At 67.1% G+C, this 108860-nt stretch carries 96 protein-coding genes, 2 tRNA genes and 1 riboswitch (1 of these 99 only partly in view); of the genes, 50 read left to right on the forward strand and 48 right to left on the reverse strand.

What is annotated here, in order from left to right; all coding sequences use genetic code 11:
* Nucleotides 1–135: the final stretch of a hypothetical protein gene (locus OXG33_10640; GenBank protein ID MCY4114378.1), read on the forward strand. It extends 498 nt beyond the left edge of the window; only the last 135 of its 633 coding nucleotides appear in the window; the start codon falls outside the window, past its left edge; its stop codon occupies nt 133–135.
* Between the two features lie 41 nt (nt 136–176).
* Here OXG33_10640 and OXG33_10645 read toward each other — a convergent pair whose 3' ends face one another.
* The 4 genes from OXG33_10645 to OXG33_10660 all read right to left on the reverse strand — a co-directional run bounded on the left by OXG33_10645 (nt 177) and on the right by OXG33_10660 (nt 2777).
* Entirely contained in the window at nt 177–941 is a 765-nt protein-coding gene (locus OXG33_10645) for a Nif3-like dinuclear metal center hexameric protein (GenBank protein ID MCY4114379.1), read from the reverse strand.
* Between the two features lie 7 nt (nt 942–948).
* Nucleotides 949–1203, reverse strand: coding sequence for a DUF5069 domain-containing protein (locus OXG33_10650; GenBank protein ID MCY4114380.1), 255 nt, complete (start codon nt 1201–1203; stop codon nt 949–951).
* A gap of 30 nt (nt 1204–1233) precedes the next feature.
* The gene (locus OXG33_10655; protein ID MCY4114381.1) at nt 1234–2043 is read right to left on the reverse strand and encodes a phosphotransferase; all 810 of its coding nucleotides are present in this window, start codon (nt 2041–2043) and stop codon (nt 1234–1236) included.
* Between the two features lie 92 nt (nt 2044–2135).
* Nucleotides 2136–2777 carry a TIGR03936 family radical SAM-associated protein gene (locus OXG33_10660; protein MCY4114382.1) on the reverse strand — a complete coding sequence of 214 codons (642 nt, stop codon included), beginning with the start codon at nt 2775–2777 and terminating at the stop codon, nt 2136–2138.
* Nucleotides 2778–2863: 86 nt separating this feature from the next.
* Between OXG33_10660 and OXG33_10665 the strand changes: the two genes are divergently transcribed.
* Nucleotides 2864–3388 carry an HNH endonuclease gene (locus OXG33_10665; GenBank protein ID MCY4114383.1) on the forward strand — a complete coding sequence of 175 codons (525 nt, stop codon included), beginning with the start codon at nt 2864–2866 and terminating at the stop codon, nt 3386–3388.
* Between the two features lie 24 nt (nt 3389–3412).
* On the opposite strand, the gene OXG33_10670 is transcribed toward OXG33_10665, so the two are convergent.
* Nucleotides 3413–5704: an aconitate hydratase gene (locus tag OXG33_10670; protein MCY4114384.1), complete on the reverse strand. Its 2292-nt coding sequence runs from the start codon at nt 5702–5704 to the stop codon at nt 3413–3415.
* A 116-nt stretch (nt 5705–5820) separates the two neighbouring features.
* Between OXG33_10670 and OXG33_10675 the strand changes: the two genes are divergently transcribed.
* The 5 genes from OXG33_10675 to OXG33_10695 all read left to right on the forward strand — a co-directional run bounded on the left by OXG33_10675 (nt 5821) and on the right by OXG33_10695 (nt 12856).
* Nucleotides 5821–6729 (forward strand): UbiA prenyltransferase family protein, encoded by a 909-nt coding sequence (locus tag OXG33_10675; GenBank protein ID MCY4114385.1) that lies wholly within the window; start codon nt 5821–5823, stop codon nt 6727–6729.
* A gap of 35 nt (nt 6730–6764) precedes the next feature.
* Nucleotides 6765–8585, forward strand: coding sequence for a hypothetical protein (locus OXG33_10680; protein MCY4114386.1), 1821 nt, complete (start codon nt 6765–6767; stop codon nt 8583–8585).
* Between the two features lie 198 nt (nt 8586–8783).
* Entirely contained in the window at nt 8784–11486 is a 2703-nt protein-coding gene (locus OXG33_10685) for a hypothetical protein (GenBank protein MCY4114387.1), read from the forward strand.
* 183 nt (nt 11487–11669) lie between these two features.
* The gene (locus tag OXG33_10690) at nt 11670–11975 is read left to right on the forward strand and encodes a 2TM domain-containing protein (protein ID MCY4114388.1); all 306 of its coding nucleotides are present in this window, start codon (nt 11670–11672) and stop codon (nt 11973–11975) included.
* Nucleotides 11972–12856, forward strand: a complete 885-nt coding sequence (locus OXG33_10695; GenBank protein ID MCY4114389.1) for a DUF72 domain-containing protein — start codon at nt 11972–11974, stop codon at nt 12854–12856. Before OXG33_10690 ends, OXG33_10695 begins: the two co-directional genes overlap by 4 nt.
* Here the strand turns inward: OXG33_10695 and secF are convergent.
* The 4 genes from secF to OXG33_10715 all read right to left on the reverse strand — a co-directional run bounded on the left by secF (nt 12853) and on the right by OXG33_10715 (nt 16547).
* The gene (gene secF / locus OXG33_10700; GenBank protein ID MCY4114390.1) at nt 12853–13794 is read right to left on the reverse strand and encodes a protein translocase subunit SecF; all 942 of its coding nucleotides are present in this window, start codon (nt 13792–13794) and stop codon (nt 12853–12855) included. The two genes, OXG33_10695 and secF, sit on opposite strands and share 4 nt — an antisense overlap.
* Nucleotides 13794–15149 carry a protein translocase subunit SecD gene (gene secD / locus OXG33_10705; GenBank protein MCY4114391.1) on the reverse strand — a complete coding sequence of 452 codons (1356 nt, stop codon included), beginning with the start codon at nt 15147–15149 and terminating at the stop codon, nt 13794–13796. Before secD ends, secF begins: the two co-directional genes overlap by 1 nt.
* A gap of 51 nt (nt 15150–15200) precedes the next feature.
* A complete protein-coding gene (locus OXG33_10710) occupies nt 15201–15563 on the reverse strand; it encodes a VOC family protein (protein MCY4114392.1) in 363 nt (120 codons plus the stop codon).
* Between the two features lie 198 nt (nt 15564–15761).
* On the reverse strand, nt 15762–16547 hold the full coding sequence (locus tag OXG33_10715) for a class I SAM-dependent methyltransferase (protein ID MCY4114393.1): 786 nt from the start codon (nt 16545–16547) through the stop codon (nt 15762–15764).
* Between the two features lie 118 nt (nt 16548–16665).
* Between OXG33_10715 and OXG33_10720 the strand changes: the two genes are divergently transcribed.
* Nucleotides 16666–17241 (forward strand): histidine phosphatase family protein, encoded by a 576-nt coding sequence (locus OXG33_10720; protein ID MCY4114394.1) that lies wholly within the window; start codon nt 16666–16668, stop codon nt 17239–17241.
* Between the two features lie 34 nt (nt 17242–17275).
* Here OXG33_10720 and dprA read toward each other — a convergent pair whose 3' ends face one another.
* On the reverse strand, nt 17276–18460 hold the full coding sequence (gene dprA, locus OXG33_10725) for a DNA-processing protein DprA (protein ID MCY4114395.1): 1185 nt from the start codon (nt 18458–18460) through the stop codon (nt 17276–17278).
* A gap of 113 nt (nt 18461–18573) precedes the next feature.
* Here dprA and OXG33_10730 point away from each other — a divergent pair, with 113 nt between their 5' ends.
* Complete coding sequence (locus OXG33_10730; GenBank protein ID MCY4114396.1) at nt 18574–19572, forward strand: Gfo/Idh/MocA family oxidoreductase; 999 nt, start codon at nt 18574–18576, stop codon at nt 19570–19572.
* A 106-nt stretch (nt 19573–19678) separates the two neighbouring features.
* Here the strand turns inward: OXG33_10730 and OXG33_10735 are convergent, their stop codons facing one another.
* The 5 genes from OXG33_10735 to nth form a co-directional block, all read right to left on the reverse strand.
* Nucleotides 19679–20350, reverse strand: coding sequence for a DUF192 domain-containing protein (locus OXG33_10735; protein ID MCY4114397.1), 672 nt, complete (start codon nt 20348–20350; stop codon nt 19679–19681).
* A gap of 39 nt (nt 20351–20389) precedes the next feature.
* Nucleotides 20390–20803 (reverse strand): cupin domain-containing protein, encoded by a 414-nt coding sequence (locus OXG33_10740; protein MCY4114398.1) that lies wholly within the window; start codon nt 20801–20803, stop codon nt 20390–20392.
* Between the two features lie 10 nt (nt 20804–20813).
* A complete protein-coding gene (locus OXG33_10745) occupies nt 20814–21590 on the reverse strand; it encodes a hypothetical protein (GenBank protein ID MCY4114399.1) in 777 nt (258 codons plus the stop codon).
* Entirely contained in the window at nt 21583–22002 is a 420-nt protein-coding gene (locus tag OXG33_10750) for a VOC family protein (GenBank protein ID MCY4114400.1), read from the reverse strand. Before OXG33_10750 ends, OXG33_10745 begins: the two co-directional genes overlap by 8 nt.
* Nucleotides 22003–22100: 98 nt before the next feature.
* The gene (gene nth, locus OXG33_10755; protein ID MCY4114401.1) at nt 22101–22859 is read right to left on the reverse strand and encodes an endonuclease III; all 759 of its coding nucleotides are present in this window, start codon (nt 22857–22859) and stop codon (nt 22101–22103) included.
* A gap of 169 nt (nt 22860–23028) precedes the next feature.
* Here nth and OXG33_10760 point away from each other — a divergent pair, with 169 nt between their 5' ends.
* From OXG33_10760 to OXG33_10770, 3 genes are all read left to right on the forward strand, one after another.
* Nucleotides 23029–24927 carry a VanW family protein gene (locus OXG33_10760; GenBank protein MCY4114402.1) on the forward strand — a complete coding sequence of 633 codons (1899 nt, stop codon included), beginning with the start codon at nt 23029–23031 and terminating at the stop codon, nt 24925–24927.
* A gap of 59 nt (nt 24928–24986) precedes the next feature.
* Nucleotides 24987–25063: transfer RNA gene (locus OXG33_10765), tRNA-Pro, on the forward strand.
* A gap of 183 nt (nt 25064–25246) precedes the next feature.
* A complete protein-coding gene (locus OXG33_10770) occupies nt 25247–26266 on the forward strand; it encodes a M14 family metallopeptidase (protein ID MCY4114403.1) in 1020 nt (339 codons plus the stop codon).
* A gap of 34 nt (nt 26267–26300) precedes the next feature.
* On the opposite strand, the gene OXG33_10775 is transcribed toward OXG33_10770, so the two are convergent.
* The 3 genes from OXG33_10775 to OXG33_10785 form a co-directional block, all read right to left on the reverse strand.
* Nucleotides 26301–27176 (reverse strand): ATP-binding cassette domain-containing protein, encoded by an 876-nt coding sequence (locus OXG33_10775; protein ID MCY4114404.1) that lies wholly within the window; start codon nt 27174–27176, stop codon nt 26301–26303.
* Nucleotides 27177–27495: 319 nt separating this feature from the next.
* A complete protein-coding gene (locus OXG33_10780) occupies nt 27496–28299 on the reverse strand; it encodes an ABC-2 family transporter protein (protein MCY4114405.1) in 804 nt (267 codons plus the stop codon).
* 2 nt (nt 28300–28301) lie between these two features.
* A complete protein-coding gene (locus OXG33_10785) occupies nt 28302–29117 on the reverse strand; it encodes an ABC-2 family transporter protein (protein ID MCY4114406.1) in 816 nt (271 codons plus the stop codon).
* Between the two features lie 230 nt (nt 29118–29347).
* Between OXG33_10785 and OXG33_10790 the strand changes: the two genes are divergently transcribed.
* Together OXG33_10790 and OXG33_10795 are read left to right on the forward strand one after the other, a co-directional pair.
* Nucleotides 29348–29884, forward strand: coding sequence for a ferritin (locus OXG33_10790; protein ID MCY4114407.1), 537 nt, complete (start codon nt 29348–29350; stop codon nt 29882–29884).
* Nucleotides 29885–30327: 443 nt separating this feature from the next.
* Nucleotides 30328–31458, forward strand: a complete 1131-nt coding sequence (locus tag OXG33_10795) for a phytanoyl-CoA dioxygenase family protein (GenBank protein ID MCY4114408.1) — start codon at nt 30328–30330, stop codon at nt 31456–31458.
* A gap of 55 nt (nt 31459–31513) precedes the next feature.
* Here the strand turns inward: OXG33_10795 and OXG33_10800 are convergent, their stop codons facing one another.
* A complete protein-coding gene (locus OXG33_10800; GenBank protein MCY4114409.1) occupies nt 31514–32173 on the reverse strand; it encodes an NUDIX domain-containing protein in 660 nt (219 codons plus the stop codon).
* Between the two features lie 271 nt (nt 32174–32444).
* Between OXG33_10800 and OXG33_10805 the strand changes: the two genes are divergently transcribed.
* Both OXG33_10805 and OXG33_10810 read left to right on the forward strand, forming a co-directional pair.
* Nucleotides 32445–33506: a hypothetical protein gene (locus OXG33_10805; protein MCY4114410.1), complete on the forward strand. Its 1062-nt coding sequence runs from the start codon at nt 32445–32447 to the stop codon at nt 33504–33506.
* Nucleotides 33507–33566: 60 nt separating this feature from the next.
* Nucleotides 33567–33986 (forward strand): NUDIX hydrolase, encoded by a 420-nt coding sequence (locus OXG33_10810; protein MCY4114411.1) that lies wholly within the window; start codon nt 33567–33569, stop codon nt 33984–33986.
* Here OXG33_10810 and OXG33_10815 read toward each other — a convergent pair.
* The 5 genes from OXG33_10815 to OXG33_10835 form a co-directional block, all read right to left on the reverse strand.
* On the reverse strand, nt 33969–34865 hold the full coding sequence (locus OXG33_10815) for a dihydrodipicolinate synthase family protein (GenBank protein ID MCY4114412.1): 897 nt from the start codon (nt 34863–34865) through the stop codon (nt 33969–33971). The genes OXG33_10810 and OXG33_10815 overlap by 18 nt on opposite strands.
* A gap of 276 nt (nt 34866–35141) precedes the next feature.
* Complete coding sequence (locus OXG33_10820) at nt 35142–35336, reverse strand: hypothetical protein (protein MCY4114413.1); 195 nt, start codon at nt 35334–35336, stop codon at nt 35142–35144.
* Nucleotides 35323–37122, reverse strand: a complete 1800-nt coding sequence (locus tag OXG33_10825; protein MCY4114414.1) for a hydantoinase B/oxoprolinase family protein — start codon at nt 37120–37122, stop codon at nt 35323–35325. The genes OXG33_10820 and OXG33_10825 overlap by 14 nt, the downstream gene beginning before the upstream one ends.
* A 4-nt stretch (nt 37123–37126) precedes the next feature.
* A complete protein-coding gene (locus tag OXG33_10830; GenBank protein MCY4114415.1) occupies nt 37127–39151 on the reverse strand; it encodes a hydantoinase/oxoprolinase family protein in 2025 nt (674 codons plus the stop codon).
* 197 nt (nt 39152–39348) lie between these two features.
* Nucleotides 39349–40299: an ABC transporter permease gene (locus OXG33_10835; protein MCY4114416.1), complete on the reverse strand. Its 951-nt coding sequence runs from the start codon at nt 40297–40299 to the stop codon at nt 39349–39351.
* Between the two features lie 332 nt (nt 40300–40631).
* On the opposite strand from OXG33_10835, the gene OXG33_10840 reads away from it, so the two are divergent.
* Together OXG33_10840 and OXG33_10845 are read left to right on the forward strand one after the other, a co-directional pair.
* A complete protein-coding gene (locus OXG33_10840; GenBank protein ID MCY4114417.1) occupies nt 40632–41696 on the forward strand; it encodes an L-rhamnonate dehydratase in 1065 nt (354 codons plus the stop codon).
* 30 nt (nt 41697–41726) lie between these two features.
* Nucleotides 41727–42665, forward strand: a complete 939-nt coding sequence (locus OXG33_10845) for an aldo/keto reductase (protein ID MCY4114418.1) — start codon at nt 41727–41729, stop codon at nt 42663–42665.
* Between the two features lie 177 nt (nt 42666–42842).
* On the opposite strand, the gene OXG33_10850 is transcribed toward OXG33_10845, so the two are convergent.
* The 7 genes from OXG33_10850 to OXG33_10880 all read right to left on the reverse strand — a co-directional run bounded on the left by OXG33_10850 (nt 42843) and on the right by OXG33_10880 (nt 51935).
* Nucleotides 42843–44711 carry an ABC transporter substrate-binding protein gene (locus OXG33_10850; protein ID MCY4114419.1) on the reverse strand — a complete coding sequence of 623 codons (1869 nt, stop codon included), beginning with the start codon at nt 44709–44711 and terminating at the stop codon, nt 42843–42845.
* A gap of 259 nt (nt 44712–44970) precedes the next feature.
* Entirely contained in the window at nt 44971–46839 is a 1869-nt protein-coding gene (locus tag OXG33_10855) for an ABC transporter substrate-binding protein (GenBank protein ID MCY4114420.1), read from the reverse strand.
* A gap of 151 nt (nt 46840–46990) precedes the next feature.
* Entirely contained in the window at nt 46991–47881 is an 891-nt protein-coding gene (locus OXG33_10860) for an ABC transporter permease (protein MCY4114421.1), read from the reverse strand.
* A 154-nt stretch (nt 47882–48035) separates the two neighbouring features.
* Entirely contained in the window at nt 48036–48905 is an 870-nt protein-coding gene (locus OXG33_10865; protein MCY4114422.1) for an EamA family transporter, read from the reverse strand.
* An 86-nt stretch (nt 48906–48991) separates the two neighbouring features.
* On the reverse strand, nt 48992–49480 hold the full coding sequence (locus OXG33_10870; GenBank protein ID MCY4114423.1) for a DUF3830 family protein: 489 nt from the start codon (nt 49478–49480) through the stop codon (nt 48992–48994).
* An 88-nt stretch (nt 49481–49568) separates the two neighbouring features.
* Complete coding sequence (locus OXG33_10875) at nt 49569–50483, reverse strand: aldo/keto reductase (GenBank protein MCY4114424.1); 915 nt, start codon at nt 50481–50483, stop codon at nt 49569–49571.
* Between the two features lie 249 nt (nt 50484–50732).
* On the reverse strand, nt 50733–51935 hold the full coding sequence (locus OXG33_10880; protein ID MCY4114425.1) for an MFS transporter: 1203 nt from the start codon (nt 51933–51935) through the stop codon (nt 50733–50735).
* 42 nt (nt 51936–51977) lie between these two features.
* Here OXG33_10880 and OXG33_10885 point away from each other — a divergent pair, with 42 nt between their 5' ends.
* The 3 genes from OXG33_10885 to OXG33_10895 all read left to right on the forward strand — a co-directional run bounded on the left by OXG33_10885 (nt 51978) and on the right by OXG33_10895 (nt 53944).
* Nucleotides 51978–53141, forward strand: coding sequence for a hypothetical protein (locus OXG33_10885; protein ID MCY4114426.1), 1164 nt, complete (start codon nt 51978–51980; stop codon nt 53139–53141).
* A 144-nt stretch (nt 53142–53285) separates the two neighbouring features.
* Entirely contained in the window at nt 53286–53549 is a 264-nt protein-coding gene (locus OXG33_10890) for a hypothetical protein (protein ID MCY4114427.1), read from the forward strand.
* Nucleotides 53546–53944: a type II toxin-antitoxin system VapC family toxin gene (locus OXG33_10895; GenBank protein MCY4114428.1), complete on the forward strand. Its 399-nt coding sequence runs from the start codon at nt 53546–53548 to the stop codon at nt 53942–53944. The genes OXG33_10890 and OXG33_10895 overlap by 4 nt, the downstream gene beginning before the upstream one ends.
* 64 nt (nt 53945–54008) lie before the next feature.
* On the opposite strand, the gene OXG33_10900 is transcribed toward OXG33_10895, so the two are convergent.
* On the reverse strand, nt 54009–54806 hold the full coding sequence (locus OXG33_10900) for a phytanoyl-CoA dioxygenase family protein (protein ID MCY4114429.1): 798 nt from the start codon (nt 54804–54806) through the stop codon (nt 54009–54011).
* Between the two features lie 203 nt (nt 54807–55009).
* On the reverse strand, nt 55010–55747 hold the full coding sequence (locus OXG33_10905) for a hypothetical protein (GenBank protein ID MCY4114430.1): 738 nt from the start codon (nt 55745–55747) through the stop codon (nt 55010–55012).
* Between the two features lie 288 nt (nt 55748–56035).
* Between OXG33_10905 and OXG33_10910 the strand changes: the two genes are divergently transcribed.
* The 8 genes from OXG33_10910 (at nt 56036) to glnT (ending at nt 65700) form a co-directional block, all read left to right on the forward strand.
* Nucleotides 56036–57277: an FAD-dependent oxidoreductase gene (locus OXG33_10910; protein MCY4114431.1), complete on the forward strand. Its 1242-nt coding sequence runs from the start codon at nt 56036–56038 to the stop codon at nt 57275–57277.
* Nucleotides 57278–57285: 8 nt separating this feature from the next.
* Nucleotides 57286–57570 (forward strand): sarcosine oxidase subunit delta, encoded by a 285-nt coding sequence (locus OXG33_10915; GenBank protein MCY4114432.1) that lies wholly within the window; start codon nt 57286–57288, stop codon nt 57568–57570.
* Nucleotides 57567–60467 (forward strand): 2Fe-2S iron-sulfur cluster-binding protein, encoded by a 2901-nt coding sequence (locus OXG33_10920; protein MCY4114433.1) that lies wholly within the window; start codon nt 57567–57569, stop codon nt 60465–60467. The genes OXG33_10915 and OXG33_10920 overlap by 4 nt, the downstream gene beginning before the upstream one ends.
* Before the next feature lie 23 nt (nt 60468–60490).
* Nucleotides 60491–61162 (forward strand): sarcosine oxidase, encoded by a 672-nt coding sequence (locus OXG33_10925; GenBank protein MCY4114434.1) that lies wholly within the window; start codon nt 60491–60493, stop codon nt 61160–61162.
* A 56-nt stretch (nt 61163–61218) separates the two neighbouring features.
* Nucleotides 61219–62118, forward strand: a complete 900-nt coding sequence (locus OXG33_10930) for a glutamine amidotransferase family protein (GenBank protein ID MCY4114435.1) — start codon at nt 61219–61221, stop codon at nt 62116–62118.
* 4 nt (nt 62119–62122) lie between these two features.
* A complete protein-coding gene (locus OXG33_10935; protein ID MCY4114436.1) occupies nt 62123–62806 on the forward strand; it encodes a protein glxC in 684 nt (227 codons plus the stop codon).
* Nucleotides 62806–64137 carry an FMN-binding glutamate synthase family protein gene (locus OXG33_10940; protein ID MCY4114437.1) on the forward strand — a complete coding sequence of 444 codons (1332 nt, stop codon included), beginning with the start codon at nt 62806–62808 and terminating at the stop codon, nt 64135–64137. The genes OXG33_10935 and OXG33_10940 overlap by 1 nt, the downstream gene beginning before the upstream one ends.
* A 258-nt stretch (nt 64138–64395) precedes the next feature.
* Nucleotides 64396–65700: a type III glutamate--ammonia ligase gene (gene glnT / locus OXG33_10945; protein ID MCY4114438.1), complete on the forward strand. Its 1305-nt coding sequence runs from the start codon at nt 64396–64398 to the stop codon at nt 65698–65700.
* Between the two features lie 156 nt (nt 65701–65856).
* Here the strand turns inward: glnT and OXG33_10950 are convergent, their stop codons facing one another.
* Both OXG33_10950 and OXG33_10955 read right to left on the reverse strand, forming a co-directional pair.
* The gene (locus OXG33_10950; protein ID MCY4114439.1) at nt 65857–67623 is read right to left on the reverse strand and encodes a family 10 glycosylhydrolase; all 1767 of its coding nucleotides are present in this window, start codon (nt 67621–67623) and stop codon (nt 65857–65859) included.
* Nucleotides 67616–68521 carry a dihydrodipicolinate synthase family protein gene (locus OXG33_10955; GenBank protein MCY4114440.1) on the reverse strand — a complete coding sequence of 302 codons (906 nt, stop codon included), beginning with the start codon at nt 68519–68521 and terminating at the stop codon, nt 67616–67618. Before OXG33_10955 ends, OXG33_10950 begins: the two co-directional genes overlap by 8 nt.
* Before the next feature lie 310 nt (nt 68522–68831).
* Between OXG33_10955 and OXG33_10960 the strand changes: the two genes are divergently transcribed.
* The 6 genes from OXG33_10960 (at nt 68832) to OXG33_10985 (ending at nt 76689) form a co-directional block, all read left to right on the forward strand.
* Nucleotides 68832–69623, forward strand: a complete 792-nt coding sequence (locus OXG33_10960; protein MCY4114441.1) for a sugar phosphate isomerase/epimerase — start codon at nt 68832–68834, stop codon at nt 69621–69623.
* Between the two features lie 85 nt (nt 69624–69708).
* Nucleotides 69709–69781 (forward strand) — tRNA-Gly (locus OXG33_10965).
* Nucleotides 69782–70102: 321 nt separating this feature from the next.
* On the forward strand, nt 70103–71029 hold the full coding sequence (locus OXG33_10970) for an alpha/beta hydrolase (protein ID MCY4114442.1): 927 nt from the start codon (nt 70103–70105) through the stop codon (nt 71027–71029).
* Nucleotides 71030–71600: 571 nt separating this feature from the next.
* A complete protein-coding gene (locus tag OXG33_10975) occupies nt 71601–74714 on the forward strand; it encodes an insulinase family protein (GenBank protein ID MCY4114443.1) in 3114 nt (1037 codons plus the stop codon).
* 152 nt (nt 74715–74866) lie between these two features.
* On the forward strand, nt 74867–75553 hold the full coding sequence (locus OXG33_10980; GenBank protein MCY4114444.1) for a hypothetical protein: 687 nt from the start codon (nt 74867–74869) through the stop codon (nt 75551–75553).
* On the forward strand, nt 75454–76689 hold the full coding sequence (locus tag OXG33_10985) for a hypothetical protein (GenBank protein ID MCY4114445.1): 1236 nt from the start codon (nt 75454–75456) through the stop codon (nt 76687–76689). Before OXG33_10980 ends, OXG33_10985 begins: the two co-directional genes overlap by 100 nt.
* 213 nt (nt 76690–76902) lie before the next feature.
* On the opposite strand, the gene OXG33_10990 is transcribed toward OXG33_10985, so the two are convergent.
* Entirely contained in the window at nt 76903–77943 is a 1041-nt protein-coding gene (locus OXG33_10990) for a Gfo/Idh/MocA family oxidoreductase (protein ID MCY4114446.1), read from the reverse strand.
* A gap of 313 nt (nt 77944–78256) precedes the next feature.
* Here OXG33_10990 and OXG33_10995 point away from each other — a divergent pair, with 313 nt between their 5' ends.
* Nucleotides 78257–79390 (forward strand): phytanoyl-CoA dioxygenase family protein, encoded by a 1134-nt coding sequence (locus OXG33_10995; protein MCY4114447.1) that lies wholly within the window; start codon nt 78257–78259, stop codon nt 79388–79390.
* 69 nt (nt 79391–79459) lie between these two features.
* Entirely contained in the window at nt 79460–81301 is a 1842-nt protein-coding gene (locus tag OXG33_11000; protein ID MCY4114448.1) for a gamma-glutamyltransferase family protein, read from the forward strand.
* A 166-nt stretch (nt 81302–81467) separates the two neighbouring features.
* Here the strand turns inward: OXG33_11000 and OXG33_11005 are convergent, their stop codons facing one another.
* Nucleotides 81468–82256: a M14 family metallocarboxypeptidase gene (locus tag OXG33_11005; protein ID MCY4114449.1), complete on the reverse strand. Its 789-nt coding sequence runs from the start codon at nt 82254–82256 to the stop codon at nt 81468–81470.
* 459 nt (nt 82257–82715) lie between these two features.
* Nucleotides 82716–83513, reverse strand: coding sequence for a VOC family protein (locus tag OXG33_11010; protein MCY4114450.1), 798 nt, complete (start codon nt 83511–83513; stop codon nt 82716–82718).
* A 333-nt stretch (nt 83514–83846) separates the two neighbouring features.
* Between OXG33_11010 and OXG33_11015 the strand changes: the two genes are divergently transcribed.
* Complete coding sequence (locus OXG33_11015; protein ID MCY4114451.1) at nt 83847–84320, forward strand: MarR family transcriptional regulator; 474 nt, start codon at nt 83847–83849, stop codon at nt 84318–84320.
* Nucleotides 84317–84805 (forward strand): MarR family transcriptional regulator, encoded by a 489-nt coding sequence (locus OXG33_11020; protein MCY4114452.1) that lies wholly within the window; start codon nt 84317–84319, stop codon nt 84803–84805. Before OXG33_11015 ends, OXG33_11020 begins: the two co-directional genes overlap by 4 nt.
* A 49-nt stretch (nt 84806–84854) precedes the next feature.
* On the opposite strand, the gene OXG33_11025 is transcribed toward OXG33_11020, so the two are convergent.
* The 5 genes from OXG33_11025 to OXG33_11045 all read right to left on the reverse strand — a co-directional run bounded on the left by OXG33_11025 (nt 84855) and on the right by OXG33_11045 (nt 87142).
* Nucleotides 84855–85259, reverse strand: a complete 405-nt coding sequence (locus tag OXG33_11025; protein ID MCY4114453.1) for a PIN domain-containing protein — start codon at nt 85257–85259, stop codon at nt 84855–84857.
* A complete protein-coding gene (locus OXG33_11030; GenBank protein ID MCY4114454.1) occupies nt 85256–85537 on the reverse strand; it encodes a type II toxin-antitoxin system prevent-host-death family antitoxin in 282 nt (93 codons plus the stop codon). The genes OXG33_11025 and OXG33_11030 overlap by 4 nt, the downstream gene beginning before the upstream one ends.
* A 138-nt stretch (nt 85538–85675) precedes the next feature.
* Nucleotides 85676–86110 carry a hypothetical protein gene (locus OXG33_11035; protein MCY4114455.1) on the reverse strand — a complete coding sequence of 145 codons (435 nt, stop codon included), beginning with the start codon at nt 86108–86110 and terminating at the stop codon, nt 85676–85678.
* Nucleotides 86111–86327: 217 nt separating this feature from the next.
* Nucleotides 86328–86834 (reverse strand): NUDIX domain-containing protein, encoded by a 507-nt coding sequence (locus tag OXG33_11040; protein ID MCY4114456.1) that lies wholly within the window; start codon nt 86832–86834, stop codon nt 86328–86330.
* Nucleotides 86835–86911: 77 nt separating this feature from the next.
* On the reverse strand, nt 86912–87142 hold the full coding sequence (locus tag OXG33_11045; protein ID MCY4114457.1) for a hypothetical protein: 231 nt from the start codon (nt 87140–87142) through the stop codon (nt 86912–86914).
* A 130-nt stretch (nt 87143–87272) separates the two neighbouring features.
* A riboswitch (cobalamin riboswitch) is annotated at nt 87273–87457 on the forward strand.
* A gap of 91 nt (nt 87458–87548) precedes the next feature.
* Here OXG33_11045 and OXG33_11050 point away from each other — a divergent pair.
* The 8 genes from OXG33_11050 to cobU all read left to right on the forward strand — a co-directional run bounded on the left by OXG33_11050 (nt 87549) and on the right by cobU (nt 94521).
* Nucleotides 87549–88628, forward strand: a complete 1080-nt coding sequence (locus tag OXG33_11050) for an iron chelate uptake ABC transporter family permease subunit (GenBank protein ID MCY4114458.1) — start codon at nt 87549–87551, stop codon at nt 88626–88628.
* 136 nt (nt 88629–88764) lie between these two features.
* Nucleotides 88765–89994, forward strand: a complete 1230-nt coding sequence (locus tag OXG33_11055) for an ABC transporter substrate-binding protein (protein ID MCY4114459.1) — start codon at nt 88765–88767, stop codon at nt 89992–89994.
* 3 nt (nt 89995–89997) lie between these two features.
* On the forward strand, nt 89998–90900 hold the full coding sequence (locus OXG33_11060; GenBank protein ID MCY4114460.1) for an ABC transporter ATP-binding protein: 903 nt from the start codon (nt 89998–90000) through the stop codon (nt 90898–90900).
* The gene (gene cobO / locus OXG33_11065; GenBank protein MCY4114461.1) at nt 90897–91472 is read left to right on the forward strand and encodes a cob(I)yrinic acid a,c-diamide adenosyltransferase; all 576 of its coding nucleotides are present in this window, start codon (nt 90897–90899) and stop codon (nt 91470–91472) included. Before OXG33_11060 ends, cobO begins: the two co-directional genes overlap by 4 nt.
* 2 nt (nt 91473–91474) lie before the next feature.
* A complete protein-coding gene (gene cobT, locus OXG33_11070) occupies nt 91475–92536 on the forward strand; it encodes a nicotinate-nucleotide--dimethylbenzimidazole phosphoribosyltransferase (GenBank protein ID MCY4114462.1) in 1062 nt (353 codons plus the stop codon).
* Between the two features lie 4 nt (nt 92537–92540).
* On the forward strand, nt 92541–93293 hold the full coding sequence (locus OXG33_11075) for an adenosylcobinamide-GDP ribazoletransferase (protein ID MCY4114463.1): 753 nt from the start codon (nt 92541–92543) through the stop codon (nt 93291–93293).
* Nucleotides 93294–93340: 47 nt separating this feature from the next.
* Entirely contained in the window at nt 93341–93976 is a 636-nt protein-coding gene (locus OXG33_11080; GenBank protein ID MCY4114464.1) for a histidine phosphatase family protein, read from the forward strand.
* The gene (cobU, locus tag OXG33_11085) at nt 93973–94521 is read left to right on the forward strand and encodes a bifunctional adenosylcobinamide kinase/adenosylcobinamide-phosphate guanylyltransferase (protein ID MCY4114465.1); all 549 of its coding nucleotides are present in this window, start codon (nt 93973–93975) and stop codon (nt 94519–94521) included. The genes OXG33_11080 and cobU overlap by 4 nt, the downstream gene beginning before the upstream one ends.
* Nucleotides 94522–94705: 184 nt before the next feature.
* On the opposite strand, the gene OXG33_11090 is transcribed toward cobU, so the two are convergent.
* The 5 genes from OXG33_11090 to cbiB all read right to left on the reverse strand — a co-directional run bounded on the left by OXG33_11090 (nt 94706) and on the right by cbiB (nt 100075).
* Nucleotides 94706–95164, reverse strand: coding sequence for a hypothetical protein (locus OXG33_11090; protein MCY4114466.1), 459 nt, complete (start codon nt 95162–95164; stop codon nt 94706–94708).
* Between the two features lie 425 nt (nt 95165–95589).
* Nucleotides 95590–96525: a GHMP kinase gene (locus tag OXG33_11095; protein MCY4114467.1), complete on the reverse strand. Its 936-nt coding sequence runs from the start codon at nt 96523–96525 to the stop codon at nt 95590–95592.
* Nucleotides 96522–98048 (reverse strand): cobyric acid synthase, encoded by a 1527-nt coding sequence (locus OXG33_11100; protein MCY4114468.1) that lies wholly within the window; start codon nt 98046–98048, stop codon nt 96522–96524. Before OXG33_11100 ends, OXG33_11095 begins: the two co-directional genes overlap by 4 nt.
* On the reverse strand, nt 98041–99099 hold the full coding sequence (locus tag OXG33_11105) for a histidinol-phosphate transaminase (protein MCY4114469.1): 1059 nt from the start codon (nt 99097–99099) through the stop codon (nt 98041–98043). The genes OXG33_11100 and OXG33_11105 overlap by 8 nt, the downstream gene beginning before the upstream one ends.
* A 19-nt stretch (nt 99100–99118) precedes the next feature.
* Nucleotides 99119–100075 carry an adenosylcobinamide-phosphate synthase CbiB gene (cbiB, locus tag OXG33_11110; GenBank protein ID MCY4114470.1) on the reverse strand — a complete coding sequence of 319 codons (957 nt, stop codon included), beginning with the start codon at nt 100073–100075 and terminating at the stop codon, nt 99119–99121.
* Nucleotides 100076–100437: 362 nt separating this feature from the next.
* Between cbiB and OXG33_11115 the strand changes: the two genes are divergently transcribed.
* The 3 genes from OXG33_11115 to OXG33_11125 all read left to right on the forward strand — a co-directional run bounded on the left by OXG33_11115 (nt 100438) and on the right by OXG33_11125 (nt 108695).
* The gene (locus tag OXG33_11115) at nt 100438–101289 is read left to right on the forward strand and encodes a class I SAM-dependent methyltransferase (GenBank protein MCY4114471.1); all 852 of its coding nucleotides are present in this window, start codon (nt 100438–100440) and stop codon (nt 101287–101289) included.
* Nucleotides 101290–101439: 150 nt separating this feature from the next.
* Nucleotides 101440–107430 (forward strand): hypothetical protein, encoded by a 5991-nt coding sequence (locus OXG33_11120; protein ID MCY4114472.1) that lies wholly within the window; start codon nt 101440–101442, stop codon nt 107428–107430.
* Between the two features lie 212 nt (nt 107431–107642).
* On the forward strand, nt 107643–108695 hold the full coding sequence (locus OXG33_11125) for a GNAT family N-acetyltransferase (protein ID MCY4114473.1): 1053 nt from the start codon (nt 107643–107645) through the stop codon (nt 108693–108695).
* The last annotated feature ends 165 nt before the right edge of the window (nt 108696–108860 follow it).

Below are 108860 nucleotides of genomic sequence, written 5' to 3' on the forward strand. Positions count from 1 at the left end.
CTCATCGGGATTCTCGCGGCCGGCGCGGCGGCGGCGGTGCTTGTCGCATCGTTTGCCAGCCGGATTATCGGCCGCGGCGTCGCCTACTACGCCGCTCGTGGGATTCGGAAGCAGGCGGTGACGGCTTCAGCCTGAGTCTGCCGAGGTCCGGTCGCGAGCCAACTCTGCCGGCCGGGCTAAGCGATCGTTGGCAGGTCGAGGAACTTTGCCTCGCAGTTGCGCCGCTCGGCGATGAGATCGGCCAGGGCGCGTACCCCGAACACCTCAGTTGCATAGTGCCCGGCGGCGATGAAGTGGATGCCAAGTTCGCGCGCGAGCATCTCCGCCGGCTCGGCCATGTCGCCCGTGAGCAACACGTCGGCCCCAAGAGCCTGGGCTTCCTGAAGAAAGGACGAGCCGCTACCGCTGCACACGGCGACGCGCCGAATCGAGGCCGATCCGTGCAGGAATGTCGCGTGCGGACGGCCAATGGCGGCTTCCACGCGCTCCACCAGCGCCGACGGTGACAGCGGCTGGGGCGCGCGGCCAATCTTGCCGATGGCCTGACCGCCGCTGAGGGCGAACGGCGTGGACTCCGGTTCGAGCCCGAGCGCCCGCACGATTTGCGCGTTGTTGCCCAGGCTGGCGTGCGCGTCCAACGCCAGGTGGTAGGCGGCCAGGCTGATATCGGCGTCGAACAGCGCGCGCAGTCGCTCACGCATGACGCGAGTGACCACGCGGCTTTCACGGTCCCAGAAGAGCCCGTGGTGCACGACGACAAGCTGCGCGCCAGCCCGCGCGGCTTGCCCAAACAGCGCCAGGCTGGAGCTGACGGCGGTGACCACCCGCTCGACGCGCTTGCTTCCGACTACCTGCAAGCCCATGGGCCCATAGTCGGGAAACGCGGCCGCCTCCAGCGTGTCGTCCAGAAACGCGATCAGGTCGTCGCGGCGCTCGGACACCCGGCGGCTAGCTGACGGCCTTGCTTGCCTCGCGCACCTGATCGACCAGCTCGCCGTCGGTGTCGCTGGTCGTGGCGATGCGCATGAACTCATCCGCCGAGATCCCCAGCTCGCCCAGCACGCGCTTGTCGATGGGGCACGGGTAGATGTAGTCGTCGATGGTCCCGTCGGCCTTGGCCCGGGCCTTGTCCGACATGCGGGCAATCCAGGGAATGCCGCCGATCACCAGGTCACGAGATCGCGGCTGGAAGCCTTCGCTCATAGGTCAATCCCCTGTGTCGTGTACCAGAGTCTAGACCAGCACGGAGGCAAGATGCCGAACATTTGGCGTGCAGGCGCTCAACTCCCGGACAAGCGTCAAACCGGCCGGATGGGCAGGCTCGGAACGCCAGATTCCCGCGGCGTCGGCGAGGGCGAGGAGAAGGGCGCCGCTCAGCGGCCGTGCGTCTGCGATTGGACGCGGAACGTCCACCTGGCCGGCCAGGAGGGACTGCCCGGCGCGACCGGACGTCGGATCGTGCGGCAGCATCGTGGTTTTACATAACGACCACTCGGCAAAGTCAAGGCCAAAGGCTTCCAGGTCAACGAAAACGATCCCGTCGGAGCCAAGGACCACGTTGCCTGGATTCAGATCGAGCGGCACCGTCCGCATGGGGGCGGAACCGATGGTGTCGACAAGCTGGCGAATCTCCTCTGCGACTGCCTCCCCTGCCGGATCTTCTTTCCGAACAAGGCCCGAGGCGACCACCGACTCCGCGACTGCCGCGATTTCCGACAGGCGGAGGCTGCGCGCCCGCTCGACGCGCGCGGGGTCCATCGCGTTGGTCCAGGCATCGAGCGCCGCGAGCAACGCGTCCCAGGCAGCCGATACTTGCTCCCACGCGGGTCGGGCCGCTTCGCCGCGCAAGGCCTGTGCCAGGGTGGGGCCGTCAACCCACTCGCGGACCACGGCCGCGTTGGAATCGTCCACCGCCAGCAGCCGTGGCACGGGCGCGCCCCGCGCGGCAAGTGCGGAGTAGGCGCCGCTCTCCGTGCGCGCCCGCTCGCCGGCTTGGGTCCCGTCAAAGAGCTTGCAGGCAAGGAATCGGGAGCCGTCCCGCACCCGGTATGTCCCACGCGCGATGTGTTCGATCCGCGATGGTTCCACGGGGGAGACGCCGGCCGCACCCAATGCGGCACGAACCCTGGAGGCGCTCAATCGGGCAGCTCGGTCTCGATCTCGGTCCTGACGACGGTGTCGAATACGACGCCCAGCGCCGACGCGAGATCGCGCGGCGTCACGATTGACGGGTCGCGCAGGCTCAGGCGTGCGTGCAAATGCGTTTCCGGCCCAACCGCAAGCTCCATCACCCCGGGTCGAATGTCGCGTGTCCGGGAGGGTCGACCTCCGCGGTCGTCGCGTTGAACCGCGACGGTGGGCGCCGCGAGCAGGCGCTCGACGCGATCGGCAAGGTCGTCCGGCGGCTCCTCCAACTTCAGGCAATAGGTCGCCCAGGTCGTCTTGAACTTGCGGCGCGCGACCCGGCGGATCTCGCCGACGGCCAGCCCGTCGGCGGTCGCGGAAGCCAGTCGCTCGCGGACCGAGTCCGGCGGCACGTCCTCCCGCAGCGACAGCACCACGCACTCGCGCAGACCCTCGGCGCCCACGGCGAGCGGCGGGCCGAAGGTCAGCCGTGGCTTGGGGCGAAATCCCCGGCTATAGGCCAGTGGCAATCCGGCGCGGCGCGTGGCGCGCTCCCACGCCCGGCGCACGTCGTGCAGCGACAGGTACCGCGCGTCGCCCGTCTTGGCGTAGCGGAGGAGGTAGTGGTGCTCGGCGGGTGCTTCTTGGTCCATGCGGCGAAGTCGGGTCGCGGTCGGCCGCCTGCGCGTGCCGTGCCTTGTAGCATAGGCGCGCTGAGTGACGCCGAGCGTGCGGACCAGTGAACGAACCGGTTCTGCTTCTCAATCAAAACTACGAGCCGCTCAACGTCTGCCGCACGCGTCGCGCCATCGTGTTGCTCAGCAAGGGCAAGGCCGAGCTGCTGGAGAACGGGCGGGCGCCGATCTACAGCGTGCGTCAGCACTACCCGCGGCCGTCGGTGATTCGCATGCTCTACCACGTCCGCCGCCCGCGTCCGACGGTGCGGCTCAGCCGGCGTGAGGTATTCGTGCGCGATCGATATCGCTGTCAATACTGCGCCGAGACGATTATCGAGCCGACCGTGGATCACGTCGTACCGCGGCGGCTTGGCGGTCGACGACGCTGGGAGAACCTTGTGACCGCGTGCCGCCGCTGCAATCTGCGCAAGGCCGGACGCACGCCGCGCGAGGCGGGCATGCGCCTCCTGCGCCAGCCGCGCCGCCCGAAATCGGCGATCGCCCACCTGGTCTGGCACGTGGCCGGAGGCAGCGTCGATCCAACCTGGCAGCCCTACCTTCCCCAGTTGGAGCTGGCTGCCGGCTGACCCTCGGGCTGGGGACGGCCGGGCTTAGCCGGCGGCGTGTTCGCGCAACAGGTTGAGGGCCGACCCGGCCCAGAACCACTCGATCTGGTCGGCGGTCAGGGTGTGATCGAGCCGGATGTCTTCCTGGGAGCCGTCCGCATGGTCGATACGTGCCGAGATGGGCCGGCCGGGGGCCAGTCGATCAATGTCCTCGAGGCTCACCCGGTCGTCGGCCTGAAAGCGGTCGTAGTCGGCGGGATTCGCGAAGGTCAGCGGCAAGATGCCTTGCTTCTTGAGATTCGTCTCGTGGATGCGCGCGAAGCTGCGCACGACCACCGCGCCCGCGCCCAGCAAGCGCGGCGACATGGCCGCGTGCTCGCGGCTGCTGCCCTCGCCGTAGTTCGAGTCGCCCACGGCCACCCAGGTCAGCCCGGCGGCGGCATAGTCCGTGGCAATCGCCGCCAGCGGCTGCTCGGAAGCGCCGGTGAGCGCGTTGCGTCCGGCGCCCGGTGCGTCCGCAAAGGCATTGTTGGCGCCGGTGAACATGTTGTCGCTGATGCGGGCGAGATGGCCGCGATAGCGCAGCCAGGGTCCCGCCGGCGATATGGCGTCGGTGGTGCACTGCCCCACGGCTCGAAGCAACACCGGCATGGACCGGAACTGCTCTGCCGATCGCGCGTCGAACGGCGTCAGTCGCTCCAGCCGTTCGCTGTCCGCGGCGATCGAGACTTCGACCCCAGCGGCGTCCGCCGGTGGCGGCACATAGCCATAGCGCCGGCCGGTGAAGCCGTCCGCCGGAACGTCGGGCGCCGGTTCGGGCGGGTCGAGATGCAGTCCGTTGCCGTCGAGCGAATCGGTCAGCGGATTGAATGAGAGCCGCCCGCTAAGCGCGAACGCCACCGTGAGCTCGGGGCTGGTGATGAACGCCTGGGTGTTGGGGCTGCCGTCGTTGCGCCGGGGGAAGTTGCGATTGAAGGACGTGACGATGGAGTTGGTGGCCAGGGCCTTGCCGCCGGCGGCATCCGGCTCGATATCTTCCCGGCGCCATTGGCCGATGCAGGGGCCGCAGGCGTTGGCGAGCACGCTTCCGCCAATGGCCTCCAGGTCCGCTAGCTGACCGTCGCGCTCAATCGTCGCGCGCACCATCTCGGATCCCGGTGTGACCAAGAACGGCACGGATGCGCGCACACCGGCGGCGGATGCCTGCCGGGCCACGTCGGCGGCGCGCGTGATGTCTTCGTAGGAGGAGTTGGTGCAGCTGCCCAGCAGGGCGGCCGAGATCTGCTCGGCGAAACCCTCGGACTCGACCTCGGCACTCAGCGCGGAAACCGGGCGCGCGCGGTCGGGTCGGTGCGGCCCCACGACGTGCGGCTCAAGCTCCGACAAGTCGATTTCCACCACCTGCTCGTAGAACGATGCGGGATCGCTCTCGACCTCGGCGTCGGCGCACAGCAGATCCTGGTTCGCGTCGGCCAGATCGGCCAACTCGGCGCGTTCCGTGGCGCGCAGATACGTGGCCATGCGCTCGTCGTAGGCGAACACGGACGTCGTCGCGCCCAGCTCGGCGCCCATGTTGGTGATGGTGGACTTGCCGGTGCATGCCAGCGCGCGCGTGCCGGGTCCAAAGTATTCGATGATCCGGTTCGTGCCGCCGCTGGTGGTGAGGATTCCCGCGAGCTTCAGGATCACGTCCTTGGGTGCGGTCCAGCCGTTGAGCTCGCCCGTGAGCCGCACGCCGATGACGTGGGGTTGCAGCGTCTCCCAGGGCAGATCGACCATCACGTCGACGGCGTCCGCGCCGCCCACGCCGATCGCCAGCATTCCCAGGCCGCCGGCGTTGGGCGTGTGGGAATCGGTGCCGATGATCAGTCCGCCCGGAAACGCATAGTTTTCCAGGATGACCTGGTGAATGATCCCCGAGCCTGGCGCCCAGAAGCCGATGCCGTATCGTGCACTGACTGATTTGAGAAAGGCATAGACCTCGTTGTTCTCGAGCAACGCCGTTTGAAGATCAGCGTCGGCGCCCACGTGCGCCCGGATCAGGTGATCGCAATGCACGGTCGAGGGAACCGCCACCGTGTCGCGACCCGCGAGCATGAACTGCAGCAGGGCCATCTGCGCGGTCGCGTCCTGCATCGCCACGCGGTCGGGACGAATCTGCAAGTAGCTTTCCAGCGGCGTCAGGTCTTGGGTAGACGGGTCGTCGAGGTGGCCGAAGAGCAGCTTTTCGGCCAGCGTGAGCGGGCGGTCGAGTCGTTCACGGACAGTGGCCAGGCGTGCGCGCGCACGCGCGTAGGATTCTGCGACCAGCGCGGGGGTCGACTCGATCACCGTCACAAGGTTCTCCTCTCGGCGCCTGTCCGGCGGCCGGTACGGGTGATTGCCCGGATCCTATCCTTACCCAACTATCGCGCATTTGCGCGCGGTCGCGGGAACAAGGCCGTCAGGGCTTCATGATCCAGCAACTCGCCGCACTGCTGTCGACCGCCCGGCCCGCCCAGTGGCTGAAGAACGTCGTCGTGTTCGCGCCGCTCGTATTCGCGCAGCGGCTCACCGACGGTGGCGACGTGCTGCGCGCCGTGGCCATGTTCGCCATCTTCTGCGCGTTGGCGTCCGGGGTCTACTTCATCAATGACGCGATTGACGCCGAACGCGACCGTCGAAACCCGCACAAGGCCCGCCGGCCGGTGGCCGCGGGACGTCTGAGCCGCGCCACTGCCGTCGCAACCGGTGTTGTGTTGGGGGCGCTGGCCGTCGGGCTGTCGGCGCTGCTCGGCACGGGGGTGGTGATCGTCCTCGGTAGCTACTTCGCGCTCAACGTGATTTACAGCCTGTGGCTCTCGCGAGTGGCGTTCCTGGACGGCATGGCGGTTGCCGCGGGATTCGTCCTGCGGGCAATTGCCGGGGCGGTCGTCATTTCGGTGCCGTTCTCCGGCTGGCTCATCCTGTGCACGTTTCTCTTGACGCTCCTGATCTCGCTGGGCAAGCGGCGTGCCGAATTGACGCAGGCGGACGCGCAGGCTCGCGGCCTCCGGCGGACCTGGAACGACGTGCCGCCGGAGGTAGTCGACGCCGTGATCGTCCTGGTGGGCGCGACGGTAGTCGTCTGTTACGCGATTTACAGCCTCGCGCCGGAGACGGCGGAGCAGTTTGGTGGCCGCGGACTTGTTTTCACGGTGCCGTTCGTGCTGTACGGCATCACGCGGTTCATGCTGCGCGCCTTCAGCGGCGAAGGCGTGTGGGACCCGACGACCGTGCTGCTGCGGGACCGCGGAATCCTGACCGCCGTGGTCGGCTGGCTGGCCGCCGCGGTGATCATCATCTACTGGGCCGGCCCGTGGCTGAGTGATCTGGTTTCTTGAGCGACCGGAGGCGACGCCTGCGTGCCGTACTCGCAGTGCTTGCCATTACCACTGCGGCCGCCCTGTCCGTCTGGCCGTCGGCGGCGGCGTTGGAGTGCGACGGCATCGCCCTGGACGAAGGCTGTCTGTTCACCATCACCGGCGGCGATACGAGTGATCCCGACGACGGTTTCGCCGTCACCAACGCCGACGGCGTGCCGCTGTGGGACTTCGTGCGGGAGCGGGATCTGCAGGCCATCGGCTATCCCATCAGCCAGCGCTGGGTCAACGGTCCTTTCACCCTCCAGGCCTTCCAGAAGGTGATCCTGCAGTGGGATCCGGGCAAGCAGCGCATGAACTACTACAACACGCTCGACGTGCTGGCGAACCGGTATCCCGAGGTGGAGCTGCCCAACGTCCCGGCGCATCTCGTATTGGAGGCGGACCGGGGCGCCGACTTTGCCACGATCAAGCGAAACCACCTGTTGCTCTTGGATCAGAATCCAGCCATCAAGATGCGATTCCGCAGCGAGCCCGACTGGCTGAACCTCTACGGGCTGCCAATCCGCTACGAGGAGAGGGACGTCAACGGCCACCCGCGGGGCCTTCAGATGCTGCGGGCGCAGCGCACGGTGTTCGTGATCTGGAACGTGCCGGCGCCGGGCACCACGGTCGGTCGGGTGAACCTGCAAAACGTGCCCGATAAGGTGAAGAAGCTGAGCAACGTGATCATTCCGGACGCGGCCGAGGCGCCGGTGCTGCGAGCTGAGATCTCGAGCTTGCCGGCGTTTACCCTGCCCACGCCCACGCCGGTCCCCGCGCCCACGCCAACTCCCGCATCGACGCCGGCCCCCACCCCGGCATCCGCCCCAACGCCCGCTCCTGAGCCTCGCCCTGCCTGGCTGCCTAATTGGCAGGTGCTGATCGACCTTTACCACGCCACCGATGGTCCCAACTGGTCGAACAACACCAACTGGTTGAGCGCAAAGCCAATTGGTGAGTGGCACGGCGTCAGCGCGTCGGGTGACCGGGTCACAAGGCTATCGCTCGCGGACAACAACCTCAGTGGAGCGATCCCGTGGCAACTGGGCTACCTAGCCAGCCTGGAAAGACTGTCGCTCGGCGAGAACTTCTTGCAGGGGCCGATCCCACCGGACTTGGGTCGCCTCACCAATCTGAAATGGCTGGGGCTCGCCGACAACCTCTTGAGCGGGGCAATTCCCCCTGAACTGGGCAACCTTGGCAATCTGAGCGCGCTTCATCTCAACAACAACATCTTGACTGGGCCAATCCCACCCGCGTTGGGGAGCCTTGTCAGGCTGACGGATCTCCGACTCGAAGACAACCAGCTGTGGGGTTCCATCCCACACGAGCTCGGTGGGCTCGCCAGCTTGAATGACCTGGAACTCCAAGACAATCAGCTCAGTGGGGCCATTCCGCCCGCCCTGGGTCGTCTCTCCAACCTGGTCTGGCTGGGGCTGGGCTTCAACCGGCTCAGCGGGGCAATTCCGGCCGAGTTGGGTAATCTCACCAGGCTGCAAGTGCTGGGGCTCCAAGACAACCGATTGACCGGGCTGATCCCGCCGGAAATTGGCCGCCTCGCCAGTCTGGATTGGGCGTGGCTCAACGGCAATGAGTTGAGCGGACCGATTCCGCCTGAGCTGGGGAATCTGACCAATCTGACCTTCCTGCGGCTCGACGGCAATCAGCTTAGTGGTGCGATTCCGGCGGAGCTTGGGCGGCTGCCAAAACTGAAGTGGCTATACCTCGGCGGCGACAACCGGTTCACGGGATGTGTCCCCAACGAGTTGTCTGGCATCGAAAACAATGACGTTGAAGAGCTCGGGTTACCGGTTTGCGTGGCCGCCAAACCGTGAAGCCCTGGTGTGCCAGGCACTGAGGCGCCGTCCGACCCGCTCATTCGCCGACCCGATCTGAAGCGGGGCGGACACGTGAAGTAGATTGGCGCTGCCCGGGCCGACGGGCGGTGTGCCGCGGGCATCCGGGCCGCCCGCCGGTGAGTGGGGGGCCTGGTGCGAAGACTCCGACTGCATGTTCGGCGACCGGCTATGCGTATGGCACTCGCAGGGCTGGTCATTGCCGCTTCCGCGGCCCTGGCCGTGTGGCCGTCGGCCGCGGCGCTGGAGTGTGAGGGAATCCCCCTCGTCGAAGGCTGTCTTTTCACCATTACCGGCGGGGATACGGCCGAGCCCGACGACGGCTTCTCCCTGTCCAATGCGGACGGCGTGCCGTTGTGGGACTTCGCGCGCGAGCGCGACCTCCAGGCCATCGGCTATCCCATCAGCCAGCGCTGGGTTAATGGCCCCTTCACCCTGCAGGCCTTCCAAAAGGTCATTCTGCAGTGGGATCCCGGCAAGCAGCGCATGAACTACTACAACACCCTCGACGTGCTGGCGAATCGCTATCCGGAGGTGGAGCTCCCAAACGTCCCGCCGCATCAGGTGCTCGAAGCCGATCGCGATGCCGACTTCGCCACCATCACGCGGAACCACCTGGCGCTGCTGGAGCGAAATGCGGCGATCAAAGAACGGTTCCTCAGCGAGCCCGACTGGCTGAATCTCTACGGCCTGCCGATCCGCTACGAGGAGCGCGCGGTCAACGGCAATCTTCAGGGCCTGCAGATGCTGCGGACGCAGCGGACGGTGTTCGTGGTCTGGAACGTGCCGGCGCCGGGGACGACGGTGGGCCGGGTGAACCTGCAGAACGTACCGGACAAGGTGAAGCGCCTGAGTAACGTCATCATCCCGGATGCGGCCAAGGCCCCGGTGACGCGCGATGCGCTGGCCGGCTTGTCGGCATTTACCCTTCCCACTCCCGTGCCGGCGCAGACGCCCACGCCGGCACCCGCGCACACTCCTGCGCCACCCCCGCCGCCTCCGGCGCCGCCGCCGGAAGACGACCGCGAGGCGCTCATCCGGCTCTACCACGCCACCGACGGTCCTAACTGGACGAACAACGGCAATTGGCTGAGCGAGGCGCCGTTGAACGACTGGTATGGCGTTACGACGGACGATCACAAGCAGGTCATTGAGTTGCGGCTGGGCGGCAACGGATTGCGCGGGACCATTCCGCCCGCCTTGGGATATCTCGGCAAGCTGACAACCCTCGATCTTTGGCAAAACCAGCTGCACGGTGTGATTCCACCCGACATGCGCAACCTTGCAAGCCTGGAGACCCTGTGGCTCGGAGACAACCAGCTCCAAGGGACGATCCCACCTGGGTTGGGGCGGCTGACCAATCTATGGTGGCTGAGTCTCACTTCTAACCAGTTGGTCGGCGGAATCCCGCCGGAGCTCGGCAACCTCCGCAGCCTGATATTCCTGGAGTTGGACTCGAACCAGCTCACCGGGGCAATACCGGCGACGCTGGGTCATCTTGACAGGCTGAGGAATCTGAATCTCGGGTGGAACCGCCTGAGCGGATCTATCCCGCCTGAGCTTGGGAACCTCGTCCGAATGGAAGTGCTGTGGCTCCTTGCCAATCAGTTGAGCGGATCGATCCCGCCCGAGTTGGGCCGCCTGGGCAACCTTCGCCAGCTCTACCTGTCGGACAACCAGCTAAGCGGGGCAATTCCGCCAGAGCTGGGTCGCCTCGGCAAGCTGGAGAGGCTATCCGCCGACGGCAATCAGTTGAGTGGTGCGCTTCCACCCGACTTGGGCGGCCTTAGCAAGCTGGAGGAGTTGTCGCTCTCCAACAACCAGTTGAGCGGATCGATCCCGCCCGAGTTGGGCCGTCTCGGCAGCCTGAAGGAAATGTGGCTCGCCAACAATGAATTGAGCGGTGCGCTCCCCCCCGAATTGGGCCGAATCGCTTTCCTCAGAACCATTGACCTCGACGACAACCGCCTGAGCGGTCCGATCCCGCCTGAATTGGGTGTACTCGGCAGCCTCGAGCGGCTGTCGGTCGCAAACAACCGCCTCAGCGGCGCCATCCCACCCGAACTGGGCCGGATGGCCAGTCTGCAATGGCTGTATCTTGGCAACAACCAGCTAGAGGGGAAGATACCGCCGGAGCTGGGCGCGCTCCCGGAGCTGGTGGGGCTGTATCTTGCCGGAAACGACCGGCTCACGGGGTGCATCGCCGACGAGCTGTGGTCGATACAAGGCCATGATCTGCGAGAGCTCGATCTGTGGCGCTGCGGGATCAGCGAGAGCGCCGCCGACCGGGCGGTTCTGACCGACCTCTACCACACGACGAACGGACCGGGCTGGACAAACAACCGCCACTGGCTCAGCGAGGCTCCGATTGCCGTTTGGCACGGCGTGACTACAAATTCCGCCGGCCAGGTGACGGTCTTGCGTCTCCCGAGGAACGAGATGTCCGGCGCAATCCCGCCTGTGCTTGGCCGCCTCGCGCATCTGCAAACGCTGGATCTCTCGCACAACCAGTTGCGAGGGACCATCCCGCCTGAGTTGGCCGGCCTATCCGATCTGAAACAGCTTCGCCTCGGCTCCAACCAGCTCAGTGGGCCGATCCCGCCCGAGCTTGGACGCCTGACCAACCTGCGGACGCTGTGGCTTGCGAACAACCAGTTCAGCGGATCGATCCCGCCTGAGTTTGGAAGCCTCTCACGGCTGACATTCCTGTCGCTCGCTGGGAACCAGCTGAGCGGGGCGATCCCGGCCGAGCTGGCGCAGCTTGCCAACCTGGACGACCTGAAACTCGGCGGCGGCAACCAATTCACGGGTTGCATCCCCGAGGGGTTGCGGGATGTGCCGTTTAGCGATCTTGGCGCGCTTGGTCTGCCATTCTGCTGAGTCCAGGGCGTCGGGCCGGCTTGGAGGCAAGCGCCCGGATCGGCGTCAACGCATCTCGACCGCCGCTCGGGCCCGGACTCATTTTTGGTTGTAGTCGACTGCGAAACCGGCACGACGTAGGTCGCGTCATGTTGCCGGGACGTGCCGCCGGGTAGAATTCCGCCCGCTCGCCGGGCCCTGCACATGACCGACCCGTCACCTAGCGACCGCGCCGAGGCCTACCGCCGCGCGACCGAGCGCGTACGGGCGCGACTGGGATTCGCGGGGCACGCGGTGGTGTGGGCGGCCGTTGCCATCCTGCTGTTGCTCGCGAACATCATCGCGACTCCGGACTTCATCTGGTTTTTCTGGCCGGTGGTGTTCTGGATGATCGCGCTGGCGCTTCACGGATGGACCGTGTTCGGCCCCGGCTTGCCGGTGATCGAGCGCTGGCGCCGCCGCGAGGCCGCGCGCGAGCTCGCGCGCATGCGACGCCAGGATGACGAGTGAGCGCTACGCGAAGGTTCGGCATTCGCGGCTGGCAACGGCTGGAGGACTTCTACCCGCCGCGCGTCAAGCCGGCGGAGATGCTGGGCCACTACGCCGCAGCGGCCGACGTCGTCGAGACGACCAACACCTTCAACGGCATCCCCAAGCCAGAGCGGCTGGCCGACTGGGCCGCACAGGCGCCGGATGGCTTCCTATTCGACGTCATCGCCTTCGGCGGCCTCACGCTGCATCAGCGTCGGCCGGGTGACACGGGCCCCATCGGGCGGCGGTCGTGGCAAGAGGTCTCGGTGGTGCCGCCCGACGTGCTGTTCGACGACTTTGCCCAGGCGCTCGCGCCGCTGGCGGAAGCCGGCAAGCTCGGCTGCGTGCTGCTCCAGTTCCCGTCGTGGTTCGGGGCCGGCGACGAGGCTCGCGAGTACCTGGGGCACGTCAGCGGACTTCTTCCCGAATTGCCCCTGGCCGCCGAGTTTCGGCATCCCAGTTGGGACGTGCCCAGCCAACAGGACGCAACCTTGGAGTGTCTGATCGACTTGGAAATGGCCCTGGTGGTGGCGGACTTTCCGCCCGACCGGCCCGAGGCTGGTCCGCCCACCGTCGCCGTCACCACGGATCGCCTCAGCGTCGTGCGGCTCCATGGCCGCGACGCCGACGCCTGGCCGCGCACCGAGGCCAATCCCGTCGAGTCAATGGTCCACACCTACTCCGACGCGGAGCTTTCGCTCTGGGTGGCGCGAGTGCGTGAGCTTTCCGAAGAGGCGGCCGAGGTGCACGTGCTCGTGGGCACGACGCCATACGCCCAGGCCCTCGACGCCGCCAACCGCCTGAAGACGGCCATCACCGAGGCCGAAGAAGCCGAGGCGCGCTGGGGCTACGTGCCCTAGGCCGTCGAGGCGCGGCGCCAGGGGAACACCCGGCGCCATAGTCGCGGAATGTCGCGGTTCTCCCACGAAGCGACCAGGCAGGCGGCGTTGAAGATCGACGAGTAGGTCCCGATGGCGAAGCCGAGAGACAGCGCCAGCACAAAGTCGCGAATCGTCGGCCCGCCCAGGAGCAGCAGGGCGAGCAGCACCAGCAACGCCGTGAATGAGGTGTTGAGCGACCGCGTCAGGCTCTGGTTGGCGCTGTGGTTGATGATGCTGGCGATGCCGGGGCGCTCGTGGTCGTCCAGGTGCACGTAGTCACGGTTGGTTTCTCGAATGCGGTCGAAGACGACGATGGAGTCGTTGACCGAGAACCCGATCACCGTCAGCAGCGCGGTCACGAACAGTGCGTCGATCTGCACGTTGAGCGCGTGACCCAGGATCGCGAAGACACCAAGCACGAACAGCGCATCGTGCAGCAGCGCCACGATCGCCGCCACGCCGTAGCGAAACGAATGCTGCATGCCGCGGAAGGCCCACGTGACGTAGAGCAGAATCAGTCCCGACGCCACGGCCACCGCGATGACGGCGGCTCGGGTGAGCTCTTCACCTACGACCGGACCGATGGCTGAGAAGCCAAGCTCCTCGACCGGCCCCGTGGCCGCGCCGAGCCCGCTGAGCAGATCGTCCTTTTCGTCGATGTCGATGGCGCGGACGCGGAGCAATGCGTCGCTCTCGCCCGCCATCTGGACCACGGCTTCGGGAAATCCGGCCCCTTGCGCGGCTGACGTGACGTCCTCTTGCGTGGTTTCCGCTGCAACGCGCACTTGCAGCAGTGTTCCGCCGGTGAAGTCGATGCCGGGCTTCAGGCCGCCGGTCAGAAGCGCCACGACGCCCGGCGCCAGCAGCACGGTGGACACCAGGTACCACCAGCCGCGGCGTCCCACGATGTCAAACATCAGGCCGCGCTCTCTTCGGGAGTTGGTCGCGCGCCAAACCAGCGCGGCTGGTCAACGCCCGGCACCAGCACGGCCAGCCGCAGCAGCGTGCGGCTGATGGTGATGGCCGAGAACATGCTCACCGCCACGCCGATCGCCAGCGTCAGTGCAAATCCCCGCACGCCGCCGCTGCCGAAGCCGAAGAGCACGGCGCAGATGAGCAGCGTGGAGACGTTCGAGTCTCGAATCGAGGGCCAGGCGCGGTTGAATCCCGCTTCGATGGCCCGTCGCACCACGCGACCACGGCGCACCTCTTCCCGCGTGCGCTCGAAGATCAGAATGTTCGCGTCGACGGCCACGCCCAGCGACAGGATCACGCCGGCCACACCCGCCAGGGTGAGGGTGACGGGCACGAGCTTGAAGATGGCGAAGACGAGCATCACGTAGGCCACGAGCGCCAGCGCCGCCACGACGCCCGCCGCGCGGTAGTAGGCCACCATGAACGCCAGCACCAGCACGGCGCCCACGATGCCGGCGCGCACCGAGAGCGCCAGCGACTCTTCGCCCAGCGTCGGCCGCACGGTCAGGTTCTGCACCACCTTGAGCGGCACCGGCAGGGCGCCGTATTGCAGCTGGATCGCCACCCGGCGCGCCTCGTCCGGCGTGAACGTGCCGCGGATAACGCCCTCGTCGCGAATCGGCGCCTCGATCACCGCCGAGTTGATGACGATGTCGTCCACCGTGATGGTGAGCCACTGGCCCAGGTTGGTGCTGGTGTGCCTCTCGAAGTGCTCTCCCGATGACGGCTTAAGTTCGAAGGCGATCATGGACGCGCCGAGCTGATCGAACTCGACGCGTGCCGACTGGAGATCCGCCCCGCGCAGCACAACGTCTTCCGGATCGGCCACGAAGACCTCGTCGTCCGGGTAGGGTCGTGAACCGGTATCGACGATCAGAAGCTGTCCGGTTTCGCGGAAGAGCTCAATCGCATCGTCGAGCGGATCCGCGCACTCCTCGGTCGCGGGATCACAGTTCGGGTCCGGACCGCCGAGGCCGGGAAGCTCCACGATCAGCCGGGTGTCGCCCTCGATCTGAATGACCGGCTCGGCGACGCCCAATGCGTTGACGCGATTCTCGATGATTTGCCGCACGGCCTCCATGGCATCCGTGTCGACCTCCTGGCCGGGCGCGGGGTCGGCCTCGAAGCGCACGTGCAACCCGCCCTGGAGATCCAATCCCTGCCGAAACTCCAGGTCCGAGAAATCGCGCGTGCCGACCTGCACCGGGAATCCCGGTGAGTTCGGGACCACGATGTACAGCGCCAGCGCGAACATGATCGCGATGAGCGCCAGAATCCCAAGGTGCCGACGACGCACGTCAGAGGCTCGGGGCGAAGATTCGGGGCATGGCCTTGATGATACGCGGCGCTAGCCGTAGGTTCCGTCGTGTCGCTGGTGCAACCAGATCGGATTGCCGTCGGGATCGGCGATCATGGCATTGAGGCAGGCTGGGGTATCGCGTGTCGCGTGCAGGACCTCGACGCCGCGGTCCCGCGCCTCCGCCAATGCGGCGTCTACGTCATCGACTGCCAGCGCCACGAGCACGCGAGGAGGCTGAAGGCCCACATGCGCCGGCGTAACTGCCAGCGTCACGGACCCAGCCTGGAATTCGCGCCAGTCGTCGTCCTGGATCCCCGCTTCCGGTAGCCCAAGCACGTCACGGTAGAACCGCGCCGTTCGCTCGACATCGGCGGCGACGATCCAGATGAAATCGACGCCTTTGATCTGCAACCCCAGCCTCCATGGGCGCCACGTGCAAGCTCCTCACGCCCCATCATGCAAGCGTGGAAGGGTGAGGTCGACCTGGCCAACGTGGTGGTGGAAGCCTGCCTCCAGCCGGGTGCCGATTCAGGTGAGCTGCGTCGGGCGGCTCGCCGCCTTGACTCTCCAAGAGCGACCGCTCGGATTAGTATCGGATCTGGTCGGCAGTCACTCGGTGTTTGCGGCCCGGCAAATCACCTGGCGCATACCCCAAACGATTTCGTGCGGTGATGGCGACGCCGCGAGTCCATCGAGTTCAACCGCGACCTCATCGATGCTCGGCGCGGAGAAGCTTGCCCTCGCTGCCGGCGTAACGCCCCAACCGGCGATGTTCAGTCGGAACATCGCCGCCGCCTGGCCCGTGCTCACGGGCTGCTCGACCAATCGGCTGGAAACAACAGCCAGTCCAGTGCCCGGAATGAGCTGCTCCATCGCCTTGCCCGCATAGAGCCGCCCGCCTCCGGCATCGACAACCTGCTCGACCATTTCGAGGTAGCGCAGGAATTTCGGATGCGTCGTCCAAATGTCCGAGACTTCGTCCAGCAGGAGAAGACCTGCCGGCCGAATCTGCGTGGCCCAGGCGGCGAGAGTCGACGGTGGGTCGGACACATGCGGCAGCAGAAAATGCGAAAACAGCAGATCGCCTGGCCCGAACGGAAACGGTGTGCGGGTCACGTCATGCTGGAAGTACTCGACGCCCGCCATTGGCCGAGCCCGCGCCACCTCGATGAAGCGGCTGGAGGCGTCGAGTCCGACGGTGCGCTGAGGTGCCACGGTTTCTGCCACGATGCGTGTCGTGTATCCGGGTCCACAGCCCAGGTCGTAGGCCAACTCCGGGCTGGCCTGCGCCTGCTCCAGGAAGCTCGCCATCTCCGGCTGAAACACTTCGGCGGCGAGCCGCAATCGCTTGCCGGCGACGTCCGTATCTCCAAATGTGTAGCCGCGTTCGCTCATGCGCCCGCTCGCCCTATCCACACCCGCGACGCTGCCGAATATCCCACGAACTCGAAGCGCCTCCGGGGCTCGCCGATCGTAAGCTCCAGCGTTAGACCGTCGTTCGTTGGAGCGCAGCGTGCGAAAGCTCGTGCTGGTGCGTCACTCGCAGCCTTGGATCGAGCGCGACGTGCCGGCAGCCGAATGGAGACTCAGCGAGCTTGGGCGGCGTCGGGCCGAGTCGATGGCCGCTAGGCTTCGCGGCTACCGCGCGAACCTCATCTGGTGCAGCCGAGAGCCCAAGGCCGTCGAGACCGCCGAGATCGTCGGGAGCGCGCTCGGCATCCCGGTGCGGATCAAGGCCGGGCTCGAAGAGCACCATCGCCAAAACGCACCATTCTTTCCCACCACCCAAGAGTTCGAGCAAGCAATTGAAGAGTTCTTTTGCCAGCCGTCGCGACTCGTCTTCGGCTCCGAGACCGCGAGCCAGGCATGCGGCCGATTCAGCGCCGCGATTGAAGCTGTCCTCGAAGCGGATTCCGGGGACGCCATCGTGGTCACCCACGGCACGGTGATGACGCTTTACCTGGCGCAAGTGGCCGGCCTTCAGCCCATGACCTTCTGGCGAGACCTGCAATCGCCGTGCCTGGTGGAGGTGGGGCTTTCGAGCATGCGCGTTGGCCCGATCGTCGTTTCCGACGAGCGTGAGCGATGAAGTCGCCGCACCCTTGCCTCAGCGGCTCGTGTGGCTAGCCATCGCGCCCGCCCGCCGGCTCGGGTCGCGGATGCACGTAGCGACCGCCGCCCACGTGCCGGGCCAGGCCCTTCAGCTCGAGCATGGTGAGAATGGCCGAGACACGGTGCGCGGGGAGTCCGGCGGATTGCGCCAGGGTGTCGATGTGCTTGGGCGAGGCGTTGAGCTGATCGGCGATGGGACGCTCGTCGGCGTCCGGCTCAACGACCGGATGCAGCGCGAGCTGGACCGGATCGACGCTGATGCCGAGCGTATCCAGCACGTCGGCGGCTGAGGTCACGGCGCGGGCCTCGCCGCGGAAGATCAGCGCGTTCGTGCCCTGGCTGCCGTTCCGGAAGATGTCGCCGGGCACGGCCATGATCTCGCGGTTGTGCTCGATGGCGTAGCGCGCGGTGATCAGCGCCCCGCTCGGAAGCGGCGCCTCGACCACGATGGTTCCTAGCACGAGCCCGCTGATGATGCGGTTGCGCTGGGGAAAGTTCTCCGCCGAGCCGCGCATCCACACGGGATATTCCGTGACGATGGCCCCTTGGTCCGCGATCTGTCGCGCCAACTTCCGATTCGCGACCGGGTAAACGGTGCCGAGCCCCGTGCCCCACACGGCGACGGTCGGCCCGCCCGCTTCGAGCGCCGCGCGGTGCGCCACGCTGTCCACCCCCGACGCCATGCCGCTCACGATGGTGATCCCGCTGCCGGCAAGGTCGCCGGCAAGTCGCTCGGTGACCAGCCGGGCGTAGGTGCTCATGCGCCGGGTGCCGACGATGGCGACCGCCCGGTCCTGTGACAAAGCGTCGATGTCCCCGCGGACGTGCAGCAGCGCCGGTGGATCGGCGATCTCTCGCAGCCGCTCAGGGTACGCCGGGTCGTCCCAGGCGATCGCGCGCCCGTCCGCTTCCTCCAGCGCCGCCATCGCGGCCTCAGGCTCGATGTCGCGCCGCGCGTCGAGCAGTTGCTCGACGACCTTGGCCTCCAGCCCGGCGCGTCGCAGCTCCGTGGCGGATGCGCCCCAGGCGCGCGCCATGCTGTCGAAGGCCCGCCGCAAGGCCCAGACGGCGCCCGAGCTGATGCCGCGCACGGCGTTGAGCGCCACCCAATAGGCCAGGTCGTCCGGCGTGCGGCCGGTCGGCGCTGGAAATTCCTGATCGCCCGCCGGCTCGACGGCGGGCCGAATGTCACTCACGGATGTAGCGTAGCCACGGCATTCCACACGCGCGACATTCGGCCGGCGGAGCCTGCGGGCTGCCATGATGTCGGCAAGCGGCGTCAGGCAGGGTCGAAGAAGGAGCGCGGGGGATGTCGGACCAGAGTGGCAAGCTGCGGGCGGCATTGATAGGCATTGGTCATGACCATGCGTGGGGCAAGGTGCAGGCGCTGCGCCGCTCCGATGACATGGAGTTCGTGGGCGCATTCGAGCCGGATGCCTCGGAGTGGGGACGGCAGCAAGCCGTGGACCGCTTCGGGGACGTGGCGGCGCTGTCCGAGGTCGACGTGCTGCACGACGAGTCGATTCCGGTGGTGTTCGTCGAAACCCTCCCCCGCCACAACCTGCGCTGGGCGCGGCGGGCGCTCGAGCACGGCAAGCACATCCATATCGACAAGGCGCCGTCTCCGTCGCTCGCCGATTTGCGGGCGGTGCTCGACTTGGCGGCCAGCCGCAACCTGCACGTCCAGATGGGCTATCAGTTCCGCTACAACCCCGCGATCGAGCTTGCGCTTCGCGCCATGCGCCAGGGCTGGCTCGGCAACGTCACGCGGATCAACGTCGACATTCCGACCAACATCCGTAGCTACGCCGACATTCGGGCCAAGGACGGCGCGCACGCCGGCGCGTTGTTTTACCTCTTGGGATGCCACGTGCTCGATGCGGCCATGCTGTTTCTCGGCAAGCCCTCCAGCGTGTGGGCCAGCCACCGGCGAGACGCACGCGATCAGGGCGAGCCGTTTGAGGACAACTGCACGGCCGTGCTGGAGTATCCCGGCGCGATGTCGCTGCTGCAGACCTGGGTCACCGGCAACGACCCGATGCACCACCGGCGCTTCCAGGTGATCGGCGAGCGCGGCTCGGTGCTCATCGAGCCGATCGAGCCGCCGGGCGTGCGTCTGTTCCTCAGCGAAGCGCACGAAGACTTCCCCGCGGGCTGGAGCGAGCCGGCGATTCCGATGCGCCCCAGGTACGACGGCGACATCGAGGACCTGGCCGCGTGGGTTCGGGGCGACCGCGCGCCGGCATACACGGCTGCGCATGACCTGGCCGTGCACGAGACGCTGCTGCGCATCTGTGGGGTCCTCTAGTCAGCGCACGCGGGGAACGCGGGCGCCCACTCGGGGCGCCCGCACAGGAAACGAGTCCGTGTAGGGGCAGCCCTAGTGGCTGCCCTTGGACCGACGTCACAGGGTCCTAGCTGAGGGTGCGAATCTCGGCGACGACACCCGGCTCGATGCCGCACTCGGCGGCGACGCCTTCGTTCACCTCGATGGCGTAGCGGGCCGGCGCCGCCGACCGTGTGATCGGCAGGTTTGGCGCAGTCTCATGCTCCGGGCGCATGGTCTGCACGTCGACGACGACCGAGTCGCCGTTGATGAAGACGATGTCGAGCGGGATGAGCGTGCCTTTCATCCAGAAGCTAAGGACCTGCTCAGCTGCATAGACGAACAGCATGCCGCGATCGCGCCCCAGGGACTCGCGGCCCATGAGTCCGACGGCGCGCTCCTCCGGATCGTCTGCCACTTCCAGGTAGAGCTCGCAGGCGCCGATGGATGCCACGGCCTGGATTTCGGGTCCGAGGGCCGGCGTCGGCTCGGGCGTAGGGGTGGCAGTGGCGGTTGGCGCTGGCGTCGGTGACGGCGTAGCGGTCGGCGTGGGCGACGGCCTTGGGGTTGGGACGATCGTCGCCGTAGGCACCGGCGCCGGCGAAGGCGTGGGCATCGCGGTTGGCATTGGCGAAGGCGCGGCAGTGGCGGTGACGGCTGCTGCCGCGGCAACTGTGGGCGTTGCTGGCGCCGTCTCGACGGGCGCGGTGCCGCAGCCGGCCACGAGCACCGCTGCGGCAACAATGGCGCCGACTTTCATGCGCCGACCGCCCTCGCCGACCGTGCGCGTGTCGAGCCCTCAGTCTGCGTCCGCAAGCGACTGGTGCTCGCGCAGGACGATCGTGTCCGAATGGTCGGCGGGATACGGCGGCGACGTCACGAACAGCACCCGGGCCGGAGTCTCGGCCGCGCAGGCAAACTCGATGGTCTCCTGCGGCAGGGACACGACGCACTCCCCGGCTTCCAGCTCGACGCCTTGCGGTTGGCCGGTGTCCTCATCGAACGAAGTGACGCGCACGCGCCCGGCCAGCACGTAGGTGACCTGCTCGATGGTGCGGTGAGCGTGCGGCCGGTAGGCCGCTCCGGGCTCCAGCAGTCCCTCGGCAAGCGTCATGTGGCGCGCGGGCGCCAGGTCGAAGGGCCACACGGGCACGTCGTCCGGCGCCACGAGGCGCGGGCCAACACGCCGCACCCGCAGCGTCGCATTGCCCACGGAGAGCGTCCTAGGCGTGCGCGCCCTCGCCCAGCGAGACCGGCACGCCCTCCAGATACCCCGCCTCGTGCATCTGCACCCACTCATCCATGAACATGTCGTTCCATTGGTCGGTGAGCGGATGCTCCATCAGCTCGGCGAAGACGTTCCAGAAGATGATGATGCCGTCGGCGCCGTCGCGCAGCGCCGCGTAGGCGGTGTCAACCGAGCGCACCAGCGCCGCCGTAATGTACGGCCGCTGCTCCCAGCCGCGGAACATCGCCACGCACTCGCGCACCAGCTTGGTCGGATCGCCGCCGACCTGCTTCACCGGCTCGCAGAACGGCAGGATGTGCGTCGCGCCGGCCTGGGCGACCGCCGCCGCCTGGCCCAGTGAGAAGCACGTGGTGCAGAAGGTCTCCACGCCCTCGGCCTTGAGCGTGCTGAATGCTTCGAGTCCGTGCACGGCGCAGGGAATCTTGATGACGATCCGGTCGGACATGCGCGTGAACACGTGCGAGACGTCGAGCAGCTCCTGGGTGGAGTGCCCGTCAACCTCCACCACGACTTGCTTGTCGGTGACGTCCAGGTAGCGCTTGATCAGATCGGTAAGCGGACCGTACTTCTGGACCATCTCGTTGAGCACCACCGTGTTGGTCACGATGCCGTAGCCGCCGCGGGGCAACCAGACTTTCAGGTCCTCGGGATCGCCCGCCAGCCAGATTGCGGGTCCGGTCCCCCGCTGGCGCGCGGCCGTCACCGGTCCGGCCGCCGGCGCGCTGTTGGCGTGTGCGTTTGCGTTACTCACTGTCATGCCTCCCGTCGACAAGCTGCAATCCCATGTCTTGTGTGGCGTTGGTGTCCAGGAAACTGATCCGCCAGCCCGACGAGCTGACGATCGGCGCCGTGCCGCCGATGCCATATGCCGCCTCGAGGGTCGCGAGCGTGACGTCCATGGCGTCGTCACGGAAGGCCACGTGATGCACGCTGGCGCCGTGCTCGTCGAGGTGCGCGGCGAACTTGCTGCGCGCCGGATCGGTGGGGCAGATTAACTCCAGGAATGCGCCCGAGTCGCCGACCCGCAGCGCGGCGTATCGGTTGCCTTCCTCCTCGGATGCCCAGATTTGCTCGGGTTCCATGCCCAGCGTGTCGCGGAATAGCTCGAGCGCCCGGTCGAGGTCAGGGACGACGTAGGCCACGTGATGAATCGCGTCAAACATGCCAACTCCCGCTGTGCCGTGCGGTTATGGCTCTGAGTCTACGTGGCGCGGCGGTCGCCGGCTGCCGCGCGGTAGTCGCCGTCGGTCGATTCAGCGCGTCATTGGGCCTTAGGGGCCGTCGCGCCCGCATATGGCGACCGCGACGGCCGATTCGGCGTGGTCGCGCTGGGGCAGATGTCGTTGAGCGTGCACGCGTCGCATTGCGGCTGCCGCGCCTCGCACACGCGGCGCCCGTGAAAGATCACGCCGATGCCCGCGAAGATCCAATCGTCGCGCTCCATGAGGTCCATCAGGTCGCGTTCGATCCGCACCGGGTCGCCGTGCTTCGTGAACCCCAATCGCTGCGACAGCCGGGCCACGTGCGTGTCCACCACCACCCCGCTTGGGACGCCGAACGCCTCGCCCAGCACGACGTTGGCGGTCTTGCGGGCCACGCCGCGCAGCTTGAGCAGCGAATCCATGGTCGTGGGCACCTGGCCGTCGAACTCCTCGACCAGGTGAGCGGCCGTCGCCCGGATCGACATCGCTTTCTGCCGGTAGAACCCCGTGGGGTGCACGATGTCTTCGACGTCTTCCTGCGGCGCCGACGCCAGCGCCTCCGCCGTCGGGTAGCGGGCGAACAGCGTGGGCGTCACCTTGTTGACCGCGACGTCGGTAGTCTGCGCCGAAAGAATCACGGCGATCAGCAGTTGGAAGGGGTCGGTGTAGGTCAGTTCGGCCGCGGCCTCCGGGTAGAGGTCGCGGAGGCGGCGGATGATCTCGACAGTGCGGGCGCGCCGCGCGGCCTTTGACTCGCGCCAGCTGCGCACCGGCGGGCCCGACCGCCGACTGGAAACCCTGCCGCGACGCGCTGCCATTCGCGGAGCATATCGCGCAGGCGGTTGCCGGGCACCGTGACCGCACACGGCGCGGCCACTGGCTGGCCCATGTCGGTTCCCTCACGGAAGGCCGCTGATATCATCGGGCAATCTTGATTCTCGGTATGGCTGCACCCAACAGACGCGCGTCGTTCCGAGGCGGAAGATCATGACGGCCGACGCTTCCGGCCACTCGCCGTCGCGGCGCGCGCTGCTCCTGGCTGGTCTGGGAGTTGTGGGATTTGCGGCCGCTGCTCCCGTTGCCCTGGTCGCGGCCCTCTTGCGTGGCGACGACGGAATGCTGCCCGCGGGCACTCAGGTTGACGGCGTGGACGTGGGCGGGCTTTCCCCCGAGGATGCCGTGGCGCGGCTCGAGGCTTACTGGGCACCTTATCTGGCTAACCCCGTGAGCTTCGAGCTCGGCGGCCAGATGTGGCGTCCATCCGCCGCCGATGTCGGCCTCACGGTGGACTTCCGGGGCGCCCTTCGCGGCTTGCTGGCCGCGCAGGGCGGAGGCGGCATTGCGCGTCGAATCTCCGAGCCTCCGGCGTCGGTCGATCGTGACCTGGTCGCCACGACGTTCGATGCGAGCGTCCTGCGCGCCTACGTCGCCGGCATTGCCCAAGGATTCGATCAACCGGCGGTTGACGCCAGCGTGACCATGGCAGGAACCGACGCGGCTGCCGTGCGACCCGGCCAGACCGGCCGCGTGGTCGATATCGGGGCGGCGGTGGGTGCGGTCGGCGACCTGACCACGCCGTCGCCGCCGGGGCGGGTGATCACGCTGACTTTCCGAGAGGACTTCCCGGCCTACACCACGGATCACGCGCGCGCGGCGCTCGATGAGATCACGCGCATGACCGGCGCCCCGCTGTGGCTGATGCACAAGGCGCGCGGGTGGACCATCACTCCCGAGGAGCTGCGGGCGGCCATCGATGTCCAGGGAGACGGCAGCGAATTGACCCCAACCCTGGACTTCACGCGCTTCAATGACCTGTTCACGCTCATCGACGACACCCTCGCCGCCGAGCCGCACCCAACCGTGTTCGACTACGACGAGGCGCGCAATCGGGTGCGGGCATTCGAGGTTGGCAATCCGGGGCAGATCGTGGATCGTGCCGCGCTCGAGGAGGCGATGGCGCGAGCGGTGGCCTCCGCCGATGAACGCGTGGTCGAAATCCCGTTGATTCTGCTCAATACGGGCGCCGATTTCGCTGAGAATCCGTTGGGCATCCGGGACCTGTTGGCGTCCGGCGATTCGATCTACAAGGGTTCCCCTGACTACCGCCTGCACAACATTGCCGTCGGTGCCAGAAAGCTCGACGGCCTGGTCGTGCCGGCCGGCGAGACGTTCTCGTTCCTGGAGAACATCGGGCCGTTCGAGCTCCGCCATGGCTGGGTGGAAGGCAGCGTCATCCTGGCCGACAAGACGGAGCAGGGCATCGGGGGCGGCATTTGCCAGGTGTCGACCACGCTCTTTCGCGCCGTGCTGAACGCTGGACTTCGGATCGAGGAGCGCTGGCCCCACCTCTATCGGGTCCGCTACTACGAGATGGGCCCGGCGCCGATCGGGATCGACGCCACGATCTTCAGCCCCGGCCTCGACTTCAAGTTCCGCAACGACACCGAGCACCCGATCATGCTGCGTGCGTTTCCGGACGAGAAGCTCGGCGCCCTGACATTCGAAGTCTGGGGCGTCAACGACGGTCGACGCGTCGAGATCGTGGACCACGAGTTGCAGGATTGGGAAGACCCGCCGCCGGACGAGGGCATCTTGGATCCGACCGAGGATCCCGAGTTCGAGGAGCAGGTGGAGTGGTCCAAGCGCGGCGTGCTGGCGGCGTTCTCGCGGGTGATCACCTGGCCCGACGGCAGCGAGACCCGATCGACGTTCCGCTCCAGTTTCGTGCCGTGGCCCAATCGATACGTCGTCGGCATCGACGTGGCCAAGGCCAGATTCCCAACGCAGTACAACGAGTGGTTCGACGAGAACCCCGAGGATGCCGCGCGCTGGGGCGTGACGCGGGCGCCCGACGTGCCCGAGGATCCGGACGCACCGGCTGGATAGATCGCGATGCGCGGCTAGCCAAGCGGCCGCGCGCCCTTCTAGGATGAATGGACGTATCGCGGGGCGTGGCGCAGCCTGGCAGCGCGCATCGTTTGGGACGATGAGGTCGCGAGTTCGAATCTCGCCGCCCCGACCAGCGAGCTTTGGTGGCGTCGGCGGCCCGGGGTCGATGACGTTGGTGCGCGGCCGCATTCGCCACCGCGGGCCGCCTCCAACGCTCGAGGCGCCGGAGCGTTGACGTGACGATGAGAACGACAACCGAGGTTCCCGGGATTGCCATCCATCGGCGTCCCGTGCCGACGGCGTTCGGACTCCCGACGTGAATGGCCCCAAGCGTCCGAGCTGGCGCGCCCTCCGGGCGATGGCGGTGATCCTGTGCACGGCGGGCCTGCTGGCGATCAGCGGGGCCTCCGCAAGCCTTGCCGCGCCCGGCGATCCTTCGCTGCTAGCCGAACGCCGGGCCGCGTCGGAGGTCACGCCGCCAGCCAAGAAGCCGCCGCCAGAGCCAACTGCTCCGGCCACCTCGTCCGATGAGGCGCACGAATCGGTCGGCAACTCCCGCGTGTTGACGCACTCGGTGGCGGGACGCCCTGTCCGAGTCGTGGAACTGGGCCGCGGACCGCGCTGGGTCGCCGTCATTGGCGGCATCCACCAGGGCAACGAGGCAAACACAACAGTCCTCGTCCACCTGCTGCTCGACCACTTTCAGGCCAATCCTGACCTGATCCACGACGGTATTAGCCTAGCGTTCATTCCCGATCTCAACCCCGACGGAGCCGTCGCGGGCACGCGCGAGAACGCGAACGGCGTCGATCTCAATCGCAACTGGGATGCGAACTGGCAGCGCGACAGCTATGGGCCGTCCGGGCTCGTTCCCGGAGGAGGAGGCACGGAGCCGTTCTCGGAGCCGGAGACTCGCGCCCTCGCGCGCTATCTGGTCGACCGGCCGTTCGTCGCGGCGATCTTCTATCACAGTCGGGGCGGCCTGGTGGTGGCCGGCCATGGCGACGACGGCAGCTCGGCTGAACTTGCACGAGTAATTGCCTTAGCCGCGCAATATCTCTATCTCACGGAATGGACGGCCTATCCCCTCAGCGGCCAGGCCGCCGACTACCTCGCGAATCAAGGCATTCCCGCCGTGGACGTGGAGTTGACCAACTACACCGACCCGGACTTTACACGCAATCTGCGAGGGCTGACCGCGGCCCTGGCGTGGGCGCAGGCGCTCGACGTTCCTGCAGGCGCCGAGCGGGATATCCCAGCGCAGATATCCAATCGCTGTGGGTGCAAGCTGGGCGTTGACTGCGCGGACTTGGGGCAGGCGCTGTGCTTGTGGTGACGAAGTCCTAGACGAGTTCCCGCACGAGGCCCGGCTAGTCCACGCCGTGCTGGTAGACGCTGAGGATCACGTCCTCGATCGGCGGATCGAGCACCGTAATGCTTCGCAGCCGCGCAGTCGCCATGATGAGGCTTACGGCGCTCACGATGTCTTCGGCGGCTCCGATCCCCGACACTCGCAGGCGCGTGCCTTCGACCACGATGGCGGCGCCCGGCCAGCGCTGCGCCAGCCTGGCGCGCGTCGCATCCGCCGAGCCGTCGGCCAGCTCGGCCTGAATCGAGCGCGTTGAGGCGTGTCGGTTCAGCAGGTGCTCCAGCGACCCGTCATAGATGAGCGCGCCCTCGTTGAGCACAAGTACCCGCTCGCAGAGCTCCTGGATGTCCGTGAGGTCGTGGGTGGTGAGGATGATGGCGGTTTGGTGCTCCTGGCTGATGGATCGGATGAACTCGCGGATTGCGTGCTTGCCCTCGATGTCGAGGCCAATCGTCGGCTCGTCCAGGTAGACGACGCGAGGACGGTGCAGAAACGCCGCCGCCAACTCGCAGCGCATGCGCTGGCCGAGACTCAGCGTCCGCACCGACTGGCGCATCAGCTCGTCGAGCCCCAGCAGATCGGACAGCTCCCGCAGCCGCGCCTCGTAGTCCGCCTGGCTCAAGCCGTAGACCTTGCGCAGCAGCGCATAGGCGTCGATGGGCGGCAGGTCCCACAGCAGGTGCGACCGCTGCCCGAAAAGCACGCCGATGTTGCGTGCGTTGTCGATGCGGCGCTTGAAGGGGTCGAGTCCCAGCACGCGGGCGTCGCCGGATGTGGGGTAGAGCACGCCGGCCAGGATCTTGACCGTGGTCGACTTACCCGCGCCGTTGGGTCCGAGCAAGCCGACGATCTCGCCCTCGGCCACATCGAATGACACGTCGTCGACGCCGCGAATCTCGCGATACTGCGGCGCGACGAACGATCGCAGCCACCCGAGGCGTCCGGCTCGACGCCGCTCGACGCGATAGGTCTTGGTCAGGCCATTGGCCTCGATTGCCGCGATGGGAACCTCGCTTCTGCTTGCGATGGTGGGATTCCGGGCTGCCGCTGCTGCGGCGCCCCAATATTCAGCCTACTCCCCACCCCGATGAGCGTGGGGGCTCCCCTGAAACTGGGCGCTCAACCGCGAACGCTGGAGTCTTGGCGCCCCGGCTGTCCTCCTGCGACGAGCGACGTCCGCTCCCGCCGAGGATCTTCTAGGAAGCTCCCCACATCTCCGGGGTGCCGACGGACTGATACTTGCGGAAGGCGAACCGGAGCATCACGAGACCTCCGACCATCATGGCTGCCGCCACCGGAAGCCCCAGAATGCCGGGCATCAGGTATTGGTCCGGCCGCAGAGCGAACGCGGCGGGATAGAAGACCGTGAACGCCAGCGGAATAGCCGTCAGTACGCCTCGGAGTGGCTGGTCCATGACGTCGATGGGGTACCGCGAGTGATCGGTGAAGGCGGCGATCCCGTGCGACAGCACGCGCGACCGCGTGAACCAGGCCGCCAGGCAGAAGAGCATCAGCCGCATGCCGATGAACACCAGCCCCGTGCTCAAGAGGGCGACTGCCAGCAGCCCCATCTGTCCCGCGCTTCCCAGAATCCCTGTGTTCGCCGCGGACACGATCGCAACGCTGAGCATCACGACGACCAAGCTGACATAGCGCGGTTGGGTCGCCACCGTATTGGCCCACAGCACGATCGGGGCCGGTCGGACTCGGACGTAGTCGAGATCACCTTCGTGGAAGTAGCGGTCAATAACCGTCGGAAAGACGAAGAGCAGGTTCCCGACGCTCTCGGCCAGCATGGCCGTGGCCCACATGAGCGTGATCTCCCACGGCCCCCACTGACCCAATTGCGGCGTGACCGCGAACAGCAAGCCGACGACCAGCAGCCGTATGACCCGGTATCCCAGATCGCCCAGGATCATCGAGAGGGCGTCCACGCGGTATTGCGCCAGCCGCTTGAGCGTCAGCCGCAGACCCTCGACATAGATCCAGGCCCAGCGCATCGTCAGCCTCCCTGGACCAGCACTCGGCGAACGAGCTGCATCCAGAGCAGGCGACCGCTCACGATCAGGCCAAGGCCCCAGGCTGCCTGAATGCCCAGGGCTGCCAGCGCGTCAAGGCCTTGCAGATGACCGATGTAGATCAGCGTCGGGGAGGACACCATCGCGTGAAACGGAAAGACGACCGCCGCCGTTGCCAGCCAGCCCGGCATCAGCGCCAGCGGGATGAAGCCGCCTCCCAGCACTTCCTGCAGCGCCACGCGCAGCAGGTTGACGCCTGGCGTCTGGGTAATCACCAACGTCAGGGCGGCTAGCACGTAGTGGAAGCCCGCCGCCACCAACCAGCCCAGCGCCACGCTCACGGCAAACAGCCCCGCCTGCACGCCGGAATGCGGATCGCCGACGATGCCGGTGAGGCGGAAGATCAGCCACGTCGGGACGGCCACCATCAGCGCATCCACCGCGAACACGCCCAGCCATTGCGAGTAGCGCAAGACCTGGTTGTCGATGGGACGCACCAGGTCCATGGCGATCTCGCCGGTGTGCACGTGGCGCAGGGCCTGGTAGAAGAACTGCCGATTCGCATGGCTCATCCGCGCCAGGCTCACGACCTGGGCGACGACGATGTAGGTGGCCAGCTCCGCCGCCGTGAACTCGGCTTGCGCCTCAACCGAATTCTGGCGGATTGCGGCCCACAAGCCGACCAGAATCCAGGTGGTGAGCAGGGTGATTGCCAGGCTCATGAAGAACCCGATGCGACGCGCCAGACTGACCTTGACGTAGGACCACCCGACGGCGATGGGGAGAGTCAGTGCTTGCATCGGCCGGGCTATTCCGCGCCGTACTGGCGGACGCTAAGGATCACGTCCTTGACCGTTGCGATGGAAACCTCCCTTGTTCGTGCGGTGCGCGACGGCCGGGCAGCCGTTCATGACCCGCGGAACGTCCAGCCTACTTCCCGCTGCGCCGCACGGTCGCCGCGCTCTCGCGGCGCGGCGACTCCCGTTGCCTAGAATTGTGTAGACCCGCGAGGACCTCAGGAGCCCCACACATGCCGATGAATGACGACTTGGCCGATGCGCTCAATGCCCAGATCACCCACGAATTCAACGCCTCCTACATCTACCTGGGGATAGCGGCCTACTTCGAGTCCCTGGACCTCGACGGCTTCGCCGGCTGGATGCGGGCGCAAAGCACTGAGGAATGGGACCACGGCATGCGCATCTTCAATCATCTGGCCGCCCGCGACGTCCCGATCACGTTGTCGGCGCTGCTCAAGCCCAAGACTGGCTATGAGAGCACCCAAGCGGCCGTCGCGGCCGCGCTCGCCTACGAGCAGGGCAACACCCGCGCGGTCAACGCGCTCTACGGCAGGTCAGTTGAATGCGGCGACTACCAGGCGAAGTCGCTGATGGACTGGTTCGTCAACGAGCAGATCGAGGAGGAGGACACCCTGCGCACGCTCCTCAGCCAGCTCAAGATCGCGGGCGGTGACGGCGCGGGCCTGCTCATCCTCGATCGCGAGCTCGGCGCGCGGCAAGGGGCGTCGCCGGAGGCCGGGGACATGGAGGGCGATTCAGCGCTATAGGCGGAGCTCCCCGGGGATCGATCTTCCCCCCACGGGAGACCTCAAGATTAGGCGTAGGGGCGGGTTTCAAACCCGCCCGGCCTGCGTGTGAACAGGTCCGGCGGCCGCTGAATCTCCGCCTCCGGAGACCTTGGCGTAACCCCTCCGTCATTCCGGCGAAGGCCGGAATCCAGTCCGGTCGCTCCTAGAAGCGCGCCGGAGGCTTGGCGTCGGGCGAGTCTCAGACCCGCCCCTACCGGACTCTGCAATGGTCTCCGGAGGCGGGAGTCCAGGCTCCATCCCGCGTCGGCCGAATCACCGTGTGTCGCGGCCGATCACTGGTGCCGCGCCTTCATGCCACCTGTGGAAAGCAAAACAAACGATTTCCCCCAACAGACACCGGTTCGTGCGCCATAATCCGGTATTGGCCCCGGTCGAATCGCGACTAAGGTAGGGATCACATGGTGACCATCACCCCGAGCGTGCCGCAGGTGGAGCCGCCCCCGGAACGGGAAATCACGGCCGCCCCGAGCGTGCCGCAGGTGCCGCCGCTGACCGAAGAACAGATCGCTCAGTTCAAGCGCGACGGCTTTCTCGTGCTGCCGGGGGCGCTCGATCCCGAGCTCTGCCGCCAAGCGCGGGACGACATGTGGGAGGCGATCGGGACCTACCTCCCACGCATGAAGCGCGACGACCCTTCCACGTGGACGCCGATCACCGACGAGGAACAGACCAACTTTCCGGTCGCCTATCACGGCGGGCAGCCCTATTTCGGCGGCGGCGGAACGCGGTACTACGTGCGCAACGGCACCAAGGAGTTCATGCTCGACCTCGGCCCGCGGGCGCTATGGACCGTGGCGGAGCAGCTCCTGGGCGAGGGCACCGTGGTGTGGCCGGCCGGGCGCGACGAGTCCGGGTCCACCAGTGGCCCCTGCCTGATGAGCGACGAGTCGATGGAGGTGCTGTACGGCCAGGACCTGGACTCCTGGCCCTCGCTGCCGACGTTCCAGACGCAAACCCTGCGGCTGCCGCAGCAGGGGCTCGAACTCCTCACCGGGCAGGGCACGCGCGGCCTCTATTGCACGCTGCCCAACAGCCCGGACCCGGGCCCCAACTGGCGCGGCGCGCATTCCGATGGCTCGTCATATGGCCGCTTCCGGCTCAACTTCGCGGCCTACATTGACGACCTGCCGCCCGCATCCGGCGGATTCACCGTGTGGCCGGGCAGCCATACGCGGATTTGGGAGCATCACTGGAAGACGTTTCACGCCGGTGAAACACACGTTGGACGGCGCCACCACTCGCGCAAGCTGGGTGGCCACGAGCGCCTGGCCGATCCCATCGTTGAGGCCGTGAAGGCCGACACCGAGGCGGTCGACACAAACGGCCCGACCGGCTCAGTGGTGCTGTGGCACCACAAGATCCTGCACGTTCCCGGCCAGAACACCTCCAACGACGTGATCCGCCAGGCCACGATCTATGGATTCATGAAGTCGCCCGAGGCCCTCTCCGACGAGATGGCGATGACCGACGCGGGCGGGGACATCTGGCGCGATTGGTCGGACGACGTGCGAGCAATCGAGGCGGCGAGCTAAACGAACAGGGTTTGACCGAGTCCAACGACTCGGCGTCTCAGCCGTGGGTGGCCGGCTAGGTCAGGTCGCCGAGCCGCGCCAGAATCGCGGCGACATGCGGGTGGCTCGCCACACGATCATTCGGATGCAGCCACCGGAAGTCGCTGATATCGGGACCAAGCTGCACCTCGCCGTCCGCTTCGACGAGGAAGACGTGGTGCCTGTTTCTCGAGCTGTCCCACGTGAACCGAAACTCGGCTCGCGTCGCCGTCAAGCCAGTCTCCTCACGCAGCTCCCGAATCGCTGCCGCTTGTGGCTGCTCGCCTGGCTCGATGCCGCCGCCAGGCAGCGAAAAGATCCCGGTCTCGTCGGTGACCGCGAGCAGTCGTCCGTCTCGAATCACGACCACGGTCGCCCGTTGGCGGAGTCCATCAGTCGAGGGTTCCGGATGCAGGCACTCCCACTCCCAACGCCAGCGCCGCAGGTGCCGCCCGGCATCGAGATCGTCATCACCCCAGACACGGTAGAAAAGGTCGCGGACGTCATCGGGCTCCCCATGGAGCGTTCGCCCGTCCCAAGTCACGATGCGGGAATCGTCGGGCTCCCACGCCGGGGTGCACGCATCGAGCACCGCTGAATAGTCGAGAATCGTGCCGTCCTGGTCGGCAGATGCCACCGAAAGGGAAACAGCCGTGCCGACCAGTGTGGCCACGACGATGAGTGCAAAGCGTCTCACGTGTGCCACAGCGTCACGTCGCCAGTTTGCTCGGAAGTATGACCAGCGCGACTTGATGGCTCCTTGTACTAAGCAATCGCGCCGCCGCCTCAATCCAGCCCCAAGTCGCTCCCAAGGATTCTAGGAAACCTCTGATTTAGTCCCTTCCCTCTGGAAGGGGGAAGTTTAGGAAGGGGGTCAGCGGCTGGCGCTCCAGACGGGGCCGTTTGGCCACGCAGTTTAGGGCACACTGCTACGGTGGCCGAATCTGGGCGAACCCCAAGGACGCCGCATGACCTCGGACTTGCAGCGGTGCGTCGCCGAATACGAGCGCCAGGCGGCGGCCGACGCGGCGTCGGCCGAGCACTCGCTGCTGGCGGACGGATTGGCCGCGTTCGAGCGCCTGCCGCCGGACCAGCGCCTTGCATCCGAAAACGTCCGAGCTGCGGTCAGGCTTTTCAGCCGTCTGCGCAAGCGAGCCGAAACCGTCGACCTGCTCACCGAGTATCTGGCGCAGGACTCGGAAACCGACGACGAGGAGTGGGCGCGCTGGGAGCGCACCGACAACCTGGCGCTGATGCGCCGCTTCGAGGAGACGGTGCAAGCGCAACGCGACGACTACGCCTGGGCCAAGGAGCGACTCGAACCGCATCGCTGGCTCCGGGTCATGTACGACGGCACGCAGGCCCTGGCCTGGTGGGGCAGCGGGAAGCTCGCTGAGTGGCTGGCCATCGTGCATGAGTTGCGCGCCGCCGTTCCTGTCAACGAACGCACGCGCGAGTCGTGGTTTCACCTTAATCGAACTGAAGCGGTGGTACTCGAACGTGACGAACGGATCGACGACGCGCTCGCGGCTGCCGACCGGGTCGTCGCACTGGCCGATCGCTTTCCCAAGTGGGATTTGGCCGAAATGGTTCGCGTGGAAGGGGATCTGACACGTATGTCCGTGCTCACGCGGGCTGGTCGCGGCGAGGAGTTCGATGCCGCGGCCGACCGGGTGATCGCGCAATTGGCTGAGTTTCCGGCCACCCGCACGGTTGCTCCCGATGGCCCGAATCAATACGTGGTCCTCTGTCACAACGCCGCCGCAAGACTCTATTCCGCCAAGCGATACAAGCGCGCGGCACGGCTATTCCGCGAGGCTGCTCGGGGTAAAGCGCCCTATCTCACCTACATCTTTCTGGCCGCGTGCGTGTGGGCGGGCGCCAAGGATCGCCACGAAACGATGGACTGCCTGCGCGAGGCGGCCAAGCGAGATCCCTCGGGATCAGTCTGGCAGCGCGCCCAAAAGCTACCCGAGCTCGCCGACCTCGCGGGCGACGAGGAAGTCAAGGCCGCGGCGGAGGGTGGCTAAACGCTACGGCTCTCGGACCGCGCGAGGCTTCCGGACGCGGATGAGGGGTACCGTGGTCGGATGACTCGTCCACTCCGCCCGCGGGCCACAGCGGTTGTGGTCCGCGACGGCCGGGTGCTGCTGGTCAGCCTGGTCGGCGACCCGGCCGGAATCTTCATGCTGCCGGGCGGCGGCGTCGAGCCCGGCGAGCGGCCCGAGGCGGCCGCCGTCAGGGAATTGCACGAGGAGACGGGCCTCGCCGCAACCCGAACGGAATTCATGTTCTCGTGGGACAGCGGCACCAACCGGCACATGATTTTCCTCGTCGAGGCGGACGGCGACGTCGAGATCGGCGCCGAGGTCATCGACTTCCGCTGGTGGGATGGGCGGGAGTGCCTGCCGACCTACCCGCACGTTGGCGTGGTGCTCGAGCGCCTGGGCTTGCGGTCCGTCTGCCAGCGACAGGAGCCAGGCGGTGGGCGGTCAGGCGCCCCGCAATAGCTGCTCGATCAGAAAGTCCGCGTAGGCCAGGGAGTCGGCGTCTATGGTGACGGTGGGGTTGCGCAGGGTGGCGTGCTGGAGCAGGCCGCGGGCGACCAGCAGGCGCTTTTCGAGGGCGTTGAAGAATTCCATGTCGGAGAGGCCGAAGGCCAGCCACGGCACGAGCGGCTCAAACGCCGCCAGCGCCTCCGCCGCCTGGCCGGCAACCGCCAGCCGCCACGCGCGCGCCAGCTGGTCGGTGAGTGCTAGGCCCGGCATGATCCCGACGATCCCGGTCGGCACCAGCTCCAGCATGTAGAGCCCGCCCCAGCCCTCGAACACCTCCACGCGGCCGCCGGTGGCCGCGATGATGGCGCGCACCTTGGGGCCCATGCGCGGCTCTTCCAGCTTGATGTAGCGGAAGTTGGGGCAGGCGTCGGCCAGCTCGGCGCAGAACTCGGCGCCGACGGAGCTGCCGCTGGGGTTCCAGTCCTGGATCAGCACGGGCGTGCCGACCGCGTCGCAGACGGCGCGCGCGTAGTTGAACTGGTCGCCGTCGGTCAGCGGAAACTGGCGCGGCAGCGCGAAGGAGATGACCTCGGCTCCGATGTCGGCGTTTTGGCGGGCGAGTTGGGCCGCGCCCTGGGCCGAGCCGTGATTGCACTGCGCCATCACCGGCAGGCGTCCGCCGGCCTGGTCCACGGCCACCTCGACGACTTCGAGCCGCTCCGGTTCCGTGAGCTTGTAGAACTCGCTGCCGTAGGCCGGCAGACAGATCGCGGCGGCCTCGGCCTCAACCGCGAAATCGACCAGGCCGCGCAGGGCGGCCGCGTCAACCTCTTCGGACCCTGGGACGAACGGTGTCGGGACGATTGGGACGACGCCCGAGATTGAAGTCATGGTTTCCCCCTCACCCCAACCCTCTCCCACGGTGAGGAGAGGGGATTTCCAGACGTCGTAGTCGCTCGCCCACAGTCCGTGTAGGGGCAGCCCTTGTGGCTGCCCAGGTCACCGGCGGAGCGGGCGCCCACAAGGGGCGCCCCTACAGGAAACGACTCGGTGTAGGGGCAGCCCTTGTGGCTGCCCGGGTTGTCGGCGGAGCGGGCGCCCACGAGGGACGCCCCTACAGCGAAAGGGCGTCCAATGTCCACTGAGCCGCGGACCATGTCCTGCGTGCTAACGGTCCCCGCCGCCCTGGGCGGCTGATTTCTGCCCGTAGCGCGGATACCAGTAGGTCCGGTAGATGCGGAAGCACTTGTCGCTGCAGACGATGACGGGCTTGCCCTTGTGCTCTTTCACCATCTCCTGCACCGGAATCAAGATGCCGCAGCTCTGGCAGCGCGGCATTTCGTCGACTTCACGTTGCGGCATGCGCCATCTCCTCTCGCTTCGCCTGGGTGGCGTCCTGGTCGATCACGCCCGCGTCGTCCAGCACCACGCCGTAGGTCTGCTCGGCTGCGTGCGCGTCGATCAGCTCGTCGGCCACGTCTTGGCGCACCAGCTCGGGCTGCCGCTCATGGGGAGCGCCGTAGCCGCCGCCACCGGGCGTGCAGAGCATGATCAGGTCGCCTTCTTCGAGCTCGACGTTTGAGAACTTGCCCGCCGAAATTCGGTCATAGAGGTCCTTGGCCGAGAGCCATTCGTCGGCGCCCGCAGGCTTGAACAACAGCGCCGCGTTGCCCGCCGGCTCGCCGCCTTTGAGGCCCCAGGGCTGGAACCAGGTGCGGTTCACGTGGGCGCTGATGGTGATCGGCGCCAGGCAGCGCCAGATGCGCCGGACGCCAAAGCCGCCGCGGTGGGCGCCCGGCCCGGTGCTTTCGGGGATGACGCTGTACTCCTCGATGCGCACCGGATAGCGGACCTCGATCACCTCGCAGGGCGAGTTCAGGCAGTTGCCGTTCTTCGTCACCATCGCGTCGTTGCCATCGGCGTCGATACGTCCGCCGCAGCCCATGCCCTCGATGTGCAGCAGGACGAACGGCTCGCCGGTATCGGTGTTGGTGCCGTAGATGCCGAGCAAGCCGCTGGTGCCGCCGTCGCAGGCCTGGCTGCGGTCGCTCATCTGCGAGAAGGCGGCGAACAGCACGTCCATGGTGTTGGGGTAGGTGTCGGAGTTGCCGCCCACGCACGACCCGGGATAGTTGACGTTCACCACCGTGCCCGGCGGCGCCACGATGGCGATCGGCCGGTAGGCGCCGTGGTTCCACGGGATGTCGTCGGGAATCATGTGGAAGATCGTGGCGTAGGTCGCGGAAGCGGTCGTGCCGAACGACTGGTTGATCGCGCCGGCGGACTGGGGATCGGACCCGGTGTAGTCCACCACGATCTCGTCCCCGCGCACGTTGACCTCCGCCGCGAACCGATAGGACGTGTCCGGCAGCACGCCGTCGTCCTCGATCAATCCCTCCGCCGCATAGGCGCCGTCGGGCATGCGCGCGATCGCCTGCCGCATCATGACTTCGGACACGTTCTTGATCTGCTCCGACAACAGATTGAAACGGTCGATGCCCAGGCGGTCGATCAACTCGACGATGCGGCGCTCTGCCAGGTAGGTCGAGCCCACCATCGCCATCAGGTCGCCGCGCGAGACCTTGGGCGTGCGCACGTTGGACGTGATGATCGCGAAGATGTCCTCCACCGGCTCGTCGTTCTTGTAGATCTTGATCGGGGGCAGCCGCAGACCTTCTTGGAAGATGTTGCGGGTGTCGCCGAACGCCGCCGGCACCATGCCGCCGATATCCGTCATGTGCGCGATGTTCGCGGCGTACGCCACGACCTCGTCCTTGTAGAAGCAGGGCTTCAGCGTCATGAATTCCGGCATGTGGCAGCCGCCACGGTAGGGATCGTTGTGGAGGATCACGTCGCCCGGGTGCATGTTGTCCGGGCCGACTTCCTTGATGGCCCACTCGACGGTATGCACGATGGCGCCGATGTGGGCCGGGCAAAAGTCGCCCTGGGCGATCATTTGGCCGGCGGCGTCGAATACCACGCAGGAGAAGTCGCGCGCCTCGTTGAACATCGTCGAGTAGGAGGTGCGCAGCATGGCCGCGCCCATCTCCTCGCAGGTGCCGATCAGGTAGTTGCGCGTGACCTCGAGCTGGACCGGATCGTCGATGTTCAGGTCGGCGACGCTGCGCTTGGCGGATGTGTCCTGCACCATCTCACTCCACCTCCAGAATCACGCTGCCCTGCGGCTCGACCCGCGCCCACCAGTCGGGCGGAACGATTGCCGTGGCGTCGTCTTCCACGATCATCGCCGGGCCCTTGAACGTGTTGCCGGCGCGCAGGTCGTCGCGGTGATAGAACGGCGTGGACAGCAGCCCGTCGGCCTCGGTGAAGTAGACCTCGCCCACCTTGACCGGCGCCGGCATGGGGCCGGGTGGTACGTCGGGTAGGAGGACCTCCCGCCGCCGGGCGATGGCCGTCAGGCGCATGTTGACGATTTCGAACGCCGACTCCGGGAAGCTCCAGCCGAACTGCCGATCATGCTCGGCGTCAAAGGCCGCGCGCGCGGTCGCGATGTCCTCGGCGGTGATGGCGCCGCCGGCGACCGGGACCTCGAGCTCCCAGTTCTGGCCGTAGTAGCGCAGGTCCAGGCTGCGCTGCATGGCCGGCGCATCGCCAAATCCCTCGCGCGCGAAGTCGTCGCGCGCCCGCTGCTCCAGATCGTCGAAGTCCCTCTGTACGGTCTCGACGTCGATGTTGTCGGAGTAGGTGATGCGCGTCTGCATGTAGTCGAACCTGGTGTCGGCCATCAGCGCGCCCAGGGCGCTGAACGCGCCGGGGAACGGCGGCACGATGACACGCTGCATTCCCAAGTGGTCCGCCAGGTAGGCGCCGTGCAGCGGGCCCGCGCCGCCGAAGGCGACGAGGGCGAACTCGCGCGGGTCGATGCCCTGGTCGATGGTGAGCAGGCGCATCGTCTCGGCCATGTTGCTATTCATGATTTCGAGGATGCCCGCCGCGGCGCGCTCCGCCGAGAATCCCAGCTGCGCGCCGATCCGCTCAATCGCCGTCCGGGCGGCCTCGGGCACCAGCTGCACGTCGCCGCCGAGCTTGAACGCGGGATCGAGCCGGCCCAGCACCACGTTGGCGTCGGTTGAGGTCGGCTCCGTGCCGCCGCGGCCATAGCTCGCCGGGCCGGGATCGGCGCCGGCGCTCTGCGGGCCGACCTTGAGCAGCCCGGCCGCGTCCAGCCAGGCGATGCTGCCGCCGCCGGCCCCGATGGAACGGATGTCGAGCATGGGCGTGGCGATGGGTATGCCGAACTCAAGCTCGGTGGTCGTGGTTTGCGCGGCCCGCCCGCCGGCCACCAGGCAGGCGTCGAAGCTGGTGCCTCCGATGTCGGCGGTCATCAGCGGATCGAGCCCCAGGTCTTGCCCCAGTTGCAGGCTGCCGATCACGCCGCCGGCCGGGCCGCTCTGAATCATGGTGACGGGCTCGGCCTTGGCGGTTGCCGTCGCCATGACGCCCCCGTTGCTGCGCATGATCAGCAGTCCGCGCGCGCCGCGGCGATCCAGCTCGTCTTCGAGCGACGTGAGGTATTCGTCGATGCGCGGCTTCAGGTAGGCGTCGATCACCGTCGTGCTCGTACGCTCGAACTCACGCCACTGGGGAAACACGTCCGAGCTAATCGAAACGTAGGCCTCGGGGTAGAGCTCCTGCACGATTTCCCGCGTGCGGCGCTCGTGCTCGGGGTTGAGGAACGAGAACAGATAGCTGACGGCGATGGCCTTGACTTCCTCGGCGCGCAAGCGCTCTACCGCGGCCACCACGTCTTCTTCCTCCAGCGCCTGCACGACCTCGCCGTGCGCGCCGATCCGCTCCCGCACCTCGAGGCTGAGCGCGCGGTCCACCAGGTGCCGCGGCTTGCGCCAATGCAGGTCGAACGATTCCGGGCGCACGATGCGCTGGATGCGCAGCACATCCCGGAAGCCCTGGGTCGTGATGAGACCGATTCGCGGCCCGCGGCGCTCGATGAGCATGTTGGTGCCGACGGTGGTGCCGTGTACGAAATAATCGATGGCGGCTGGGTCGATTTCGGCTTTCGCCAGCGCGTCGAAGATGCCCTGTGAGGGCGAGGCGGGCGTCGTGAGCGACTTTGCGACTTGCAATCCGGTGTCGCCATCGGTGGCGATCAAGTCCGTGAAGGTGCCGCCCATATCGACCGCGACGTTATGTGCCACTCCTGTGCTCCAATTCACATTCAGGCCAGGGACAGACGCACCCTGACGGCCGTTTCGGCGACGCCGCCAATTCGTGCCGTCCGCGCCGTCCGCGCGTCGCCGGAACGCGCCAGCCTAGAGGATATAGAAATTCCTGAAAACCTTGTCCGTGCCGTGTGGCGTCGGTGCTGTCGATGGTCGGGGAGTGACGCGCCTGCCTAGGCGAGCCGGACGCGCGGATCGATGTAGGTGTAGAGCACGTCCACGAGGAGGTTCGCGATCACGTAGATCGTGGCCGCCAGCATCACCAACGCCTGCACCACGGTGTAGTCGCGCGTGAGGATGGCCTTGACCAGCGTGAAGCCGATGCCCTTGCGGCTGAACACCACTTCGATGACCACCGCGCCGATAAGCAGGCTGCCGAACTGCAAGCCCACGATCGTGACCACGGGGATCAGCGCGTTCTTGAGCGCGTGGCCCCAGACGACGGTGCTCTCGCGCACACCCTTCGAGCGCGCGGTGCGGATGTAGTCGCGGCTCATGACATCCAGCATGGACGAGCGCGTAAGCCGGGCCACGATCGCTGCGCCCCCGATGCCCAGCGCGAGCGCGGGCATGATGAGTTCCTTGCCATTGCCGTTGGCAATGGCCGGCAGGAAGTTATTCATATTTATGGCGAAGATGTAGATCAATATGAGTCCGATGAGGAAATTGGGCACGGAAACGCCGAGCACCGCGATGAATTGGCTTGTGTAGTCGACCCAGGTGTGATGCCGCATGGCCGAAATCACGCCGGCTACCAGCCCGATGAAGAGCGTCACCGCCATGCCCGCCAGCGTGAGCACCAGCGTCGAGGGGAATTGCTCGGCGATCACGTCCGTGATGGGCTGCTTGGTGCGGAACGAACGCCCAAGGTCGAGCCGCAGCACGTCCCACAGGTAGAAGGCGAATTGCTCGGGAATGGACTTATCGAGCCGCAGCTTGGCTCGCGCTTGCTCGAGGGCGTCGATCGAGACCGAGGTGTTGGACGTCCCGCCGGCGTCGCTGCTGTAGTAGAAGACTTCGACGGGATCGCCCGGGATCAGGCGCAGGAGCACAAAGACCAGCAGCAGCACGCCCAGGATTACCGGGATCGCGGCGAGCAACCGCCGGACGATATATCGCCCCATGTTGCGCCTGCTCCTCGCTCACCGTGCGAACGGTCCTTGGAGGCGCTCGTGGAGGGCTGAGCCTATCCATCCTTCGAGTCGCCTCAGGCCCGGCAGTGTAGCCGACGGCCCATCCGGCGAGCACGCTGCCGGCGATGTGCGGAACGCTGCGAAGTGCTGCCTTAGCCGCGGGAACGAGGTCGCGGAGCCCATCTCGTGAGACACTGCACGCAGCCCGACAACGGTGTCCTCGCGCGTTGAAAATTACAAGCGTCGAGACCAGAGTGCTCGAGTTGCCCGCCCGCGATCCCAATACGGGTCGTCGACGCCCGGGCTGGCTCGAGCGGAGCCCCATGGCGAATCCGATGTCGCGCTATTTCCCGGCCGGGTCCAACATGCTGCGCTGGGTGCCGGACTGGCCGGACTTCCTCGTCGTCGTGACGGCCGAGGACGGCACGCGGGGGGTGGGCCCCGGGAGGTATGGGCGGCCCGTGGCCGCCGTCATTCAGGACTACCTGGGACCGAGAATCATCGGTGAGCCCGCGCTCGCGACCGAGCGGCTGTACGACATGTTGGTCCGGCTGTGTGCGCCGTTCGGCGCCACCGGCCTCGCGTCGTACGCCGTCAGCGGCATTGACCTGGCGCTGTGGGATCTCAAGGGCAAGGTGCTGGAGAAGCCCGTCTACGAACTGCTCGGCGGACCGGCTCGAGACTCTGTCCAGTGCTACGCCACCTGCGGCGACGTGGACTGGGTCAGGGAGTTGGGCTTCACCGCCGTGAAGGTGCCCTGTCCCTGCGGTCCCGTCCATGGGCAAGTCGGCCTGCACCGCAACATCGCGAGCGTGGCGGCGGCCCGGGAGTGCATGGGCAAGGACGCGCAACTCATGCTCGACTGCTGGATGTCGCTCGACGTTGAATACGGCGTACAGCTGGCGGAATCGCTGCGCCCGTACAGCCTCGCGTGGATCGAGGAGATGCTCCGTCCAGAGGACTTCGACGGCTATGCACAGCTGCGGGCCCGCCTACCCTGGCAGACACTCGCAAGCGGCGAGCATTGGTACACCCCATATCCCTTCCAACACGCGGCGTCGCGCCGACTGGTCGACATCCTGCAGCCGGATATTGCATGGGTGGGCGGGTTGACGCCGCTGATCAAGATCTGCGCCATCGCGGACGCGGCGGGGCTGACCGTCATTCCGCACGGTGGGGCTGGGAGTCCGTATGGGCAACACGCCCTCGTCGCCCTTCCGGCGATTCCGCTTGGCGAGTGGTACATCGCCACGGCGCCGGGCGTTCCCCTGGAGAACGGCCCCTTGTTGCCGGGCACGGCCGTGCCCAAGAACGGCAGGCTGCGACCGTCCGACGCGCCCGGCTTCGGCGTGGAGATCGATGCCGACACGCTGCCGGCGTTTCGATAGGGGCGGCGCGCCGGCGCCGCGGGCTGGCTGATGGAGTATCGCCGGCTGGGCCGGACGGGCCTCGAAGTGTCGTTAGTCGGCCTCGGAACCGGTGGGCCAAGTCAGCTTGGCCAGACGCGCGGCACCACGCGTGATCTGGTTCGTGCCTTCGTGCGGCGCGCGCTCGACCTGGGTATCAACTACTTCGACACCGCGCCGGTGTATCACGACAGCGAATCGCTGCTCGCCCACGCGCTGGACGGCCTGCCGCGGGACGAGACTGTGATTGCGACCAAGTATCCGAGCGTGGTCGACGTGCACGCGGACGCGCCGCCCTTGGCGCCGCCGAGCGTCATTCGGCCGTCGGTCGAGGCGAGCCTGCGGCGACTCCGGCGGGACGCGATCGATATTGTGCTGATTCACGCGCTGCGGCCTGAGCTCTACGACGATTGCCGCGAGCGTCAAGTGCCCGAATTGCTGCGCCTGAAGGACGACGGCCTGGCTCGGTTCGTCGGCATTTCCGGATGGCCCGTGATGGTGGGCCGCGCCGTCGCTGACGGCTGGCCCGATGTGGTGATGCCCAACTACAACTTGCTGACGCACGCCCCCGAACGCCATGTGTTTCCAGCGGCCCGTGAAAACGACGTCGGCGTGGTCGCCATGACGCCCGTGCGACGCGCTATGGCCGATCCCGTGCACCTGCGCGAGATGGTGAGGCGGATGAAGGACGCGGGCCTGGTACCGCCTGCGGCACTTCCGGACGCGCAGCCGCTCGACTGGCTCATCCACGGCGACGTTGGGTCGGTGATCGAGGCGGCCTACCGCTTTGCGGCTGCGCCCCCGGAGGTCGCGTGCGTGTTGACGGGCACGGCCGATCCGTTCCATCTCGCAGCAAACGTCGCAGCCGTAAGTCGCGGTCCATTGCCCGCCGCTGACGTCGAGCGGCTGCGGGCAGCCTTCGGCGGCCACGACGAGTACTTCGGCGACTAGAGCCGAAGACTGAGCGAGCGGATAACCGCCGGGCGGGGCGGGAACGCAGACCGCCGCCGGGCCTGCGTTGACCTGTTCCGCGACGAGCGCGAGGCTCGTCGGCGGACAGGCCCTGACCGAGGCTCTCGCCCATCCTCGGCCACCCAGACCCGGCGGCGGTGCTGAACTCCCTAGACGCTAGCCGCCCTTCTTGTCGTAGAAGTCCATCGCGAACGCCTGGTCGAGCAGCGTGGAGTGCGCCACGCCACCGATCTGGTCGCTGTTGTAGAACCACTGCGCCATGGCGTCGGCCAGCGGGATGTTGACGGCGGCTTCCTGGATCAGGCGGTTCGCCTCCATCCACATCTCGGCGCGCTTGGACTCGTCGAACTCGGCGCGGGCCCCGTCGAGCAATGCGTCGATGGGGTCGCCCTCGGTCGCCACGCCCGGCTCACCGTTGTAGTTGAGGAACGCGAACGCGCGGCCCGGCAGCCCGTAGTTCGACGTGTGGTACTTCGCGTACAGCACGTCGGCGTCAGGGCCACGCCCGCCGGTCCACTGGTGGGTGTACTTCCCTTGCGCCATGTCGTTGATGTAGGTCGCGAACTCGACGTTCGGGATGTCCACGAAGATGCCAATGCTGGACTCGATGTCCAGCTTGTACAGCTCGCTCAACGGGTTGGGCGTATTCGGGAACTCGACCTGCATGCGCTCACCGTCGCGGTAGCGGAAGCCGTCGTCGCCGCGAGCGTAGCCGGCGTCATCCAGCAGCTTGTTGGCAAGGCCAACGTCCCACGGATACAGGTCTTCCATCGCCTCGTTGTAGCCGATGGTGCCCGGCGTGAGGATGTTGCCGGCGATGCGCGGGATGCCGCCGTTGCCGCGCTGCACCACGAGCTTCTTGTTGACCGCGTGGTTCAGCGCCTTGCGGACGACGATGTCGTCGGTGGGCCAGCGCGTCGAGTTGATGTGCAGGAACCACGGCATACCCGAAGACATACGCCCAAGGATGGCGCGGTTGTCCTGCTTCGCGAAGCGCTCCATGTCGATGAACTGGAAGTGCTGGATCCAGTCCACTTCGCCGGCCTCGAAGGCCGCCGCACGGGCCACCGCGTCCTGCGCCAGGATCTGGATGACAAACTCGTCGGGGTACGGGGCCCCCTTGTTCGTCGCCCACTCCGGCGCCCACGCGTAGTCTTCGTTCCGCTCGTAGGTGACGGAGACCTGCTCCTGCCACTCCTTGAACTTGTACGGACCCGTGCCGACCGGGTTTCGCGCGATGTCTTCGCGGTACTGGATGTACGCCGCCGGCGAGGCAAACGTGATCTGACGGTCCGCCAGCACCTGCATGAACAGCGCCTGCGGCGTCTTCGTCTTCAGATCGACGGTGAACTCGTCCACAACCGTGAGGCTCTCCACGTCGCCGACTGTGCCCGCGATCTCGCCCCGCTCCAGGCTCTCGTCCAAGAAGAGCATGAAGTTGAACGCCACCGCCTCCGCGTTGAACGGCGTGCCGTCGTGGAAGGACACGTCCTGCCGCAACGGGATGCGGCGCGTCAGGCGGTCATCCGACAGCTCGGGCATGTCGGCGGCCAGCCGCGGGACGATTCGGTTGTTGGGCGCCCAGGTGTACAAGGTCTCGTACATCGGGAAGCCGCTGCGGTAGGACCACTGGTCCATGCGCACCGGGTTGAACGAGGTGATGGGACCCGGCGTACCCCAGGTGATGCGGCCACCGCGGGTCGGGTTCCACTCGCCGAGCGGAACGGCTTCGTCCGAGCGGAAGAGGTTGATCCCCTTCAGTGCGCCGCGCGCCGCCGTCTCGGCCTCGATCTCGACGATGACTTCCTTCTCGACGACGACTTCCTTCTCGACGACCACTTCCTTCTCGACGACGACGGCCTTCTCGACTTCCTTGATGACTTCCTGCGTCACCACCTTCTCGACCTCGACCTGTTGGATCTCGGTGACGGTGACGATCTTCTCGACCTCGACTTCCCTGATCTCTACCTCGCCCTCGCCGCACGCTGCGAGCGCGGCGACGCCAACGCCTCCCGCCAGGGCCAATGCCCCGCCGCGGAGGACGTTCCGTCGACTCAGAGACTTACCACGATCCATAGACCTTCCCTCCAGTTGCAGGCTCTCCGGGCCTGTGCGCGAGAGGATACCAGCCCGCGCGGGCGATTTGCACCGCGCGGAATCTGTCGGTCGTGGGCCCGTTTAGTCGTCGATTTCAGTGCACGCCGGAGTCCGGGCACCGTCCGCCGGCGGATGAACCGGGCGATCCCGAGACCCTCCCGGCGGACGGTGCCGATCTCCCTAGGCGCTAGCCGCCCTTCTTGTCGTAGAAGTCGAGCACGGTGGCTGGTTCGTGGATTGTGGAGAGCGCCACGCCGCCGATCTGGTCCCTGTTGTAGAACCACTGCCCCATGGCGTCCGACAGCGGAAGGTTGACAGCGGCCTCCTGGATCAGGCGGTTCGCCTCCATCCACATCTCGGCGCGCTTGGACTCGTCAAACTCGGAGCGCGCGCCGTCGAGCAGTGCGTCGATGGGGTCGCCCTCGGTCGGCACGCCCGGCTCGCCGTTGTAGTTGAGGAACGCGAACGCGCGGCCCGGCAGCCCGTAGTTCGACGTGTGGTACTTCGCGTACAGCACGTCGGCGTCAGGGCCACGCCCGCCGGTCCACTGGTGGGTGTACTTCCCTTGCGCCATGTCGTTGATGTAGGTCGCGAACTCGACGTTCGGGATGTCCACGAAGATGCCGATGCCGGACTCGATGTCCAGCTTGTACAGCTCGCTCAACGGGTTCGGCGTGTTGGGGAACTCCACCTGCATGCGCTGGCCGTCGCGGTAGCGGAAGCCGTCCTCACCGCGCGTGTAGCCGGCGTCATCCAGCAGCTGGTTGGCCTTGCCGACGTCCCACGGGTAGAGGTCTTCCATGTCCGGGTTGTAGCCGATGGTTCCCGGCGTGAGGATGTTGCCCGCGATGCGCGGAATACCGCCGTTGCCACGCTGTACCACCAACTTCTTGTTGATGGCGTGATTCAGCGCCTTGCGGACGACGATGTCGTCGGTGGGCCAGCGCATCGAGTTGATGTGCAGGAACCACGGCATGCCCGGGGCCAGGCGTCCAAGGATGATGCGGTTGTCCTGCTTGGCGAAGCGCTCCAGGTCGATGAACTGGAAGTGTTGGATCCAGTCCACCTCGCCGGCCTCGAAGGCCGCTGCGCGGGCTACCGCGTCCTGCGCCAGAATCTGAACCACGAACTCGTCCGGGTACGGCGCTCCCTTGTTCGTCGCCCACTCCGGCGCCCAGGCGTAGTCATCAAACCGCTCGTAGGTAACGGAGACCTGCTCCTGCCACTCCTTGAACTTGTAGGCGCCGGTGCCGACGGGATTGCGCGCGATGTCTTCGCGGTAGGTGATATAGGCCTGCGGTGAGGCGAACGTGATCTGAAAATCGGCAAGCACCTGCATGAATAGCGCCTGCGGCGTCTTCGTCTTCAGGTCGATGGTGAAGTCGTCGACCTTCGTGACGCTCTCGATGTCTCCCACCTTGCCCGCGATTTCGCCCCGCTCCAGGCTCTCGTCCAGGAACAGCATGAAGTTGAAGGTCACCGCGTCCGCGTTGAACGGCGTGCCGTCGTGGAACTTCACGTCCCGCCGCAACGGAATGCGGCGGGTCAGGCGGTCAGCGGACAGCTCCGGCAGGTCAGCGGCCAGCCACGGAATGATCCGGTTGCCCGGCGCCCACGTGTACAGGTTCTCGTAAATCGGGAAGCCGTTGCGATAGGACCACTGGTCCATTCGCACGGGGTTGAGCGACGTGATCGGGCCCGGCGTTCCCCAGGTAATCCGGCCACCGCGGGTCGGGTTCCATTCGCCGAGCGGGACGGATTCGTCGGAGCGGAAGAGGTTGACGCCCTTTTGAAGGCCGCGAGCGGCCGTCTCGGCCTCGATCTCGACGATCACTTCTTTCTCGACGACGACTTCCCTTTCGACGACGACTTCCTTCTCGACGACGACGGCCTTCTCGACTTCCTTGATGACTTCCTGCGTCACCACCTTCTCGACCTCGACCTGTTGGATCTCGGTGACGGTGACGATCTTCTCGACCTCGACCTCCCTGATCTCGACCTCGCCCTCGCCGCACGCTGCGAGCGCGGCAACGCCGACGCCGCCCGCGAGGGCCAAAGCCCCGCCACGGAGGACGTTTCGACGACTCAGAGATCTACCACGATCCATAGTTTCTCCCCTCAAAAGACTCGCTTTCCAAACCTGTGCGCGAGGATACCAGTCGGGGGTATCTCGTTTGGGCTGGAACCAGTCGCCGTGACGGTGCGGACTACTGCGCCCAGGCGCTCGCTTGCGGGTCCAGCGCCTCGCGCAGGCCGTCCCCCAGCATGTTGAACGACAACACCGTCAGGGCCAGCGCCAGGCCGTTGAAGATGCAGATCCACGGCGCCAGGGCGAGCACCGCGCGGTACTGGGCGATCTCCAAGCCCCACTCGGGCGTCGGCGGTGAGGCGCCCAAGCCCAGGAAGCTGAGCCCGGCCGCCGAGATGATGGTCGAGCCCAGCCCCAGCGTGGACATGATCAAGATGGGGCTGAGAATGTTGGGCAAGATGTGACGCACGATGATGCGCGTGTCGCGCATGCCGATCGCGCGGGCTGCTCGAACGTAGCCGAACTCTTTGGCGGAGAGCGTCGAGCCACGCACCACACGCGCATAGAAGGGAATGCCCGCAACTCCTAGGGCAATCATGGCGTTCGTCAGGCTAGGCCCGAGCGACGCAACGATCACAATGGCGAGCAGCAGCCCCGGAAACGCCAACAGCACGTCGAGCAGACGGCTGATGACCATATCGATCCGTCCGCCGAAGTAGCCGGCGGCCATGCCGAGAATCGTGCCGCCGGCCCCGGCCAGCAGTACCGCCACGAACCCGACCCGCAGCGAGATGCGCGAGCCGTGCACCACGCGGCTGAACACGTCGCGGCCGATGTCGTCAGTGCCGAACGGAAAGAAAGCCGGCTCAACCTCGCCGCTCTCGCCCACGCGAGTGCCGCTGGACCAAGGCGGGCGCAGGCGGTTTTCGAGCACGGACTCGAGCGTCGGCTTCGTGTTGATGCCTTCCGGCGCGATCACGTCGGCAAAGACGGCGCAGAGCGCAAAGAGAATCAGCACCACGCCGCCGGACATGGCCGCGAGGTTGCGGCGCAGCCGCCGCCACGCCATCGACCACTCGCTGCGCACGGCAGCCGAAGCCACCGCGTCGATGGAGGCTGTATCAGATAGGGGTTCGGCTGTTGCCATTGCCGCCGGTAGGAGAGGGGCCGCGATTCGGGACGATACTACATAGGCTGGTTGGTGGGGGCGGGCCGACGGCGGACTACGCCAACGCCACCAGCGCCGCCCCGGCCGCTATGGCGCCGGCGCCGACCATCCGCGGCGCGGTTCGCGGTTCGCGCAGGAGCGTCATGCCGAGGGCCGCGCCGATCAGGATGCTGACCTCGCGGGCGGCGGAGACGTAGGGCGCGGGCGCCATGGTGAGCGCGATGAGCACCAGCAGATACGCGGCCACGCACAGGATGGCCACCAGCGTCACGTCGCGCATGGACACGGACACATGACGCCAGGGGCGGCGTCCATAGCGGGCCAGCACCACCGGCGTGAGCGTCGCGGCGGCAATGAGCCACATCAGGTAGACGTAGGTGAGTGGGTTGACGATGGCCACGCCTTGCTTGTCCACCAGTGTGTACGAGGCGATCAGCACGCCGGTGACCGCCGCATAGCGTCCGCCGGGTTGCAGCAATGCGCGTGCCGGATCCAGCAGCGAGCTGGGATGCCAGCTCCGCAGGTTGAGCACGTAGATCCCGGCAACCACCGTCAGCACGCCGGCGAGCCCCGTGGGCGACACCGACTCGCCGATGAGCCAGATGCTCACGATCAGCACCAGCGTCGGCCCGAGGCCCCGCGCCAATGGATAGGTGACCGAAAGGTCGGCGCGTGCGTAGGCGTTGGCCAGCGACCAGAAATAGGCCGCGTGCAGCAACCCCGTAGCCACGATCCAGCCCCAGCCCGCAGCCGGGATTGGCTCGAGAACGACTCCGACGATGAACGCCGGCAGATAGAGCACCGACGCGATGACCAGGGCGAGCCAGAAGAAGACCGGGTGTCCCTGGCCGCGCTTGGCGAGCAGATTCCAGGCGGCGTGCAGCGCGGCCGCCGTGAATACCAGCGCCAGCGCAGCCGGAGGCACGGTGAATCCCCGCCGGAGGTCGTGAGGTGCGGCAAGCTACCACGGAGGCGCCGCGCCCCCACGGCCCAATGTCGCCGCGAACCGGCTCAGGACATCCGAATCTGGATGGTGGCGGTGCCGTCGTAGCGCAGGCGCTCGCAGCGCGCGGCGAAGGCCTGCCAGACGTCCGATGGACCGTCGTACGTCCCGAAAACGTTCGCGGCTTCGAGCGTGATGAACTTTCCGGGAATGGTGGGGCGGGCGTAGCGGTCGTAGGGCCAGTAGACCTCGCTCAAGGCGCCCGGATGCCCGTGCCGCGTGCCGGCTTCATAGTGGGTGAAGATCAGATCGCCCGGAGCGACGCAGGTGGTGGCGTTCTCGATGGGCGCCACGACGGTCGGGTCGAAGTAGAACGCCGCGATGGTTCCCGAATAGATCGCGTGCAGGCACTCGGCCTGCTCGGGCACCCCCGCGGTCACCGCCGCGCAGGTTTGCGGCGCCGCGTCCCACAGCAGCTTGAAGCGAGCCGGCGGGGCGCCCGGCAGCTCGAGCTCGATGGTCGAAACCGTGGGCTCCCCGGTGTCTGATGTGGTCATGGCTGGCGCCTCCTGCAATGCCTCCCGATGCGCGACTGTAGGTCCCAAGCCGCGCGTCCGCGAGACTCGATCCGGATTCCTGTCTGATCTACTCGCCCGCCGCGATGGCGGTGAGCTCGGCCCGCTCGCTTTCGGTCATGTGCCACTCGACGGCGCGGACGTTCTCCTCGATCTCCTCGGGCCGCCGCGTGCCTGCCAACGCCACGCTCACGATCGGGTTGGCGATCACCCACGCCAGCGCTAGCTGCGCCACCGTGAAGCCGCGGTCGCGGGCGGCTTCCTTGAGCGCCTCGACTCGCCGTAGGTAGGCCAGAAAGTGCTCTGGCTCGAACAACGGCTGCTCGAACACGGTGCCGCGGCTGCGAAAGTCGTCCTCGCCGAAGGTCGTCTCGGGCGTCATGGTTCCGGTCAGCAGCCCGTGCGCCATGGGACCAAAGGCCATCACGCCAAGCTCGTGCTCCTGGCAGAAGGGAAACAGCTCGGCCTCGGGCCGCTGATCGAACAGGTGATAGCCGATTTGCTCGGTGACGATGGGAAACGTCTCCAGGCACTCGCCGAGCTGGGCCGCGCTGAAATTGCTCACGCCGCCGTACCGAATCTTGCCCTGCTGCTGGAACTCGGCCATGGCCCCCATCGAGTCGGCGATGGGCACGCTCGCATCCGGCCAGTGGATCAAATAGAGATCGAGATAGTCCGTCTGCAGCCGCTCCAGGCTGCCTTCCAGGTCCGCGGCCATCTTGTCGGGCGCGGTGCTGCCTTTGCTCACCAGCAGCACTTCGTCCCGGCGTCCCTTCAGCGCCCGTCCGACGAGCTTCTCGCCCTCGCCGAGCCCATATCCGGCGGCGGTATCGACCAGCGTCACCCCAAGGTCGATGGCCCGATGGATGCTGCGGATGGCCTCGTCGTCGTCGAACGGGCCGTACTGCCCCCGTCCGATTGGGAATCCGCCGAATCCAATGACGGAAGTCACCAGATCGGATTGGCCCAGCCTGCGGTACTCCATGTCGGCGTCCCTCCGCGTGTTCGCGCGCGGGTTTTCCCCCTCACCCTAACCCTCTCCCGCGCTGGGGAGAGGGGGCCGGGCCCTTCCAGCGACGGGAAACCTCGCGAAGCCTCTTCCGTCATTCCGGCGGAAGCCGGAATCCAGCGGACAGTGGGCTTCTTCATCCACCAGGGCGGGCGGTTCGCAATCCGCCCCCACCCGACTTGCCGGCGTTCCCGATGGCGAAGAGTCGGGCCGGCGATGCTCACCCTAGTCCGCCGTGGCCACTGACGTCGGCCGTGGCGGAGGCGACGGACGGGCGACCACGGCGCCCACCAGGATGGCGAGGACGAACACCGGCGCCAGCATCAGCGCCAGGGCCACGATGCCGGCGGCATCCATCAGCGCGCCGGCGGCGAGCGGCAGCAGCAGCGCCGATGCCCCCGAGCTGGCTTGCAGCCCGGCCACGCCCCGGCCGGCGTGGCGCGCCGGCACGCGGTCGGCGAGCAGAATCACGGGTGAGGTGGCGCCAAAGCCACCCATCGCATAGCAGAACGCGGTGATACCCAGAAAGGCCACGTGCGCGGGAAGCATGAGCACCGTTGCGCTGAGCAGGTTCATCAACACGGTAAAGCCAACGACCATCCGCCGCCCGTAGCGGTCCATCAGCTGCCCGCCCGCGAACGTCGCCACGGCGCGGAGGCCGCTGAGCAGGGAGAGCACCAGTCCCACGGTCGCCGGGTCGAGCTCGAGCGTCACCCCGCCGTAGAGCGGCAGGGCAACGGCCCGCAGCGTCGAAGCGCCGCCCCAAAGCAGCGCACCGAACGCCAGCACGCCGGCGATCGCGCGCCACGACACGGGAGGCTCGGGTATCGACGGGGACTCGGGGGCGGCGCTGGCGGCCGGCCGAGCGTCGCGGATCAGCGCCACGGCGATGAACGCGCCGACCACCGCCACGACGGCCGCCATCACCAGGGCCGAGCGCCACCCCAGGGCCACCGCCAGGCCGCCCGCGGCAACCGGGCTCGCCAGCATGCCGATCTGGAATCCGGTGAGCCCGCGCGAAATCGTGCGCCCTCGGGCTGCCGGCGGCGCCAGCCGCACCAGGTGAGCGACTGCGGCGCTCTCGACGAAAGCCGCGGCCATGCCCGATCCGAACACCGCCCCGACCAGGGCCCAGAAGCCCGGCGACACGGCGGCGGCCAGCCCTCCCAACGCAAACGCGAACGACGCAATCGCGAGCAATCGCCGCGGACCCACGCGGTCCGTCAAGTAGCCAGCCGCCGGAGTGACGAGAACCCGGCTCAGCGACGGTGCTGCCACCAATACGCTCAGCGTCGCGAAGTTGACGTCGAACTCCGCCTGGATCGGCACCAGCAACGGCCCGTAGACCGACGCCCCAAATGCCGTGGCCGCAATGATTCCGAAGGTGGCGGCGACCTGGGAAACCTCAGGTGAACGGGAAAGGGTCACGTGTCAGCGGCGCGGTCAATTTGAGGCGAGCGCGATGTCGTCGTGACGGTGGTGCAGATCGACCGGCGGCGTCAACCCCTCGCGTCGTTTCAGTCCAATTGGGGAACCCTTGAAGAGGTAGCGCATCACCACGAGCGTCGCGCCGCATCCGTTCGCCCCCGTATCGAGTACGGGGCAGGCCCTGAGCTTGTCGAAGGGTTCATCGAACGGATGCGAGCAGAGTCCACGGCCTTGCTGAGCCCCTCCTTGGACGCCGGCTGCTACGCTCCCGCCGTCCGCCCCAAGCGTGACTACAAAGGCTCGATCATGCGCACCGGCAGCGGCCGATTCACCTACGAACTCGTTCCCGGCTGGGCCAAGATTCCGCCCCACATCTCCACCGGCTGGATCGGCGGGGTGGTCTCCGACCGCCATGGACGCGTCTACTGCTTCGGGCGCGGCACGCATCCCATGCTCGTCTTCGACCGCGAGGGCTCGCTGGTCGATCACTGGGGCGACACGTTCGTCAGCCACGCGCACGGGGCGTTCATCGACGACGAGGAGCAACTCTGGCTCACGGATCGCTTCGCCCAGGTCGTGTGGGTCTGCGACACGGCGGGCCGGGTGCTCCGCAAGGTCGGCCTGCTGCACATCAGGTCCACCGACGACGACTATCACATGAAGGGCGACCCACCGCCGGGCGAGCCGCCGCGTTTCGACGGCTTCAACCACCCCACCAACACGCACCTGGCCGCCGACGGCACCGTCTTCATCTCCGACGGCTACCGGGCCGCCAAGTGCCACCGATTCTCAGTGGCAGGTGTGATCGAGAAATCCTGGGGCAGCCCCGGCAGCGGGCCGGGTCAGTTCGACCTGCCGCACGGCATCTGGGTCACGCGCGACGACCGCGTGCTCGTGGCCGACCGCGAAAACAGCCGCGTGCAGGTCTTCACCCGCGACGGCGAGTTCCAGGCGGAATGGACCGGCCTCCACCGGCCCACGAACCTCTACGTCGACGAGGAGGCCGACGCCATCTACGTGGCCCAGCTCGACGGTCGCGTTTCGGTGCTCGATCTCGACGGCACGCGCATCACCCAGCTGGGCGAACCCGGGACCGGCCCCGGCCAGTTCGGAGCCCCGCACGACGTCTGGATCGACGACCAGGGCGCGCTCTACGTCTGCGAAGTCCAACGCGCCAACCGGCTCCACAAGTTCGTGCCGGTTTAATCCGGTCCGCCAAGCGACACCGGATAGCGAGGCTCTTGTCGTGCCTGCCTTCCCGTTCACGCTGGCCCCGATGACCGCTGGGCTGGTGAGTGATACGGTGACTCAAAGTGACTCACATTTTGACTCATTTTGGAAGTGCCTGCGATGCACCAACTCACGGTTAGAGGCTTCGACGACGAATTGAGCCGCCGGCTGCGCCGACTGGCGAAGCGCGAGGGGATCTCCCTGAATCAGGCCGCGCTAAAGTTGCTCCGGAAGGGAGCCGGGCTCACGGACAGTGCCGGAGGCGCGGATACCATCGGCGACTCCCTGGATCACCTGATCGGGACCTGGTCTGCCGCCAGAGCGGATGAACTGGATGCTGCGCTGCGTGAGTTCGACACCATCGACGAGTCGGTCTGGCGGTGAGGGGTCTGCTGGACGCCAATGCCTACTCGCTGCTCGTGCGCGGGCATAGGCAGGTGATCGACATTGTTCGCAGCGCCGAGGAAATCCTGCTCTCGGCGGTGGTGGTTGGCGAATTGATGCATGGCTTTCGCCTGGGGTCGCACTTTGATAGCAATCTCGCTGACCTTCGTGCGTTTCGGAATAGCCCATACGTTTCCTTCGTTCCGGTCGGCGAGGTAACCGCGGACCGCTACGCCAGGATCGCGGCTGCGCTGCGAGCGAAGGGTCGTCCCATTCCGACCAACGACGTGTGGATCGCGGCGCACGCCATGGAGACCGGCGCGGACCTGATTTCAGCCGATCGACATTTCGCGCACGTAGACGGGATTGCCTGGGTCCCAATTGCAGCGCGCTGATCTTGCGAACGGCGCTAGCTGACAGCGCCAGCCACTTATGCCGGAGCGCGGCGCCCGGCGTTGCCTAGCCTCGCCCGCCGTCCGTAATCCGCGCCGACGCCAGCAGTTCCTTGCCGCTCTCCGATAGCTCGTCGAACTGCGCGCCGGTCATCTCGACCCAATGGCCCGAGTAGTACCAGGGGCGCGTGTAGACCAGGCAGAGCTCCGGGCGCGCGTGGTCGGAGCGGTTGGGGGTGCCGCGGTGCAGCGGGCGCGGGTCTTGCATCCAGATCGAGCCCTTCTTGAGGTTGAGCCGTCTGGGCCGGAAATCCCCCGCCTCGAGCACGTCGTTGTAGCGGCCCTGCAGGCTGGGATCGGCCAGATACTGCGTACCGGGCAGGATCTCGAAGCTGCCGTTCTCTTCGAAGGTGTCGACCAGCGGGATCTTGGCGCTGACGGTGTCGCAGGTCTGGGTGCCGATGTGGGGCGTTGTCAGCGCCATGTCGCGATGCCACCGCTGATAGGTGCTGTCGGGGTAGGGATTGTTGGATGTGTATCCCGTGAGTTGGTAGTCCGATACGCCCCAATAGCGATCCATGAACGCCAGCACGGTGGGATGCTCGTAGACGGCGGGATCGGAAAAGGGCATGGCCCAGGGCAGGTCGACGGTGTAGCGGTTGGGATAGCCCAGGCGTCCGCGCCCCGTGGCCAGGTCGCCCGAGAGCTCCCGCGAGTTCCGCGCGCGCACGGTCTCCAGCAGGGGCATGAACGCCGCGTGAAGGGCATCGACCAGCTCAACCGGAATCGCGTTCTCTAGAACCGTGAACCCGTTGGTCCGGTACTCGGCCACGCGCAGGTCCAGGTCGTCGTGCGGTGCGTTCATCGGGCGGCCCGTTCGCTCACGCCGGGTGCGGCGAGCTTAGCGCGTCGCAATGATTCGTTTTGATTCAGACACTGTGCCGTCGGCGGCGGACCCCTCACCCTCACCCTCTCCCGCGGAAGGGAGAGGGGACCAGACCGAGGACAAAGAGGCGGGATACTGCCGTTCGCCGGTCGGAGTGATCCACTACCTAGGCTGCGCGGCGGCTATGCGGGGTCCGGCACCTCGAACAGGAAGCCCTCGATCTCGATGTTGAGTCCGGTCAGGTCCGGCGGCACGTCGAAGACCACGCTCACTCTTGCTTCCTTGCCGGCGGGCAGACTCTCCACCAGATAAAGCGGCCGGCCCCGTTCGATGTCGGGCACCATGCCCGTGAGCGCGTTTGTCCCCAGGTTGCTCACGGCAATCTCGTCACCGTCGGCGGTGAGGAGGACGATGTTGGCCTTGGCAATCGTGGTGAACGACGACGACCCGTTCTTGAAGTGCATGTTCACGAGCTTGAACACGCCATTCTTCGGCTTGAACGGGGAGCCGGTGAACTGCTTCAACTCGTCGAGGTTAGCTACCCCAATCAAGGTGACTTCGAACCCAGTGGCGTCGACCAGGGAGTCGCCGGCCGTCGGCAAGCCGCTGCGTGAGACCGCCACCTGCTGCTCGACCTCGACACGCGCCTCGGCACGCACTTCCGCGTAGATAGGCACGGTTGTTGTGGCCGCGGGCGTGGCCGTCTCGGTCGCGGTGGACTCGGTGCTCGGCGTTTGCGCGGCCGGTGTGGCCGGCCGGGCGGTAATCGCCGCAGCCGCTGTGCGAGCGGCGGCCTGAGCGGCGACCGTCGCCACGGGCGTTGCATCGGCCGCGTCCGCCGCCGCGTCGCCGGGACCTTGCGCGAGCGACACCACGGCGATCATCACCGCAATAACCACAATCAGCGCGAGCAGCGCCAAGTAGAACTTCGGGACGCTGCGGACAGTTCGACCGATCGTGCCCACGGTGCGATCTCCTTTAGCCGCGCTCCAACTCAATTCCCTGGCGCCGGTCAGCGCTCCACGCGAACGCGCCGCAAATCGCGAGGCCGGCACCCGATTATGCCTGTCGGCGCCGCGGCGCCGGGCGCGCGATATCATCGGGCGCCTTCAGCAAGATGCGGCGTTCGGCCGGTGGCGATTCCCAGCCGTGTCTCCAGCGCGAATTGATGGGCGGTTCCCCGTCGCACCGGACAACGTCGTTTAGCCATGCCGCTCGGCTTGCTGAAATACGGACTGCGACCGCGCCGCCCGCCTGACCGGTTTCTCCCGCCCCGCCCGGAGCTCAAGCGCGCCTACGACACCGTGATCATCGGCGGCGGCGGCCACGGTCTCGCGGCGGCCTACTACCTGGCGACCGAGCACGACATCACCGACGTCGCAGTGCTCGACAAGGGCTATCTCGGCGGCGGGAACACGGGTCGAAACACCGCCATCGTGCGGGCCAACTATCTGACCGAGGAAGGCGTGCAGTTCTACGCCGAGTCCCTGGATCTCTGGCGCGGGCTGAGCAGCGAGCTCGACTTCAACCTGCAGTACACCGAGCGCGGCCACCTCACGCTGGCCCACGCCGACTCGGCCATCCGGACCATGCGCTGGCGCGCCGAGGTCAACAAGCACTTCGGGGTCGATTCCGAGCTGATCTCTCCCGACGAGATCGCCAAGCTGGCGCCGGGCCTCGACCTGTCCGGCGACGTGCGGCATCCGGTGCTCGCGGCGCTGTATCACCCGCCCGGCGCGACGGCCCGGCACGACGCGGTCGTGTGGGCCTACGCCGCGCGCGCCGCCGCCCAAGGCGTCGAGCTGCATTCCGACACCGAGGTCACCGGAATTCAGGTCGAGGGCGGTCGCGTGACGGGCGTCGAAACCTCGCGCGGGACCATTCAGTGCAACCGCGTGCTGCAGGCGGTGGCCGGGCAAAGCTCCCTCGTCTCGGCGATGGCCGGCTTTCGCCTGCCGATCCACACCGTGCCGCTGCAGGCCTGCGTGTCGCTGCCGCTCAAGCCCTGGCTCGATCCGATCGTGGTATCGGGCAGCCTGCACGTATATATCTGGCAGTCGGCGCGCGGCGAAGTGGTCATCGGCGGCGCCACCGATCCCTACGGGCTCTACGCCAACCGATCGACGCTCGAGTTTGCCGAGGGCACGCTGCTGCCGGTGCTCGAGCTGTTTCCGTTCCTCGCCAACGTCAAGATGCTGCGCCAGTGGGCCGGCATGTGCGACATGACACCCGACTTTAGCCCGGTGATGGGCGTCACCCCGGTCGAGAACCTCTATATCGACGCCGGCTGGGGCACCTGGGGCTTCAAGGCCACGCCCGTCTGCGGCAAGCGGATGGCGGAGCTCATCGCCACCGGGCGCACGCCGGACCTCTTGCAGCCGTTTCGGCTAAGTCGCTTCGCCGAGTTCGAGCAGGTTGGTGAAAAGGGCGCGGCGTCGGTGGGCCACTAGATGCGCGCATGAAGATCATGCCGTGTCCGCTCAACGGGCCGCGAAACATCCAGGAGTTCACGTGCGGCGGCGAGGTGGTCGTGCCGCCGGAGCCCGACCGCGCCGACGCCGCCACTTGGGCCGACTATCTCTTCCTGCACGACAGCGCCGCCGGAATCGTGCGCGAGTGGTGGTATCACGTGCCCACGAGCTTCTGGTTCATCGCCGACCGCAACACGGTCACCGATGAGATCGTGCGCACCTTCCTGCCGCGCGAGCTCTTCGGCACCAACGCTCGGTCGGACCAGCCATGACGCGCGAGCGTCTGCCGCCTCCGGCCGGCAGCCGGATCGACCGTGCCCAGCCCGTGATGTTCGAGTTCGAGGGGCGTGCCTACACCGGCTACGCCGGCGACACCATCGCCAGCGCACTGGCCGCGAACGGCGTGTGGTGCCTGTCGCGTTCCTTCAAGCTGCATCGCCCGCGGGGGTCGTTTGGGTTCGCCGGTGACGAGGCCGGATCGCTGGTCCAACTCGAAACCGAGCCCAACGTCCAGGCCGACACGCGCCTCATCGAGCCCGGCATGCGGGTGCAGGCGCAGAACACCATCGGCGGTCTCGATAGGGATTGGGCGGCCCTGCTGGGGCGCTTCGAGCGCTTCTTGCCCGTGGGCTTCTACTACAAGGCCTTCTACAAGCCGCGCGGCGTCTGGAACTGGTGGGAGAAGGTCATTCGCCGCACGGCCGGCCTCGGGCGGGTCGATCGCGGGTGGGAGCCCGAATACTTCGACAAGGCTTACGCAAACTGCGACGTCGCGGTCATCGGCGGCGGCGCGGCGGGTCTGTCTGCCGCTGCCGCGTGCGGCGCCGAGGGGTTGGACGTGCTGCTCGTCGAGCGCGAGCCCGAGCTAGGCGGATGGCTCACCTACGGGCGGCTGGGACCGGGCGACAGCGCCCTCGATGACTTGCGCGGGCGCGTTCAAGCCCTGCCATCGGTGCGAGTGATGACGTCCGCGACCTGCACCGGCTGGTACGGCGGCGACTGGCTGGCCGTGGCGCAGGGCAATCGACTGCACAAGGTCCGAGCCAAGGCCGTCATCGCCTGCACCGGCGGCACGAGCCAGCCGTCCGTCTTTCGCAACAACGACCTGCCGGGCATCGTGTCGGCTACGGCGGTACAGCGCCTTCTCCGGCATCACGGCGTGCGGCCCGGCCGCCGCGCCGTGGTGCTGACGGCCGGAGACGAAGGCTACGCCGCGGCGCTCGACCTGGCCGAGAACGGGACCGACGTGGCCGCCGTGGTCGACTGCCGCCCGGAGCCGCCGGCCGGCCCAATGGCCTCCCAGGCCGAAGCCCGCGGACATCGAATTCTGTCCGGCCACACCCTGCGCGAGGCCTGGCGCGACTCGCAGCGCTTGCAGATCGGCGGCTTGCTGGTCACGCCCGTCACGGGACCCGTCGCATGCGCCGCCGACGGAGAACGCATCGACTGCGACCTGCTGGTGGTCGCCGTGGGCGTGTCGCCCGCTGGAGGCCTTTTGGCGCAGGCGGGCGCCAAGTTCCGCCCCAACGGGCGCGGGGCCGTGCCGCGTCTGGCATCCCTGCCGGACCACGCATTCGCCGCGGGCGTCGTGGCAGGGGCGGCGACGGTGGAAGAGGCTTACGCGCAAGGCGAACAGGCCGCCCAGGCGGCCGCGGCAGACCTGTCAGGCTCCGCCACCGATGCCCGTTCGATCCCCGCGCGACCAGATTCCGATGAACCCACCGCGTCGTGGCCGGTTTTTCCGCACCCGGACGGCCACGAGTTCGTCGACCTCGACGAGGACGTGACCATTCGGGAAATCGAAGACGCCCTGGCGGAGGGCTACGAGGACATTGAGCTTCTCAAGCGCTACTCGACCGTCGGCATGGGCCCGAGCCAGGGCCGCCTCTCGGCGATCGCGACGGCCGCCGTCACGGCAGCGGCTCGCGAAACCACCTCGGCTGAAGTCGGCGCCACGACCAACCGGCCCCCGGCCTACCCCACGCGCTTCGGCCTATTCGCCGGCCGAGGATTCCAACCGGTGCGGCACACGCCGATGCACGGATGGCACGTCGGCGCGGGCGCCCAGATGATGACCGCCGGACTCTGGATGCGACCGGCCTACTACGGGCGTCCAGATCAGCGCGCCGATGCAATTGCCGACGAGGTCTTGGCGGTGCGCCGCGCCGCGGGCCTGATCGACGTCTCCACGCTCGGCGGCTTCGAGATCCGCGGTCCCGACGCGCTGGAATTCCTCGAGCGCGCCTATACCCCCTCGTTCCGCCGTCTGCGGGTGGGCCGCACCCGCTACGCGCTGTTGACCGATGAGCAAGGCGTCGTCGTGGACGACGGCGTGGCGGCGAGGCTGGGACCCGACCACTACTACGTGACGGCCAGCACGTCCGGTGCGGAGCAACTCTATCCCCTGCTGCTCTGGTACCAGGCGCAGTGGCAGCTCGACGTCGATATCGCCGATGTCACGCCGGCCTACGGCGCCATCAACATCGCCGGACCCAAGGCTCGCCGGGTGCTGGAGAAGCTGGGGACTGACATCGATCTATCGCCCGAGGCATGCCCCTACCTTGCGGCACGCACCGGCGCGCTGGCGGGGGTGGACGTGCGTCTGCTGCGGATCGGCTTCGTGGGGGAGCTGGGCTACGAGATCCACCCGCCCGCGTCCCTGAGCCTCGGGCTGTGGGAGGCGCTGATCGACGCCGGCCGCGAGCACGGCATCCGGCCATTCGGCGTGGAGGCCCAGCGCGTGCTGCGGCTCGAAAAAGGGCACCTCATCGTCACCCAGGACACCGACGGCCTCACCCATCCGCACGAGGTCGACCTGGGGTGGGCGCTGGGCCGCCGCAAGCCCTTCTACATCGGCAAGCGCTCGATCGAGATCCTGCGCGAAAAGGGCCTTTCCCGCCGGCTCGTCGGTTACGCAGTGCCCGACCGCGCTGCGTCGGTTCCCGAGGAAGGCCACCTCGTGGTGCGAGAGGGCGAGATCACGGGTCGCGTCACGTCGTCGGCGTGGTCGCCGGTCCTCGATCGGGCCATCGGGCTCGCCTTCGTGGCGCCCGATCAGGCCAAGGTCGGCAGCAGCATCACAATCAAGGTGGCGGGGGGACGGCTGGTCGAGGCCGAGATCGCGCGGCTGCCGTTCTACGACCCCGACAACACCAGGCAGGCCATGTAGCCGTGATCGAGCCACGCAGCCCTGTGCATGACGCCGTTCAAACCGCCGGAGGCACGATTGCCGAGCACGCCGGTGTGACCGTTGTGACCGACTTCGGCGATCTCGAAGGGGAAATCGCCGCGGCTCAACGGCTGGGCCTGGCCGACCTCTCGCCGCTGCCGCGCGTGGGTTTCCGGGGACCCGGCGCCCGCGAGTGGCTATCCGCGCGGGGTGTCGACCTGCCTGACGAACCCAACTGCGCGCGCGTCCAGCCGGACGGCGCGATTGCGGTCACGCGCTCGTGGACCGAGGTGCTGGTGCTCGGGGCAATTCACGGCGCCGACAGCCTCTGTGCGCGCCTCGAAGCGGGCGCGGCGGACGCCGGCCGCGCTCGCGCCTATTCGCTGCCGCGCTTTGACGGCTTGTTCTGGTTCGCGCTCACGGGCGCCTCAGCCGCCGACTGCCTGGCCAAGGGGTGCGGCGTCGACATGCGCCAGTCGGCCTTCCCGTCGGGCTCGGTGGCGCAGACGTCGCTCGCTCGACTCAATGCAGTCATCGTGCGCGTCGACCTGGGCGAAACGCCGCTGTTCCACCTGCTCGGGGACAGCGCGTCAGGCGAGTACGCCTGGGGCTCGCTCCTCGATGCGATGCAGGAGTTTGGCGGCAGGCCCGTGGGACTGCGTGCGCTGCACGCGCTGGCCGGTGAATTCGAGTAGCATCGCGGGTTGCGCGGCGGCCCGTCCGGGCCGAACCTGATCGGGACCTTCGCCCCATGTGCGGGATCGTTGGGTTGTTCCTCAAGCAGGAATCGCTTGAGTCCTCGCTGGGCGAATGGCTAGAGCCCATGCTCGTGGCCATGGCCGACCGCGGCCCCGACAGCGCCGGGTTCGCGATCTACCACAATCCCGCCCCCGACGGCGCGCTCAAGCTCACCCTCTATCACCCCGAAACCGGCTTTAACTGGGAGACAATTGCGGAAGGTCTCGGCACGGCGTTCGTGGGGAGTGTCGATCTGCAGGTGCGCGTGACGCATGCCGTGATCGTGGTCAACGCCACCGAAGACGAGGCGCGCGCCTGGCTGCGACGGCACTTTCCCGACGTGCGCATCACCAGCGTCGGCGCCGAGATTGAAATCTATAAGGAAAAGGGTCTTCCTGACGACGTGGCCCAGAGCTACGCCATCGGCCAAATGACCGGTTCGCACGCCCTGGCGCATACCCGCATGGCAACCGAGAGCGCCGTGACCACCGAGCACTCGCACCCCTTCTCGACCGGACGCGACCTGTGCCTGGTGCACAACGGCTCGCTGTCCAACCACAACCGGCTGCGCAGCGAGCTCGAACGCCACGGCATGATCTTTCAGACCGACAACGACAGCGAGGTCGCCGCCGGCTATCTCACGCATCGCATGGCGGAGGGCGCATCGCTGGAAGAGGCGCTCGAATCCAGCCTGGAAGATCTCGACGGCTTTTTCACGTTTGCCATCGGCACGCGCGACGGCTTCGCCGTGCTTCGCGACGGCATCGCCTGCAAGCCTGCGGTGCTGGCCGAGACCGACCAATGGGTGGCCATGGCGTCCGAGTACCGCTCCATCGCCCACCTGCCGGGGGCCGCGGGCGCGCGGATCTGGGAGCCTGCGCCGGCAACCGTCTACGCCTGGTCGCGCAACTGACCGGATGATCACCGTCGATCTCAATCGCGTTGACATCCGCGAGCTGAATCAACGCCTGCACGATCTGAACGGCGACGACGGGCGGACCCCGTGGCGCATCGTCGGCACGGACGGACGGCACTCGATTGCCGTGGGCCTCAACGCGCCGTTGACGGTGTCCATCGAAGGTCACGTGGGCTACTACTGCGCCGGCATGAATCAGCACGCCGACGTCACGGTGAACGGACATGCCGGACCGGGCCTGGCCGAGAACATGATGTCCGGCGCCGTGCGCGTCACCGGCAACGCCAGCCAAGGGGCCGGCGCCTCGGCGCACGGCGGCCTGCTGGTGATCGAGGGCGACGCCAGCTCCCGCTGCGGCATCTCGCTCAAGGGCGGCGACATCGTCGTGGGCGGCTCCGTCGGCCACATGAGCGCGTTCATGGCGCAGGCGGGCCGCCTGGTCGTATGCGGCGATGCCGGCGCCGGACTCGGCGACTCGATCTATGAGGCCGAGCTGTACGTCGCCGGATCGGTCGGAGGGCTGGGCGCGGACTGCGTGGAGAAGGATATGACCGACGACCACCGCTCCCGTCTCGCCGAGCTCCTGTGCCGCGCCGGCGTCGACGCCGATGCGGGGTCGTTCCGCCGCTACGGCTCGGCCCGCACGCTCTATAACTTTCACGTGGACCACGCGGGGGCCTATTGATGGCTGAACTGCCCGATCCCGCCGGCCTGCGCGAGTCCGCCACGTTTCCGCCCGAGACGATCGCCGAGATCCAGCGCGCGGCGTCCGAGGGGCTCTACGACATTCGCGGCTGGGGCGCCAAGCGGCGGCTTCCCACCTTTGACGACCTTCTCTTGCTGGGCGCCTCGCTGTCGCGCTACCCGCTGGAGGGCTATCGCGAGCGCTGCGACACCAACGTGACCCTGGGCACGCGCTTTGCCAAGCAGCCGATCGAGCTCAAGATTCCCGTCACCATCGCCGGGATGAGCTTCGGGTCGCTCAGCGCCAACGCCAAGGAGGCGCTCGGCCTGGCCGCCACCGAGATGGGCACCAGCACCACCACCGGCGACGGCGGCATGACCGACGAGGAACGCGTGGCGTCAAAGACGCTGGTCTACCAGGTGCTGCCGTCGCGCTACGGCCTAAATCCCGATGACCTGCGCCGCGCCGACGCCATCGAGATTGTCGTCGGCCAGGGCGCCAAGCCGGGCGGCGGCGGCATGCTGCTCGGGCTGAAGGTGAGCGACCGCGTGGCCGACATGCGCACGCTGCCGGCGGGCATCGACCAGCGCAGCGCCAGCCGGCATCCCGACTGGACCGGCCCCGACGACCTGACGATCAAGATCCGCGAGCTGCGCGAGATCACCGACTGGCAGAAGCCGATCTACGTGAAGATGGCGGCCACGCGCGTGCAATATGACGTCCAGCTGGCGGTCAAGGCCGGCGCGGACGTGATCGTTCTGGACGGCATGCAGGGCGGCACCGGCGCGACGCAGGACGTCTTCATCGAGCACGTGGGCATCCCGACCCTGCCGGCGGTTCGACAGGCCACCGACACGCTGCAAGAGCTGGGCATGCATCGCAAAGTGCAGCTGGTGGTGTCGGGCGGGATTCGCAGCGGGGCCGACGTGGCCAAGGCGCTGGCGCTCGGCGCGGACGCGGTGTCCATCGGCGTCGCCGCGCTCATTGCGCTCAACTGCAACCGCCCGCTGTACCTGGAGGACTACGCGGCGCTGGGCACCGCTCCCGGCTACTGTCACCACTGCCAGACCGGCCGCTGCCCGGTGGGCGTCACGACCCAGGATCCGGAGCTCGAGGCTCGGCTGGAGCCGAAGGCCGCGGCGCGGCGGGTGCGCAACTACCTGTCGACCATGGTGCTCGAAGCCCAAACCTTGGCGCGAGCCTGCGGCAAGTCGCACATGCTCAATCTCGAGCCGGAAGACCTCGTGGCGCTGACCCCCGAGGCCGCGGCCATGGCCCGCGTGCCGCTGGCCGGCACGAATTGGATTCCAGGGCTCGGAGCCTCAGACTAACCGCGTCCAGTCCAGGTGCCCGGCGGTAGTGCATCACTCGACTCATCGCCGGACAATCCTTCGCGTAGTCGCTCGCGTCCGATCTCCTCTCCCTCGACGGGAGAGGGCCAGGGTGACGGTGCCGAGGCGTGGGGTGTCCGCTGCACACGTGCCGATGGAAACAGCAGAGCCCTCCACCGGTCCGGCACCGGGCGCGCGTTTCGCGCTACCGTAAGCCTCGATATCCGGCCCGGCGCGTCTACGGAGATGGAGCATCGAATGGACCACGATCTGGCGGCCATGGTTCGCGACAAGGGCATCAAATATCTGCTCTTCAGCTTCACCGATCTGTTCGGCGTCATGCGCTCGAAGCTCGTGCCGGCCCATGCCGTCGAGGAGATGCAGGACGAGGGCGCCGGTTTCGCCGGCTTCGCCGCTCACCTCGACATGACGCCGGCCGATCCCGACCTGTGGGCCGTCCCCGATCCCGCCAGCCTCATCCAACTGCCGTGGGAACCCGAGCTCGGCTGGGTCGCGACCAACCTCGTGATGAACGATGCGCCGGTCGGCCATGCGCCGCGTGTGGTGCTCAGCCAAGCGATCGAGGCCGCCAAGGCCCGTGGATTCCAGCTGAAGTCGGGCGTTGAGTGCGAGTTTTTCATCCTTGAGGCGGACGGCTCGGGCATCGCGGACGGGCAGGACACCCAGGACAAACCCTGCTACGACCAGATGGCGCTGTTGCGACGCTACGAGCTCATCCGCGAGATCTGCGACGTGATGAACGAGCTTGGCTGGGGGCCGTATCAAAACGACCACGAGGACGCCAACGGCCAGTTCGAGATGAACTGGACCTACAGCGACGCGCTCACCACCGCCGACCGCCACGCCTTCTTCAAGTTCATGGTCCGTCACCTGGCCGAGAAGCACGGCTTGCGCGCCACCTTCATGCCCAAGCCGTTCACCCAGCTCACTGGGAGCGGCTGCCATGTCCACTTCTCGCTGTGGGACGCGGCGGGCGACACCAACGTATTCCTGGATGAAACCGAGGAGATGGGCCTCTCCGAGACGGCCTATCACTTCCTGGGCGGGGTGCTGCACGCCGCGCCGGCCCTGTGCGCCGTCACCAATCCCACGGTCAACAGCTACAAGCGCCTGAACGCGCCGACCACCACCTCCGGCTCGACGTGGGCGCCCAACGCGATCAGCTACGCCGGCAACAACCGCACGCACATGGTGCGCATTCCCGACGCCGGCCGGCTCGAGACGCGTCTGCCCGACGGCGCCGCCAATCCCTATCTGCTGCAGGCCGCTCTGCTGGCCGCGGGGCTGGACGGCATCGAGCAGCGGCGCGACCCGGGCGAACGTCTCGACAACAACATGTACGAAGCCGGAGCGGACGTCGACATCCCCCGGCTGCCGTTGAACCTGCTCGACGCGCTGCGGAACCTCGATGGCAGCCAGGAGATGCGCGCCGGGCTGGGCGATGAGCTGGTGAGCAGCTACGTGAGCCTGAAGATGGCCAATTGGCACGACTTCATGGGGCACACCAGCGAGTGGGAGCGCGCCAACACGCTGGACATCTAGGAATTCGCTCGCCAGACCCCTCCGTCACTCCGGCGAAGGCCGGAATCCAGTCCGGTCGAATCTGGAAGCGCACCGGATGCATGTCGTCGGGCGGGTCTCAGACCCGCCCCTACACCACTTCTTCAGGCCTTTCATGGATTCTGCCGGGTCTCCGCTTTAGCCCGGCGTCACGTAGTCCAGGTTCCAGTCGCCAAGGGTTCGCAGCGGCGCGACAGGCGGGTCGATGTTCGGTTCGCCCGCGGCTCGCCAGGCGTCGATTTCCTCGCGGTGCCCCAGTCGGCGCAACGCGTTCCACATGGCGCCGTAGTGGGCCCGACCACCGCCGCCCGCCGCGTCCCAGAAGAACATGTGCTCCGCCCCGGCGTCATAGATGTCCGCGGCCCGGCGGCGCAGGTCGCCTGGGGGCATGTGCCGCGGCATCACGTTCGGCGCCAGCGTGACCGGCGTTCCCCGCACGAGATCCGCGAAGAACCGCAGCGAGGCCGGGTCGGTCCAGGCCGGCGTCGTGCTGTCGAGGTTCGGCTCGGAGGTATAGGGAATGATCGTGTCGACCAGGCCCTGCGCCACCCACTGACGCAGGTCGATGGCGTTCTCCAGGTTCTCGGCGTCGCTGCTCAGCACCACCGCCGACACGTGGAACGGTTCCGAACGCCCCTGAGCGGCGGCGGTCTCGTCCAGCATTTGCCGCACCTCGCGCATGAACTGGGTCAGGACCTCGGCGCGAAAGTGCAGCCAGCGCGGATCCAGGGGATCCAGCGCGCGAGGGTCCTGACCGAATCGCCGCTTGAATTCCTCGACGAGGGGCGGCTCGTACTCGACCAGCGGCGGACGGCGGCAGTACAGCAGGCATACGCCGTCGATCGGGCGCCGGCACATCTCGCGTAATAGCCCGACCACGTTCGCGCGCACTTCGGGATAGGTGTAGGCCAGGCGAGGCGTTAGCCCACCCTCGCGGTTGACGCCGCGCCACTCCGGGTGGCGCTCGTAGACGCTGTTGCCCCAGTTGAAGTGGTCGTAGGGCGGCGGAAAGCGGAATCCCGCCACGCGGTAGGCCGCGTGCACCTCCAGGCCGATCTCGTGCGCGTACGCGGCCGCCACGTCGAACGGATCGATGTCCTGCTCGCGCAGCACGCGGCGGCTCTCGACGTGCAAGCGGTCGAAGACTCGGGCGAAGTCGCCCAACCCGTCGAAGGTGGCTTCGCGCCCCAGTTCGGTGTGGGAAAACATCAAGTCGCCGCGACCGACCTCCCAGTAGAGCCGTGAGAAGTCGGTGTCGCGGTAGGGCTCGATCTCGCGCTGGATGTCGCGCGCCGAGGTGAGGCGCCAGAGGCCCAGGGGACCGTTGGCGTCCTGGTGTGCGAACAACCGCCGCGTGTCGCGCCGCGCGTGGTCCGCCTCGACGCTGGCAATCTCGGAGGCGCCCAGCGGCACCAGCTTGACATAAGCCACCCGCGCCGCCCCGCACTGCACGGAGCCGGGTCCGTCGCCGGGCGCCATCCGCGCCGTGACTTGGCCGAGGACCAGCGTGCGCCCGGTCAGGTCGGCGGCCTTCCAATACATCTCGACCAGCGACTCGGGGGTCCTGCGGTCCGGTGGCAGCTTCAGCAGCGTGGGCACGGTCTCGTCGCTCAGTCGGACCTCCAGTTCGAGGCCGCCGCCTTCCTCGACCGTGCGCGCGGGCATCACGCCGATCGATACCGAATGCCAGCCGTCGACATCGAGCGGCACGTGGATATCCGGCGCCGCCGTCTCCGGCCCCGCCAGGAGCATCACGCCGTCGAAGCCGCCGGCCGTGTAGCTGAGCGTGCGCCAGTGCTTGCGCTGGGGCGTGGGCGACAGCGCGTCCGCCGGGCGGCACCGTGACAGATCGGTCAGGTAGATCGACTCCGCGGTCAACGCGCAATCGGCAATGCCCTCACGCATTGGGCAGCGGCCACTCCAGCCCTTCGAGGAATTCGCGCAGCGCCGCCATCTCCGCGTCGCTCGGATTCGGCGCGGGCGAGCGGCGCCAGCGCGGCGCCGTGCCGAACAGCTCCGGCAGGGCGTGCCGCACCAGCCCGTCCCAGCCGCAGGTGGTCGCCGCGGCATAGTCGCGCAGCGGCAGCTCCCAGCGCGTCACGAGCCGCCAGGCAATCGCTAAATCGTTCGCGCGAATGGCCGCCCAGTAGTCGAACGCCGGGTCAGGAAGACTGCACACGAAGTAGTCGAGCCACGCTGGGCACCACTCGTGGGACGCCAGGATATGGTGTCGCCTGAGGCCGCCGCCGCCGGCCACCGTCCAGCGGTCGCCCCAGCGCATGCCCATCTCATGCGCGTAGTCAAGCGACGCGTCCTCCTTGAAGGCGCAGACCCCCGGCACGGACGCGAGGGCTTCGCAGGTGGCGAACGGCACGTCGCCCACCAGCATCACCGGAATCTCGTCGGCGACCGCCGTGTAGTAAGCGGCCAGCGATTCCGGCGTGCCCGGCATGGCGATGGGGGGCCGCACCATGTACAGGTCGAACCCCATCTCGCGCACGCGGCGTCCAAACTCGACGCACTTCGGCAGCCCCCACATGTTGTCGCAGGCCACGGTCAAGGCTCGGCCCGCCACGTCACGCGCCACTGCGGCATGCACGTCGGTCACCTCGTCGTCGGTGAGCAGCGACATGAGGCTGTTGCCCCAGGTGAGCATCACCACGCCGCAGCCCGCGTCCAGCGACCGATCGATCATGCGCGTCAGCGCGGCGTAGTCGATCCGCCCGTCTTCGCTGAACGCCACCGGGACCGAGTTGATCGGCCCGCGCAACCGCTCGCGAATCTCGGACTGCCGCGAATTCACGCGACGAACATCCGTTGCCTCCCGTCGGCGGCAGCCGCCGGGGCAGCATGAGAGCGGTTCATGAGAAGCACTGTACGCCCTGGTCGACCCGGCCGGCACTCGGCGCCGCGCGCGGCGTCTCGCAGGAGCGGCGGCTGCTAGGTAGACTCATGCCCCATGACGCTTCTGCCCTCGTTTTCAAGCGCACTGCGCGTTTGTGAATGCTCCGATCCGGCTTGTCCGTGATGGGTAGTGGCATGGTCCCGAGCGGGTCGCTTCGCGCCGGCAACCTGAAGCCGGAATGCTCTGCCCGACACGGAGCGCCGCTCCGATGAAGCTGGCCTGCATGACCAGCGTGTTCGCCGGCGATCCCATCGAGACGGCCGTCGTCAAAATCGCCGAGGCCGGCTATCGCTTCGTGGAGCTATCTTCGGTCCATTGCGACTACAACACCATGACCAATGCACTGATCGACAACGTGGCGCACGAGATTTCCCGCACCGGCCTGGAGGTCGTGGCCTACTACCCGGCCGACGCCGAGGAGAACTGGACCCGCATGCCGCGCATGTTCGAGGTCGCGTCCCGGCTCGGAGCGAGCCGCGTGGTGGCGGAATGCGCCAATCTCAGCAAGGCCCGCGAGCTCGAGCCGCTGTGCCAGAAGTTCCAGATCGATCTCGCCATCGCCAACCAGTGGCCCTACCCCTTCGGCCGCCCGTCGGACTACTCGGGGCTGAACGGCTCGGTCGGTTCGCGCATCGGCGCGGGTCCGGACACCGGATGGTTCGCGGCGGGCGGTCAGGACCCCGCCGAGCTGTTTGATATTGCCGGCGACCGCATCAAGGTGGTGCACCTCAAGGACGTGGCCGCGGAGGGCGAATACTGCCCGGTGGACCTGGGCGACGGCGTCGCCCCGTTGGCGCCGTTCATGGCGGGTCTCGCCGAGCAGGGTTTCGAAGGCCCACTGACCGTCGCGCGCGATCCCGGCATGCGTATCACGTTCGATATCGGGATCTTCGGCGACGCCACCTATGAAGTGCACGAGGAAGCCGTGCCGGACGACGAGGTCATGCAATCGCTGCGCCAGGCGCGGACCTGGGCGTTGGAGCACGGCGCGGTCGAGTAGCGCCCCCGAAGCTTCGGCTTCCGCCGGCTCATCGAATCGCCCGCCATTGCCCCGACTCCGCCGCCGCCCGATAATTCAAGCATCGGCGGGGGTAGCTCAGTTGGCAGAGCGCTAGCCTTCCAAGCTGGATGTCGCGGGTTCGAGCCCCGTCCCCCGCTCCTAACGGGCGTAGATCGGCGACTTCGGCCAGGCTGTGGCGCTTCGCGATGGCTTGGCGGCGCCGTGCTGGGCTACTCAGTTGTCTGCGAGTCGCAGTTCCTGTTCAGCGCACTCTGCGACCGCTCATCGCGCGTCCGGTCTGTGCTAAAAGTGGCTTTGGCGACCTAAGTTGAGGTTGCCCTGACGGTGAATTCCCGATGTTTCCGCAGACGACGCCGGCTCGTCGACGCCAACGCGGCTCTGGCGGTCGGGTTCGTCCATAGCTGGATCCGCCCATTGATTCTGGCGTCCATGTTCGCTCGAGCAGGAGGGAGCCTACCGTGAAAGGGTCTCTCGCAGCCGTCTGGGAGATTCCAAAGCCGTTGTCGGTTCATCCAGTCCAGGTGGACGACGACGCCGTGATCATGCTGCGACGCCACGGAAACCCGGATGGCCCCAGGCTGGTGCTGAGCCACGGTAACGGCCTTGCCATTGACCTCTACTATGCGTTTTGGTCGCTTCTGAGCCGCGATTTCGACTTGCTTGTCCACGACCTGCGGAATCACGGTTGGAACAACGTCGGCGCCCAGTCGGACCACCGCGTCGGCACCTTTGCACGAGACCACGACCGCATTCGTGAGGCGATCGGCCGTCGCTATGGCGAGAAACCGACCGTTGGCGTGTTTCACTCCATTTCAGCCCTGGCATGCCTTCATGCGCCGTCGCGGGGAGACGGCTACTCCGCCTTGGTGCTATTCGCCCCGCCCCTCTGCAACCGTGGCTCCAAGTACCGGGCGTTCGAATCGCGGGCAAAGAGCACAGCCGACATGCTCAGGCGGAGGACACAATGGTTCCGGTCCAGGGAAGAGCTGGCGGAACTTCATACCTATTTGCCCTATTTTCGGCGGGCCGTTCCGGGAGTCTTCGAACTTGTGGCAAGAACGACCCTCAAGAAGTCTGCGACCGGCCAGGGGTTTGAGCTCCGCTGTCCCGCCGAGTTCGAGGCGCAGATCTGGGACCATGCCTCAACGTATGCGGTGACCGTCGATTTCGGCGCCATGCGGTGTCCGGTCAAGACCGTAGCCGCAGACCCCGCCGCAGAGGAGCCGAGCGACCCGTCGTTCGACTACGGGAACGCGGACGTGGACCATGAGTTCATTCCCGACACGACACATTTCCTGCAACTCGAAAAACCGCAGGAGTGTGCGGTGGCCGTGCGGAGGTTTCTGACGCAGGTGGGAATCCTGGAGAATCAACTGTCTCCGTGAGACCCACTTCCCCCACTTCGTAGCTACGGATGCCCCATGACCGTGGAAGGACCCCAGGAATCGAATTGCTTACTCCCACGTGATCCACGGGTCATTTGAACGCATGGCCTCAGCGAATACGGAACCTTCGCTCGGCAAGCTGGAGTACTCGCACCTCAATGGACGCTGAAAGGCGTGCAACCGGATGCAACTAGCCGGATGCGTCTCCCAGACGCGTCCGATGCCGGCCACGGGACGACGACCAGTCAGCCGTTGCCGCGGCTCGGACGACTGCACCGCGTCGACCGCGAACCGGACCAAGACTTACCGAGAAAGCGCCGACAATCCGGCAAGGTTGACGTGGTCCGAATGCTCGGCCCCAATCTCTTGAGGTCACATGCACGCGTCGGCGTGGAAATGAGTCTCCTCCGAGGGAACACCTTGCCGAATGGAGACACCGTCGCGGTAGCGGGCCGTCCTGCTACGATCGCGCGCCGTCGAGGCTTGTCCCGTGGCGAATGCCGCGGGCAAAGCTTCCGGAAGACGGAATAGTGCCGGCGAGCGGCGGAATAGACACTTCAAAGTGAGATCCATGCGGCCACCTCTGAACCTGTCGGCGATTATTTCCGCGGTCGCGCTGTTCGCGGTCGTGTTGACGGCCTGCGGCGACGAGGTTCCACCCGCCCCGGATCCGACGCCCACCGCCACCGCCACGCCCGTGGCCGTCGCACCAACGCCGACACCAACTCCTGAGCCCACGCCCACGCCGACACCCGAACCAACAGCCACGCCGACGCCGGACCCCACCCCAACACCAACGCCGGAGCCCACGCCCACGCCGACGCCTGAACCGACACCCACGCCCACGCCCGAGCCCACGCCTACCCCAGAGCCGACGCCAACGCCTACGCCTGAGCCCACGCCCGCGGTTGCCGTGCCTTCCGGCCCGGACGCGCCGCTGGCCTTCGATCCCAGCGTGGTTCGGGGCACCTTGAGCAACGGCCTGGTCTACTACATCCGGCACAACGACGAGCCGCGCGAGCGGGCTCACATCTCGCTGATCGTGAAGGCTGGTTCGATTCTCGAAGAAGAGGATCAGCGCGGGCTGGCGCACTTCGTCGAACACATGGCATTCAACGGCACCGAGCGCTTCGCCAAGCAGGAAATCGTCGAGTACCTGGAGTCCATCGGCAGCAATTTCGGACCCGACGTGAACGCGTCAACGGGATTCGACGTCACCCAGTATTTCGTCGAGATCCCCACTGACGATCTGGAGATTCTCGAGAAGGCGTTTCAGATTCTCAGCGACTGGGCCTTCGCTATCACCTTTGCGCCGGACGAAGTGGAGCTCGAGCGCGGCGTGATCCTGGAAGAGTGGCGCTTGTTTCGGGGGTTCGGCGCGCGTTTTCAGGACAACTGGTTTCCGCTGATTTTCGGCGACTCGCGCTATAACGAGCGCAGCCCCATTGGGCTGCCCGAAGTCTTTGAAAACGCTCCCCCAGAGCGGCTGGTGGACTTCTACCAGTCTTGGTATCGGCCTGACCTGATGGCCGTGATCGCCGTGGGCGACTTCGACACCGAGGCGATCGAAGCCAAGGTGCGGCAATACTTCGCGCCGCCGCCGGAGGGCGAGGCTGGCCAGGCGGCGGCCGCCATCGGACCGCCGACCGATCGGCCGCGATACGGCGTGCCCGAGCACGACGAGCCGCGGGTCAACGTGTTCAGCGACCCCGAGGCGCCCGGTACGCAGATGTTCCTGGTGCGAAAGCTCCCGCCCGAGTCGGGCGACGACCTGGCGGCGCTTCGGCGCATTGTGGTGGAGCGCCTGGCGTTCATGATGCTCAACGCCCGGCTATTCGAGCGCGGACAGGTCGATGATCCTCCCTATCTCGGGGCCAATGCCCTGCGGGGAGGATTCATCCAGCCGGTGGACCTGGTGCAGTTCGCGGCCTGGGTGGAGCAGGATGGCGTCGAGGCCGGGTTCGCGGCGCTGCTCGAAGAGACGCAGCGCGCTCGACAGCACGGGTTTACCGAAAGCGAATTGGCGCGTGAGAAGTCCAATCTGCTGAGCGAAGTTGAGCGTGTCTACAAGGAGCGAGATCAGCGGGAGTCGGTCAATCTTTCCCAGGAGTACGCCGATCACTTTTTGAACGGGACACCGGTTCCCGGGATCGAGGTTGAGTGGGCCCTCTACCAGGCGCTGCTGCCCGAGATTTCCCTGGCGGATGTCGACGCCGTGGCCGCAACCTGGAGCGAGCCCGGAAATACGGTGCTCCTGGTGATGCGACCCGAGGGAAGCGGCGACAAGTCGGACGAGGACTTGGAAACCGAGCTGCAGGCAAGGCTTGCGTCAGCCGACACGCTCGAGGTCGATCCCTACGAGGACGAGGTGGCCGACGTGCCGCTCATGGCCACCATCCCGACGGCGGGCAGCATTACCAGCGAAGAGGCCATCGAGTCCATCGATGCCGTCAAGTGGACGCTGTCCAACGGGATCACCGTGATCGCCAAGCAGACCGACTTCAAGAATGACGAAATCGTGTTTAGCGCCTTCAGTCCGGGCGGGCATTCACTGGTGGACGACGCCGACCACGTCTCCGCCACCTACGCGGCTGCCGTGGTTTCGGGCAGCGGTGTGGGGCCGCACGACAACGTGGCCCTGGACAAGCTGCTCGCCGGTAAGCGGGTTTCCGTTTCGCCCTACATCAGCGAGCTCTATGAGGGCTTCAACGGCAGCTCGTCGCCGGAAGACATCGAAACGCTGTTTCAGTTGATCAGCCTCTATGCCACCGCGCCCAGACTGGACCCGGTGTACTTCTCAAACTTCGAGACCAGCCTGCGCAGCTCCGCCGAGACCCGCGCCGACCAACCGGACGCGGTGTTCTCCGACTCGCTGAACACGGTGTTCAGTCAGGGTCACTTCCGCCGGCGCCCGCTCACTCTCGAGCTGCTGGACGAACTTAGCCTGGAACGCGCGGAAGCGGTCTACGCCGACCGGTTTGCGGACTTGGGCGACGCCACCTTCGTGTTCGTCGGCGCCTTCGACTGGGAAACCCTGCGTTCGTTGACGGAAACATATGTGGCCAGTCTGCCGACCGCTGGGCGCGTCGAGCAGTGGCGCGACGTAGGGGTCGAGCGACCGTCAGGGCTGGAGGAGCACGTCGTCCGCATCGGCATCGAGCCTCGGAGCCGGACGGCGGTGGTGTTCGCCGGCGGCATGGAGTGGAGCCGCCAGGAGGCGCTCACGCTCACGCTGGTGGGCGAGATGCTCCAGATCCGTCTGCGCGAGAGTTTGCGAGAGGCGCTCGGCGGCACCTACAGCGTCGGCGCGATCACCAGAGTCACCCGGTTTCCGGAACCGGAGTTCTTGCTCTATGCCATTTTCGGCAGCGACCCCGCCCGTGCGGACGAGCTCTTTGACGCGGTCTTCGAGGAGATCGCCTGGCTGCGCGACGGCGGCGAGCAAGACTACCTGGACACGGCCAAGGAACTGCTGCGTACGCCCCGCGAGGAGCAGCTGCGCGACAACAGCTTCTGGCGTGGCCAAATCCAGGCCGTCGTGCAGCGGGATGGGGAGTTCTCAGGGATCCTCGACTTCGAAGAACGGCTGGATGCCGTGACCTTGGAGCAGGTCTCAGCCGCGGCCCGGCTCTACCTCACCGACGACCGCTACCTGCGGGTGCTGCTGCTCCCCGAAGAGGGCTAGGTCGCCGGGGATTGGCGGGTCGTGGCGGCTGTACGCGGAGGCGGCGTCAACGTCGATGATCGGCGTGCCGAGAGTCTTGCCTGAGCCGAGCCAGATGCATTTCCTAGGGTCCCCCTATACTCGCGGGTCGTCGCGGTAGGCCACGACAGAGGGTGGGCGCCGAGCGCGGAGTGATGCGGCTGTGCCTGACCGCGACGACTCTCGCGCTGGTCTTGGCGTTCACACCCGCCGCAAGCGCCCTTGAGTGCGACGGCATCCCCCTCGACGGCGGTTGCCTCTTTACCATCACCGGCGGCGACACGACGTACCCCTATGACGGCTACGCCGTCACCAACGCCGACGACGTGCCGCTGTGGGACTTTGTGAAGCTTCGCGACCTTGGCGCGCTGGGCTATCCCATCAGCCAGCGCTGGGTCGATGGTCCCTTCACCTTGCAGGCGTTCCAAAAGGTCATCCTGCAGTGGGACTCGGGCCGGCGCCGGATGAACTACTACAACACGCTCGACAACCTGGCCAATCGCTTCCCCGAAATCGAGCTACCGTTCGTGCCCGCCCACCAGGTGTTGGAGGCGGATCGAGGCGCCGACTTCCAAACGATCACTCAAAACCATTTGGCGCTTCTGGACCAAAACGAGGCGATCAAGGATCGCTTTCTAGCCGAGCCCGATTGGCTCAATCTCTACGCCTGCCCATCCGCTACGAGGAGCGTGAAGTCAACGGTAACCCGCAGGGCGTTCAGATGTTGCGCACCCAGCGGGCGGTGTTCGTCATCTGGAATGTGCCGGCGCCGGGCACGACGGTCGGGCGCGTCATCCTGCAAAACCTGCCCGACAAATTGAAGCGGCTGCAGAACGTGATTATTCCCGATGCCGCCGAGATTCCGGCGACGACTTGCCAACTCGCGGCCTTGCCCACACTCACGATCTCCTCACCGGTGTCTGCAAGCGCCGATTGGGCGATGTCCGACCGGGATATCCTCATCGCCCTGTATCACGCGACCGGCGGAGCAAACTGGAAGACCAAGGACCATTGGCTCGACGACGTCCCGATCGGCTCGTGGTACGGAGTTACGACTGACGACGCGGGAGCGGTGGTCGAGGTAGACCTCCACGGCAACAATCTGACCGGGGAGGTGCCGCACGAGCTGGGATGCCTCGCGGGGCTCACGAGTCTCAGGCTCGGCGGAAACACTCTCCGCGGCGAAATCCCCGCTGAGCTCGGGAATCTGGGTCGATTGAAGGTGCTGCATCTCGATGTCAATCAATTGTCCGGCCCTATACCGCGGCAGTTGGGCAACCTCTTCCAACTTACCGAACTGAGACTTGCGTATAACTACCTCCACGGTCGAATTCCAACGCAATTGGGCCGTCTGGTGCGTCTTGAGGAATTGGATCTCGGTCACAATTTCTTGAGTGGAGCGATTCCCGCCGAGCTTGGGCGGCTGACCGGTGTAGTCGCCCTGGACCTGAGCCGGAATGAGTTGAGCGGAGCGATCCCGGCCGAGCTTTCAAACCTGAGGTATCTTTCGCGACTGGAACTTGACGACAATGATCTTGCTGGATCGATACCGCGACAGATCGGGAGGTTGAACAGGCTTTACCGGCTATATCTGAGCGGCAACGGTCTGATGTTTGGTTGCCTGCCGGGCCATTGGACGTACATAACCTTTACAGACGTGAATCTTCTGAATCTTGCATTCTGCTTGGGCTCAGGAATCGACCCCGAACAGGGCGATCCGGAATGCCATAAGGGAATGGTTGTCGTAAGAGGCGAAGGATGTGTCATTACCATCGTTTGGAAGCACTTTTTCGTTGATATCTGGGGAGTCGCCCATATAGACGATGTGCGGTCGGAATCTTCTTTTGGTCTCGGCGGGGTGATTGGAGTAATTCACTATCGGATTAGTGCGGAAATGCAGAGCGATGGCAATTGGATTATCAAGCGGTTCTGCTCAGGTAGCTGCGACGACGACTAGCTCAATCGAGAGGCGGAAGCAGTTGGAGCAACGCGCATCACACTGCTGTCGTTCAGAACTCTCCGCTCGTTTAGTGGCACGGCCCCGCACAGAGTCGCGGCCGCATGCGAGCGCTACCGGCGAGTCGTGCTGCTTCCCGAAGAGGACGGGTAGCCTGCTCGGACCACAAGGACCTTGGATCGACCGCATCGGGCCGGCTCAGCCGGCCTGATCTTAGCCGAACTCGCCTAGTCGTACGGTGCGGCCTTCCTCACTGCTTCTGACGGCGGCGAAGGCAGTCTTGATCGAATTCAGATTGTCGCGGCCGTAGGTCAGAGGCTCGCGGCCTTCCGTGACCGCGGTCATCATCTCGGCCATGCTGCCGCCGAATGCGTCCGGGAACCACCGGCCCTCGATTGGGAAACGCACCCGGCGGTCGGGCGCGTCCTTGCGGGAGACCTCCACCCACTGTTGCGTACCCACGATCGAACCCTCGACCCCATCCAGGTACCAGGTGTCGGAGTGAGCCGCCGGACTGGGCGCGATGTTGTTGAAGTGCTCGGTGCACAACACGTCGCCGCCGTCGAAGTGCATGAGCAGCGAGTGGCACAGCGGTGATACCGCGCGCTGCCCCGGGACCACGGCGGTCGCGCAGCTCACGGCGTCGGGCGAACGCCCGGTGAAATAGCGAGCCAGATCGATGTAGTGGACGCCGTGGTCCACGAGGTTGAAGTCCTTCAGGTGGCGCCACCAGCGGTCCGAGTGGTCCTGCCAGGACCTCCGCACGTGGGCCACGCTGTAGAGCGGGCCGCAGACGCCGCGGTCGACCAGCACCTTGATGGCCCGATGGGCCGGCGCCCAGCGGGCCTGCTGGTTGACCATCAGCGGCACGCCTGCCTGCTCGGCGCTGCGGACCATCTGCTTGGCGGAGGCCCAATCCAGGGCGAGAGGCTTCTGCGAGAGAATCGGTTTGCCCGCCGCCGCGATCTTGGGGAGGACCTCCGGCCGCACGTTGGCGTGCACGGCCAGGTCCACCACCTCGACCTCTGGATCGTGGAGCAGCTCGTCCAGCTTCGTACTGCCCCGTGGAACGCCCCAGCGACTGCAGGTCGATGCGACCGCTCCGGAATCAATGTCCATGCAGGCGACTACGTCGTAGCCGAAGTCGCGGTAGGCGGGCAGATGGGCCGAATTGGCGATGGCGCCGCAGCCCACGAGGCCGATCTTGAGCTGCTTACCGGTGGGCGGCTCGGGCGCGTAGTCCTCAGATTTCAAGTCAAGCTCATCGAGGCGCATATCAAGCCATCGTCAGGTGAGGCACAACCCGGCGTACCGTGCCACGGCGGCGGGTCAGGCAAGCAAATCTGATGTGCCACGGACGGGTCAAGTCCAAGGTCGCGGGAGAAACTTCGCTTTCTACGCCGGGCATTCGGAGTGCCCGGTGCCAGCCGGTGCCGCCTTCTCCGCAATTGGCACGCACCCGATCTAAAAATAGGCCGCCGCGCGCTGCAATTGCGCTCCCCAGCCGGGCCCCAATAGGCCATAATCAGGCATCCGCACACTCGTCTCTCAACGAGGCAGGGATCCCATGGCAACGCCATCCAACAGCGTGGCGCAGGTTCCGCGGCTCACCACCGAGCAGATCGCCCAGTTCAAGCGCGACGGCTTCCTGGTCTTGCCGGCAGTGCTCGACTTAGAGCTCTGCCGCCAGACCCGCGAGCAGATGTGGGAGTTGATCGCCGAGCACCGACCCAGCATGAAGCGGGACGACCCCGCGACGTGGCTGCCCTTCTCCGACGAGGAGCGGGAAGGCTACGAGCGTCCCGAGGGCGGCGGCGACCCGTATTTCGGCGGCGGCGGCCACCGGCTCTACATTCGCAACGGCGCCGAAGAGCTGCTGCTCGACCTGGCGCCCCGCGCCATGTTCGACATCGCGGAGCAGTTGCTCGGCGACGGTGAGGTCATTTGGCCGAACGGTCTCGACGAGACCAACACCACCATCGGTCCGGCGCTCTTGACCGAGGACCACATCACCAGCATGGAGGTCCACCTGGGTCCGGAGTCCGACAAGTGGCTCGGCAAGGCCACGCGCAAGACCGAGCAGTTGCGCCTGCCAAAGACCGGTCCCGTCTGGGCCACCGCCCAGGGATCGCGCGGTCTCTATTGCACGCTGCCCAACAGTCCGGGCGGCCGCGTCAACAAGTACCCCTATGCCAAGGTCCAGCCGAGCGCCAGGTACCCCTCGGCTCACGCGGCGGAGGGCATGTACGAAAGCCGGCGGCGGCTCCAGATCGCGGCCTACTTCGACGACCTGCCGCTCGGCGCCGGCGGCCTCCACCTGTGGCCCGGCAGCCATCAGCGGATTTGGGACCGGTGGTCCGCGATGCACCGCGGCGACATCCCGTCCAACGACGACTGGCTGAGCCTGCGGCATTCCGCCGGCAAGTTCGACGGCTACGTCACGCCGCCGATCTCGGAAATCAAGGAGGACACGCCGGTCGTGGACACCCACGGACCCTGCGGCTCGGTGGTCCTCTGGCACGCCAACATGCTGCATATGGCGGGGCAGAACACCAGCAGCGACATCATCCGTCAGGCCACCATATACGCCTACGACAAGACCGAGGAGTCCCTCCCGGACGAGGTGGCGCTGGCCTACCCGGACGGCGACCTGTGGCGCGACTGGTCCGACGAGCTGCGCGCGACCGAAACGGCAAGCTAGACCTATCGACGTGAGGACGCAGGCCACCGCCCGTGGTGGCCTGCGTGCCGCACGGTGGTCCGGCAGCCCATGACGGTCACGACGTTCCTGGGAGACGACAGCCCCGGGCAACGCCCGGCCCATGCCACCCGCCCGGTGGTGATGGGCCGACGCGGCGTCGTCACCTCGGGTCACTATCTGGCCACGGCCGCCGGCTTCCGCATCATGGAGCAGGGCGGCAACGCCATCGACGCCGCCGCGGCCATGTGCTTCTGCCTCAACCTGCTGGAGCCGCAGAGCAACGGGCTGGCCGGCGAGGTGCCGACGCTCATCTACTCGGCGCGCGAGCGCAAGGCCTACGCGCTCAGCGGCATGGGGTGGTCGGCGCAGGCGTTCAGTATCGACTGGTGCCGCGAGCACGGCATCGACCTGATCCCCGGCGACGGCTATCTGCCGGCCTGCGTGCCCGCCGTGGTCGGAACCTGGACCGCGGCCCTGGCCCGATTTGGATCCCTCAGCTTCAGCGAGGTCGCGCAGCCCGCCATCGAGCTGGCCGAGCACGGCTTTCCCGTCTACCAGGGTCTGCACGACAGCCTGGCGGGCAACGAGGACAAGTACACCGAGCTTTACCCCAGCACCGGCGAGGTCTACCTGCCGTCGGGGCGGGCGCCGCAGGTTGGGGCTCTGCTTCGCAATCCCGCCTGGGCCGAGACCCTGCGCGTCCTTTGCCGCGCCGACCAGGCGGCTGCCGGACGCGGACGGGTGGCCGGCATCGAGGCCGCGCGCGACGCCTTCTATAGGGGCAAGATTGCCGAACGCATCATCGACTTCATCACGGCCAATCCGGTCGAAGACGCCAGCGGATCGGCGCACGCGGGCCTGCTGACCTACGAGGACTTCGCCGAGTGGGAGGCCGAGTTCGAGGAGCCCGTCGGCTTCAACTATCACGGTTTCGATGTCTTCAAGTGCTCCAGCTGGACCCAGGGCCCGGTGTTCGTGCAGCAACTGGCGCTGCTGGACGGATTCGATCTGGCGACGCTGGGCCACAACTCGGCGGACTACCTGCACACGGTGATCGAGTGCGCCAAGCTGGCCTTCGCCGACCGCGAGGCCCACTACGGCGACCCACGCTTCGACGACGTGCCATTCGACCGGTTGCTCTCGAAGGCTTATTCCGCCCAGCGACGCGCGCTGATCGGCGAACAGGCGTCCCTGGAGATGCGGCCCGGCGACCTGGGGCAGGGCATTCCGATGTACGCCACCGTTGACGTGGCCGACGACAACCGTCGGGCGCTGCAGCTCGAGGCCCGCGAAGTCCGGGACCTGGGCCTCGGCCACGCGCACCTGGGCGACACCACCCACCTGGACGCCGTTGACGCCGAGGGCAACATGGTCGCGGCAACACCCAGCGGCGGGTGGCTCGGAACCTCGCCCGTCATCCGCGGGCTCGGATTTCCGTTGGGCACGCGCGGCCAGATGTTCTACCTCAATCCGGCCCGTCCCAACGCGCTGGCCCCGCGCAAGCGACCCCGCGCCACGCTCACGCCGTCGCTCGTCATGCGCGACGGCGAGCCCTACATGGTGTTCGGCACGCCCGGCGGCGACGGCCAGGACCAGTGGACGCTGCAGTTCTTCCTCAACCATGTCCACTTCGGCATGAGCCTCCAGGAAGCATTGGACGCGCCCACGGTCCACTCGGTGCACTTCCCGTCGTCGTTCTATCCGCGCGGCGCCTATCCGGGTCGCGTGGTGGCCGAAGGCCGCATCGGCAGCGACGTCGTCGCCGAGTTGGAGCGCCGCGGCCACGAAGTTGAGCTGACTAACGGCTGGGCCAACGGCAAGCCCATGGCGATCCAATTCGGCGGCCCCGGCGACGTCATCGCTGGAGCGGTATCCGCCAAGGGAACCATCGGCTACGCGCTGGGCTGGTAACTGCGCCCGAGGTTTGGCCCGCGCCGTTGAAGGCAGCCGAAATTCGGGTCCCCTCTCCCTTTGGGAGAGGGTTAGGGTGAGGGCATTCGGGGCATTGGCCTGGGCGGATGATCGCGCATTAAGCCTCACGTAGGGGCGGGTCTCAGACCCGCCCGTGCAGCGCGGTCTAGGCTCTCGCCCTCCGCGCGCCGATGAGCAACTCCAAGAGCCGCTCGCGCGCGGCGTGCTGCATCGCCACCCGCGTTGAGAGCTCGATCTGCCCCGGCGTCTCCGTCGTCATGCCGGAGCGCATGCCCAGTGAGTACAGATAGAACGGCAGCGGCCAGTCGCCGTCCTCCATGTACTCCTGGAAGGCTTCCTCTCGCGATCGGTCCTCGCCCACCGAGATCAGACCGGCTTCGACCGGCGTCTCGTCCACCTCCGACTTGCCCGTGACCGGCCCGCGCTCGGCCACGGCCTCCACGATCTCCGGGTGCCACGCGCGATTCTCGAGGAACGCGTAGACGTAGAACCCGTCCTCCTCCGGGTCCTCGTGGGCGTCGATAAAGGCGTCGAACCCGTCGTGCTTGATCATCGCCCGCAGCACGCGCACCTCCGGCACCTCGTCACGGTCGTACGTCCGGTTGATGTCGATGCCGTCCGCGTTCTCGCGGGTCCCCAGCGTGCATCCGGTGGGATTCAGGCACGGAAAGACGCTGAAGGCAATGGCCGGATGATCGGCCCAGTGGCGCTGCTCCAGGAACTCCAGTACCGACAGATACCCGGCAGGTTCGTCGCCGTGGACGCCGCCAAACAGTCCCACGTGCGCCAGCGCCGGACGCTGCGGCGCCACGTCCACGCGCAGCAGGTCGAGGCCAAGCTCGTCCACCGGGTGTCGGGACAGCGTCAGCGGCGGCGCGTCGCATGCCGCAACCACCCGCCCCACGATCTCGTCATAGCTGGCCGGCGGCTGCATCAGTTCCTATCGGACTCCTTCCCCCTGCAAGGGGGAAGGTTGGGATGGGGGTCGGCGGCCTCGCAGCCTACCTGCTGCGCCCGCGCGCCTCTGTTACAAATCCGCCATTTCGGAAGTCTTGGCCCGGTTCGCGGTCGGCCAGTCCCGTTCGCGGTCGGCCTGCCCCGTTCGTGGTGAGCCCGTCGAACCATGAACGGGCCTAGATACCCTCGAGACGCTCCGGTGGCCCGCGCTGCGTGCAGCGTGGGTCCGTCCGTCCCCCTCACCCTAACCCTCTCCCACGGTGGGGAGAGGGACCGGACCAGCCGCCGTTGAGACTCCCAGGCTGCGCGCAGCCTGGGCCACCGGGAACTGACCACTCCGTCATTCCGGCGGAAGCCGGAGTCCAGTCCGTGCTATCTGGAACTGCCCAAGATGGCCCCGCGCACTCTTCGCTTGCCCCGGACCCAAGAACGTCCCTTACGCCGACTCCGGCTGCGTCAGACCGAAACCCGCCCCCTGTGGATCCAATAGGAAGGCGATCCGCCCCACCATCGCGATGTCCATCGGCGGCAGTGCGACTTGGGCGCCCTTGGCGACCGCCTGGCCCACCACGGCGTCGACGTCCGTGACTTGAAAGTAGACGCTCCAGTGCGCCGGGACGCCCTGCTCGCGCAGGTGCTCGGGCATCGCCATGTTGCCGGCCACGCCCACGCCGTCGGACAGGAAGATGGTGTAGTCGCCTCCCTGCTGCATCGTCATCGTCTCGGACTCCATGCCGAGCAATCTCGTATAGAACGCCGTGCCGGCGACGGGATCGTGGGTCAACAGCTCGCACCAGTGGATCGTGTTCGGCTCGGACTTCACGCCCGCGCCAATGTGGTCCTTTGCCTGCCAGAACGCCACGTGCGCGCCGGCGGGATCGCTGATGATGCTCATCCGTCCCGCCTCGAAGACGTCGAACGGCGGCGCGCCCACCGTGCCGCCTAGCTCCGGCACACGGGCTGCGATGGCATCCACGTCGTCAACCGCCAGGTGAATCATCCAGTGCGGTGGAATGCCCGCCTTCCGCTGATCCTCCGGCTGCTCGTACATGCCGCCCACGAACGCGCCGTCCACCATTGCCATCGTGTAGAAGACGTTTCCGGCCTCGTCCATCGGGTTGTCCTGGCAGTCCCATCCGAACAGGCCCGCATAAAACGCCTTGGCCGCCGCCTGATCCGTGGTCGCCAGATCGACCCAACAGGGAGAGCCCTGGGTATGGCTGGTGAATCTCATCGAGGATTTCAGGGCCTTTCAATGGGAGGACGCGGCCGGCCAATTGAACGAGACCGGCCCGCGACCAGGCTGACAAGGTGACACGCGGGAGCGGCTCCGGCGGAGGATAGCCCAGATCCTCATCGGTTCGCTCGACGACCAATCGAGCTTCGCGGACGACCTTGGGTACTCCCGCTCGTCGAGCAAGTAGTTGCCAGATTAGGCCGAATTAATCCCAGATTAGTGGCACGTTCCACTTCTTGTGATCTACTGCCCTCAGACATCGGTATGCTACGATGACCAAGATGCCGCGATGGAATCGTAAGGTTCGATCCCGAATGGTCAATCGTTAACGTGGAAGGCCAGCAAACCGACCCATCGGTGAATGCTCGAGCCGTTCGATTGCAGGATGGCTTGAGGAGATTGACTCTTGCCATTGTGGAAGGACTTCAGCAACAGCTATCTCCCTATCAGATCGACGCCGTTGAATATACGATTCTGGGGATTTGTCTCGCCACTGGACCAACGACGATCAAAGACCTGCAGTCGATGGTTCCGATTGACTATACGCAGATTAGCCGCACGACATCTAGACTCGAGGACAAGGGTCTGATGGCAAAGGCTCACCTCGCGGATGATCGACGCATCGTGAGAGTTGAGGTGACGGAAAAAGGCCGGGAGCTCATGCCTGATCTCATGCAGAGCGCCCTGAAGTTCTACAAAGGTCTTGTTGGCGACATTAGCCAAGCGGAACTCGCGGAATGCACGGCCGTCATGCAGAAGCTGTCGGCGCCAGGAGATTCGGCAGAGTGCGGTAACGCCCAATGAAGGACGAGATGCAAGGCGAGGAGTTGCAGGCGCAGATTGGAAAGCTGCAGGAAAACATCATGAGTGTGGTTCACATGATGTACCGCGGCATCGAGGAAGAACTGGCTGAAGACCGACTTGCCGTCGGCGTATATTCGGTGCTTGCCGCCTGCTTTGTGAACGCGCCAATCACAGTTTCGGATATCCAAAAGCACGTCCCGCTGGATACTGGGCGAATCAGCCGTATCGTGTCCAATCTCGAAGAAAGAAACTTCGTGCGAAAGACACGCCGTCGAGACGACCGACGGATGGTATCGATTGAAATGACCGACGAGGGACGCGGGATCGCGGCTCAACTCATGGGGAAAGTAGATTCATTCTACGTGAAGACCATGAGTCGAATAACTGACGATGAATTGACGTATCTGATTGCGTTCATCGAGCAGATGCTCGCAAACGCCGAGCGGGCTCGTCAGCAGTTGAACGAAGAAGGCGCGCGAGAATAACTGCCTGGCCTTGGGCGCGCCGCGGCATTCCTGAAGCTCGCGGGACTCCCTACCAGATGGTTTCAATCTGAGACGAAGCGGTCAGGATCGCATCCCGGGTCACAACCGGGGCATCCAGAGCCGCCGCCTCCGCGGCGATCAGCCGGTCGTGCATTTCCGGGATCTCGGGATAGCGATCAAGCCTCTCAAGTTGGTCTCGACCCAAATCCGACAACTCGATGCCACCCACTGAGCCCAATGCCGCCAGCAGGTGGGAGGGAGCTAAGGCCTGGCCTAGCTTGACCGACAGGAAGTAAAACTCGGCTACGGCAATAGCCGGAACGACAATGGTGGCGTTGCCCGTCTCGGCCAGGCGGAATACCGCGGTGGCGGCGGCGGAAAGACGTTCAGGCGATTTGAGATACCACCACAGGGCATGAGTGTCGACGACGGCTCGAAACTGCCCGTTCGTCACTGCTCAGATGCCCGAGATGGCGGCGACCGAGGCTCCCAGACCGCCTTGATCTCTCGAAAATCCTCGTAGATTGCGTCCGGAAGGTCGGACAGGGCGCCCCGCAGTGATGCCAGTGACGGTTTCTCACGCGGGAGCTGCGGAACGGAAACCAGCCGGGCGCAGGGTTCCCCGCGGCGGGTGATCACAACCTCGGAGCCGGCGTCGAGCTCTTTGAGGATCTCGCTGATCCTCGCCTTGAATTCCCTGATGCCGTAGGTGGTCACAGAGTTCGCTGCCATGTGGTTTAATCACGAGTGCAATGTGACTACATTGTACCGCTTTGCTACCGGTCTGGAAGCAAACCGACCCCGATATCCGCTATGCGCGAAGCTCGGTAGCCGCGTCGCTAGCTCGATTCGCGAGACAACGGGGTATTCCTACCCGGCCTCACCCTTGGCTTCGGTCAGCAACTGGTGCCCCGTGACGCCCAGCAGCACCGGCAGCGTGACGTCGATGATGATCCACAGCAGCTCCGAGCTGTGCGCCGGATCGGCGAACTGCACGCCGAACCAGTTCCACAGCAGCGCCAGCAGGAACGGCACCGAGAAGTAGAACAGCACGTTCGCTTCCAGGTACTCGCGGGTCACCGTCTGGTCGGACAGGCTGGCGCACACGCTGCGCTTGCGCAGGAACGTCACGACCACCGTGAGCGCCACGGCAATCACCTGCAACGGGTTCATGACGCTCCAGGCGGCGAGCGAGGCGTCCTCCCACGTCGGGTCGTAGAACCGCGTGACGAGGAAGTGGATGGCCACCATGGCCCCCACGCCAAACAGATAGACGGCGATCAGCCGCTTCAGGTTTGCCGCCATGAGTCCCTCCCGGCTCCGTCGGTGCCCGCATACGGCGGCGGACGCACCGCCCCGCGCTTCAGTCCGCTGCGGATTCTTGCACAAGGCGGGACGGCGGCTCACGGGCGAGTGCAGCGAGTCCGACGTTCCCGCGACGCAGACTCTTGCGTTACCGCTCCGTCATTCCCGCGGAGGCGGGAATCCACCTGTCCGTCGCCACCGGACTCAAGGTGCGCGCTCAGACGCCCGCGTCGATCGGCTCGCTCGGCAGGTCACCCGCCACCAGCGGCGGAAGCAATTCCGCGAGGCGGCCGGGCACAAAGATCTCGTCAGACCGCCGCAGCTCGTCGAGGGACCACCAGCGATGCTCGCGGAACTCCTCTCGCTCGTGTCCCTCCATGTGGCGCGCTGTGGTGTGAACGTGGTCCGTCCGAGCCAGGAAGTAGCGCTCGCGCCAGTCGTACCAGCGCCCGTGCCACTGTGCTACGTGCCGCCGATGCCAGACGCAGGGGCCGACGCTGATGTTGCGAATGCCAGTCTCCTCAGCGCACTCGCGCCTGGCGGCCTGTTCGGCGGTCTCGCCCGGTTCGATCAATCCGCCGGGCATGTGCCAGAACGATTCCGGGCCGTGGTCGCGGCCGACACTGATCGTCGCCAGGATCAACAGCACGCGATCCTGGCGATCCAGCAGAACAGCCCGCGCCGTCGGTCGCACGAACGGGTCGTCAGGATCGCCCAGGGGCATGGCGCCGGATACCGGCTCTCAGTCAGCCTGTGCGTTGGCGTGAGGAAGTTCGATCACCGCCGACGCGCCAGCGACAGTCAACGCCGGTCGCGTTCCGCCCGCACCAGCTCAGCCGGAGACTCGGAAAGTTCCAGGCGCTCCCGCCCGGCGATGCGCGCCAACACCTCCTCAACCGGCGGAACCGACAGGGACTGCTCCAGCTCCCGCAGCAGGTAGTCGGAGAGACTGAGCCCGGCGCGGGCAGCGCGTTCCTTGGCCTCACGATGCACGTGGTCCGGGACGTTCCGGATTTGAATCGTCTTTGGCACGTTGCTGAAGGTACTCCATGTCCGCCGAATGCGACGTCCCCGATTCTGGCTGGCCGCTCCGCGGTCCCGCCGTGGTGGCTGCTTGACAGGCCTCGATGCCGCCGGAAATACTCCGCGCCAACTGAATATCGAAACACCGTTCGCTTCAGGTGCCCACCTAGGGAGAATAGGGAAGGCGGTGAGAATCCGCCGCGGTTGCGCCACTGTAAGCGGGATTTTGGGGCCGGCGCCCACTGTCAGAATGCTGATGGGAAGGGCCCGGCAAACCCCCTAAGCCCGTAAGCCAGGAGACCTGCCTGAGCGAGAGGTGACCACTCTCCGCCATAGAGAGGGTCCTCGCGGTCAGGTCGTCGCACCTAGCCTACGGAAGCCCAGGTCTCCAGCGGAGAGCCGCTGGAGGTGAGGCGTGCTCGGGGCCGCGCGACTGACGTCGCTGCGCAACTATCGCCAGGCTGGCATCTCAATTCGCCTTGCCGTCGGCGGTGCCGTTCTCACGGTCATTGCCCTTGCGACGGCCCTGATCTCCCTGAGTCTCGGGCCGGTCAATATCCCGGCCGACCACGTGGCGTCCATCGTGCTGGCACCGATTGGCATCGAGCTGGCTGACTTTGGCCGCACCGAGCAGCTGGTCATCGAGCAAATCCGGCTGCCGCGAATCCTGGTGGGCGCCGTCGTCGGCATGGCGCTGGCGGTGGCCGGCGCCACCATGCAGGGGCTGTTTCGCAACCCGATGGCCGATCCCGGGATCATTGGGGTCTCCGCGGGCGGCGCCCTTGGCGCGGTCATCGCAATCGCCACCGGCGCGACCGGCTTGTTCTTTCTGGCCCTGCCGACGTTCGCCTTCATTGGCGCGCTGGCCGCCACGTTTCTCGTCTACGGCATCGCGGCCGTTGGGGGCCATTTCTCGATGGCCACGCTGCTGCTGGCGGGCATCGCCGTCAACGCCTTTCTGGGTGCGATCGTCTCCACGATCATCATCGTTCTGCCCGACAACGAAGCGCTGCGGGAGATCCTGTTCTGGCTCGCGGGCGGCTTGGATTCGCGCGTTTGGGAGCACGTGCACATCTCGGCCCCGCTGATTCTCGGCGCCACCGCGGTCATTCTGCTGGCGTCTCGCGATCTCAATTTGCTGATGCTGGGCGACGACGAGGCGCGCGCCATGGGCGTTCGCGTGGGCCTCACCCGCGGAACGCTATTGGCCGCCTCGGCGCTGGCCACCGGCGCGGCCGTGGCCGTCAGCGGGACTATCGCCTTCGTGGGCCTCGTGACGCCCCACATCCTGCGGCTGGTGCTGGGCCCCGATCACCGGGTGCTGATTCCGCTCAGCGCCATCGCCGGCGCGGTCTTCGTGATCGTCGCCGACACCGTCGCTCGGACCATTGTCCAGCCGGCCGAGTTTCGGGTCGGCGTGCTCACGGCCTTCGTCGGCGCGCCGTTTTTTGTCCTACTGCTGATTCGCAATAAACGTCAGGCGCAGGCGCTATGAAGCGCGAGCAACGGAAGGGCTGCCGCGTGTCACCCCTCTAGCCACCACTCACCCGTGACCACACCGGCCCTCAATCGGCGTCGCAACAGGGCGACCCAGGCAAGGATTCGTCCCACCGAAAGGACTGCTCGTAGACATGCAACGGCTTCGCACACTCGTCATGATTCCCTTGGTGCTTCTCGCACTTACGCTCGCCCTGGCGGCTTGCGGGCCGGACCCGGAGGGGTCGCCGACGACTGCATCGGCTGCGCCCGCGACCACCCCGACTACGCCTGAAGCGACGCCCGAGCCGATGCCGACCCAGACGGCCGCGCCCACGGCTCAACCGACCGCCGAACCGACCCCAACCCAGACGGCGACGCCTACGGCCCCGGCGACGCCGACGGCAACCGCCGAGCCCACCCCGACCCAGGATGCGATGACGCTGCCGCCGGAGGTCACGCAGGCATTCGCCAACGTCCGTGGCATTGTCGACCCCACCAACTTCAGCTGGCCTCGTGAAGTCGAAGGGCTCAACGGTGTGTTCAGCATCCCGTTCAAGCCGCTGCGCATCATCACGGCTTCGGTCGGGCACGACGAAATGACGCTGGCCCTGGTGCCGCTGGACCGGCTGGTGGCCGTCGGCAGCGCGTCCCAGAACGCCACCTACTCCAACGTCGCCGATCTTCTGCAGGACAAGCCCCAGATTTCCCGTGACCCCGAGACGATCATTGCCGAGGCGCCGGATGTCGTAGTCACCAGCCCGTTCTTCTCGGCCGACGGCGTCGAAGCCCTTTCGAAGGCCGGCGTGCTGGTGATCCAGACCGAGCTGAAGCACGACGCGGAGGCGCGGATCAACAACATCCTCCTGATGGGATACATCTTCGGCGAAGAAGAGCGGGCCGTGGAGTTCGCCACCGAGATTCGCGACCGGTACGAGTCCCTCATTGCCGTGACCGGCGCCGTCGAAACCCGTCCGCGCGTGCTGGCGCTCACCCAATACTCCGACAAGCTGTGGGTGGCCGGGGCGGACTCGACCGAGGGCAGCGTGATCGAGGCGGCCGGAGGACTAAACGCGGCGGCTGACGCTGGAGTCGAGGGCAACCAGACCACCAGCCTCGAGGGCGTGATTGCCATGGCGCCTGAGGTCATCGTGATCGCCCAGCCCAGGGAATTTGGAGCCGAGGAATTCAGGCAGAGCCTCTTCGACAATGAGGCCCTGGCCGAGCTTCCGGCAATCAAGAACGAGGCAGTCCACATCGTCGAGGGCAAGCACTTCACCACGCTTTCGTACTGGAACATCCGCGGCGCCGAGGACCTGGCGCGGCTCCTGTGGCCCGAGGACTTCGGTGACACCGAGAGCCCACCCTTTAGTCTGGCGGAATAGCCCATGGCGCAAGTCGAACCATCCACGGCGCTCCAGGCCGACGATCTCAGCTTCCAGGTCGAGGCCAAGTCGCTCTTGGAGCGCATAAACCTGCGCGCGGATCGCGGGCAGCTGGTCGGCGTCATCGGTCCAAACGGCGCGGGGAAGTCCACGCTTCTCCGCGCCATGGCGGGTGTGCTGAGCCCGCACGAAGGCGTGGTCTGGCTCGAAGGCGAGGACCTGACCTCCCGCCCGGCCAAGGAGGTCGCGTCCAAGCTGGCGCTGGTGCCGCAGCTCGCGCCCTACACCCACGGATTCACGGTGCGCGAGCTGGTGCTCATGGGGCGCTATCCCCATTTAGGGCGCTTTGAGATCGAAGGGCCGGCCGACGATCGCATCGCCCGGGAGGCCATGCGCTTGACTGAGACCGAAGATTTCGAGGCGCGCACGCTGGACACCCTGTCCGGAGGCGAGCGCCAGCGGGTCTTCGTCTCACGCGCGCTAGCGCAACAGCCGCGGGTGCTCCTGCTGGACGAACCGACCGCCAACTTGGACGTGTTGCACAAGCTGCGCGTGCTGGATCTGGTCCGTCGTCTGGTGGATGAGGGGCTGACCGCAGTGGCCGCCATCCACGACCTCAGCATGGCAGCGCGATACTGCGATCGCTTGATCCTGCTCGCGTCCGGCCGGGTGCTTGCCGAAGGAACTCCGGAGGAGGTGCTCGTGCCGGAGATCATCGAATCCGCGTTCGGCGTCGAGTCGGCCGTCTACCGCGATCCTGTCACGGGGTCGTTGGCGATCAGCGTGATCGGTCCATCAGGAAGGAACGGAGCTCCGACCCCAACCGCCGGCGCCAACGGCCAAGGAGTCCGTGAAGGCGTTCCGGCCGACGCCGTCGCACCGAGCGCGAATGCAGGCCGAACATGAGCGGCCGCGATCCGCATACGCCGCCCGCCGAGGTCACCAAGACCCGTCGCAAGCGCCATGGGCTGGTGATCGTCAACACCGGCGAAGGCAAAGGCAAGACCACGGCCGCCCTTGGGGTGATCTTTCGCGCCTGGGGACGGGATTTCAAGATCCGCATGTTCCAGTTCATCAAGCACACCGGCGCCACGTTTGGCGAGCACCGCGCGGCCATGCGGCTCGACATCCCCATCGAGGCGCTGGGCGACGGGTTCACCTGGCTGTCCAAGGACATGGATCGCACCCAGGCTCTGGCGGTGGAGCAATGGGGACGGTGCAAGGAAGCCATCCTGGAGGGCGAGGAAGACATCATCGTGCTCGATGAATTCACCTACGCCATGCACTACGGCTGGATTCCCGTCGCCGACGTCGTGACCGTACTCAAGCAGCGCCCGGCGCGCATGCACGTCATCATCACGGGTCGCTATGCGCCGCAGGAGTTGGTCGACTGCGCCGACCTGGTGACCGAAATGCGGATGATCAAGCATCCCTACCGCGAGCAGGGCATTCGCGCCCAGCAGGGGATCGAGTTCTAGACGTGACGCTCGACGACGTTGTCGGCCGCATTCGTCCGGGCGACTCCCGGGCAATGCAGGCGGCGACACGGCGTCAGCAGCGGCTCACCAAACCCCCGGGCAGCCTGGGGCGCCTGGAGGATCTGTCCGTCCAACTGGCGGGCATCTTCGGAACCGACCGGCCAACCGTGGCGGGTACGACGGTCATCGTGGCGGCCGCCGATCACGGGGTGGTGGCGCAGGGCGTCACCGGCTATCCCCAGGCGGTGACGGCCCAGATGGTGCTGAACTTCCTGGCGGGCGGCGCGGCCATCAACGTCATGGCGCGGTCCCGCGGCGTGGACCTTCTGATCGTCGACGCCGGCGTAGCCACGCCGCTGCCGGCCCATCCCGATCTGCGCGTCGTCGCGTCGGAGCGGGGAACCCGCGACATCTCTCAAGGCCCGGCCATGACGCGTGCTCAAGCGGAAGCCTGCATTCGGGCCGGTGTCAATCTGGCCGAGGCAGCCGCCGAGCAAGGCGCAGCCATCATCGGCACGGGCGACATGGGCATCGGCAACACCACGTCCGCCGGCGCCATCACCGCCGCCGTCACGGGCGCCTCTCCCGCGCGAACGACGGGTCGGGGCACGGGGCGCACCGACCCCGAGCTGGCGCAAAAGGTTGCCTGTGTCGAGCGCGTCCTGGACGTGAATCAACCGGACCCGTCCGACGGAATGGACGTGCTCACCAGGGTCGGCGGCTTCGAAATCGGCGTGCTGGCAGGCGTGGCGCTCGGCGGGGCGCGGGCGCGCCGAGCGGTGGTGCTGGACGGCTTCGTATCCGGCGCCGCGGGCCTCATCGCGCACAGCCTCTGCCCCACCGTCCGCGACTACCTCATTGCAGGCCACGTCTCGGCCGAGCCCGGCCACCCCATCGCCTTGGCGCACCTGAGCCTTCAACCGCTGCTCGATCTCGGCATGCGGCTCGGCGAGGGCACCGGCGCACTGCTGGCGGCGGGATTGGTGGAAGTCGCCGCCGCCTGCCTGAGCGACATGGCGACCTTCGAAGAGGCGGGCGTTTCCGACCGCGAGCCGGCCCACTGACCCAATGAGAAACCTGCGGCTCGCGATCGGCTTCTTGACGGTGTTGCCGTTCGCGCCGAGTCACTCGGGCCCCATGGGGCCGGCGCGCGCGTATTTCCCGCTCGTCGGCCTCGGGCTGGGCGGGATCCTGGCCGGGCTGGACCTCGCGGCCCGGCAGGTGCTGCCGTTGCCGGCGGTGGGCGCGCTGCTGGTGGCGGCCCTGCTGGCCTTGACGCGAGCCATCCACACCGAAGGATTCCTCGATACGTGCGACGGCGTGCTCGGCGGACGCGACCCGGAGGCGCGGTTGGAGATTCTGCGCGACTCCCGCGTTGGTGCGTTCGCCGTGGTTGGCGGCGCGAGCCTGGTGCTGCTCAAATGGACCCTCGTGATGGGAATCCCCGACGCGGAACGCACCAGCCTCCTGGTGCTCTTCCCGTGCCTGTCTCGCTGGGGCATGGTGGCCACCATGGGCGTCTTTCCCTATGTCCGATCCCAGGGCCTTGGCACGGCGTTCCAGGCCGGCGCCAACTGGCGTCAGCTCGCGCTTGCCCTCGCCACGGCCGCGTTGGCCGGCTGGCTGCTGCTGGGCATCGCCGGAATTCTCCTGCTGGGGTGCACTACGGTAGTCGCGCTGGGACTCGGCTGGTGGTTCAAGCGCCTGCTCGGCGGCATGACCGGGGACACCTACGGCGCCACCAACGAGGTGGCCGAAGTGGCGGTCCTGCTGCTCGGCCTGAGCGTGGCGCCGGCCCTGGTCGACGCTCCGTTCTGGTAGATGGCGCCAACAGCAATCGGCGCCCGCGGGCGTCCATAGGAGGGATGATGGGTCACTGGTATCTCGTGCGCCACGGCGAAACGGACTGGAACCTCACCGAGCGGATTCAAGGCCAGGTGGACGTGCCGCTGAACTCCACCGGAATCCGCCAGGTGAGCCACTTGGCGCGGCGGCTGGAAGATGTTCGCATCGACGCCATCTACAGCAGCGACCTTGCGCGCACCCATGAGACCGCCCGGCTCATCGCGGCGGGTCGCGACACCGCAATCGTCACCGACCCCGCTCTGCGCGAGTTTTCGTTCGGCGAGTGGGAAGGCCTCACGTCGGAGGAGATCGAGGCGCTGCAACCGGGCGCAATGGCCGAGCGGATCAGCGCCGGTAATGAGGAATTCTCCGCGCCGGGCGGCGAAAACACCTGGCAGGTGCTGGACCGCGTGCGGCAGTTCTGCGCCCGCGCCGCCGAGCGCCATGATCCGTCGGATGACGTCCTGATCGTCGCCCACGGCGGATCGATTCGCGCCCTCGCGGTCGCCTTGCTGGACCTGGCGGCCACCGAGTTCTGGCGATTTCGAATTCACTGCGCCAGCCTGGCCATCATCCGGAATCACTCCGACGGACGCACGCTCGTTCGGTGGAACGACATCAGCCACCTGCCCGCCGAGGACCGTGATACTCCAATATGAGCAAACGGCTGACCCTGGTGCTGGGCGGCGTCCGCGCCGGCAAGAGTCGCCACGCGCAAACGCTGGCGCAGACCGGACAGCGCGTGCTGGTGGTGGCCACGGCGGAGGCCGGCGGCGAGGAAATGGCCGCCCGCATCGAGGCGCATCGGGCGGAGCGGCCCGCCGACTGGGACACGCTGGAAGAGCCGCTTGACCTCGTGACGGCCCTGGCCCCGCGCCTGCCCGATTACGACACCGTGCTGCTCGACTGCCTGACTCTCTGGGTGAGCAACCTTCTGCTCAAGACCGCCGACGCGGGGCAGGCCGCTCTCGACATCCCCGCCGAGTCCGATCGCCTGCTCCAGCTCTACGAAGACGGCGACGCCTCATGGTTCGTCGTCAGCAACGAGGTGGGCCTCGGCGTCATCCCGGCGAACGAGCTGGCACGCGCCTATGCCGACGCGCTCGGGAGGGTAAACCAGGTATTCGCCGCCGCGGCGGACGACGTGATCGTGATGTACGCCGGGGTGCCGGTGAACGTAAGGGCCTACAGCTCAGGCGAGTGACCCGTGTAAACGGCGCTTAGAACCGAGGGCGGGCGATGGTAGCCTGCGTCCGAAGTGCACGAAACCATGAGGGACATACCCATGGGCTCCGCCACGGTTGTTCGCCGTGTCAGGTCGCAGACCCGAACACGGCCAGAACTTTCTGCGGTCGAGGCGGCTCGCACGCCAGCTTCTCGCTAAGACCTCAATCTCGTCCGACGACCTGGTCCTCGAAATCGGGGCCGGGCGAGGGGCGCTCACCGGACCACTGGCCGAGCGCTGTCGGCACGTCGCGGCCTACGAGATCGATCCGCACGTGTTCCGCGCCCTTGAACGGTCGCTCGGTGATGCCGCGAACGTAACGCTCGTCCACGCGGACTTTCTGCGCAGCGAGCTTCCGCGCGGCCGCTACAAAGTCTGCGCGAGCCTGCCATTCAATATCACGGCTGATGTTGTCGCAAAGCTCACGAGCGGTCTCGATCCGCCGGTGGACGCCTACCTCGTCGTTCAGCAGGAGGCTGCCGAGCGGTTCATCGTGCACCGCCAGCGACGCTTCACACTCGTGGCTTGTCTGCTGTACCCGAGATGGCGTGTCCGAGTGCTTGCGCGCATCCCGGCTGCGGCCTTCAGGCCCCGACCAGCCGTTGATGCCGTACTCCTTCACCTGAGACTTCGGCCCCAACCCTTGATTGCGTCGCGTGGTGACGCCTTGTACCGAGACCTCGTGACACAGGGCTTCGTTGGCGGTCCGAGGCTGCGGGCGTCTCTGCGTTCGCTGTTCACGCGACGGCAACTGCGTCGGGTCTTGCACAACCTGCGGCTCACACTGGATCAATCGCCGTCGGCGGTGCGCCCTGAGCAATGGATCGGCCTGACGCGCTTTGTGGCCCAACACCGTGACGAAGTGAACCTCCGCGGCATTCGCGGAGCGAACGCCAGGCTTCGGAAGCGGCAACGACGGTTGCGCAAGTCGCACCGCACCCGATCATCGCGTCGGCTGACGACGTGATCGTGATGTTCGCCGGGGTGCCCGTGAAAATCTAAGCCCTGAAAGCAGGCGCGAATACGGAGGAATACCCCGCCAGGTACCTAGTTTCGGTGCTTGGCACTGCGGTCGCCGGTCGTTACACCCCCGCCTATCACTCGGCTGTCATGCACTGCGACGAGCCCCGGCAGGCGCGCCCACGCCTGACGCTCGGCCCAGTTGATCCGGTCGGCGTCGGCGGCAAAGAGCAACCCCAGCACGGTGCCGCTGTGCGCCACGTTGACCCCAACCGCCCCGGCGGCTTGCGCCAGGTCGAGCACGGATGCGAGCTGCGGCTTGGGGAGCACCGCCTGGTTCGCCAGGCTGCTCAGCGTCGCGCCTTCGCCAATTGGCTGCGCGTCGCCCTCGGCCAGTCCTGCTGTGATGAGGTCCAGGGCTTCGCGAAACCGCGAGGCGTGGGATCGATGCTCGGCCCGACGGTCCACGGCATTGAACGCTTCGGTATCGACCTCATCGGCAAACTCCAGCGCCAGGACCCGCATCGCGGGCGGTTGTCCCAGCGACCGCGCCATACGGCCGCCGCGATGATCGAAGAGCGCGATGCCGGGCAGCATCACGCCATCGCTCGGCTCCACGGCCAGCGCGAGCTTCGCCTGCTGCCGCGGGTCGATGGACGCGCTCAGCCCCGCCGCCGTCGCGCCGATGGCCGCGGCCACGTCGGCCGTGCTGCTGGCCATGCCCTTGGCTCGCGGCAGCGCAGTCTCGAGATACAGGCGGGCGTCCAGGTCGCGGCGTCCCAGGAATTCCAAGGTCAGCGCCACGGCCCGGCGGGCCTTGGGAGCGTGTGCCGGCCCGTCGACCCTCCCGCTCCCGTCCGACAGCTCAACCGTGGCCGTCGAGCCGAGATCGATCGGGCAGGTCACCATCGCAATCGTGCCGTCCAACTCGCCCTGGGCCAGCTCGCCGCAGGTCCCCGGCGCCCACGCCGTGCCGCGCGCGACGGCGACTTCAGCCGCACCTGCGCGAACCGGCGAAGTCATGGCTCGAGACCCGTCAGGCCGTAGATCAATTTCATGTCGAGGTGTTCGCGCACCAGCGACGCCAGCTTGTCGTACTCGACGTTTGGCTCGATGTCGTCATGGTCGGTCGGCAAGCTGAGCCCGCGCCGCGCGCCGGCGCAGGCCAGAATCGAGCGTCGCACCTCCCGGTTGTGTAACAGGCCGTGCAGATAGGTGCCCAGCGTCAGGCCTTCGGCGTCCATTGCCCCATCCGAGAAGTCGACGCGCTGCCGGGACTGCTCGTCAACCGCGAAGGGACTGAAACACCCAACGGCTGAGGTGACCCCCATGTGGATTTCGTAGGCGACAACCTCCGCACCGCTGCACCCGGCAAGCAGTCCATCGCTCCCGGCGACCCGCGCCCTGACTTGATGCGTCGCCTTGTCTGGACGAAACGTCGTGGTGGCCGGCAGCAGCCCCAGACCCGGCGTCTCGGCGATCCGTGACTCAACCGAGTCCGGGTCTAGGAGCCGCTCGCCGAGCATCTGGTATCCCGCGCAGATTCCAATCACCGGCACCCCGCCGCGCCGCGCGCTCACGATGCGCTCGGCCAGGCCCCGCTCACGCAACCAGCCAAGGTCGGCCACCGTGGTCTTGCTGCCGGGTATCACCACTAAGTCCGGATCGCCGAATTCGGCCGCCCGCGCCACAAATCGCAGCCGCACGCCCGGCTCGTGCCGCAGCGGATCGAAGTCGTCGAAGTTGGCGATATGCGGCAGCCGCATCACGGCAACGTCAACGGCGGTCTCGTCGTCGGTCTCGGAGTCGGCCCCGAGGCCGACCGAATCCTCCTCGGGAATGTGGATGTCGGTGAAGTACGGCACGACGCCCACCACCGGCGCGCCGGTGCGCTCGCGCAGGAACTCCAGGCCCGAGTCGAGCAGGGACGGGTCGCCGCGAAACTTGTTGATCACGTGCCCGCCGACCAGCGCGCGCTCTTCCGGCTCCAACAGCTCCATCGTCCCGACAAGCTGGGCGAAGATCCCGCCGCGATCGATGTCGCCCACCAACAACACCGGCGCCTGGGCGTGGCGCGCGACCCGCATGTTGACGATGTCGTGCTGCTTGAGGTTGATCTCCGCGGGGCTTCCGGCGCCCTCGATCACCACGACGTCAAACTCCGTCCGCAGCCGATCGAGCGCCGCCGTGACCATCGTCCACATCTCGGACTTCAGTTGCTGGTACTCGCGGGCCGAGGCCACGGCCTGCGGCCGGCCCAGCAGCACAACCTGGGAGCGGCGGTCGCCCTCGGGCTTGAGCAGGATGGGGTTCATATCCACGCTCGGCTCGACCAGCGCCGCCGCGGCCTGCACCGCCTGCGACCGGCCAATCTCGCCACCGTCGGGCGTGGCGTAGGAATTCAAGGACATGTTCTGCGCCTTAAACGGCGCGACCTGGAATCCGTCCTGGGCGAAGATGCGACAGAGGGCCGTCGCGAGGACGGACTTTCCGGCGTGCGACGAGGTGCCCTGAACCATCAGCACCTTGGCGCGGCGGCTACCCATGCGCCAGCACCTCCCGCAGCGCCGCGACGAGCCGGACGCATTCCTCGCGCCGCCGCACGGCGATGCGAATGTAGTCGGGCAGGCCGAAGGAGGTGCAGTCTCGCACCAGGATCCGCCGACGCAGCAACGCTTGGCGCACACCGGTGGCATCGCCCACCCGCACCAGCATGAAATTGGCGGCCGAGGGAGCCGCCGGCACGCCCAAGGCGGTCAGTTGCGCCTCGAGGTAGTCCTTGGCTTCGGCGATGACCTCTCGGGCGGCGGCCACGTGCGCCTCGTCCCCGAGCGCGGCAACGCCCACCGCTTGCGCGATGGCGTTCACGCTCCAGGAATGCTGGAGATCGCGGGTGGCCTCAATGACCGGCGGCTGCGCCGCCATGTAGCCCAGCCGCACGCCGGCCAGCGCGTGGTCCTTGGTCATTGATCGCAGCAGCGCCACGTTGCCGCAGCGCAGCAGCGGCAGCGCGTCCCATCCGGCATCGGCCAGCGGCACGTAGGAGGTGTCCAGCACCAGCAGCCCGCCCGAGCCGACGGCCTCACTCAGCCGCTCGGCGGATTCACAGTCCAGGTAGACGCCCGTGGGATTGTTCGGATTGCAGAGAAATACCATCGCCGGACGCGTCGTGGCGATGGTCTCGACCGCCGTGTCCATGGACCAGGTGAATCCATCCGCCGCGGCAGACACCACGAACTTTACGCGCGCGCCGGTGGCATCCGCCGCCGCCTCGTATTCCCCGAATGTCGGTGCAAACACCAGGCAGGTGGACCACGGCGGCATGTGGGCTCGTGCCAGCAGGTGGATGAGCTCCGTCGATCCGTTGCCGACCATGAGCTGATCCGTGTCGACGCCGAGTTGCGCGGCCAGCGCCTCACGCAGGACCAGGCACTCGCGATCGGGGTAGGCCGAAAGATCAGCCTCCGCCGCGGCCTGCCGAACCCGCGGCGACGGTCCCAATGGATTGATGTTGGAGCTGAAGTCCAGCACCTGGTCGCGCGTCAGGTTCTCGGCGCGCAATTCGGCGGTGTCGAATCCGCCGTGCACCGTGGTCATCCTGGGCGGTGGTGTCCGGTCAGCCGGCAATCGCGTGGCGCGCGGCCAGCACGCCGAGCGATACGACGACGGCGAGCACTGCCGTGCGGTTGACGATGCGCACCGCCCGGTCGATGTCGGCCGGTTCCGGCTCCCGCAACTCCTTGCCCAGCACGTAGTGTCCCGGCTTCTCGAGTCGAACGCCCAGCAGCCCCGCCATCACGCTCATCGTCACTCCTGCATTCGGGCTGGCGGTCGCGCCGCCGTCGCACCGCATTGTGCTCCAGGCGCGGCCCAGCGGAAGCCGTGCTAGCCATCCACTCGCCAGCAGCAGCAGCGCGCTCAATCGGGCCGGTATCAGGTTGACGACGTCGTCCAGCCGAGCGGCGGCCTTGCCCAGGTATTCGGTGGGCCCGCGATAGCCCACCATGCTGTCCATGGTGTTCAGCGCTCGATAGGCGATGGCGCCCGGCACGCCGAAGACCGCGAAGGCGATCCAGGGGCCCACGAAGCTGTCGGTGGAGTTCTCGGCCACGGACTCGATCGCCACGGCGGCCACCAGCGGTGGCGTGAGCGCGCTGGCATCGCGGCTGACTAGGCTGCGCAGGCTTTCCCGCGCGAAATCCAGCCGACTTTCGACCAATTCCCGCCGTGTCCGGTGCGCCGCTGCCGTCAATTCCGTCACCGCGAACGCCGTGCGCAGCACAAGGGCTCCGCTGATCAGGTAGGCGATTGGATGTATGGCGGCCAGCGCAGCCAAACCGAACCACGCGGCGGTTCCCGCGCCTCCGACGACCGCGACGACCATGACGCAGCCGTAAGCAAAGGCGGCGACCGGATGCCGCGGAGCAACGCGTCGCAGCGCCTCGGTGACCCTTCCGATCCAAACCACCGGATGCGCCGCATGCGGCGGCTCCGGCAGCAGCAGGTCCAGCAACACGGCAGCCAGAAGGACCGCTGCGTCCCAGATGAGATTGTCCAGCCACGGTGAGAGCATGGTGCTGCGTCACTCTACGCGGAAGCCCCGTAGGCGTTTCGTGCTGCCGGCGGACGCCGTCTGGCGCCACGCCGAACTCAACCGCTGCCGAATACGCGGAGACCCTTGCCTTATCCCTCCCCGTGGAGCCAGGAGCGCAGGTCCGGCCCCCTCTCCCCTGGCGGGAGAGGGTTTGGTGCGGGGGATCCGAGGCTCGGGTGGGCGATGTCTCCCATTCCTGCAAGGAGCTCCGTACGCGGCGTCCGCCCCCGCCGGCGCGATCTCCGCCGCATCTGGTGGTCGTGCCGTTCCTGCCGAGTCGCGCTCGGCACCTCCTACTATCCAGAGGTCGCCGCGACCGAGCCGTCGTGGATCGAAAGCGGATGGCGATCGCCATGCTCGACGAACATCGAAACGCCAACCGGGCCAACTGGGACGCGCGCGTTCCCGCGCACCTGGCCTCGGAGTTCTACGGCGTCGAGGACTTCGTTTCGGGCGCTCGGACGCTCACCCGGGCGGTGGACTTCGATCGCACGCACGTCGGCGACGTGCGGGGGCGCTCGCTGGTCCACCTGCAGTGCCACATCGGCCTCGACACGCTGTCGTGGGCGCGGCTCGGCGCCGGCGTCACCGGCATCGACTTCTCCGAGCGCTCGATCGAAGCAGCGCGCGACATCAGTCGCCGCAGCGGCGTCCCGGGTCGCTTCATCCTGGCCGATGTCCACGACGCGCCCGAGGTCCTCCCCGAGACCTTCGACATGGTCTATGCCAGCGAGGGCGTGCTCTGCTGGCTGCCCTCGGTGGCGGCCTGGGCGCGCGTCGTCCGACGGTTCACGCGTCCCGGCGGGACTTTCTACATCCGCGACGGACATCCCCTCGCGCACGCGCTCGACCAGGAGCGCTCCGACGGGCAACTGGTGGTGACGGAGCCGTACTTCGAATCCGGAGCCATCCGCTACGACGAGCCGGGCACCTACACCGGGGACGGCGTCGACATCGAACACACCACGACGTACGAGTGGAATCACAGCCTGGGTGAGATCGTGAGCGCGATCGCCGACCAGGGATTCCGCATCGAGTCGTTGAAGGAATATCCGTTTGCGGGCTACCAGGGGCTGCGCGAAATGGTCCAGGGCGATGACGGCTGGTGGCGGCTGCCGGACCGCCCCGAGCGGCTGCCGTCGCTCTTCGGACTCAAGGCCACCTTGCCCGCCGACGCCGCGCCGGCGCAGTGACGACTCCGCAGCGACCCTGAGTTTTCTTCAGGATCCAGGGAACGATTCGCCCGCTGGCCGCGTAGTCTCTTCCGGGGGAATCCCGTGATCATGGGCCAAAAAGGCATGCAGGCGCGCCATCTTGCTCGCGGACGCCGCCGGTTGCCGTCGATGGCTGCGTTATTTGCGGCTGCTCTTGTCGTGGCTGTTGCCGCGGCGGCTGCGCCCACCTTCCGTCCACCCGCAGCCGCGCTGGACTGCGAAGGCGTGGTCCTCGACGACGGCTGCCTTTTCACGATCACCGGCGGCGACACCATCGATCCCAACGACGGATTCGCCGTGACCAACGGCGGCGGCGTGCCGCTATGGGATTTCGTCCGCGACCGCGACCTCCAGGCTCTCGGCTACCCCATCAGCCAGCGCTGGGTCAGCGGTCCCTTCACCCTCCAGGCCTTCCAGAAGGTGATTCTCCAGTGGGACCCAGGCAAGGCCCGCATGAACTACTACAACACCCTCGACGTGCTCGCGGATCGCTACCCGGAGGTCGAGCTGCCCAACGTCCCGCCCCACCAGACTCTGGAAGCCGATCGAGGCGCCGACTTCGCCACCATCACGCAAAACCACCTGGCGCTATTGGACCAGAACGCGGCGATCAAGGAGCGGTTCCTGAGCGAGCCCGACTGGCTCAACCTCTACGGTCTGCCGATCAGCTACGACGAGCGGGAGGTCAACGGGAATCCGCAAGGCCTGCAGCTGCTGCGCGCCCAGCGGACGGTGTTCGTGATCTGGAACGTGCCGGCGCCGGGAACGACAGTGGGCCGGGTGAACCTGCAAAACGTGCCGGACAAGGTGAAGAAGCTCAGCAACGTCATCATTCCGGACGCGGCCAAGGCCCCGATCGCGCGGCACGAGATCGCCGGTTTGCCGGAGTTCACGCTCGCGCCGCCCGCGCCTGCGCAGTCCCAGGCGACAACGTCCGGCGAGCGATTCGTCGCCATCAGCAGCGGCGAATACCACACGTGCGCGCTGCGGTCCGACGGCGAGCCCGTGTGCTGGGGGGTTGCCGACGGCGGGCAGCGGCCCGGCTTTGGTCAAGTTGGCTTCGGCCAATCCGATCCGCCTGCGGGTGAGCGGTTTGTGGCCATTGATGCCGGTGGCGAGCACACCTGCGCCTTGCGCGCGGACGGCGCCGCCGTGTGCTGGGGACGCGATGACTTCGGCCAAGCCTCGCCGCCCAACGGCGAACGCTTCGTGTCCATCAGCAGCGGTGGTGCGCACACTTGCGGCCTCCGCGCGGACGGCGCAGCCGTGTGCTGGGGAAACAACGAGTCAGGCCAAGCCACGCCGCCCGACGGCGAGCGCTTCACCGCCGTCAGCAGCGGCTCGTACCACACCTGCGGGCTGCGTGAGGGCGGAATTCCCGTTTGCTGGGGTCCAGAGCCGTACTGGGACGGTCACACGGGATGGGAAGCTCCGCCGGATGTCCCGCTGCTTGTGGTGGACAGCGCCTATGGCTACACCTGCGGCATTGAGCTCGACGGCTCGCCGATCTGCTGGGGCGCGCGGTCGGACGTGGTCTACAGCGGCCAATATCCGCGCGGTTACCAGCGCCTCACCGCCATCAGCGGGCGTGGCAGCTCCGGGCAGGGCGGCTGCGGACTTTGGACCAACGGCACGGTTGTGTGCTGGGGCTATATCGATCCACCCCCGGAGCGGCAGAAGTTCATTTCCATCAGCAGCGGTCGCGAACACACCTGCGGCATCCGCCGCGACGACGGGGCGCTCGTGTGCTGGGGCAGCGATGAATACGGCCAGTCGTCGCCGCCCGGAGGCGTTCGATTCGAAGGACCCGAGGAATTCCCGTCCAGGCTGACCGGACCCGATGTTCCGCTGGAGTCGATCAGCAGCGGTGGCCTTCATGCCTGCGGCATCGATGCCGCGGGCACTGCCTGGTGCTGGGGCGACGATGGCTACGGCCGGTCGTCGCCCCCGCCCGGCGAGACATTCGCATCCCTCGGCAGTGGCTGGGCGCATACCTGCGGCGTGCGAATGGACGGCAGCATCGCCTGCTGGGGCGAAGACGACTTCGGTCAAGCGTCCCCGCCCTCCGGTGGGGGCTTCGTCGCCGTCAGCAGCGGCTCGAACCACACCTGCGCTCTTCGCAGCGATGGCGTCGCCATCTGTTGGGGCAGCGACCAGGTTGATCAGACCTCGGTGCCCGAAGGCGAGCGATTCACCACCCTAAGCAGCGGCTGGTCCCACACGTGCGGCCTGCGCGCCGACGGTACTGCCGTCTGCTGGGGCAGCGACCTTTTTGGTCGCGCGACTCCCCCGGCCGGTGAGACGTTTTCTGCCATCACCGGCGGCTGGGTGCACACCTGCGCGCTGCGCCCGGACGGCACGGCGGTGTGCTGGGGCGATGACGACGAGGGCCAGGCCTCGCCGCCTGCCGACGAGCGGTTCGTCGCCATCAGCGCCAATGCCGACCACACGTGCGGTCTGCGAGCGGACGGCACGCCCATTTGCTGGGGAGCCATTCAATATTTCTTCAGCCAGGGGCATGACGCCGGCCAGGCGTCCCCGCCGCCGGGAGAACGGTTCGTCGCCGTCAGCAGCGGCTTTCAGTTCACCTGCGGACTCCGCGAGGACGGCTCTCACGCGTGCTGGCGATTTAGTCCCGGCACGGGGATCCCCGAGGGCCTGAGCAGCCGTGGATTCGAGGCAGTCAGCGGTCGAGTGCTCACGTCGATAAGCAACGGCAATCGCTTCACCTGCGCGCTTGATTCAAACGGCGCTCCCGTGTGCTGGGGCATGGACGACTACGGCCAGGCGTCGCCGCCCGCGAACGAGCGGTTCGTGGCCCTCAGCAGCGGGGAGCGGCATGTTTGCGCCCTGCGGGCAAATGGCACGCCGGTTTGCTGGGGCGACCCGTCGAGCGGGCGGACGGCAGCGCCAGCCGGGGAGACGCTCACAACCCTGAGCAGCGGCTTTGCGCACACATGCGGTCTGCGGTCGCACGGCACGCCGGTCTGCTGGGGCTGGAACGGCCATGGCCAGGCGTCACCGCCGGACGGCGAGCGGCTCGTCGCCATAAGCAGTGGGCACGCGCACACCTGCGGCTTGCGCCAGGGCGGCGCACCGGTCTGCTGGGGAGAGAACGACGACGGCCAGGCATCACCGCCGGGAAGGGCGCAATTCGTGTCGATCGCCAGCGGTGCCAACCACACCTGCGCCCTGAACGCCGATGGCAGCCCGTTCTGCTGGGGCGACGAGGACGACGCCGTGGCACGCGCGCCGACCGTCGATCAGTACCACTCGATCGACAGCACCGCCGGCTACGCCTGCGGCCTGCGCCCGGACGGCACGCCGGTGTGCTGGGGCAAAGGCGCACTGGGCGCCCCGCCTGGAGAGTCGCTCACGGCCATCAGCCTGGGGCACGTGCACAACTGCGGCCTGCGCCAGGACGGCCGTCCCGTCTGCTGGGGCGATGGGTTCGAAACGCCGGTTGAATCGGCTGGGCGCTCGACCTACCAGATCATCAGCGAGCAGCGGGTTCTCGATGTCAGTGGCGGCTACGGCCACACGTGCGCCCTGCGTGAGGATGGCCGCCCCGTGTGCTGGTCGCTCAGGGGCGCCTATCCCAACCTCAGCGGCGAGCTGTCGGTGCCCTACGGGGAACAATTCACCACCTTGAACAGCGGCGGCGGCCACACCTGCGCCTTGCGCGATGACGGCACGGCCGTGTGCTGGGGGTCCGACCACTCCGGAGAGTCCACGCCGCCGCAGGGCGCACGCTTCACCGCGGTGAGCAGCGGCTACGGGTTCACCTGCGGCCTGCGTCAGGATGGCGCCGCCGACTGCTGGGGCAGCGACGAGGATGGCCAATCGTCGCCCCCGGAAGGCGGACGATTCGTCGCCATCAGCAGCGGGATGGGCCTCTACAAGGCGCACACGTGCGCCCTGCGCGAGGACGGGTCCGCCGTCTGCTGGGGCGCCAACGACCGGGACCAGGCCACGCCGCCGGCAGACGAACGCTTCATGGACATCGCCAGCGGCGCCCTGCACACCTGCGCCCTGCGCGTGGACGGTACGGCCGTCTGTTGGGGCTACAACTGGGACCGCCAGGCCTCGCCGCCGGCGGGACTCGCCTTCACCGCCATCACCGCCGGTCGCGCCCACACCTGCGCCATTCGCGCCGACGACCAGTCGGCCGTTTGCTGGGGATCGAGCCACGACCAGATCTATGACTACCAGGGCCAGGCCCGGCCGCCCTATGGCGAGACCTTTTCCGCCATCAGCGCCGGCCAGGACCAAACGTGCGGCGTGCGCGCTACGGACTCGACCCTGATCTGCTGGGGCGAGGGACCGGGGCATCGATCCGGCTATCCCAAGGAGAAGCCCTTCGCCGATGTCGGCGACGAGTCGTTGGCGTCGATCAGCAGCGGCAACGGCCACGTCTGCGGCCTGCGGCACGACGGAACCGCCGTTTGCTGGGGTGACAACGAGACCGGTGAGGCCAATCCGCCGCCGGAGACGTTCAGCGCCATCAGCGCGGGGGGCGACCACACCTGCGCCCTGCGGGCGTCCGACGGGGAGGCCATCTGCTGGGGCAGCAACCGCACCCCCGAGGGCAAGTTCGCCGGCTATCGCGATCAGGCACTGCCGCCGCTTGGCGAATCATTCGTCGCCATCGCCAGCGGTTCCCTGCACACCTGCGCCCTCAAGGCCGACGGCCAGGTCGTCTGCTGGGGCGGTTGGTTCGACGATGACGACGCGGAGCCGCCGGCGGGTGAGCGATTTACGACCATCGTCAGCGGCGGCGAAAGCACCTGCGCGCTGCGTCAGGACGGATCGGCGATGTGCTGGAGTGTGGGCTACCGGCTTTGGGAGTCCACGCCGGCGCACGAGCGCTTCGCGGCGATTGGCATGGGGCAAAGGCACGCGTGCGGTATCCGCGGCGACGGCTCGACCGTGTGCTGGGGCGGCTCCCGGAGGGGCCAGTCGATTGCGCCGGACGATGAACGGCTGGTCGCGGTGACCGGCGGCCACTCCCACACCTGCGGCCTACGGCAGGACGGCACCGCGGTGTGCTGGGGCATCAACTACGAACCCTCGTATGGGGCCTGGTACGGCCAGGCGTATCCGCCCCGGGACGAGCAGTTCACGGCGATCAGCGCCACTGCCCACTTCACCTGCGCGCTGCGCCAGGACGGCTCGCCCCACTGCTGGGGCGAGGGCTACGACAGCCCCGAACCGGCCCGGACGACCTATGCGGACATTGCCAACGAGACCTTCGTTGCCGTCGACGCCGGCTGGGACTACACCTGCGGTCTGCGTCCCGACGGAACCACGGTCTGCTGGGGGAATCAGCCGCCGGACCCGGAGCAATCGAGGCGGTGGGGCGACTTCGCCCGCGAGTGGCCGCCGGAAGGCGAGCGGTTCACCGCCATCAGCACCGGCACGTCGTTCACCTGCGGGCTGCGAGCGGACGGCACCGCGATCTGCTGGGGCGAAAACACGAACGGCGAGGCCTTCCCCCCACGAAATGAGACGTTCGTCGCCATCACCTGTGGAAACGCCGACTCGTGCGGCCTGCGGAGCGACGGGACCGTCGTGTGCTCGGGCTTCGTCAACAGCGTGAGCGGTGGACACTATTTGCCGGCAGAGCTGCAGGGTGAGCGGTTCAACGTGATCAGCTACGGCGCTTTTCATGTCTGCGCGCTTCGCGCGGACGGATCGCCGGTCTGTTGGGGGAGCAACCGCGACGGTGAGGCGGCGCCACCCGAGGGCGAGCGGTTCGCGGCTATCAGCGGCGGTGCCAGCCACACCTGCGCGCTGCGCGCGGACGGCTCGCCGGTCTGCTGGGGGAAGGACGATTTCGGCCAGGCGTCGCCGCCCACCGGCGAGCGCTTCACCGCCATCAGCAGCGGCTCCAGCCACACCTGTGCCCTCCGAGCGGATGGCGCCGCCGTCTGCTGGGGCGCGGCGCTGGGCGACACCTTCATTCAATCCGGACGCACGTACGAAGTCGGCTTTGGCCAATCCGCGCCGCCGGCTGATGAGCGTTTCGCTTCCATCAGCAGCGGCTCGAGCCACATCTGCGGCCTCCGCTTCGACGGCAAGGTGATCTGCTGGGGCAGCGGGTTCACCGACGAAGGCTGAGTCGTCGTATTCCCAATCTGCCGAGGCAGGATTCGGCGCATCTGGGGAGGCTTGGCGGCGACATCTGGGCGGCAGCGCTCACCAAGGGTCATTCCGAGCGCCTTTTCTGTCACTCCGAGCGCAGCGAGGAATCCAAGCGGCGGAAAAAAGGCACAGTGTCGGTAGATTCATCACGCCGCTCGGGCGGCCGTGCCTAATCCACAGGACTCCCATTGACTGAACCCGCGGACATTCTCGACCTGCACCTCGCCGCCCTGTTCACCCAGGACGAGGAGGGAAACCTCATCGCCACCAACGACCCCGAGCCTGACCAAGTCGCCGCTCCGCGGCTCTACCTTGGCCGCAGCCCCGAACGCTGCGTGCTGCGCTTCCGACGCGGCATGGACGAGTCAACCCGCGCCGCCCTGCGCGACCTGGCGGCCCCGGACTTGACCGCAAACGACCCAAACCGCGAGCCGGTCAATCAAGCGGCAATCGAAGCGCTACTCGCCGCCGAGCAACCGATCCAGAACATCTACTTCGGCCCGGCGTTCAGGTTCCCAGATGTCGAAGCAGCTGCGAATCCCCTCCGTCATTCCGGTTCAGCCCCCTCCACCTGGAAGGGGGAGGGCTGGGGAGGGGGTCAGGGTGAGGGTGATCCGGAGTATGGCAGTGGGAGAACACGCCGTGTCCCCTCTCCCTCGATGGGCGAGGGCAAGGGTGAGGGTGATTCGGGACTGGGGAGTAGGACCTCGACCAGTAGCCCAGGTGTCTCCCAAACCGGGGAGCCAAATCCCGGCCCCCTCCGTCACTCCGGCGAAAGCCGGAATCCAGGCTCTACCGAACCTTCTCACGCACGAGTAGGGGCGGTTCGCGAACCGCCCCTACAGCGGTCCGCAAACGTCCCCGGCGGCGGGAATCCCGGCCCTCAGGAGGTCGTCGAGATCTCCCCATCCACCACCCACCTGCTCAGCCCCGAATACGCCTGGCTGGCCGATGAGCTGAAGGTCCGCAACCCCGTCATAGCCGTCGTCGTGGACGGCATGACGGTATCCGTGTGCTTCAGCGCCCGCGCCACCGCGGCCGCCTCCGAGGCCGGCGTCGAGACTCTCCCCGAGCACCGCGGCCGCCGCTATGCCGGGGCCGTCACCGCGGCCTGGGCCGCCGAAGTGCGGTGCCAGGGACGCATCCCGCTCTACAGCACCTCGTGGACCAACCACGCCTCCCGCCGCGTCGCCGCCCGCCTGGGCCTCATCCAATACGCCACCGACTTCCACATCAGCTAAAGAATCTCGGCGTAGATTCCGTCCCTCTGAAATGAGACGTTCGAATCAGTCTGTAGGGGCGTCCCTTGTGGGCGCCCTGTCTGCCGGTGACCAGGGCAGCCACTAGGGCTGCCCCTTGTATGTTGCGAGACCTTCGGATCGTCCGAAGGCAAGCACCGGGCCGGG

It is taken from the genome of Chloroflexota bacterium, from assembly GCA_026708035.1.
In the GTDB taxonomy this organism is placed as follows: domain Bacteria; phylum Chloroflexota; class UBA11872; order UBA11872; family UBA11872; genus JAJECS01.

Excerpts from the sequence above, each read along its gene's own strand:
- OXG33_10900 (MCY4114429.1), bottom strand. The coding sequence starts at position 54,806 with ATGAACGCACCGCACGACGACCTGGACCTGCGCGTGGCCGAGTACCGG.
- OXG33_11100 (MCY4114468.1), bottom strand. The coding sequence starts at position 98,048 with ATGGGTAGCCGCCGCGCCAAGGTGCTGATGGTTCAGGGCACCTCGTCG.
- cbiB (MCY4114470.1), bottom strand. The coding sequence starts at position 100,075 with ATGCTCTCACCGTGGCTGGACAATCTCATCTGGGACGCAGCGGTCCTT.
- OXG33_10860 (MCY4114421.1), bottom strand. The coding sequence starts at position 47,881 with ATGGCGTGGCGGCGGCTGCGCCGCAACCTCGCGGCCATGTCCGGCGGC.
- OXG33_10750 (MCY4114400.1), bottom strand. The coding sequence starts at position 22,002 with ATGTTTGACGCGATTCATCACGTGGCCTACGTCGTCCCTGACCTCGAC.
- OXG33_10810 (MCY4114411.1), top strand. The coding sequence starts at position 33,567 with ATGACTCGTCCACTCCGCCCGCGGGCCACAGCGGTTGTGGTCCGCGAC.
- OXG33_10975 (MCY4114443.1), top strand. The coding sequence starts at position 71,601 with ATGCGGCCACCTCTGAACCTGTCGGCGATTATTTCCGCGGTCGCGCTG.
- OXG33_10960 (MCY4114441.1), top strand. The coding sequence starts at position 68,832 with ATGAAGCTGGCCTGCATGACCAGCGTGTTCGCCGGCGATCCCATCGAG.
- nth (MCY4114401.1), bottom strand. The coding sequence starts at position 22,859 with ATGGCAGCGCGTCGCGGCAGGGTTTCCAGTCGGCGGTCGGGCCCGCCG.
- OXG33_11000 (MCY4114448.1), top strand. The coding sequence starts at position 79,460 with ATGACGGTCACGACGTTCCTGGGAGACGACAGCCCCGGGCAACGCCCG.
- OXG33_10730 (MCY4114396.1), top strand. The coding sequence starts at position 18,574 with ATGTCGGACCAGAGTGGCAAGCTGCGGGCGGCATTGATAGGCATTGGT.
- OXG33_11020 (MCY4114452.1), top strand. The coding sequence starts at position 84,317 with ATGAAGGACGAGATGCAAGGCGAGGAGTTGCAGGCGCAGATTGGAAAG.
- OXG33_10760 (MCY4114402.1), top strand. The coding sequence starts at position 23,029 with ATGACGGCCGACGCTTCCGGCCACTCGCCGTCGCGGCGCGCGCTGCTC.
- OXG33_10840 (MCY4114417.1), top strand. The coding sequence starts at position 40,632 with ATGGCGAATCCGATGTCGCGCTATTTCCCGGCCGGGTCCAACATGCTG.
- OXG33_11010 (MCY4114450.1), bottom strand. The coding sequence starts at position 83,513 with ATGAGATTCACCAGCCATACCCAGGGCTCTCCCTGTTGGGTCGATCTG.
- cobU (MCY4114465.1), top strand. The coding sequence starts at position 93,973 with ATGAGCAAACGGCTGACCCTGGTGCTGGGCGGCGTCCGCGCCGGCAAG.
- OXG33_11095 (MCY4114467.1), bottom strand. The coding sequence starts at position 96,525 with ATGACTTCGCCGGTTCGCGCAGGTGCGGCTGAAGTCGCCGTCGCGCGC.
- OXG33_10805 (MCY4114410.1), top strand. The coding sequence starts at position 32,445 with ATGACCTCGGACTTGCAGCGGTGCGTCGCCGAATACGAGCGCCAGGCG.
- OXG33_10660 (MCY4114382.1), bottom strand. The coding sequence starts at position 2,777 with ATGGACCAAGAAGCACCCGCCGAGCACCACTACCTCCTCCGCTACGCC.
- OXG33_10675 (MCY4114385.1), top strand. The coding sequence starts at position 5,821 with ATGATCCAGCAACTCGCCGCACTGCTGTCGACCGCCCGGCCCGCCCAG.
- glnT (MCY4114438.1), top strand. The coding sequence starts at position 64,396 with ATGGACCACGATCTGGCGGCCATGGTTCGCGACAAGGGCATCAAATAT.
- OXG33_10735 (MCY4114397.1), bottom strand. The coding sequence starts at position 20,350 with ATGAAAGTCGGCGCCATTGTTGCCGCAGCGGTGCTCGTGGCCGGCTGC.
- OXG33_10870 (MCY4114423.1), bottom strand. The coding sequence starts at position 49,480 with ATGACCACATCAGACACCGGGGAGCCCACGGTTTCGACCATCGAGCTC.
- OXG33_11005 (MCY4114449.1), bottom strand. The coding sequence starts at position 82,256 with ATGCAGCCGCCGGCCAGCTATGACGAGATCGTGGGGCGGGTGGTTGCG.
- OXG33_10930 (MCY4114435.1), top strand. The coding sequence starts at position 61,219 with ATGTGCGGGATCGTTGGGTTGTTCCTCAAGCAGGAATCGCTTGAGTCC.
- OXG33_11080 (MCY4114464.1), top strand. The coding sequence starts at position 93,341 with ATGGGTCACTGGTATCTCGTGCGCCACGGCGAAACGGACTGGAACCTC.
- OXG33_11120 (MCY4114472.1), top strand. The coding sequence starts at position 101,440 with ATGGCTGCGTTATTTGCGGCTGCTCTTGTCGTGGCTGTTGCCGCGGCG.
- OXG33_11035 (MCY4114455.1), bottom strand. The coding sequence starts at position 86,110 with ATGGCGGCAAACCTGAAGCGGCTGATCGCCGTCTATCTGTTTGGCGTG.
- OXG33_10685 (MCY4114387.1), top strand. The coding sequence starts at position 8,784 with ATGGCACTCGCAGGGCTGGTCATTGCCGCTTCCGCGGCCCTGGCCGTG.
- OXG33_10820 (MCY4114413.1), bottom strand. The coding sequence starts at position 35,336 with ATGCCGCAACGTGAAGTCGACGAAATGCCGCGCTGCCAGAGCTGCGGC.
- OXG33_10815 (MCY4114412.1), bottom strand. The coding sequence starts at position 34,865 with ATGACTTCAATCTCGGGCGTCGTCCCAATCGTCCCGACACCGTTCGTC.
- OXG33_11060 (MCY4114460.1), top strand. The coding sequence starts at position 89,998 with ATGGCGCAAGTCGAACCATCCACGGCGCTCCAGGCCGACGATCTCAGC.
- OXG33_10650 (MCY4114380.1), bottom strand. The coding sequence starts at position 1,203 with ATGAGCGAAGGCTTCCAGCCGCGATCTCGTGACCTGGTGATCGGCGGC.
- OXG33_10785 (MCY4114406.1), bottom strand. The coding sequence starts at position 29,117 with ATGCAAGCACTGACTCTCCCCATCGCCGTCGGGTGGTCCTACGTCAAG.
- OXG33_10780 (MCY4114405.1), bottom strand. The coding sequence starts at position 28,299 with ATGCGCTGGGCCTGGATCTATGTCGAGGGTCTGCGGCTGACGCTCAAG.
- OXG33_10910 (MCY4114431.1), top strand. The coding sequence starts at position 56,036 with ATGCCGCTCGGCTTGCTGAAATACGGACTGCGACCGCGCCGCCCGCCT.
- OXG33_10845 (MCY4114418.1), top strand. The coding sequence starts at position 41,727 with ATGGAGTATCGCCGGCTGGGCCGGACGGGCCTCGAAGTGTCGTTAGTC.
- secF (MCY4114390.1), bottom strand. The coding sequence starts at position 13,794 with ATGTTTGACATCGTGGGACGCCGCGGCTGGTGGTACCTGGTGTCCACC.
- OXG33_11115 (MCY4114471.1), top strand. The coding sequence starts at position 100,438 with ATGGCGATCGCCATGCTCGACGAACATCGAAACGCCAACCGGGCCAAC.
- OXG33_11040 (MCY4114456.1), bottom strand. The coding sequence starts at position 86,834 with ATGCCCCTGGGCGATCCTGACGACCCGTTCGTGCGACCGACGGCGCGG.
- OXG33_10890 (MCY4114427.1), top strand. The coding sequence starts at position 53,286 with ATGCACCAACTCACGGTTAGAGGCTTCGACGACGAATTGAGCCGCCGG.
- OXG33_11055 (MCY4114459.1), top strand. The coding sequence starts at position 88,765 with ATGCAACGGCTTCGCACACTCGTCATGATTCCCTTGGTGCTTCTCGCA.
- OXG33_10875 (MCY4114424.1), bottom strand. The coding sequence starts at position 50,483 with ATGGAGTACCGCAGGCTGGGCCAATCCGATCTGGTGACTTCCGTCATT.
- cobO (MCY4114461.1), top strand. The coding sequence starts at position 90,897 with ATGAGCGGCCGCGATCCGCATACGCCGCCCGCCGAGGTCACCAAGACC.
- OXG33_11105 (MCY4114469.1), bottom strand. The coding sequence starts at position 99,099 with ATGACCACGGTGCACGGCGGATTCGACACCGCCGAATTGCGCGCCGAG.
- OXG33_10835 (MCY4114416.1), bottom strand. The coding sequence starts at position 40,299 with ATGGGGCGATATATCGTCCGGCGGTTGCTCGCCGCGATCCCGGTAATC.
- OXG33_10950 (MCY4114439.1), bottom strand. The coding sequence starts at position 67,623 with ATGCGTGAGGGCATTGCCGATTGCGCGTTGACCGCGGAGTCGATCTAC.
- OXG33_10715 (MCY4114393.1), bottom strand. The coding sequence starts at position 16,547 with ATGAGCGAACGCGGCTACACATTTGGAGATACGGACGTCGCCGGCAAG.
- OXG33_10935 (MCY4114436.1), top strand. The coding sequence starts at position 62,123 with ATGATCACCGTCGATCTCAATCGCGTTGACATCCGCGAGCTGAATCAA.
- OXG33_11030 (MCY4114454.1), bottom strand. The coding sequence starts at position 85,537 with ATGGCAGCGAACTCTGTGACCACCTACGGCATCAGGGAATTCAAGGCG.
- OXG33_10985 (MCY4114445.1), top strand. The coding sequence starts at position 75,454 with ATGTTGCGCACCCAGCGGGCGGTGTTCGTCATCTGGAATGTGCCGGCG.
- OXG33_10995 (MCY4114447.1), top strand. The coding sequence starts at position 78,257 with ATGGCAACGCCATCCAACAGCGTGGCGCAGGTTCCGCGGCTCACCACC.
- OXG33_11075 (MCY4114463.1), top strand. The coding sequence starts at position 92,541 with ATGAGAAACCTGCGGCTCGCGATCGGCTTCTTGACGGTGTTGCCGTTC.
- OXG33_10940 (MCY4114437.1), top strand. The coding sequence starts at position 62,806 with ATGGCTGAACTGCCCGATCCCGCCGGCCTGCGCGAGTCCGCCACGTTT.
- OXG33_10690 (MCY4114388.1), top strand. The coding sequence starts at position 11,670 with ATGACCGACCCGTCACCTAGCGACCGCGCCGAGGCCTACCGCCGCGCG.
- OXG33_10790 (MCY4114407.1), top strand. The coding sequence starts at position 29,348 with ATGCCGATGAATGACGACTTGGCCGATGCGCTCAATGCCCAGATCACC.
- OXG33_10920 (MCY4114433.1), top strand. The coding sequence starts at position 57,567 with ATGACGCGCGAGCGTCTGCCGCCTCCGGCCGGCAGCCGGATCGACCGT.
- OXG33_10915 (MCY4114432.1), top strand. The coding sequence starts at position 57,286 with ATGAAGATCATGCCGTGTCCGCTCAACGGGCCGCGAAACATCCAGGAG.